This is a genomic window from Epilithonimonas sp. (assembly GCF_056329745.1).
Genome location: NZ_JBWEYV010000006.1, coordinates 1 through 115,343, shown reverse-complemented (window position 1 = coordinate 115,343; position 115,343 = coordinate 1). Strand labels below are relative to the sequence as shown.

General features: G+C 37.8%; 105 protein-coding genes and 4 tRNA genes (1 of these 109 running past the window's edge). 39 read left to right on the top strand and 70 right to left on the bottom strand.

Annotated features, from left to right (window positions below):
* Positions 1–1,563 carry the 5' portion of an LTA synthase family protein gene (locus AC00Y6_RS06365; protein ID WP_474489779.1) on the bottom strand. Its footprint begins 357 nt before the window's first position, so 1,563 of the gene's 1,920 nt are visible here — the first part of the coding sequence; its start codon is at positions 1,561–1,563; the stop codon falls past the left edge of the window.
* A 118-nt stretch (positions 1,564–1,681) separates the two neighbouring features.
* Between AC00Y6_RS06365 and AC00Y6_RS06360 the strand changes: the two genes are divergently transcribed.
* The 4 genes from AC00Y6_RS06360 (at position 1,682) to AC00Y6_RS06345 (ending at position 4,469) form a co-directional block, all read left to right on the top strand.
* On the top strand, positions 1,682–2,422 hold the full coding sequence (locus AC00Y6_RS06360) for a CDP-alcohol phosphatidyltransferase family protein (RefSeq protein WP_474489778.1): 741 nt from the start codon (positions 1,682–1,684) through the stop codon (positions 2,420–2,422).
* 107 nt (positions 2,423–2,529) lie between these two features.
* Positions 2,530–3,294 carry an exonuclease domain-containing protein gene (locus AC00Y6_RS06355; RefSeq protein WP_474489777.1) on the top strand — a complete coding sequence of 255 codons (765 nt, stop codon included), beginning with the start codon at positions 2,530–2,532 and terminating at the stop codon, positions 3,292–3,294.
* 28 nt (positions 3,295–3,322) lie between these two features.
* On the top strand, positions 3,323–3,931 hold the full coding sequence (locus tag AC00Y6_RS06350) for a fumarylacetoacetate hydrolase family protein (RefSeq protein ID WP_474489776.1): 609 nt from the start codon (positions 3,323–3,325) through the stop codon (positions 3,929–3,931).
* Between the two features lie 103 nt (positions 3,932–4,034).
* Positions 4,035–4,469 carry a universal stress protein gene (locus AC00Y6_RS06345; protein ID WP_474489775.1) on the top strand — a complete coding sequence of 145 codons (435 nt, stop codon included), beginning with the start codon at positions 4,035–4,037 and terminating at the stop codon, positions 4,467–4,469.
* A gap of 68 nt (positions 4,470–4,537) precedes the next feature.
* On the opposite strand, the gene AC00Y6_RS06340 is transcribed toward AC00Y6_RS06345, so the two are convergent.
* The gene (locus AC00Y6_RS06340) at positions 4,538–4,771 is read right to left on the bottom strand and encodes a hypothetical protein (protein WP_474489774.1); all 234 of its coding nucleotides are present in this window, start codon (positions 4,769–4,771) and stop codon (positions 4,538–4,540) included.
* Positions 4,772–4,814: 43 nt separating this feature from the next.
* Here AC00Y6_RS06340 and AC00Y6_RS06335 point away from each other — a divergent pair, with 43 nt between their 5' ends.
* Together AC00Y6_RS06335 and AC00Y6_RS06330 are read left to right on the top strand one after the other, a co-directional pair.
* The gene (locus tag AC00Y6_RS06335) at positions 4,815–5,720 is read left to right on the top strand and encodes a DUF6427 family protein (RefSeq protein ID WP_474489773.1); all 906 of its coding nucleotides are present in this window, start codon (positions 4,815–4,817) and stop codon (positions 5,718–5,720) included.
* A gap of 12 nt (positions 5,721–5,732) precedes the next feature.
* The gene (locus tag AC00Y6_RS06330; RefSeq protein ID WP_474489772.1) at positions 5,733–6,317 is read left to right on the top strand and encodes a DUF3109 family protein; all 585 of its coding nucleotides are present in this window, start codon (positions 5,733–5,735) and stop codon (positions 6,315–6,317) included.
* A 56-nt stretch (positions 6,318–6,373) separates the two neighbouring features.
* Here AC00Y6_RS06330 and AC00Y6_RS06325 read toward each other — a convergent pair whose 3' ends face one another.
* Together AC00Y6_RS06325 and AC00Y6_RS06320 are read right to left on the bottom strand one after the other, a co-directional pair.
* Positions 6,374–7,012 (bottom strand): LolA family protein, encoded by a 639-nt coding sequence (locus AC00Y6_RS06325; protein ID WP_474489771.1) that lies wholly within the window; start codon positions 7,010–7,012, stop codon positions 6,374–6,376.
* An 87-nt stretch (positions 7,013–7,099) separates the two neighbouring features.
* The gene (locus AC00Y6_RS06320; RefSeq protein ID WP_474489770.1) at positions 7,100–7,444 is read right to left on the bottom strand and encodes a hypothetical protein; all 345 of its coding nucleotides are present in this window, start codon (positions 7,442–7,444) and stop codon (positions 7,100–7,102) included.
* 215 nt (positions 7,445–7,659) lie between these two features.
* On the opposite strand from AC00Y6_RS06320, the gene AC00Y6_RS06315 reads away from it, so the two are divergent.
* The gene (locus AC00Y6_RS06315) at positions 7,660–8,520 is read left to right on the top strand and encodes a GH25 family lysozyme (protein WP_474489769.1); all 861 of its coding nucleotides are present in this window, start codon (positions 7,660–7,662) and stop codon (positions 8,518–8,520) included.
* Between the two features lie 9 nt (positions 8,521–8,529).
* On the opposite strand, the gene AC00Y6_RS06310 is transcribed toward AC00Y6_RS06315, so the two are convergent.
* Complete coding sequence (locus AC00Y6_RS06310; protein ID WP_474489768.1) at positions 8,530–9,354, bottom strand: carboxypeptidase-like regulatory domain-containing protein; 825 nt, start codon at positions 9,352–9,354, stop codon at positions 8,530–8,532.
* Between the two features lie 136 nt (positions 9,355–9,490).
* On the opposite strand from AC00Y6_RS06310, the gene AC00Y6_RS06305 reads away from it, so the two are divergent.
* The 3 genes from AC00Y6_RS06305 (at position 9,491) to AC00Y6_RS06295 (ending at position 14,478) form a co-directional block, all read left to right on the top strand.
* A complete protein-coding gene (locus tag AC00Y6_RS06305) occupies positions 9,491–11,383 on the top strand; it encodes an ABC-F family ATP-binding cassette domain-containing protein (protein ID WP_474489767.1) in 1,893 nt (630 codons plus the stop codon).
* Positions 11,384–11,522: 139 nt separating this feature from the next.
* Positions 11,523–13,865, top strand: coding sequence for a TonB-dependent siderophore receptor (locus AC00Y6_RS06300; RefSeq protein WP_474489766.1), 2,343 nt, complete (start codon positions 11,523–11,525; stop codon positions 13,863–13,865).
* A gap of 97 nt (positions 13,866–13,962) precedes the next feature.
* Positions 13,963–14,478 carry a hypothetical protein gene (locus tag AC00Y6_RS06295; RefSeq protein WP_474489765.1) on the top strand — a complete coding sequence of 172 codons (516 nt, stop codon included), beginning with the start codon at positions 13,963–13,965 and terminating at the stop codon, positions 14,476–14,478.
* On the opposite strand, the gene AC00Y6_RS06290 is transcribed toward AC00Y6_RS06295, so the two are convergent.
* The 8 genes from AC00Y6_RS06290 to AC00Y6_RS06255 all read right to left on the bottom strand — a co-directional run bounded on the left by AC00Y6_RS06290 (position 14,471) and on the right by AC00Y6_RS06255 (position 24,953).
* The gene (locus tag AC00Y6_RS06290; protein ID WP_474489764.1) at positions 14,471–15,514 is read right to left on the bottom strand and encodes an NAD(P)/FAD-dependent oxidoreductase; all 1,044 of its coding nucleotides are present in this window, start codon (positions 15,512–15,514) and stop codon (positions 14,471–14,473) included. The two genes, AC00Y6_RS06295 and AC00Y6_RS06290, sit on opposite strands and share 8 nt — an antisense overlap.
* 57 nt (positions 15,515–15,571) lie before the next feature.
* The gene (porN, locus tag AC00Y6_RS06285; protein WP_474489763.1) at positions 15,572–16,789 is read right to left on the bottom strand and encodes a type IX secretion system ring subunit PorN/GldN; all 1,218 of its coding nucleotides are present in this window, start codon (positions 16,787–16,789) and stop codon (positions 15,572–15,574) included.
* 42 nt (positions 16,790–16,831) lie between these two features.
* On the bottom strand, positions 16,832–18,400 hold the full coding sequence (gene porM / locus AC00Y6_RS06280; protein WP_474489762.1) for a type IX secretion system motor protein PorM/GldM: 1,569 nt from the start codon (positions 18,398–18,400) through the stop codon (positions 16,832–16,834).
* A 47-nt stretch (positions 18,401–18,447) separates the two neighbouring features.
* Positions 18,448–19,128, bottom strand: a complete 681-nt coding sequence (porL, locus tag AC00Y6_RS06275) for a type IX secretion system motor protein PorL/GldL (protein ID WP_474489761.1) — start codon at positions 19,126–19,128, stop codon at positions 18,448–18,450.
* Between the two features lie 38 nt (positions 19,129–19,166).
* Positions 19,167–20,585: a T9SS ring complex lipoprotein PorK/GldK gene (porK, locus tag AC00Y6_RS06270; protein WP_474489760.1), complete on the bottom strand. Its 1,419-nt coding sequence runs from the start codon at positions 20,583–20,585 to the stop codon at positions 19,167–19,169.
* Between the two features lie 105 nt (positions 20,586–20,690).
* Positions 20,691–22,544 carry a glutamine--fructose-6-phosphate transaminase (isomerizing) gene (gene glmS, locus AC00Y6_RS06265; RefSeq protein WP_474489759.1) on the bottom strand — a complete coding sequence of 618 codons (1,854 nt, stop codon included), beginning with the start codon at positions 22,542–22,544 and terminating at the stop codon, positions 20,691–20,693.
* 7 nt (positions 22,545–22,551) lie between these two features.
* Positions 22,552–24,105, bottom strand: a complete 1,554-nt coding sequence (locus AC00Y6_RS06260) for a DUF4270 family protein (protein ID WP_474489758.1) — start codon at positions 24,103–24,105, stop codon at positions 22,552–22,554.
* Between the two features lie 77 nt (positions 24,106–24,182).
* Positions 24,183–24,953 carry a glycogen/starch synthase gene (locus AC00Y6_RS06255; RefSeq protein WP_474489757.1) on the bottom strand — a complete coding sequence of 257 codons (771 nt, stop codon included), beginning with the start codon at positions 24,951–24,953 and terminating at the stop codon, positions 24,183–24,185.
* Positions 24,954–25,194: 241 nt separating this feature from the next.
* Here AC00Y6_RS06255 and panC point away from each other — a divergent pair, with 241 nt between their 5' ends.
* Complete coding sequence (gene panC, locus AC00Y6_RS06250) at positions 25,195–26,040, top strand: pantoate--beta-alanine ligase (protein WP_474489833.1); 846 nt, start codon at positions 25,195–25,197, stop codon at positions 26,038–26,040.
* A gap of 79 nt (positions 26,041–26,119) precedes the next feature.
* Here the strand turns inward: panC and AC00Y6_RS06245 are convergent.
* The 3 genes from AC00Y6_RS06245 to AC00Y6_RS06235 all read right to left on the bottom strand — a co-directional run bounded on the left by AC00Y6_RS06245 (position 26,120) and on the right by AC00Y6_RS06235 (position 26,493).
* A tRNA-Lys gene (locus tag AC00Y6_RS06245) sits at positions 26,120–26,192 on the bottom strand.
* A gap of 110 nt (positions 26,193–26,302) precedes the next feature.
* A tRNA-Leu gene (locus AC00Y6_RS06240) sits at positions 26,303–26,385 on the bottom strand.
* 35 nt (positions 26,386–26,420) lie between these two features.
* Positions 26,421–26,493: transfer RNA gene (locus AC00Y6_RS06235), tRNA-Lys, on the bottom strand.
* A 109-nt stretch (positions 26,494–26,602) separates the two neighbouring features.
* Between AC00Y6_RS06235 and AC00Y6_RS06230 the strand changes: the two genes are divergently transcribed.
* Positions 26,603–27,118 (top strand): shikimate kinase, encoded by a 516-nt coding sequence (locus AC00Y6_RS06230; RefSeq protein ID WP_474489756.1) that lies wholly within the window; start codon positions 26,603–26,605, stop codon positions 27,116–27,118.
* Here the strand turns inward: AC00Y6_RS06230 and AC00Y6_RS06225 are convergent.
* Positions 27,115–27,552, bottom strand: coding sequence for an RNA-binding S4 domain-containing protein (locus tag AC00Y6_RS06225; protein WP_474489755.1), 438 nt, complete (start codon positions 27,550–27,552; stop codon positions 27,115–27,117). The two genes, AC00Y6_RS06230 and AC00Y6_RS06225, sit on opposite strands and share 4 nt — an antisense overlap.
* Before the next feature lie 56 nt (positions 27,553–27,608).
* Here AC00Y6_RS06225 and AC00Y6_RS06220 point away from each other — a divergent pair, with 56 nt between their 5' ends.
* Positions 27,609–28,367, top strand: coding sequence for a hypothetical protein (locus tag AC00Y6_RS06220; RefSeq protein WP_474489754.1), 759 nt, complete (start codon positions 27,609–27,611; stop codon positions 28,365–28,367).
* A gap of 90 nt (positions 28,368–28,457) precedes the next feature.
* Here AC00Y6_RS06220 and AC00Y6_RS06215 read toward each other — a convergent pair whose 3' ends face one another.
* From AC00Y6_RS06215 to AC00Y6_RS06205, 3 genes are read right to left on the bottom strand one after another with little or no spacing between them, the layout of a single operon-like run.
* The gene (locus AC00Y6_RS06215) at positions 28,458–28,862 is read right to left on the bottom strand and encodes a hypothetical protein (protein WP_474489753.1); all 405 of its coding nucleotides are present in this window, start codon (positions 28,860–28,862) and stop codon (positions 28,458–28,460) included.
* A gap of 13 nt (positions 28,863–28,875) precedes the next feature.
* Complete coding sequence (locus AC00Y6_RS06210; protein ID WP_474489752.1) at positions 28,876–31,422, bottom strand: beta strand repeat-containing protein; 2,547 nt, start codon at positions 31,420–31,422, stop codon at positions 28,876–28,878.
* Between the two features lie 4 nt (positions 31,423–31,426).
* On the bottom strand, positions 31,427–31,906 hold the full coding sequence (locus AC00Y6_RS06205; protein WP_474489751.1) for a T9SS type A sorting domain-containing protein: 480 nt from the start codon (positions 31,904–31,906) through the stop codon (positions 31,427–31,429).
* 139 nt (positions 31,907–32,045) lie between these two features.
* Between AC00Y6_RS06205 and AC00Y6_RS06200 the strand changes: the two genes are divergently transcribed.
* Positions 32,046–34,133 carry a tetratricopeptide repeat-containing sensor histidine kinase gene (locus AC00Y6_RS06200; protein WP_474489750.1) on the top strand — a complete coding sequence of 696 codons (2,088 nt, stop codon included), beginning with the start codon at positions 32,046–32,048 and terminating at the stop codon, positions 34,131–34,133.
* On the opposite strand, the gene AC00Y6_RS06195 is transcribed toward AC00Y6_RS06200, so the two are convergent.
* A complete protein-coding gene (locus tag AC00Y6_RS06195; protein ID WP_474489749.1) occupies positions 34,113–34,817 on the bottom strand; it encodes a LytR/AlgR family response regulator transcription factor in 705 nt (234 codons plus the stop codon). The genes AC00Y6_RS06200 and AC00Y6_RS06195 overlap by 21 nt on opposite strands.
* A gap of 105 nt (positions 34,818–34,922) precedes the next feature.
* Positions 34,923–36,437, bottom strand: coding sequence for a Do family serine endopeptidase (locus AC00Y6_RS06190; RefSeq protein WP_474489748.1), 1,515 nt, complete (start codon positions 36,435–36,437; stop codon positions 34,923–34,925).
* Positions 36,438–36,676: 239 nt separating this feature from the next.
* Here AC00Y6_RS06190 and AC00Y6_RS06185 point away from each other — a divergent pair, with 239 nt between their 5' ends.
* The 3 genes from AC00Y6_RS06185 (at position 36,677) to mtaB (ending at position 38,801) form a co-directional block, all read left to right on the top strand.
* Positions 36,677–37,156 (top strand): hypothetical protein, encoded by a 480-nt coding sequence (locus tag AC00Y6_RS06185; RefSeq protein WP_474489747.1) that lies wholly within the window; start codon positions 36,677–36,679, stop codon positions 37,154–37,156.
* 8 nt (positions 37,157–37,164) lie between these two features.
* Positions 37,165–37,356: a DUF6496 domain-containing protein gene (locus tag AC00Y6_RS06180; protein ID WP_474489746.1), complete on the top strand. Its 192-nt coding sequence runs from the start codon at positions 37,165–37,167 to the stop codon at positions 37,354–37,356.
* Between the two features lie 86 nt (positions 37,357–37,442).
* Positions 37,443–38,801: a tRNA (N(6)-L-threonylcarbamoyladenosine(37)-C(2))-methylthiotransferase MtaB gene (gene mtaB, locus AC00Y6_RS06175; protein ID WP_474489745.1), complete on the top strand. Its 1,359-nt coding sequence runs from the start codon at positions 37,443–37,445 to the stop codon at positions 38,799–38,801.
* An 80-nt stretch (positions 38,802–38,881) separates the two neighbouring features.
* Here the strand turns inward: mtaB and lipA are convergent, their stop codons facing one another.
* Both lipA and AC00Y6_RS06165 read right to left on the bottom strand, forming a co-directional pair.
* Positions 38,882–39,736 carry a lipoyl synthase gene (lipA, locus tag AC00Y6_RS06170; protein ID WP_474489744.1) on the bottom strand — a complete coding sequence of 285 codons (855 nt, stop codon included), beginning with the start codon at positions 39,734–39,736 and terminating at the stop codon, positions 38,882–38,884.
* A gap of 56 nt (positions 39,737–39,792) precedes the next feature.
* On the bottom strand, positions 39,793–40,350 hold the full coding sequence (locus AC00Y6_RS06165) for an RNA polymerase sigma factor (RefSeq protein WP_474489743.1): 558 nt from the start codon (positions 40,348–40,350) through the stop codon (positions 39,793–39,795).
* Positions 40,351–40,558: 208 nt separating this feature from the next.
* Between AC00Y6_RS06165 and dapF the strand changes: the two genes are divergently transcribed.
* From dapF to AC00Y6_RS06150, 3 genes are all read left to right on the top strand, one after another.
* The gene (gene dapF / locus AC00Y6_RS06160; RefSeq protein WP_474489742.1) at positions 40,559–41,323 is read left to right on the top strand and encodes a diaminopimelate epimerase; all 765 of its coding nucleotides are present in this window, start codon (positions 40,559–40,561) and stop codon (positions 41,321–41,323) included.
* 45 nt (positions 41,324–41,368) lie between these two features.
* Positions 41,369–42,394, top strand: a complete 1,026-nt coding sequence (gene mltG / locus AC00Y6_RS06155; protein ID WP_474489741.1) for an endolytic transglycosylase MltG — start codon at positions 41,369–41,371, stop codon at positions 42,392–42,394.
* Positions 42,395–42,508: 114 nt separating this feature from the next.
* Positions 42,509–45,073, top strand: coding sequence for a TonB-dependent receptor domain-containing protein (locus AC00Y6_RS06150; RefSeq protein WP_474489740.1), 2,565 nt, complete (start codon positions 42,509–42,511; stop codon positions 45,071–45,073).
* Between the two features lie 134 nt (positions 45,074–45,207).
* Here AC00Y6_RS06150 and AC00Y6_RS06145 read toward each other — a convergent pair whose 3' ends face one another.
* From AC00Y6_RS06145 to AC00Y6_RS06130, 4 genes are all read right to left on the bottom strand, one after another.
* Positions 45,208–46,401 carry an efflux RND transporter periplasmic adaptor subunit gene (locus AC00Y6_RS06145; RefSeq protein ID WP_474489739.1) on the bottom strand — a complete coding sequence of 398 codons (1,194 nt, stop codon included), beginning with the start codon at positions 46,399–46,401 and terminating at the stop codon, positions 45,208–45,210.
* 65 nt (positions 46,402–46,466) lie between these two features.
* Positions 46,467–47,735, bottom strand: coding sequence for an ABC transporter permease (locus AC00Y6_RS06140; protein WP_474489738.1), 1,269 nt, complete (start codon positions 47,733–47,735; stop codon positions 46,467–46,469).
* A gap of 93 nt (positions 47,736–47,828) precedes the next feature.
* Positions 47,829–49,058, bottom strand: a complete 1,230-nt coding sequence (locus AC00Y6_RS06135) for an ABC transporter permease (protein WP_474489737.1) — start codon at positions 49,056–49,058, stop codon at positions 47,829–47,831.
* Between the two features lie 117 nt (positions 49,059–49,175).
* Complete coding sequence (locus AC00Y6_RS06130) at positions 49,176–49,865, bottom strand: ABC transporter ATP-binding protein (protein ID WP_474489832.1); 690 nt, start codon at positions 49,863–49,865, stop codon at positions 49,176–49,178.
* Positions 49,866–50,272: 407 nt separating this feature from the next.
* Between AC00Y6_RS06130 and AC00Y6_RS06125 the strand changes: the two genes are divergently transcribed.
* From AC00Y6_RS06125 to AC00Y6_RS06115, 3 genes are all read left to right on the top strand, one after another.
* Complete coding sequence (locus AC00Y6_RS06125) at positions 50,273–51,634, top strand: TolC family protein (protein WP_474489736.1); 1,362 nt, start codon at positions 50,273–50,275, stop codon at positions 51,632–51,634.
* 136 nt (positions 51,635–51,770) lie between these two features.
* Positions 51,771–52,400 (top strand): NUDIX hydrolase, encoded by a 630-nt coding sequence (locus tag AC00Y6_RS06120; protein ID WP_474489735.1) that lies wholly within the window; start codon positions 51,771–51,773, stop codon positions 52,398–52,400.
* A 44-nt stretch (positions 52,401–52,444) separates the two neighbouring features.
* On the top strand, positions 52,445–53,236 hold the full coding sequence (locus tag AC00Y6_RS06115; RefSeq protein ID WP_474489734.1) for a lysophospholipid acyltransferase family protein: 792 nt from the start codon (positions 52,445–52,447) through the stop codon (positions 53,234–53,236).
* 1 nt (position 53,237) lies between these two features.
* On the opposite strand, the gene AC00Y6_RS06110 is transcribed toward AC00Y6_RS06115, so the two are convergent.
* Together AC00Y6_RS06110 and pdxH are read right to left on the bottom strand one after the other, a co-directional pair.
* A complete protein-coding gene (locus AC00Y6_RS06110) occupies positions 53,238–53,819 on the bottom strand; it encodes an N-acetylmuramoyl-L-alanine amidase family protein (RefSeq protein WP_474489733.1) in 582 nt (193 codons plus the stop codon).
* Positions 53,820–53,908: 89 nt separating this feature from the next.
* Positions 53,909–54,565, bottom strand: coding sequence for a pyridoxamine 5'-phosphate oxidase (pdxH, locus tag AC00Y6_RS06105; protein ID WP_474489732.1), 657 nt, complete (start codon positions 54,563–54,565; stop codon positions 53,909–53,911).
* 105 nt (positions 54,566–54,670) lie between these two features.
* Between pdxH and AC00Y6_RS06100 the strand changes: the two genes are divergently transcribed.
* The gene (locus tag AC00Y6_RS06100) at positions 54,671–55,219 is read left to right on the top strand and encodes a YqgE/AlgH family protein (protein WP_474489731.1); all 549 of its coding nucleotides are present in this window, start codon (positions 54,671–54,673) and stop codon (positions 55,217–55,219) included.
* Between the two features lie 2 nt (positions 55,220–55,221).
* Here AC00Y6_RS06100 and AC00Y6_RS06095 read toward each other — a convergent pair whose 3' ends face one another.
* Genes AC00Y6_RS06095 through AC00Y6_RS06085 form a run of 3 tightly spaced genes read right to left on the bottom strand, consistent with a single transcriptional unit; the run spans position 55,222 to position 56,576 of the window.
* Positions 55,222–55,716: a Smr/MutS family protein gene (locus tag AC00Y6_RS06095; protein ID WP_474489730.1), complete on the bottom strand. Its 495-nt coding sequence runs from the start codon at positions 55,714–55,716 to the stop codon at positions 55,222–55,224.
* Positions 55,717–55,755: 39 nt separating this feature from the next.
* Complete coding sequence (locus AC00Y6_RS06090; protein WP_474489729.1) at positions 55,756–56,253, bottom strand: metallophosphoesterase family protein; 498 nt, start codon at positions 56,251–56,253, stop codon at positions 55,756–55,758.
* 20 nt (positions 56,254–56,273) lie between these two features.
* Complete coding sequence (locus AC00Y6_RS06085; protein WP_474489728.1) at positions 56,274–56,576, bottom strand: hypothetical protein; 303 nt, start codon at positions 56,574–56,576, stop codon at positions 56,274–56,276.
* A gap of 85 nt (positions 56,577–56,661) precedes the next feature.
* Between AC00Y6_RS06085 and truA the strand changes: the two genes are divergently transcribed.
* Positions 56,662–57,396 (top strand): tRNA pseudouridine(38-40) synthase TruA, encoded by a 735-nt coding sequence (truA, locus tag AC00Y6_RS06080; protein ID WP_474489727.1) that lies wholly within the window; start codon positions 56,662–56,664, stop codon positions 57,394–57,396.
* A 91-nt stretch (positions 57,397–57,487) separates the two neighbouring features.
* Positions 57,488–59,248, top strand: coding sequence for an ABC transporter ATP-binding protein (locus AC00Y6_RS06075; protein ID WP_474489726.1), 1,761 nt, complete (start codon positions 57,488–57,490; stop codon positions 59,246–59,248).
* Positions 59,249–59,279: 31 nt separating this feature from the next.
* On the opposite strand, the gene AC00Y6_RS06070 is transcribed toward AC00Y6_RS06075, so the two are convergent.
* The 7 genes from AC00Y6_RS06070 to AC00Y6_RS06040 form a co-directional block, all read right to left on the bottom strand.
* On the bottom strand, positions 59,280–59,525 hold the full coding sequence (locus tag AC00Y6_RS06070) for a hypothetical protein (protein ID WP_474489725.1): 246 nt from the start codon (positions 59,523–59,525) through the stop codon (positions 59,280–59,282).
* Between the two features lie 41 nt (positions 59,526–59,566).
* Positions 59,567–60,388: a flavin reductase family protein gene (locus AC00Y6_RS06065; protein ID WP_474489724.1), complete on the bottom strand. Its 822-nt coding sequence runs from the start codon at positions 60,386–60,388 to the stop codon at positions 59,567–59,569.
* An 81-nt stretch (positions 60,389–60,469) separates the two neighbouring features.
* Complete coding sequence (locus AC00Y6_RS06060) at positions 60,470–60,883, bottom strand: GxxExxY protein (RefSeq protein WP_474489723.1); 414 nt, start codon at positions 60,881–60,883, stop codon at positions 60,470–60,472.
* Between the two features lie 120 nt (positions 60,884–61,003).
* A complete protein-coding gene (gene fahA / locus AC00Y6_RS06055; protein WP_474489722.1) occupies positions 61,004–62,257 on the bottom strand; it encodes a fumarylacetoacetase in 1,254 nt (417 codons plus the stop codon).
* A 211-nt stretch (positions 62,258–62,468) separates the two neighbouring features.
* A complete protein-coding gene (gene hppD / locus AC00Y6_RS06050; protein WP_474489721.1) occupies positions 62,469–63,599 on the bottom strand; it encodes a 4-hydroxyphenylpyruvate dioxygenase in 1,131 nt (376 codons plus the stop codon).
* A gap of 141 nt (positions 63,600–63,740) precedes the next feature.
* Positions 63,741–65,222, bottom strand: a complete 1,482-nt coding sequence (locus AC00Y6_RS06045) for a succinate CoA transferase (RefSeq protein ID WP_474489720.1) — start codon at positions 65,220–65,222, stop codon at positions 63,741–63,743.
* Between the two features lie 146 nt (positions 65,223–65,368).
* Positions 65,369–66,529 carry a homogentisate 1,2-dioxygenase gene (locus tag AC00Y6_RS06040; protein ID WP_474489719.1) on the bottom strand — a complete coding sequence of 387 codons (1,161 nt, stop codon included), beginning with the start codon at positions 66,527–66,529 and terminating at the stop codon, positions 65,369–65,371.
* A gap of 177 nt (positions 66,530–66,706) precedes the next feature.
* Between AC00Y6_RS06040 and AC00Y6_RS06035 the strand changes: the two genes are divergently transcribed.
* Positions 66,707–68,314: an AMP-binding protein gene (locus AC00Y6_RS06035; RefSeq protein ID WP_474489718.1), complete on the top strand. Its 1,608-nt coding sequence runs from the start codon at positions 66,707–66,709 to the stop codon at positions 68,312–68,314.
* 44 nt (positions 68,315–68,358) lie between these two features.
* Here the strand turns inward: AC00Y6_RS06035 and rpoN are convergent, their stop codons facing one another.
* On the bottom strand, positions 68,359–69,822 hold the full coding sequence (gene rpoN / locus AC00Y6_RS06030; protein WP_474489717.1) for an RNA polymerase factor sigma-54: 1,464 nt from the start codon (positions 69,820–69,822) through the stop codon (positions 68,359–68,361).
* A gap of 160 nt (positions 69,823–69,982) precedes the next feature.
* Positions 69,983–71,104 (bottom strand): 3,4-dihydroxy-2-butanone-4-phosphate synthase, encoded by a 1,122-nt coding sequence (gene ribB, locus AC00Y6_RS06025; protein WP_474489716.1) that lies wholly within the window; start codon positions 71,102–71,104, stop codon positions 69,983–69,985.
* 252 nt (positions 71,105–71,356) lie between these two features.
* Between ribB and AC00Y6_RS06020 the strand changes: the two genes are divergently transcribed.
* Positions 71,357–71,427 (top strand) — tRNA-Cys (locus AC00Y6_RS06020).
* A gap of 667 nt (positions 71,428–72,094) precedes the next feature.
* Here AC00Y6_RS06020 and AC00Y6_RS06015 read toward each other — a convergent pair.
* The 9 genes from AC00Y6_RS06015 to AC00Y6_RS05975 form a co-directional block, all read right to left on the bottom strand.
* Positions 72,095–72,448 carry a hypothetical protein gene (locus AC00Y6_RS06015; protein WP_474489715.1) on the bottom strand — a complete coding sequence of 118 codons (354 nt, stop codon included), beginning with the start codon at positions 72,446–72,448 and terminating at the stop codon, positions 72,095–72,097.
* Positions 72,449–72,525: 77 nt separating this feature from the next.
* Positions 72,526–73,833, bottom strand: a complete 1,308-nt coding sequence (locus AC00Y6_RS06010) for a hypothetical protein (protein WP_474489714.1) — start codon at positions 73,831–73,833, stop codon at positions 72,526–72,528.
* A 98-nt stretch (positions 73,834–73,931) separates the two neighbouring features.
* Complete coding sequence (locus tag AC00Y6_RS06005; RefSeq protein ID WP_474489713.1) at positions 73,932–74,174, bottom strand: hypothetical protein; 243 nt, start codon at positions 74,172–74,174, stop codon at positions 73,932–73,934.
* Positions 74,175–74,176: 2 nt separating this feature from the next.
* Positions 74,177–74,587, bottom strand: a complete 411-nt coding sequence (locus AC00Y6_RS06000) for a hypothetical protein (RefSeq protein WP_474489712.1) — start codon at positions 74,585–74,587, stop codon at positions 74,177–74,179.
* A gap of 2 nt (positions 74,588–74,589) precedes the next feature.
* The gene (locus AC00Y6_RS05995; protein WP_474489711.1) at positions 74,590–74,874 is read right to left on the bottom strand and encodes a helix-turn-helix domain-containing protein; all 285 of its coding nucleotides are present in this window, start codon (positions 74,872–74,874) and stop codon (positions 74,590–74,592) included.
* A 96-nt stretch (positions 74,875–74,970) separates the two neighbouring features.
* Positions 74,971–75,759 (bottom strand): hypothetical protein, encoded by a 789-nt coding sequence (locus AC00Y6_RS05990; RefSeq protein ID WP_474489710.1) that lies wholly within the window; start codon positions 75,757–75,759, stop codon positions 74,971–74,973.
* Positions 75,760–75,831: 72 nt separating this feature from the next.
* A complete protein-coding gene (locus tag AC00Y6_RS05985) occupies positions 75,832–76,395 on the bottom strand; it encodes a hypothetical protein (protein WP_474489709.1) in 564 nt (187 codons plus the stop codon).
* 18 nt (positions 76,396–76,413) lie between these two features.
* Positions 76,414–77,706 carry a tyrosine-type recombinase/integrase gene (locus tag AC00Y6_RS05980; RefSeq protein ID WP_474489708.1) on the bottom strand — a complete coding sequence of 431 codons (1,293 nt, stop codon included), beginning with the start codon at positions 77,704–77,706 and terminating at the stop codon, positions 76,414–76,416.
* 258 nt (positions 77,707–77,964) lie between these two features.
* Positions 77,965–78,942, bottom strand: coding sequence for an SDR family oxidoreductase (locus AC00Y6_RS05975; RefSeq protein WP_474489707.1), 978 nt, complete (start codon positions 78,940–78,942; stop codon positions 77,965–77,967).
* Positions 78,943–79,197: 255 nt separating this feature from the next.
* On the opposite strand from AC00Y6_RS05975, the gene AC00Y6_RS05970 reads away from it, so the two are divergent.
* Positions 79,198–79,605 (top strand): hypothetical protein, encoded by a 408-nt coding sequence (locus AC00Y6_RS05970; protein ID WP_474489706.1) that lies wholly within the window; start codon positions 79,198–79,200, stop codon positions 79,603–79,605.
* Between the two features lie 120 nt (positions 79,606–79,725).
* On the top strand, positions 79,726–81,063 hold the full coding sequence (locus tag AC00Y6_RS05965) for a UDP-N-acetylmuramate--L-alanine ligase (RefSeq protein WP_474489705.1): 1,338 nt from the start codon (positions 79,726–79,728) through the stop codon (positions 81,061–81,063).
* 54 nt (positions 81,064–81,117) lie between these two features.
* On the opposite strand, the gene AC00Y6_RS05960 is transcribed toward AC00Y6_RS05965, so the two are convergent.
* The gene (locus AC00Y6_RS05960; RefSeq protein WP_474489704.1) at positions 81,118–81,801 is read right to left on the bottom strand and encodes a Bax inhibitor-1/YccA family protein; all 684 of its coding nucleotides are present in this window, start codon (positions 81,799–81,801) and stop codon (positions 81,118–81,120) included.
* Between the two features lie 201 nt (positions 81,802–82,002).
* On the opposite strand from AC00Y6_RS05960, the gene AC00Y6_RS05955 reads away from it, so the two are divergent.
* From AC00Y6_RS05955 to AC00Y6_RS05945, 3 genes are read left to right on the top strand one after another with little or no spacing between them, the layout of a single operon-like run.
* Positions 82,003–82,662, top strand: a complete 660-nt coding sequence (locus AC00Y6_RS05955) for a succinate dehydrogenase cytochrome b subunit (RefSeq protein WP_474489703.1) — start codon at positions 82,003–82,005, stop codon at positions 82,660–82,662.
* A 14-nt stretch (positions 82,663–82,676) separates the two neighbouring features.
* Complete coding sequence (locus tag AC00Y6_RS05950) at positions 82,677–84,686, top strand: fumarate reductase/succinate dehydrogenase flavoprotein subunit (protein WP_474489702.1); 2,010 nt, start codon at positions 82,677–82,679, stop codon at positions 84,684–84,686.
* Between the two features lie 23 nt (positions 84,687–84,709).
* The gene (locus AC00Y6_RS05945; protein WP_474489701.1) at positions 84,710–85,483 is read left to right on the top strand and encodes a succinate dehydrogenase/fumarate reductase iron-sulfur subunit; all 774 of its coding nucleotides are present in this window, start codon (positions 84,710–84,712) and stop codon (positions 85,481–85,483) included.
* Positions 85,484–85,574: 91 nt separating this feature from the next.
* Here the strand turns inward: AC00Y6_RS05945 and AC00Y6_RS05940 are convergent, their stop codons facing one another.
* The 4 genes from AC00Y6_RS05940 to AC00Y6_RS05925 form a co-directional block, all read right to left on the bottom strand.
* Complete coding sequence (locus AC00Y6_RS05940; protein ID WP_474489700.1) at positions 85,575–85,811, bottom strand: PspC family transcriptional regulator; 237 nt, start codon at positions 85,809–85,811, stop codon at positions 85,575–85,577.
* Between the two features lie 12 nt (positions 85,812–85,823).
* Positions 85,824–87,089 carry a DUF2851 family protein gene (locus AC00Y6_RS05935; RefSeq protein ID WP_474489699.1) on the bottom strand — a complete coding sequence of 422 codons (1,266 nt, stop codon included), beginning with the start codon at positions 87,087–87,089 and terminating at the stop codon, positions 85,824–85,826.
* 98 nt (positions 87,090–87,187) lie between these two features.
* Positions 87,188–88,348: an N-acetyl-alpha-D-glucosaminyl L-malate synthase BshA gene (gene bshA / locus AC00Y6_RS05930; RefSeq protein WP_474489698.1), complete on the bottom strand. Its 1,161-nt coding sequence runs from the start codon at positions 88,346–88,348 to the stop codon at positions 87,188–87,190.
* Between the two features lie 46 nt (positions 88,349–88,394).
* Entirely contained in the window at positions 88,395–90,146 is a 1,752-nt protein-coding gene (locus tag AC00Y6_RS05925) for a glycoside hydrolase family 3 protein (RefSeq protein WP_474489697.1), read from the bottom strand.
* A gap of 114 nt (positions 90,147–90,260) precedes the next feature.
* On the opposite strand from AC00Y6_RS05925, the gene AC00Y6_RS05920 reads away from it, so the two are divergent.
* The 3 genes from AC00Y6_RS05920 (at position 90,261) to AC00Y6_RS05910 (ending at position 92,288) form a co-directional block, all read left to right on the top strand.
* Positions 90,261–90,788: a hypothetical protein gene (locus AC00Y6_RS05920; protein WP_474489696.1), complete on the top strand. Its 528-nt coding sequence runs from the start codon at positions 90,261–90,263 to the stop codon at positions 90,786–90,788.
* 128 nt (positions 90,789–90,916) lie between these two features.
* Positions 90,917–91,552 carry a peroxiredoxin gene (locus AC00Y6_RS05915; protein WP_474489695.1) on the top strand — a complete coding sequence of 212 codons (636 nt, stop codon included), beginning with the start codon at positions 90,917–90,919 and terminating at the stop codon, positions 91,550–91,552.
* A 163-nt stretch (positions 91,553–91,715) separates the two neighbouring features.
* Positions 91,716–92,288 carry a glycine zipper domain-containing protein gene (locus AC00Y6_RS05910; protein ID WP_474489694.1) on the top strand — a complete coding sequence of 191 codons (573 nt, stop codon included), beginning with the start codon at positions 91,716–91,718 and terminating at the stop codon, positions 92,286–92,288.
* Between the two features lie 76 nt (positions 92,289–92,364).
* On the opposite strand, the gene AC00Y6_RS05905 is transcribed toward AC00Y6_RS05910, so the two are convergent.
* From AC00Y6_RS05905 to AC00Y6_RS05895, 3 genes are all read right to left on the bottom strand, one after another.
* Positions 92,365–92,859 carry a hypothetical protein gene (locus AC00Y6_RS05905; RefSeq protein ID WP_474489693.1) on the bottom strand — a complete coding sequence of 165 codons (495 nt, stop codon included), beginning with the start codon at positions 92,857–92,859 and terminating at the stop codon, positions 92,365–92,367.
* A gap of 302 nt (positions 92,860–93,161) precedes the next feature.
* Entirely contained in the window at positions 93,162–93,575 is a 414-nt protein-coding gene (locus AC00Y6_RS05900) for a PaaI family thioesterase (RefSeq protein WP_474489692.1), read from the bottom strand.
* A 66-nt stretch (positions 93,576–93,641) separates the two neighbouring features.
* Positions 93,642–94,433: an enoyl-CoA hydratase/isomerase family protein gene (locus tag AC00Y6_RS05895; protein WP_474489691.1), complete on the bottom strand. Its 792-nt coding sequence runs from the start codon at positions 94,431–94,433 to the stop codon at positions 93,642–93,644.
* Between the two features lie 449 nt (positions 94,434–94,882).
* On the opposite strand from AC00Y6_RS05895, the gene clpB reads away from it, so the two are divergent.
* Together clpB and AC00Y6_RS05885 are read left to right on the top strand one after the other, a co-directional pair.
* Complete coding sequence (clpB, locus tag AC00Y6_RS05890) at positions 94,883–97,474, top strand: ATP-dependent chaperone ClpB (RefSeq protein WP_474489690.1); 2,592 nt, start codon at positions 94,883–94,885, stop codon at positions 97,472–97,474.
* A gap of 204 nt (positions 97,475–97,678) precedes the next feature.
* Entirely contained in the window at positions 97,679–99,757 is a 2,079-nt protein-coding gene (locus AC00Y6_RS05885; RefSeq protein ID WP_474489689.1) for an outer membrane beta-barrel protein, read from the top strand.
* Positions 99,758–99,790: 33 nt separating this feature from the next.
* Here the strand turns inward: AC00Y6_RS05885 and AC00Y6_RS05880 are convergent, their stop codons facing one another.
* From AC00Y6_RS05880 to folK, 7 genes are all read right to left on the bottom strand, one after another.
* Entirely contained in the window at positions 99,791–101,656 is a 1,866-nt protein-coding gene (locus AC00Y6_RS05880; protein WP_474489688.1) for a M1 family metallopeptidase, read from the bottom strand.
* Positions 101,657–101,984: 328 nt separating this feature from the next.
* Positions 101,985–102,815: an endonuclease/exonuclease/phosphatase family protein gene (locus AC00Y6_RS05875; protein ID WP_474489687.1), complete on the bottom strand. Its 831-nt coding sequence runs from the start codon at positions 102,813–102,815 to the stop codon at positions 101,985–101,987.
* A 4-nt stretch (positions 102,816–102,819) separates the two neighbouring features.
* Positions 102,820–103,770 carry a methionyl-tRNA formyltransferase gene (gene fmt, locus AC00Y6_RS05870; RefSeq protein ID WP_474489686.1) on the bottom strand — a complete coding sequence of 317 codons (951 nt, stop codon included), beginning with the start codon at positions 103,768–103,770 and terminating at the stop codon, positions 102,820–102,822.
* 50 nt (positions 103,771–103,820) lie between these two features.
* Complete coding sequence (locus AC00Y6_RS05865; protein ID WP_474489685.1) at positions 103,821–105,722, bottom strand: RecQ family ATP-dependent DNA helicase; 1,902 nt, start codon at positions 105,720–105,722, stop codon at positions 103,821–103,823.
* A 78-nt stretch (positions 105,723–105,800) separates the two neighbouring features.
* The gene (locus AC00Y6_RS05860; protein WP_474489684.1) at positions 105,801–107,237 is read right to left on the bottom strand and encodes an OmpA family protein; all 1,437 of its coding nucleotides are present in this window, start codon (positions 107,235–107,237) and stop codon (positions 105,801–105,803) included.
* A 23-nt stretch (positions 107,238–107,260) separates the two neighbouring features.
* Positions 107,261–108,682, bottom strand: a complete 1,422-nt coding sequence (locus tag AC00Y6_RS05855; protein ID WP_474489683.1) for an OmpA family protein — start codon at positions 108,680–108,682, stop codon at positions 107,261–107,263.
* A 20-nt stretch (positions 108,683–108,702) separates the two neighbouring features.
* Positions 108,703–109,119 (bottom strand): 2-amino-4-hydroxy-6-hydroxymethyldihydropteridine diphosphokinase, encoded by a 417-nt coding sequence (gene folK, locus AC00Y6_RS05850; protein ID WP_474489682.1) that lies wholly within the window; start codon positions 109,117–109,119, stop codon positions 108,703–108,705.
* Between the two features lie 22 nt (positions 109,120–109,141).
* Between folK and sppA the strand changes: the two genes are divergently transcribed.
* Positions 109,142–110,887: a signal peptide peptidase SppA gene (sppA, locus tag AC00Y6_RS05845; protein WP_474489681.1), complete on the top strand. Its 1,746-nt coding sequence runs from the start codon at positions 109,142–109,144 to the stop codon at positions 110,885–110,887.
* A gap of 71 nt (positions 110,888–110,958) precedes the next feature.
* Here the strand turns inward: sppA and AC00Y6_RS05840 are convergent, their stop codons facing one another.
* Genes AC00Y6_RS05840 through AC00Y6_RS05825 form a run of 4 tightly spaced genes read right to left on the bottom strand, consistent with a single transcriptional unit; the run spans position 110,959 to position 115,000 of the window.
* Positions 110,959–111,627: a DUF6048 family protein gene (locus tag AC00Y6_RS05840; RefSeq protein ID WP_474489680.1), complete on the bottom strand. Its 669-nt coding sequence runs from the start codon at positions 111,625–111,627 to the stop codon at positions 110,959–110,961.
* Complete coding sequence (locus AC00Y6_RS05835; RefSeq protein WP_474489679.1) at positions 111,593–112,063, bottom strand: DUF6452 family protein; 471 nt, start codon at positions 112,061–112,063, stop codon at positions 111,593–111,595. Before AC00Y6_RS05835 ends, AC00Y6_RS05840 begins: the two co-directional genes overlap by 35 nt.
* A 25-nt stretch (positions 112,064–112,088) precedes the next feature.
* The gene (gene rlmD / locus AC00Y6_RS05830; RefSeq protein WP_474489678.1) at positions 112,089–113,495 is read right to left on the bottom strand and encodes a 23S rRNA (uracil(1939)-C(5))-methyltransferase RlmD; all 1,407 of its coding nucleotides are present in this window, start codon (positions 113,493–113,495) and stop codon (positions 112,089–112,091) included.
* Positions 113,496–113,503: 8 nt separating this feature from the next.
* Entirely contained in the window at positions 113,504–115,000 is a 1,497-nt protein-coding gene (locus tag AC00Y6_RS05825) for a TlpA family protein disulfide reductase (protein WP_474489677.1), read from the bottom strand.
* Positions 115,001–115,343 lie beyond the last annotated feature (343 nt).

The window sequence follows — 115,343 nt, the reverse complement described above, 5'->3', positions numbered from 1 at the left end:
ATATTTTGGATTAGGCGAATAAAACAAAATAGGAATGGCAAAGCGGTTCATCGCTTTTTGATACTCGGGATAATAGGTTTGATTGGTATGGTCTGCCGTGATTACAAAAATAGTGTTCTGATACCAAGGTTGTTTGCTTGCCGTTTCAAAAAACTTTTTCAACGCATAGTCTGTATATTGAATTGGCTCATGGATTGGCAATGGCCCTTTTTTGAATTTACCCTGATAATGTTGCGGGATCTTAAACGGATCATGAGACGATGCCGAAAAAAGCGTGGACATAAACAGCTGCTTCTTACCAATATTTTTGGCATAATACTGGAAAAACGGCTCATCCCAAATGGCCCATATCCCATCAAAATCTTGATCATTATTATATTCGGTTTTGCCGTAATAATGTTTGAAGCCCAAAATATTACCAAAACCCAGAAACCCCATAGAACCATTGGGCGCACCGTGGTAGAAACTGGTATCATAACCCATATCATTACAAACCGAAACAATCGATTGGATTTTTTGGTTGGAGTATGGCGAACTTGTGAAGGCATCTGTAAGGCTTGGTATCCCGGCTAAAACAGAACTCATGGCATGGATAGACTGCCGCCCGTTGGCATAGGCATTGGTAAAAATCAAACTCTTACCAGCAAGGCTGTCAAAAAAAGGCGTGTAGCTAACAAAATTCTTGATCTTTGTATCTCTATTAAATGCCCCGGAATATTCCTTGGCAAAACTCTCCATAATAAAAATAACAACGTTTGGCTTGGGTTCAACTTGGCGTTCGTAGAGTTTATAGGGCGCAATCTCTTTATCAATAAACTGATTATCTACAAAATGTACCAATTTAAAATTATTGGTATTGATAGTCCTGAAAAACGAAAAAACACTATTGAGAACAAGGTTAGCCTGCATCGGATTACTGACATGCTTATTTGCATCCACCAGATTGATTGGCCGAGTGGAATGTCTAAAATCTCCCCTGATACCACCAACTACCAATGTAGCAATAATACACAAGTTGGCAATAGAAGACATAAAATAAACTAAAAGCTGATCCGGTTTCTGCTCCCTCACATTCACTCTTTTGTAAAGAAAAATCCAAAGTGCCATACTAATGATAAAACAAATTGGGATCATGGGATTTTGCAAAACGGCATTCCAAAAAACCTTGCCGAGGTTGTCCTCATGTTTCCCAACTTCCAAAGCCGCCGAAGTTAGCCTGGCCTGGCTAAATCTGTAATAGATCATATCCCCGAAATTGAAAGCGTATGTAATACCATTGGTTATAAAATACCAGTAAAAAAGGAATTTCTGATAACCTTTCCGAGAATTTATCATAATAGGGATAATGCTCAACAGGATAAAAACAGCATTAACGTAAAGAATAGCCGTGGTATCAAAAGCCGTCCCGTAATATGAAAGTGTAAAATATTCTGATATGCTGTCGACTTTTATGAGATCTTTGTTAAAAAGCCAGAATAAAAACCTGGCAATCTGATAAAACAAAAATGCTAAAAAAAGCCTGTAAATAAGAGCTAAAAACTCTTGCCTTCTCAAATTCTTCATTTGGCAAAATTACAAAAACTTGAATGTCACAAATCAGAAGTACGAAGTTTTTCCGCTGCATCCTAAAACTTAGCCTTGCAAACTTCAGGCTTCAAACAAAAAGGCTTATTTTTGCCGGATGAATTTTATCAAAAATAATCTTGCCAATGCACTCACTTTGGGTAATCTTTTCTCAGGTTGCGTGGGTATCATTTATCTTATTTCCGGGGATTACGGAACAACTGTGGCGTGCATCCTGATCTCTTTGATTCTTGACTTTTTTGATGGTTTTGTAGCACGGGCGCTGAAGTCCAACTCCAACCTTGGCGTGCAGCTGGATTCTTTGGCAGATATGGTCAGCTTCGGGTTTTTGCCCGGCGTTGCGATGATGAAAATCCTGGAGCCTTTTGGCAATCATTTTTTCGGAATCGACCTTCCGTTCGACCTCAAATATTTTGGATTCCTTATAACACTTTTTTCTTGCCTCAGGTTAGCTATTTTCAATTTGGACGAGGAGCAAAAATATTATTTCAAAGGTTTGAATACACCGAGTAACACAATACTAATCTTTGGAATCTACTTTGTACTGAAACAAAACAATTACTTCTCCAACGCATTCTTTGAAACGTCGGAAAGCACGATTTCTATGAATCTGCTACTCTGGCTTGGCGTAACTATTTTAAGTTCTTGGCTTTTGATTGCGCCGGTGAAGATGATTGCCATGAAATTTAAATCAAAACAATTAAAAGATAATTATCCAAAACTGGCATTACTGATTGGCGGAATCCTTATCCTGCTAATTTTTGGGACAACGGGAATCCCTTTGGTCATTATTTATTACATCTTAATTTCATTAATCTTCCAAAAACAATTAAAATAACTGGAAGATGGAAGTCTGAAGATTGCAATTCGGAAACTATTTATTTAAACGTAATAATGGAAACTTCGAGCTTCCAACAAAAAAAGTAACATTTAGTAATCATCATTATGAATTTAATTCTCCATAAACCACTTTGTGTCTTTGATCTGGAAACTACGGGAACCAACATCGGGAAAGACCGAATTGTGGAAATCTGTATCCTGAAAGTTTTCCCCGATGCATCCCGCGAAAGCAAAACCTGGATTGTAAACCCCGAAATGCCCATCCCAAAATCATCCAGCCTTATCCACGGCATTTATGACAAAGACGTTGCTAATGCGCCTAAATTCAGTGAGATTGCGCCTAAAGTGATGAAAATGATAAAGGATGCGGATCTTGGCGGTTTTAACTCCAACAGGTTCGACATTCCGGTTCTGGCAGAGGAAATGCTGCGTGCCGGCATTGATTTCGATCTCAGCAAGCACCGTTTTGTAGATGCCCAAAATATTTTTTTCAAAAAAGAACCGCGAAACTTGGGTGCCGCATACCAATTCTATTGTGGCAAAACACTAGAAAATGCGCACTCTGCAAAGGCAGACGTGATGGCCACATTTGAAGTCTTGGATGCTCAGGTAGGTCGCTATGAAGATGTTCCCAACGAGGTGGCAGAACTTAGTGAATTTTCATCCCAAAATAAATTTGCTGACCTTGCCGGTATGATCCATTACAATGAAAGTGTGGAGGAAATTTTTGCTTTTGGCAAATACAAAGGGCAGAAAGTAATCGATGTTTTCCGGAAAGATCTAGGCTATTATGGTTGGTTGCAAGGCGCTGATTTCCCGCTTTACACCAAGAAAATTTTTACAAAAATCCAGTTAAAATCCAAATTTTAAAAATCCTGTTCAATTAAAATCTCCAATTATGAAAATTATCTGCATAGGAAGAAACTATAGCGAGCATGCAAAGGAACTGGGAAACGAGGTGCCTACAGATCCGGTCATTTTTATAAAACCAGATACGGCTATTCTCAAAAAAGGATCAGATTTCTATATCCCCGAATTTTCTGACGATATCCATTATGAGTTGGAGGTTGTCCTCAAAATATCAAAAGGTGGAAAGTACATCCAAAAGGAAAACGCCGGGAAACATTATGAAGAAATAGGCCTCGGTATCGATTTTACAGCGCGAGATCTACAGACGAAATTGAAGAATAAAGGTTTACCCTGGGAACTTGCCAAAGGATTTGATGGTTCGGCAGCCGTATCAGATTTTGTATCTAAGGCTGATTATAATCTAGAAAACCTTAATTTTTCTCTGACAAAAAATCACGAAGAAGTTCAAAATGGCAATACAAAAGACATGATTTTCGATTTTAACTCCATCATTGCTTTTGCTTCGCAATATTTCACCTTGAGGGTGGGCGATTTGGTTTTCACCGGAACGCCAAAAGGTGTGGGTAAAGTCTCTGAAAATGACTTATTGGAAGGCTTTTTGGAAGATAAAAAATTGTTTACGCTTAAGATTCAGTAGGAAAAATCACATATCATCAGCATACTTGACAGTTATCAGCTTTGCTGTTTTATAGTGGCACAATGGCTAAATTTTTGTTATCTTGCTATAAAATTTTATCGCTATGAAAAAAATTGTTTTACCAGTAGATTTTTCAGACAGTACATCCATTTTACTCGACCATGCTGCGGATTTTGCGAAAACTATAAACGCAGAGATTACGCTCATCCACATTGCTTCTGCAGATATTGGATTTGTGATAGGTGATATGGGTTTCCAGTATTTCCCTGAGGTTGAAGAAAATGAAATCAAATATGAATTAAAAGAGCTGAAGAGACTAGAAGATGAAGTTAGCTCAAAAGGTATTATCTGCCACCACATCTTAAAACAAGGTGTGCCAGGCGACACAATTTTGGAATATGCCAATGAGATCCATGCGGATTACATTGTTCTTGGTTCACACGGCAGAAGCGGCATGTATGACGTTTTTATAGGTAGCTTGACCAAAGAGATTACCAAAAAATCTACAATCCCGGTATTGGTAGTGCCATGCCAATAGGATTCAAATCTTAAAAAGAAAAAATCCCACAATATCTATTGTGGGATTTTTATATATCATCAATTTATTTAACCTTCGTTTTTGTAAATTTTTGGATCGTAATAAGGAAATTTACCTTCTGTAGGAGAATGGTATTCTTTGTCCTTTTGAGCCCCTAAAGTAACCACCAAGGTATAGCACCAGTAGCAGAAAAATCCAGCAGCAACAAGGAACAAAACCCAGTTGAGGACATTACCAAAAAGGTCATAAAACCCGAACGACCACTTGAAAACTTTGCTTAAGAATAACCAGAAAGATGTCATCTTTTTCTCTTTTTTAAATTAACTTTGTACAAAAGTATAAAAAATGTTTCGATTACTTTCAAAAGAAAGCAATATTTTTTCTGTCCCGGTTTACATCTGTTTTTTATTCCTTATATTTTTATCATTAAACCTTCTGGATTTTGAAAATATAGATTACATTTCTACAAGCGTCACTTTTGTTGGAGTCAGTCTGGGGTATTTTTTATTTAACAAGATTGCACTTAATCATTTTTCACACCTGCCTCTTTTTTTATACACCGTTATCGTGGCTTGTTTCTATCCCGGTGATCTGGATATTGGCCTGGCAATAACCTTTCTTACAAGTACTGTTATATTGTTAATCTTAACAAGTCAAAATGACTATCTCCGGAAAAGTGCCTTTATGCTGGTAGGATCACTACTTGCCTTTAACTTTTTGGTTTTTCCGACAAGTTGGCCCATGGCAGTATTTGTCCTTTTTCATATCATCGGTACATCAGCACGAATAGGCCTCAATATTTTTAGACTGTTTTATGGTGCCATTCTGATTGTTCTTAGCTATTTTGGCATTATGTATTTATTACAATACACCACTTGGGACAAGTCTTATCTCCCTTTCTATGGTCGTTTTACAATGCTGGATAGCTATTATCCCCTTTACATTTTAATACCTATTGTTCTCATGCTTATCTATGCGATTTCAGATCACTTTAGGCATTATAACGAGAAAAGTCCTATCAGTAGATACAAGTATACATTTGTCCTCGTATTCTCCTTGGCTCAACTGGTGACCATATTTTTTTACATGGGAACCCATTACGAATTTCTCTTGCTTCTCGCTTTGCCGGTCACCATCATCCTCAGTAGAATGCTACGTTTTCTACCGAGATATTGGATGCAGGAAGTGGGATTATGGATCATCGTTTTTACTCTTGCCATCTTTAAATTAGTTAATTTTGTAAAAATTTAAAAAGCATTAAGAATGATTCAGATCGATGATAAACTGATTTCCGAAGATATATTTGCCGAGAGTTTTGTCTGTAACCTTACAAAATGTAAAGGTGTTTGCTGTGTAGACGGCGATACCGGTGCACCATTGGATAAAGACGAATTACCAATCCTGGATGAGATATTTCCCAAAATAAAACCTTACCTAAGACCCGAGGGCGTGAAAGCTATAGAAGAGCAGGGCACTTGGATTATTGATGATTATGATGGCGGATATGTCACTACATTGGTGAACGACAGCGAGTGTGCCTATGTGATTTTTGATGAAAAGGGAACAACAAAATGCGGTATAGAAAAAGCGTACGAAGACGGTGCTGTTGACTGGAAAAAACCAATATCCTGCCATCTCTACCCAATTCGGGTGACCGATTATCGTACATTTTCTGCGCTTAACTATCACGAATGGGATATTTGCTCCGATGCCTGTACCTTAGGCGCCGAGCTAAAAGTTCGGATTTTTCAATTCCTAAAAGAACCTTTGATCAGGAAATACGGCGAAGAATTCTACAACACGCTATGTGAGGCGGCAGAAGAATGGGAAAAGGAATACAACTCCTGATAAACAAAAAAGAATCCAAAATTTTGGATTCTTTTTTTTGTTATAAATGATATCAATTATTTAAACTCATCATCAGAAATAGGCTGATTCACTTTTATGTCCGAGTTTTTAACCAGAATCTGTTGTCCTCCAGCGTCAATCGACATTTCCTCTACAAACTGAATCCCATCAACAGCTACATACTTATTAATTGTCATCGTACCCTTGTCACTTTCGGTTTTTGAAAGCAAACCAGTTTTGGTATCAAAATAATATTTGCTGTCATCAGATGATAGTATGGTATAATCTTTACCATCAACCTGCTTTTTCTCTACGCTTTTTATTTTGGCTGCATTCATCCCCAGAGCATCCATCAATTTGGCATCTTTCAGCTTTGCAACCTGATCTGCTGGGAAATCAACTTTTTGCCCCATTTGGTTGGCATAACCCTTTTCGCCGTCAAAAACCTGAATCATCTCCTGTCCCATCATTGTTTGGGTAGATTTAAATTTGTTATCTTTTTTCAGAGTTTTACCTTCCATATCCATCCCCATCACGGTGATGTTATTTTTCATAGAAAGTGTTTTAACGGATTCCAATTTTTGTTTACCTCCCAATGCCGTTACATAATTATCTATAACTTGTTGTGCTGTTTGTGCGGAAATAGTTGCTGCAGATATTACCGAAAAAGCAGCTGCTAGAATAAGTTTTTTCATTTTATCTTTAATTTTTATTTTAAATAACAATCAATCCCCACGATCAAGGATTAATTATATATACTAAGTTTTTATAAAAACGTACTACTAATTTTTCTTTTTAAGATTAGCTTTTACATCTTTATAGGTATCGCTAACAGCGTTAGCTCCTTTTTTTGCTTGTTTTCCCGTCCATTTGGCACCATCTTTTACACCCTCTTTTGTAGCTTCAGCACCTTTCTTAGCCTTATCGCCGGTCCACTCTGCGCCATCCTTTACTTTTTCGCCTGTCCATTTTGCACCTTTCTTAATACCTTTTCCGGTGGCTTTTGCTCCTTTCTCTAAAGTGTTACCTACGGCTTTTGCGTCTTTCTTAACAGCCTGTTTCACAGTTTGTGCATTTACGGCAAACGCTGAGAATAACATCACTAATGACAATAATCCTTTTTTCATGGTTATTTGATTTTAATTAAAATTGATTGATACTTATTGTATCACTAAAAAACTATTTATTAATAACAAATGTAACAAAAGAAATCTAGAGAAATTGTTTTTATAGAAAAATATCTGCTTCATTTTGTAAGTGGACATAGAAAACAGCTTAATCATTTAATTTCGAATACTAAAACTTTTAATTAGCCCAATTAAATAATAATTTTGCAAAAGTTATGTCTAAAACAAATCGGGTTCCCCGGAAAAAAATTCATCAGAAGAGAAAAAAAGTCTATTTCCGAAAAAGATGGATTTTGCTTATTATATTAGGCTTTTCTTTATTAGGAACCGGGTTTTACCTTAAGCAAAAAATCAATTATTATTTTGCCTACTATCTGGGAAAACATTTCATACATAAAAAGCTGAGCAACTCAGAAGCCGAGGCGCAAAGAATCGATCAAATCATTGGCCTATATGCTAATCAGACCTTTGGGTTTGATATTTCCCATTATCAACGGAAAGAAGACATCCAATGGGACAGCATTAGTATTGGCAACAGAACCATCCCTTTACAGTTTGTAGTCCTCCGCGCCAGCATGGGCAATCGAAAACTGGACAAAAATTTTGACCATTTTTGGGAAACCGCCAAGAAACATCGTCTTATTCGTGGTGCTTATCATTTTTATAGACCAGATGAAGATCCTGTAATGCAGGCCAATTCTTTTCTATCGGTAGCGAAACTAGAATCCGGCGACTTGCCACCCATTCTCGATATCGAAAGAATCCCTAGAAAAAAAACCAAGGAGCAGCTGATCTCCGACCTTAAAGTCTGGATAAAGATAATGGAAGATACCTACGGCAAAAAACCAATCATCTACACTTATTACCATTACTATAAAGATTTCCTGAAAGGTGAATTTGACGATTATCCACTTTGGTTAGCCAATTACAATGATGTCCCCAAACCATCGCCTGATGACGACTGGCAGTTTTGGCAATTCTCGGAAAATGGCATTGCGTATGGCATCAACTCCAAGGTAGATTTGGATGTCTACAATGGCCAACTTTGGTCCCTCAAAATGATGACATTAAATTAATAAAGTCGCTTACTTCTTGATTCTTACATCAATATTAATTGCTGGCGCTGCCATACTAATTTTTTGCCACGGTCCATAAAAAGATCGGTAGAAACCTGCTCTAAACAAAGCACCACTGAGAGCCACTTTTCCACTGGATTGGCCGATAAACTGAATACCAACAAAGAATTTGCCCTCTAACCAAATTTTATCCTCGCTTACATCCAAAGAATAAGTAAAATCTTTCAAATCGTCTTTGCTAATGGTTGCAATGATATCCTTGTTCAGAATCAGGTTGTTCGGTTTACCATCCTTCTCATCGTAGATTGTATACCTTACTTTGATAGGTGTAGTAGATTCGAAGCGGGAAAAATTCATATTGATCTTGTTGATTTTTAATCTTTTACTAGAACTAAATTCTACGGCTGTTTCTTCTACCACATTATTCCCTTTCTCCATATTAGGCGTAAACATCAGAGATTTTGACTTACTATTGATCCCCAGGTTTTTATCCTTATAATTTTTAGGCGTAAGTACCACTTCCTGAATATTGGTCACTTTCTCATAAAGATAAATGTTATGGGGATTCTGCTTTACAAAATCTTCTATAGAACTCCGGAACTGTTTATATCCCGGCACAGCCACAATTAGTTCCTTATCTTTTGCAATTTTGTCAAGCTGCAGCTCAAATTGCCCTTTATCATCTGCCTGAACACCAAAAGACGAGTTGACAAGTCCTATTTTAGCATAAGGAATGGCCTTGCCGTCATCTTTTGAAAGCACGGTACCAGTAACCACTTGCGCCTGGGCAAACATACATAGTGAACACACAAAAAATAAAAAATACTTCTTCATAGTTTATAAAATTGTTTTTCTGTTTAGTCGTGTAAAAAAAGAAATTGTGACAAGAGTAGACAAAATTTTGAGGTCGCAAATCAGTTTTTCGTACTTTCGCACATCATTTATCCATTATCAATCATCATTTACCATAATGAATTACGTTTCTGCAGAAAACCTTACCAAATCTTACGGCATCAAAGTTTTGTTTGAAAACATCAGCTTCCATATTAATGAGGGCGATAAAATTGCCATCGTCGCCAAAAACGGAAGTGGCAAATCAACCTTACTGAAAATCCTAATGGGAAAAGAGATTGCCGACAGCGGAAATGTCATAATTAACAAAGATATTCAAGTGGTTTTGTTTGATCAGGAGATTGATTTCGATCCCCAACTTTCCATTGAAGAATTTATGATGACATTGAGTTCGCCACCAATTATGGCACTCAAACAATACCATCAGTCTTTACTTTCCAATAATCCCGACGATATGGAAAAAGCCATTACGGAGATGGAAAGCCAGAAAGCCTGGGACTTGGAAAATGAAATGAAGCAAATTCTTTCGCAACTGAAAATCAATGATCTTACGCTGAAAATGGGAACACTTTCCGGCGGGCAGATCAAGCGTGTGGCGCTAGCCAAATTGTTGACAGAAACTAGGGCGGAACACAAGCATACGCTACTGATAATGGATGAACCTACCAACCACCTTGATGTGGAAATGGTAGAATGGCTGGAAAATTATCTGAGTAAAGCCAAAATCACATTGCTTCTTGTAACGCACGACCGCTACTTTCTAGATTCGGTGTGTGACATCATCTGGGAAATGGAGGACAAAAACCTCTACTTTCATAACGGTGCTTATGCTACTTACCTGGAAAATAAAATGATTCGCGAGGATAATCTTAACTCCACAATTGATAAAGCCCAAAACCTTTACAGAAAAGAGCTGGAGTGGATGCGAAGACAACCAAAAGCAAGAACCACCAAATCGAAATCTAGGATCGATGCCTTTTATGATACCGAAAAAGTAGCAAAAACAGATACTCGAAAAGATGCTCTAGAACTGGATTTTGAGATGAAACGCCTGGGAAACAAAATCCTTGAACTGAAAGATATCAATAAAAGTTATGGAGACAATGTGTTGCTCAAAGACTTCTCTTACTCTTTCCAGCGCGGGGAAAAAGTAGGAATTGTGGGGAAAAACGGTGCCGGAAAATCGACTTTGCTTAATATTATACAAGGTTTTGAACCCAAAGATCACGGGGAAATAGAAACTGGGGAGACTATCAAGTTTGGTTATTTTTCCCAAAAAGGCTTGGCTTACAAAGAAGATGAGCGCGTTATTGATTTTATTAAAGAAATTTCGGAAAACTTTCCTTTGGCCAATGGCAAAACCATCTCTGCATCGCAGTTTCTAAGGCTATTTCTTTTTGATGACCAGGCACAATACTCCCCGATTTCCAAACTTTCCGGTGGCGAAAAACGACGATTGCACCTGATGTATGTGTTGTACCAAAATCCTAACTTTTTGATTTTTGACGAACCTACCAATGATTTGGATTTACCAACGTTAACGGTGTTGGAGAACTTCCTGCAAAATTTCCAGGGCAGTTTAATTATCGTTTCGCACGACCGATATTTTATGGACCGGATTGTAGATCACGTTTTGGCTTTTGAAGGGGAAGGGAAAATCAAGGATTTTGTAGGCAACTTTTCGGAATACAGAGAAAGTAAAAAAAATGAGATTGGAAACCCAAAGTTGGAAGAAAAACAAAAGGGCAAAGAAAAAAGCCCGGAGCCAGCAACTGTTACTCAGCAAACATCTACGAAGAAAAAACTCTCTTTCAAGGAACAGCGGGAGCTGGAAACAATAGAAAAAGAAATGCCGGAGCTGGAAGAAAAAAGAAGCAAAATAATGGATCAGCTGAATAACGAGCCTGATTATGAGAAAATTTCTAAACTCTCTGCAGAACTGGAACTCATATCCGGAAAACTGGAAGAATATGAAATGCGTTGGCTGGAGCTACAAGAGTTACTTTCCTAAAAAAAAATGAATTCTCAGCTGAAAAATTTCTACCAAAACAATTATTTATTTAGAATTAATAAAAATTATTTGTTAGGAAATAAAATCTCTTTTTATATTTGCCGGTCTTTTTGATTACAAGAAAGACGGCAAATAAACTATGAGAAAACACTTTATCCTATCAGTATTTTTTGTGGTACTGTCAGTTTTTCTGTCTGCACAGGAAAAAAAGATCAATCTTTCGGGAATTATTACCCAATCCAATGGTGATGCACTACCGGAAATATCGGTGAAAATCGTTGAACTAGACAAAACTACTTTAACAGACACCAAGGGCAATTATGCGTTTGAAGAAGTTCCAGCCGGGGATTACCATTTAAAAATTCAGGTTATTGGCGCAAAAGAGGAATTAATACCTTTTACTATTATTGCAGACCAAGCATCAAAGGTTAACTTCCAGTTTGAAAGGGAAAATATTTACGCCATTCAGGAAGTGAGAATCCCAAAGGTGATTAACAAATTTTCCTATAAAGAAAGTCCATTTGTTGCTAAATTGCCACTCAAAAACCTTGAAAACCCACAGGTTTACATCAGCGTTCCCGAAGTTCTTATTAAGGAACAGATTGCCACCGATCTTGGAAGCATTTCCAAAAATGTTCCTGGATCCGGCATTCCGATGTTGGCTAATCAAGGCAGGGTTACTTTTCTTTCCCGAGGTTTTACAACAGAACCAATGGTCAGAAACGGCATTTCAGGATTTTCTTACACAACCATTGATCCAGTAAATCTAGAAAAAATCGAAGCTATCAAAGGGCCTTCATCCACGCTTTTCGGAACCAATCTGGCCACTTATGGCGGACTTTTTAACCGGGTGACCAAAAAACCATATAACGATTTTGGCGGGAGCGTTTCCTACACTGCTGGTAGTTGGAACTTTAACCGTTTTACGTTAGATGTTAACACACCTGTGAATGCTAGCAAGACATTTCTTTTTCGCCTAAATGGCGCCAATACGTATCAAAAAAGTTTTCAGGACTTGGGATTCAAGAACAACCTGACAATGGCTCCAAGTTTTTCTTACCAGATTACAAATCGTTTATCCATTTTGTTCGATGTGGAATATGGGCACGAAAAGGGAACATCCGTTGTACGCTTCAATCCGTTTCTTGGCAGTAACAAAAGACAAACTGTAGAGGAAACCGGCTATCCTTATTACAAATTATTCGGTAGCAATGATCTGGCGTATAAGACCGAAATGACCAATATTTTCACCCAACTTAACTATAAAATCTCAGACAACTGGACTTCTCAAACGGTGCTTTCCCGTGCAAGATCTACCATCGGAGGTTACATCACTGCTCTGAACGGCGTTACAGATTCTACACTTAGATTACAGGTGATGAAGGGTAATACCAACTTTATTGCCACCAATATTCAACAGAATTTTATTGGAGATTTTCTAATTGGCAAGTATAGAAACAGGCTTGTTGTTGGACTTGATTATTACAACAATGCCAACAGTTTTGACCGTGTTACGGTCAATAGCAAAACATTTAACTTTATAACGCCGGACGCCAATTCTATTATCAACAGCGGGTACATCGACAGCCAAATTGCAACGGGTACACCGCGTGTGGAGAAAAACGGTGACAACAGCTACGCCTTATACGCATCAGATGCTTTCAATATTACAGACAGATTAATTTTGATGGCCAGTTTACGTGCTGACCGTTACCAAAATCTTGGTGTACAAAACATTGCGACAGGTGTCTTAACCGGTGACTATTGGCAAACTAACTTCTCTCCAAAATTTGGAGCAGTATATGAGGTAATTAAAAATAAAATTTCGCTTTTTGGAAATTATATGAATGGCTTTACCAATGTTGGCGGCTCTGATTTTAATGGCAACTCTTTTAAACCGGAGCAAGCCAGCCAATATGAATTTGGAGTGAAGGGTGATATTTTCAGCCATAGGATGGTAGGAACTTTAAGCTATTACAATATAGATGTTAATGATAAATTAAGAACAGATCCTGCGCATTCAAATTTTAACATTCAGGATGGCGGGCAACTTAGCAAAGGGATAGAAGCAGAGTTTAACGCAAATCCATTTGACGGCCTTAATATTATAGCTGGCTACGCTTTTAATGACAGTAAAGTAAACCGTTCTAATCCCAATGTAGAAGGAAGAAGGCCTGGCTTATCGGGACCAAAACATATGATCAATTTCTGGAGCAGCTACGAGATCCAGAACGGAAATCTGAAAGGGTTGGGCCTAGGTTTTGGTGGTAACTATGGCTCGTGGTCTTATCATACCAATACCAGCACGGCACAAGTGATCATCCCACAGTATACACTTCTAGACGCCACCGTTTTTTACAGCCACAAGAAGTTCAGAGTGGGAATCAAGGTTAATAATATTACCAACGAAAAAACATGGTCTGTGAGGTTGACGCCACAAAATCCAACACAAGTCTTGGGAAATATCGAATTTAAGTTTTAAATCATTGTTCCAAGGATCAAAAAACATTAATATTGATGCATTTTTGACCAATTATTCATTCATAATTATATTTTTGCAATTAAATCAATCTTAACCTATGGACAAAATTAAAAATATAAAAACCTTCATGAGAATTACCCACCGTTATCTAGGCTATTTTCTGGCTGGTATAATGGCGGTTTACGCCATAAGTGGAGTGCTTTTGGTTTACAGAGATACCGATTTTCTTAAAAAAGAAAAGCAATACAATAAAAAATTTGAAGCCCATTTGGACGAAAAAAAATTAGGTAAGGAAATCAAGATCAAAAATTTTGAAATTGAAAAAACTGAAGGTGACATCATGTATTTTAAACAGGGCACCTACAACTCCGCAACCGGTGAAGCCAATTACAAGAAAAAAGAATTGCCATATGTTTGGGATAAAATGACCAAGCTTCACAAATCGCAATCCAAAGAAACATTATCGCCACTCAATACCTTCTTCGGTATTTCATTATTCTTCTTCGTAATATCCAGTTTCTGGATGTTTAACCCAAAAACAAAAGCCTTTAAAAGGGGAATGATTTTTACCGCTGTAGGACTTATTTTAGCACTGGTAATGACTTTTATATAAAATCGTTAAAAAAACGTTTAACATCCACTTCCGGCAGGAGTGGATGCTTTTTTTCTATAAAGTCGAAAAGCATTTTGGAAAAATAGCTACCATTATAAACACCTCTCGCACCGAGGCCATTAAAAATATACAAGTGGTCATGCTCCTGATGCCTGCCAAGAATAGGCCTCCTATCCCCTACTGTCGCACGAAATGCCGTACTAATATCTAGAATTTCATAAGAGCCTTTATACATTTCTTCCAGTCCAATTTTGAGTTCATCGACGGCCCCTTCATTAATTTCACCGGTTTGATCAAAACGGTCATAAGTCCCGCCATAGTAATATTCTTTATCTTTGACTGAGAACAAAAAATGTTTTTTCTTAATGGTCCATTGATCGACATTATTTTGTAGTTTAACTTTTAGACAATGACCTTTATTGGGCTGAATAGGGATTTCTCTGAAGAATGGATTGTTCTTGCTTGCAACGCCTTCGCAGAAAATGATTTTTTCAAACTTCAAATTCTCATATTGCTTATTAACATTATCCATATTATGATAATCAAAAGCCTGATCTATCAAATTACCATTCTTGCGGAGATAAGCTAACATATCATCAAAAAAAGCCATTACATCTATTCTGCAAGACTTATTCACTAAGCCAGAGTCATTAGGATTTTCTACAGCTGCTAGTTTGACAAATTCTGGATTCAAGTATGGGCGAAGATCTTGGTTGTTGGACTTTTTAAGCCATTGTAGTTTTTCCGATTCGTTATGAAAAATGCGTACTACATTTTCCCTAACAAGGTAATTTTTCCCTGTATAATTTTCGATTTCGTTAAAAATGATGTTCAGGTATTCCACCTGTTCTTCAGACTTCCAAAATGTATTGAACCTTTTCAAAATAACCGGATTGCACACGCCAGCGGAAATGTGAGAAGCAGAGACATGGCCATCATAAAAAATCTTGAATGACTTATTTTCCTTGATTAACTGATGCGCAAAAAAAATACCAGCATACCCGGCTCCTACTATAATATAATCGACCTCTTCCATAAAATAAAAAACCTGAGTAAAGATACTCAGGTTTTTCTATTTGCTATATGAGAAATATTAGTAATTCCACATATCATTTTCCATCTGCAAGATTTGTGCTTTGATTCTGTCGCTCTCCTCCAACTGTCCTTCGGCATCATTTGGGATATATTCATCAATTATACCACTGCCGCCACGTCCCATACCATTATCTGTTTTATAGATAACAGAAGAAAAACGACGGGCATTAAGAACATCATCAAAAGTGATATCTGAGGTAGAATTTTTTGAATTAAAGATGTAATTACTAGACAACACTTGTCGTGCATCAGGATAATAAATCCAGAAAAGGTCAATCAAATCTGTACCTTGGTTCATGCTGGCTGCATCAACTGGCTGACCAGATTCTGCAATAGCCTGCATTTGTGAGGCTCTCAGCGCTGCCGCATTAGGATCCTCTCCCATGGCTGCAATTCCCAATAATCTGTATCTCAATTGGGCGTCGCGCTTGTCAACATACCACATGCCCATCAATTTGATAGCTTTAACCTTCTCTGAGTTGGTTACAATTTTATCAACATTAACTGCGATATCGTTTTTGTTAATTTTGTACCAAACACCATCCAATTTAACAAGAACCGTCTCCGGATCTACTGTTGGAGCCTGTGATTTTCTTTTTACTGTTTTCTTATTCTTGCCCTTACCTGTCGTAACTGTTTCTTCTCCACCACTAGGAGCTCCTGAGCCGGTGTATCCCATCACATCCTCTAGCCTAGATCCGTATTTCGCAAAAAGAGAATTAACAGGTTCATTACCTGTTCCTCTTAGACTTTTAAAATAAGGAAGTAGCTTGTTGGCCTGAGCATCCTCTAGTCTGTTCTGGTTAAGCACTTCTGAGAAATAGTCTGAAACCTGTACCGAAGATGTTGCAGACGCAATCCCTTCCGGTGTTAATCTGGTTGTAAAATCATCTCCTTGATAAACTTCAGAAATTTTACCACTATTTACAGCATCTAGCAAAACCTGATACAAGGATTTATTTTGGGCAACCAGTCCATCGTTATTATGATAAAAGGGCTGATTGATCTTATCATTCATATCAATAATTTCCCAAACAACCATACTTCTCAATATGTCCTTATCTTCGATAAAACCATATTTAAGAGGTGTAATGCTATCCTTTTTCACTTCCCGCTCTTCCCTATAAGTCTGTGGTGACTTAGAATTAAGAATGCTGTTTTGAGCAAAAGAAAGCGTTGAAGAAAGACAAATTAAGGTATATATAATCTTTTTCATATTATCTATAGAATGTAAATCAATCTAAATATTTAAACGTAATTAAAGCACATTTATTACAACGTTACCAATGTTTGGCAGTACTACACCACTTAAACCAGTGGCAGAAGCCTGAATATCAAATACGGTTACCACATCTCCACTTCTAAGTCCTTTGATCAAAGACTCAGCTGGTCTTAAAGAGTTACCATTAACAGACATTACAGCTTTACCAGGAACTTTAACCTTGAAACTTACCACATTGAAGCTTACAGGGAAATCAAAATCTTTAAGTGTTGCTGTTACCGTTTGGTTAGCAATAGAAGATAATGGCATTGGTACATAACTGGATCCTCTAATCTCACCTTTTGGTGGAGGAATATTCTTAATCCTGAAATCAAAACCTTGCGAAATAACTTTACCGCTAGGGGATTTACCGGAAATAGTCAATTTAACAGTGCTACCACCACCTGGTGTAACCATCCATTTACCTTTGCTACCACTTACAGATCCACCAGAAGCAGATAAGGTAGTCGCAGCTAAATCAGCTCCAAGAATAGAACCGGAGATTGGATTGGCCAAACCACGGTATAACACATTCATTTTATCCGCAGACAATAATGCACCACTTTGTTCTTTAAGTGCTTCTTGACCAGAAACAACTGTTAAAGTATGCGCATATGGTAATTTCACAACTTTACCATTTTTATCTGTAAAAGAAATCTCACCACCAAATTTTTGCTCACCCGGCGTGCTGGTATTAGGTGTAATGACACCTTGCCCGTTAACAACTTGAGCACCTGTAATGGATAAACCAGGAACAGAACTTGCAAAAGTACCTATAGCCACTTTAATTTGAGCAGGTTCACCCTTCATTACAGAACTAGGACCAGACACCAAAGCTTCGTAAGCATCAAATTTGATATCCGCATCCACTTTCTCCTGTAGCATAGATGTTATAACATCCGACTGTAGGTTTCTTGCTTCTGACTGAATCACTTCTAAATTAGATAACGCAGCAACCAATGGCTGATTATAAAATTTATATTGCACCCACCCCTTAGTCGCTCTTTTATCACCTTTTGGAAAATCTGCTAAAAGCGTTTTTTGCGCTCTAGTTGCCACATCTTTAAATTGTGGATTATTACCAAACGTAGAAACAATAAAAGTTCTTAAATCATTAATCTTGGTTTGCAAATCAGTAGCAGTCTTAGAAGGGCTTTTTTCATCTCCATCTTTAAAGAAGTTAGTTGTGGCAGGCTCTGTATTATTAAGAGCCGTGAAACTTTCTTCTACTGGCAAATCGGAATTATATTCCGCTTCTGTACTCATTTTGGTTTTGATACCTTCTATAAAATTAACCAAATCGTTAGTTCTACCTTCTAGATTGGAATATTGATTTAATAAAGGTCCAAAAGTTTCAGGAGAAGACGCGGCCTTAGCCTCTAACGTTTTCTTAAAAATTTTATCATTTTTATCCTGAACTGTCAATCTTGTATCAGTCAAAGACTGATTTGTATCTTTATATGATCTGATGATCTCCTGGTCAATCTGCATTGCTAGCATCGCAATGAAAACCAGGTACATCAGGTTGATCATCTTCTGACGTGGTGTCTGTTTACCTCCTGCCATTTTAATAAAATAAATTTAAATTATACAATAAATTAAAATGTTAGAGATTAAGACTTCATTGCGCTAAGCATACCACCATAAACCCTGTTAAGATTATTGAGATTTGAAGTTAGACCTTGTAATTCTTCGTTGAATTTTTCTGACTGAGCGGCAGATTTCTGAATATCATCCACATACTTTTTGGAGAATTCAGATTGCTTTTGGCCATGTTCTAATTGAAGAGCATAAAGTGCGTTCATACTTTCCAAATGAGACGCCGCAAGATTAAGCTGCTCGTTATATTTATGTGTAGAAGCGGAAACGTCTACCGTTTGGTTAATTTGATCTACAGAAGAAGAAAATTTATCGATTCCTCCTCTCAATCTTTCGAAAAGGCTAACATCCAACTTGGCATCTGCTAGCATTTTATCTAGTTTATCGGAAAGAGATAATTCCAATTCTTTGTTTTCCACTACTTTGTTTACAACCTTTCTAGGCTGTCTTTCAGCAGACTCGTCCAATAGTTCAGGATACACATTTTCCCATGCATAATGTTCTTCACTAGCTGGTGGATCGAAAGCAAAGAATAAGAAAATTAACGCTTCGGTAATCAAACCGGCAGCCAAAGCAACGTTCCCTGTAATAGGGCCAACGTGCCAGTGCGTCATTTTAAATAGAGCTCCCAAGATAACGATAGCAGCACCAAACGAATAGATAAAATTCGTGATCGATTCTTTAGTTTTAAACATTTGTTTTAATTTTAGTTAGTAATAGTTAGTTAATTTTATTATTTAGTTTTCCTAGTAAATTTTACCGCTCCGGCAGGAATATCCTGTATTGTCCTAAAACCGATGTAACTTCTGGCAGAATCTTTTCTCTCCCAATCCCTATATCCAGTCATTAAAAGATATCCTACATCCTTCCAAGATCCCCCACGTACAGTTTTCTTAACTTCTCTGTATGCCTGATTAGACAAATAAGGATTTAAAGTGGATGAGAATTCATAAGTGGAATTGTTATAAGGTGATTCTGTCCATTCAGATACATTCCCAGCCATGTCATACAATCCATAACCATTTTTCGGAAATTTTTTAACAGGAGCTGTATAGGTATAATTACCTTTTTTCTCATCTTCTATGTAGGTACCCCTTTTTGGTTTAAAGTTTGCAAGATAGCAGCCTCTGTCATCCTGAAGATAAGGACCACCCCAAGGATAGGTAGCATTTTGAATACCACCTTTTGCAGCATATTCCCACTCTGCTTCCGTTGGAAGACGGAACCTCATTGATTTTTGCTTTTTCTTTTTAAGACTGTTATTATAATCAGTTTTTAATTTAGTTTTAAAATCACAAAATGCTCTGGCCTGATCCCACGTTACCCCCACAACAGGATATTCTTTATAAGCATTGTGCCAAAAGTACTGGTCAAATAATGGCTCATTATAGGCGTAGTTAAAATCCTTTAACCAAACTGTAGTATCTGGATAAACAGCGATACTTTCTTTTTTAAGATAATTTGCACCTCTATTTTTGTCCTTTACAGCTGATACTACATCTTCCCACTGATAATTATATTTGATTTTTGACCAATCAATAATCCTTTCATTATTAATTCTCTTGTCAGCTGGTAGGTACATAGACTCCAGGACTTCCGCATACTTTTCGTCTGGATAAGCTGAAGTATTGTAATGAATAGGAACTTTCCAATCCAATTTTTTTGACTCATCGTAGCCATCACGACCTCCCTGAGATTCTAAAAATTTCTGATAAGGTGTTGCATCTTCTGCTGTCTTTTTAGAAGCATATGCATAATCCCCAATGTTGCCACCATTGCCATTGTCACCGCCACCTTCTCCTGCAGCTTCTGCTAATAAACCTCTGGCAATAGAATCTCGAACTGCATTAATAAATACACGATATTCTGCATTGGTAATTTCTGTCTCATCCATGAAAAAGGAAGAAACAGTAACCGTCTTTGGCGTAGCTTTTTCTGGTGTACTTGCAAAGTCCTGATCTGCCATTCCCATTACAAAAGAACCTCCGGGAATTGGAACCATACCATAAGGTCTTTCTGCAACAAAAGACTTGGATGATCCACGTGGTATAAGCTCCCCTTTAAGACCAGGTTTACCGGAACTACCTTTGCTACCCTTGGAACAGGAAATAACAGCAGATGCCGATAAAAGTATAAGTAATATCCTTTTCATCTATTTAAAGAAATTAAGCGGTAAATATATAATTTTTTTTATGACTAATTATCAATTTTTAATGTAAAACGTAAATTGTTAAAGAATATTTCACAGCATCAGAAATTATTCAACAGTTACGGATTTTGCAAGGTTTCTTGGCTGGTCCACATTGGTACCACGATCAACCGCAATATAATAAGCTAAAAGCTGTAATGGTATAGATGCCAGTATAGGTGAAAAGCATTCTGCTGTTTCTGGAATTTCTATAATATAGTCAGCCATTGCTGCAACTTGTGTATCACCTTTATTAACGATGGCAATCACTTTGCCTTTTCTGGCTTTGATTTCCTGCACATTACTCACTATTTTATCGTAATGTCCAATTTTTGGAGCGATAATGACAATAGGCATATTCTCATCTATCAAAGCAATTGGGCCATGCTTCATCTCGGCAGCAGGATAACCCTCTGCATGGATATAAGATATCTCCTTAAGTTTCAAAGCACCTTCTAATGCTGTAGGAAAATTATATCCTCTGCCTAAATAAAGAAAGTTGCTGGCATTAACAAAATGAAGGGCAATTTCCTTAACCGTATCATTAACTGATGCCAAGACGTCTTCAACCTTTTTAGGGATAGCATCCAGCTCTGTTACCAATCTCATAAAATCCGCCTTACCAAGATTTCCATTATGGTGACCAATTTTAATCGCGATAAGTGATAGGATGGTAAGTTGTGCTGTAAAAGCTTTTGTAGAAGCAACACCAATTTCTGGACCTGCATGGGTATAAGAACCCGCATCTGTAAATCGCGCAATTGATGAATCTACAACATTACAAATCCCATAGACAAAAGCACCTTTCTCCTTGGCCAATTTAATTGCGGCCATAGTATCCGCTGTCTCACCAGACTGTGATATGGCAATAACAACATCTTTAGGCCCTATAATAGGATTTCTGTAACGAAATTCTGATGCATATTCTACTTCTACAGGTACTCTTGCGAACTCCTCTATCAGATATTCACCAATAAGACCTGCATGCCATGATGTTCCACATGCGATGATAACAATTCGTTCTGCATTAGTTAATCGCTCCAAATGATCCCAGATTCCGGCCATTTTTATAATACCTTCATCTACAAGCAATCTTCCGCGCATTGTATCCAGAATAGATTTTGGCTGTTCAAAAATTTCTTTCAGCATAAAATGCTCAAAGCCTCCCTTCTCGATCTGCTCAAGATTAAGCCGTAGCTCTTGTACAACGGGTTCTATTTTTGTGTTTTCTTTAATTGTTCTGATATCAATCCCATCCGCCAAAGAGATGGTAGCCATATGACCTTCTTCCAGATAAACAGCTTCTTTTGTAAACTCTACAAATGGTGATGCATCAGAGGCTACAAAATATTCGTTATCACCAATACCTATGGCTAACGGTGATCCCAGTCTTGCCACCACAACCTGTCCTGGGAAATCTTCATGCAAAACAGAAATTGCATAAGCTCCATAAACTTCATTAAGTGCATAACGAACAGCATCTGGAAAAGTAAGCGCAGGCCCCTTATCCATAAAATACTGGATAAGATTAACCAACACTTCTGTATCAGTCTCGGATTTGAATTCGTAATCTTTATTAATAAGCATTGTTTTGATGGTGTCATAATTTTCTATGATACCATTATGAACAATAGCTATTTTCCCATTATTAGAAATATGTGGATGAGAATTATTATCACTAGGCACCCCATGGGTAGCCCATCTTGTATGCCCCATCCCTAAAGTTGAGGTGTGGTGAAGATTTTTTGAAATCGCAACAAGGTCATCTACCTTTCCTTTTGTTTTTTTTATCTCAAAATCCCCATCGGTTTTCTCCAGTACTATCCCAGCGCTGTCATATCCTCTGTATTCCAGACGTCTTAGACCGTTGATTACAATATCGTAAGCATCACGAAATCCTGTATATCCAACAATTCCACACATAATTTATCTAATTAGTTGTTTTTTCTGTAAATATTAATCGTAGTTGTGCACCTTTATAAGTTTTCACATCCACTTCATTACCAAAATTATTAGTATCTGCCATACCCTGCAATACAATCCTGAATGGATTATAGGCTCTTGTATTATAATTTTGCCCCAACAATGCACCATTAGAGGGGTTTGCAAGATAAGACCCCACGTTGATTACAAAATCCTGAAATTTAGAATTATGTTCAACAATATCTTTTAAGGAAGCCGTAATCCCAATATCATAATAAGCATCTTTTGTGGAAAGGTTGCCGGTTTTTACTAGACTGTAACCTGCAGAAGATAGTGCGGACATATCTTTCAAAAAGCGCATAGTATCTTTCTCTTTTACCAAGAGATTGCCAGGCTTTTTGTAGTTGTTCGCCCAAGACTGATCATCATTAAAAAGGCGAATTTTAGCAGAAACAATTGCGATTTTTTTATTAAGATACATATCTCGCAATTTTGCGACAGTATTAGCAGGGATTTTAATCCCAATTCCACTACCGCCCATTCCCTGAAGATAAAGCTTCGAGGCATAATTGGCAGAAGAAACCGGATTGGATATATTCTTAACATTTACCGCATTAGCCATCGCCGCTAAATATGGCGTTCCGGATCGTCTGTTTTTATAATCGATTTGGCTGAGATGCACGTTGGATGATCCCAGGTTAAGAACCGTTTGCGCACTAGTACGAGTTACCGTTCCGTTGTTTGTAACGTCGTTTTTATAATAAATTGTAATTCCAGCATCATTGGGAGCCATGGAGAACAAATAACCATCATTTTCTGCTACAGAAATACTGATTCCTCTAAAGTATCTGATAAAAGATGCGGCGTCTTTTAAAACAGCATTGCCTTGTTTGGCGATAATCTTGTTTTGAAAAAAGTCTTTATCAAGATTAATGCGTAATGATGTAGTAACTTCCGGAATTATATCGCTGTTATCTGCATCCTTAGTAATTTTAACTGAATTAACGGTACCATTAAAAGCTTTTGTTCCAAGAAGTACCCCTTCTGCAACTGCCTTATCTGATGATAATGAATCCGTAGCACCTCCTAAAAAGTCAGTTACCTCCTTCACATTGATTGTAAGAGCCGTACGCTGTCCACCCATTTTGGCTTTTCCGTACTTACTTACAGGATAGGTAGTTACCACTTTTTTTGCCGCAATATTTCCGTCTGGATAGACATAATTTTCATCTGTATTAATTGTTACAGAGTCTTTTGCGGATTCATACTTAGGTTTTAGGGTAAGAACAACAGAATCTATAACTGCATTTTTTCCAAAGTCGGGATCATACGCATTCAAACGTACCTGAGTTACATAAGAGGCTTTTTGACCACCAAAAACAGGTTCGTAAAAAGCACCTATCCTAACACTGTCCAACTTAGAAGCATCCGCACGGATAATATCGTTGTTATCTACATTGTAGGCTATTAGGCTATAGGCTTTATCATAGCCGTCAGCAGCATTGCCCTCTACCAGATTAGATCCCAAGTTATCCAAATCACCTTCACAAGAATTTAACATAATTATTCCCATTAATAATAATGGGAGCAATTTTATTAATTGTTTAAATTTTATCATTATTTATAGAAACAGATTTATTAATAAACGTTTGCAATAGAATCTGCATTCAGATAGTCTGATTTCTCAACCTCTGCATTGCTATAAGCTTCTTCTAGCTTATCATCCAAAAACTCATTACCTTTAACGATGGTATCCACATAGCGCATACTCTCGTTTACAAAACTCAGGAAACTAGGTTTATCTAACGATGTAAGATCAGAAATATTATCAAATTCAAGGATTTCTTTTGTATTTTCCTTCAAAGCGATATCGTCTTCGTTATAAACAGACAGAACAAGTTTTGTATCTTTAAAATAAGTATCGTCTTTGTAATAAGTCTTAAGATAAATTGGTATTAACGCGGCCATCCAACCATTAAGGTGAATAACATCCGGCACCCAGTTTAGTTTTTTAATAGTTTCAATTACGCCTCTTGCAAAGAAAACAGCTCTTTCATTATTATCTTCAAACGGAGCCCCTTCATCATCAAAGTAATATTGCTTTCTTTTGAAATACTCTTCGTTATCGATAAAATAAACCTGAAGTCTCTCACCAGGCAAAGAAGCCACTTTAATAATTAATGGTTGATCCAGATCATTGATGATGATATTCATCCCAGACAGCCTGATGACCTCATGCAACTGAAATTTTCTCTCGCTGATTTGACCAAACCTAGGCATAAACACCCGGACATCGTTACCATCTCCATGCATCTTCAGAGCCATTTTGTGAACCAGACTACCCATATTGGTGTCCTCCTGGTAGGGATACATCTCTGTAGTAACGTATAAAATCTTTTGATTAGGCATAAACTTTTCTTTAACAGAAGTATAAATACTTCATTTTGCAAAATTACAAAAAATTAAATCAAAACATTTATTTTAGTTAACATTAATACTCTTTAACAAATAATACTACTCCTAATTATTAGGATAACAAGCACCTATTTTAAAGAACACAAATCATTATTTATAATTTTCATCAAAATAAGAAAACACAGGAAATGCAAAACAACTACCTTTGAAACTTCAAAAAAAAATCATCAATCTAATGGAAGTTTTTTACGACAGAGATTCCCTTGCCAACTACATTACGAGCCTGAAAGAGAATCATAAAACAATTGGCTTTGCCCCAACAATGGGTGCATTGCATGACGGTCACTTATCTTTATATCAAGTCGCCCGCAAAGAAAATGAGGTGGTTATATCATCTATATTTGTTAATCCTACACAATTTAACAACCCCGAAGATCTGGAGAAATACCCACGGACGATTGATAATGATCTTAGGATTCTGGAAAAATCAACCTTGGTAGATGCTGTGTATGTCCCAAAAGTTGAAGACATCTATCCTAATGGCATGGAAAGAAAGCATTATGACTTTGGAGGGATTGAAAACCTGATGGAAGGCGCCGCCAGACCAGGCCACTTTGATGGCGTAGGTACCGTGGTAGAAGAACTTTTCCGACAGGTGAAACCAGATAATGCTTATTTTGGCGAAAAAGATTTCCAGCAACTTAAGATCATTGAGAAGTTGGTTCAGATTACCGGTTTGAATATCAAAATCAATGGTGTCAAAATCCACCGGCAGGATAACGGTCTTGCCATGAGTTCTAGAAATATGAGACTCTCTGCGGATGAAAAAGAAGCCTCCACCATTATCTATAAAACATTGAATAATGTTAATGAATGGTTCCGTGTATTATCCATACCCGAAATCAAGCAACGTGTAGAAGATATTTTCAGCAACAATGGGATGCAGTTGGAATATTTTTTAATTGCAGACGAAGACACATTGAAAGAAGCCGAATTTTTCTCAAAAGACAAGAATTACCGCGCCTTTATTGTCGTACACGTGGGAAATGTAAGACTAATAGATAATTTGCATTTGGAATAAAAAAGAAGCTTCTTTTACAAGAAGCTTCTACACCAAATCACAAAATATTAATATGAAAAAAATTTACTTGCGTAAATTGTGACCTGGCTGGGATTCGAACCCAGGACCCATACATTAAAAGTGTATTGCTCTACCAGCTGAGCTACCAGGTCGGTCACTTTTTAACTAAAAATTCAGAATTAATAATTAAAAAATTATCTATTTGGTTTTTGAAAATTTCAAGAAGTATTAATTCTTTAGTTTTCAATATTATTTTTTGCTGTGCCTGCGACTGGACTCGAACCAGCACATCCTTAGGAAACCACCCCCTCAAGATGGCGTGTCTACCAATTTCACCACACAGGCAAAAAAAAACCGTATCACTACGGATTTTTTATTTGTGACCTGGCTGGGATTCGAACCCAGGACCCATACATTAAAAGTGTATTGCTCTACCAGCTGAGCTACCAGGTCGGCCACTTCTAAACTTTGCAACAGATTGTTGTTCCGTTTTGAGTGGTGCAAAGATAGGGCTTTTTTTAAAATCTCAAAATTTTTTTGGAACTTTGTTTAAAATAAAATCATGATAATTTCTTTGTTAGGCTACATGGGTAGCGGTAAATCTCACGTTTCCAAAAACTTGAGCGAAAAAATAAATTTTAAATTAATTGACCTCGATAATAAGATTTCTGAGAGGGAACTGATGCCCGTATCAGAAATCTTTGAAAAAAAGGGTGAAATCTACTTCCGTAAGCTGGAAAAAAATATTTTAGAAGAAGTTTTATCCTCTACAGATGATATTATTCTTAGCCTGGGTGGCGGCACGCCGGTTTATTACAATAATATGACTCTCATCAACCACCACTCTACCAGTTTTTTCCTTCGTGCGTCTGTAAAAACGCTTACAGACCGTGTACTTTTACAAAAGCAAACACGCCCATTGATTGCCAAGTTTGAAGACCATGAAGTCCCTGAATTTATTGCCAAACATCTCTTTGAAAGAAACCCATATTACTCACAGGCACATTTTACAATAGATACAGATGCGAAACAGGCCGTGCAAATCTCGGATGAAATTGTGCGCCAGCTAAAGGTTTAATCTTCGGAATCCTCTTTATTGTCACTAAAAAAAACATCCCAATCATCATTATCCATAGCTTCTGACCCATTATCTACAGAATAATCATCCATATCGCGGCGGTCTTTTTTGGTTGGCCGCCCCAATCCCTTTTGACGGTAGTAATCTTGGGATGTACGTCTCATCTTCAGGATGTCGTACTGTTCTTTATCAGTCATATCTGTAACATAATCTGGTACCAATTTGGCGCCCAAACGGCTTTTGGGGATATCCAGAACCTTAATCTTATAATCGATTTGGTTTTTTCTAATCTTAATTAAGTCACCAATTTTAACTTCACGAGAGGATTTAACGGTACTTTCCCCTATGCCCACTCTGTTTTTTTTGATTTCGTCGGCGGCAAGAGTCCTTGTTTTATAAAATCTTACGCTCCACAAAAATTTATCTATTCTCATAATTTTTTATACTTTTGTTCCGTTAAAAATCAACGCAATTTAACGATAATAAAAAAATGAAGAAAATACTTTGGGGATTTGCACTGTCTGTATTGGTATTGCAGGGTTGTAAAAAAGATGAGGATGAGCCGGCATCCACTACAGTAAAAGCAGACAATATTGCGGAACAAAACAGCTGGGACGATACGGCCATTGCTAAATTTCTGGATGAGCATTATTTGGATGCCAAGGGCAATGTGGTTGCCTTCAAAGATAATGACGACAGCGATAATAATCAGAAAAAGCTATCTTCTTATAATGTGCAAAAGTTAAACTCTGGCGTACTTTACATCAAAAGAGCAGATTCTCTACAACCAAATCCTGGAAAAACAATTGCAAGTGATGACGCAATCACAATTATGCAAAATACAGTATCCTACATTGCACTTAAAAACAAAGACAACGGGACTATATCTCTTACATCGGATGCAACCTTCAGTAACACAATAGGTCTTAGTGGTGTTCCAGTTTTTGACCCTTCTTATTATTATGCGAAGCAGTCTTTGATTGATAATTATAATAAAACCAACAAGACAACCTATGACAGAAGCTTTTTTGAAATAGAAGGTTTTAGAGAAGGTTTAAGTAATTTTAAAGCTTTTGATCTGCCAGATTCTGCCGATTACAATCTGCAGGGAGTGATCATTGTACCTTCTAGAGCCGCTTTTGCAAGGGATGCTCATTACCCTTATGGTAATTATAATTGGGCTGATAGAACTTTTGTTTTCAATTTCCAAATCTATGGTACAAAATCAAGAGCTGATGCTGGAAATTAAAACCTGGCATTCACAATCAATTTAGCTAATAACACGAACGACAATATAAAAGGCTTATCAAAATGATAAGCCTTTTTAATATTTAATAATCTAATTCTTTGGAATTGTTTTTTTGATGTCCTCCAATGTTGCTGTATTTGGTAAACCTACAGTCTGAGTTGTTTTCATACCAATTGGCACCGTACTCTTTTTTCTATTCGGGATACTGGCTAGAAAATCCTCGGTGCTAATAGTAGCGGTCAACAGATTCCCCGACTTAGCACTGGCGGTAGAAGTAGCGCTTTGCTTTTTTTGATCCAAGCCTTGTTCAGATACCAATTTTGAAGGTTTTTCAAGGCTTTTTTGATCATCCTTTTTCTTCATCATTTTCATTTCAAATGCTTTAGCATCTTTTATAATCTGGATATCATCTTGTTTCTCAACTGTTTTATTTTCCTGAGCCTTCATCAAAAAACTACCGGAAAGCAGGGCTATTGTTATTAATAATATTTTCATTATTTCTAATTTTTTATTTGATACTTACTAAAACTTTTATTTTGCCAACGGACGGCGCATTGTAATCCTGAAGTGCTTTACCCAAAACCTGCCCAATTTTCACCTTATCCAAGTCTGCTTTCATAGCAACGCCTGCGGTAGAAGATGTAACAAGCAGATCTCCTCTTTTGATAGAACCGCCTTCTAAACAGACTTTGGTTGGAATAACACCAATGACACCCATTGGTACTTTGCCAATCAATTCGGAGTCTATATTTTCTTCGGTTAAAAGGACGCCTGGTTTTGTGGCATAAACACCAGCTACAAGGTTGGAATAAGCAACAGAAGATTTTTCTACAGTTCTGTCTGTTTCGGTTGATATCACCAAAATATCGCCCGCTTCATAATTGGAAAAATGACCTGTCACATCAAAAGCCTCGGCAATATCAGCTCCACTGTTTTGAGTCCCACCATTAAAAAATCCTCTTCCTGCCTTATTTATCCTTGCAACATTGCCACTATCATTTTGAAAGACGGCAAGATTTCCTGATGCACCCGTGTGATTAACAAAAAATGCAGATCCAGTACCTGCATTGGTAACAGCTAGAGTGCTTTGTCCACTGGCTGTATTAAAGTTTCTGAAATAACCTGCTCTACCAGTTGCAAAACTCGGAACAGAAGCCTCTATGGCAGATCCTGTTCCATTGACAGATGTGCTGATGCCATCACCATTTTGGGTAGAATTAACTGTAAGTGCATCGCCCATTCCATCATTGATGACCATTGCCGCACTTGTCCCAGACGCAGCATTACGCTGATAAAAGAGCCCGGCATAGCCGCCTGTCCCCACAGATTCACCATAGACACCAGCCGTACCAAAGTTGGCAAACTTTGAGTTAACCATACCATGTATCGCAGCTGAAGTACCATTGGTATTATCAACAAAAAACTCACCAGCTGTAGAATTGCCAAGCGATGTAGAAGTAAGGACAGGATTGGTATTATTGGTATTAAAGTTTTTGAATTCTGCAGCTTTGCCCGTACTGTAAGAAGGTACCCAGCCAAAAATTGCCCTTCCTGTGCCACTTACATTAGCCTCAATCGCATCTCCGTCTTTGCCTGCATTGGCAAGAAATGCATCGCCATTACCGTCGGAAATTGCAACTAGAGCACGGCCATTGCCTGTTGTGTTGGAAGCATGGAATAATCCGCCAAAGCCACCTGTCCCGGAAGAAACACCAAAAATACCAGCCGCTCCAAAATTACCATATATTGTTTTTACCTCTCCTCTCACGGCCGCACTTACACTACTCGTATTGCTGGCAAGAAACGAAGATACATTACCTTGTGTATTATCAGGGATATTTCCTAAACTGTTAGATTCTACTTCAAGTATGTTTTTATCGTTGGAAGAATTTGTATTCTCAAACCTACCAGCTCGTCCTTTGCTGCCATTAACACCAACCTGCCCAAAAACACCGACAGATGTACCTGTTGTATTGGTAGCTACAAAACCTCTCACGCCATAACCACCACCATCATTACGCCCAACTACAGCACCGGCAATATCACTGGTTGTTCTGCCGACAATCGCTTCACCCGCTCCGTTATTATCACCAACAATACCTGCAGAAGTTTGCTGACTTGTAGCGCCATGCACCGCAAAACCACCTAGTGTATAACTTTCTATGCCGCTACCATTACCGGTAGTACTTACATTGATAACAGATCCATTACCTACAGTAGAGGCATTCAAAACGTTGTTATTATTGGCATTATTAAAGATAGCAATGCTAGCCGGGATCCCATTATTACTAGTTGCCGTAAGCCCAGTTCCCGAATTACTGTTGGCATACACGCCGGTACCCGATGCCGAAGAATTTCCGTAAACGCCAAGACCGTTTGGTGTTACGCCATATACACCCCAACCCGAACCTGCTTGCAATCCCCAAACACCAATACCTAAACCGCCTGTACCACTATTTAAACCTTTTACAGCTGACGAAAAACCTCCCGGCGCTGTACTTGTAACCTCTCCCCTAATGGCAGATATACTGGATGTGGTGGAGGCATTTTGCCCCACAAAAGAACTTCCGTCGCCGTTATTGGTAATGGTCAAAAGATCGGATGCACTGGTTAAGGTATTGGTATAAGGTAGCGTAAATCCGCCACCACCCCCACCGACAGACTTTGCATAAAGCGCATAAGGAACGCTGAGAAGCTGGCTGGTACCGGTGATTGTATAACTGGTGCCACCTACAGGATCTATTTCTGTTTTCAGGTAAAAAGAATTCCCTCCCCAGTTGATCGTGTTAAAAGTTCCACTGAGAACTGTTCCTGATCCTATTTCAAGGCTTACAAGCCCGTTGGCATTGGTTGTTCCTGTCACTCTTTCGGAGTAAACAATTGTTCCACTCGCAGAACCCTGAAGAACGCTAACTTTTACGGCAACATTCTGGTTCGACAGCAATTGTCCCGATGTATTTCGCACAATGGCCTGATAGCTCATTTTTTCCGGAGCTTGGGCAGAAACCATATAGGTACCCAAAGCTAAAGCTGCAATTAATACAATTCTTTTCATAAACTTATTTTTTAATGATTTTAAATGATTTGATATTTTGACTGTTCTGAAAAATCTGAATGATATAAACAGATGATGGTAAAATAGAAAAGTCGAGTTCTGATTTTTGCTGATTGAGATTACCTTTTTTCACAAGTTTACCTTGTGCATCAAAAATGACATAGGAAGAATCTTGGTACTTTTTATCATTGAAGTCAACAAACAAAAAATCTTTTACCGGGTTTGGGTATAAGAGTATATTCCGTTCCTTATGGTCCAGATCTTCTACACCTAGCGTGATAATCTCATAAGCGTGTTGCACGCCTTCCATTACCTCAGCATTGGTTCCCTTTTGCTGGTAATCTATCTGCCCCACAGTATAGGAAGAAGTGCCACCACTTCCTGTGGCATTGCCTCCTGAAGCAACTACGGTCTTTTGTGCTTTTATAAGTCCCATAAACATTGGGATTAAACCTATAAAAGCCATTGGTATTTTATTTTTCATATGATAAATTTTTCTTATTCCAAATTTAGAAACCACAGAAACCGCAAAATCATAAAATAGACGAACGACATTTTTAATAGACCAATGACATTTATCAAAAATTTATTTTACCTTTAATTTTATTTATAAACCTCTATCAATGAGGAAAATATACCTTTTCATTGTACTACAGATCTCCACAACGCTGTTCTGCCAAGAGCAGCCAACCCTGTCGTATTATAAAACCAACAATGAAAAAATTAAGGCCTGGGATGCTTATTGCAAATCATTAACGGATAAGGAAAATTATCACTTACTAATAGACGAGTCTGATATTGGCATCAACTTAGCAAAAAATAACCCCACCTACTTAGCAAAATTCTATTTCTACAAAGGCTATGGTTATGAGTACACCAATAACCAATACGACAAAGCCACTATCAATTTCGAGAAATCACTTCAACTGGCGCAAAGTGCCAAATCCCTCAAGCAGGAAGCGCTGGCCCTGATGAGGCTCAACTATATGTATTATTCTACCAAGCAACATAACAAGGGTGAAGCATTAATTAATTATATTAAAAGAATAGTAGATACGGTAAGACATACTAACTCCAAAGCAATTTTACTGGGCAGCATTGGTGAGTATTATCTGGACAGATCGGAGTTTGAAAACTTTATTAATTATAAGCTGAAAGCTATTGATTACCTGCTGTTGATTAAAAACCGAACTAAGCTAGACGATAACAACATAGGCGTTTCTTATCTTCAGATTGCGGACGCTTACAATGATATGAAACAATATGATAAAGCCATAGAATATTGTGATTATGCCACACCTTATCTGGAAAAATCCGACAGTGTTGCCTTTCTGTACAATTCTTATATAGAAGCTTACACCAATCTTGGAAACATAGACCTAGCAAAAAAATATTATTTGGAATTGTATGGTATTGGGCAAAGCAATCCGGTTCTTTTCCTCAATGTCAGCTATGCCAACCGTAATATGGCAGAGTTTTATTTGGAAAAAAACAGACTAAAACTTGCAGATAATTATGCCAATAAAGCGCTGCTTTTTGCGGCAAAATCCAATGATGAAGAAATCCTAATGGAAGCCAATACTATCAAAGGCAAAGTACTAGTAGGACAAAAGAAATATAACGAGGCTATTACAACGCTGAATAAAGCATTGAATTTTGCCTATATCTATGACAAGCGCTTTTTTGCAGAAATCAATAAAAAACTATCCGAGAGTTATGCTGCCAAAAAGCAATGGGAAAAAGCTTATAAACATTACAAATCCTATAGCCGGACCAATGATTCCCTATCTACAGAATCTGGTAAAAAAAGCCTAGCCATGGCAGAAGCCCGCTTCCAAAACAACAATAAAAAACAGGAAATCAAATCATTAGTTAACGAAAATACGATCCACGAACTGAACATTGAGAACTCAAAAAAAGAACGATGGTACCTAATTTCAGGTTTGGTAGCCATCGCTATTATTGGAGGTGGCTTATATTACCAGAGTAATCATAGGAGAAATGCCAACCGTAAACTGACGAAACTAAATGCGGAACTCGACAAAGCCAATAAGACGAAAATGCAGTTTTTTGGGATCCTTAACCACGATTTGCGCAGTCCGGTCATATCGCTTATTAATTTTCTGCACCTACAAAAAGAAGCTCCCGACATGATAGACACCGATACCAAAAACCGTCTAGAACTGCAGACTACCAGAGCTACGGAACAATTGTTAGGACAGATGGAAGACCTCCTTCTATGGAGCAAAGGGCAAATGGAAAACTTTGTCCCTTCTTTTAAAAATTATAGTGTAGAATCAATATTTTCTGAATTGGAAAATGAACTGGTTTGGGTGCAGGATATTGCGATTTCTTTCCGTTACACGCCGCAACAACTCATCTATACAGATAAAGAATATCTTAAAACCATTATCCGAAATCTTATCAACAACAGTATAAAAGTTTTGACCGACAAAGAAAATGCCCTCATTGTATGCAAAGCGTGGGAAGAACACAATTATTATTACATAGAAATATCTGACAATGGTGGTGGCGCAGGGATAGAAAAATTCCGTGCGCTTTATGATGATGGCACCAGTATTGGGATCAGATCCGGATTAGGATTGCATGTGATAAGGGATCTTTGCAAGGCCATAAAACTCGATATATCGGTAGAAAGTGATATGCTCATCGGGGAAACTTATGTAAGGTTAAGTTCCAAAAAAATTTAAATTGTCTTTATAAGCACGCCCAACAGGCAGGGTAATATCATGATTAATCAATACTTCATAGCTGCTTTTTTTGGTCACCAAATGTCTGGGCACCGCATAACTTTTATGAATTCTTACAAATCCCGAAAAGTGTGTGTGTTTCAAAATTTGCCCAATGGATGACAACACACAATGCCTTTTGTTGGCAGTAATAAGCCTGGTATAATCCTTAAGAGCTTCCAGATAAACAATATCCGAAATCCTTACCTGCACCGTCTGATGCCCTTCTTTGATATTAAGGAACTGCGATCCGGTAAGGATGTCAAAATAGTCTGACTTTTCCCGCATACTGAAAAAATCCCTTAGCTTATTCACTGCATACTCAAAACGTTCCCTTTTGATAGGTTTTGAGAGAAAATCCAACGTATCCAGTTCGTAGGTGTCGATGGCATATTCTGGGTGAGAACTGATGAAAATACATGCCGGTATATGCTGGTACATTCTCCTGATTTCTATCCCAGAAATGCCGGGCAAATCTATATCCAGAAATAGCAAATCGATCTTTTCATCTATAAAATCCCTAGCACTCTCAGCAGAATCTACAGCCGCAACCAGCTCCAAAATATCTTGTTGTTTTACAAGATGTTGGAGCATTAATCGATCTACTTCCTGATCCTCTACAATAATGCATCTGATGATTTTCATGCTACTTGATCTTCATCAAAGTTAGAAAAAAACAAAATAACAGGGCAATAAAAAACCCAAGCTCTAAAACTTGGGTTTTGCTATATTATTTTTTCGGAAAAACAATTAAGGCATTTTGAAACCACGCGTTGTGATTCTACCGTAGCTGTCTACATATTTTACCTGCACATTTCCTTTATAACCATTCAGGATTTTTTCTACATCTTTTTGGGAATTGACCGGTTTACCATTAATTTCCATCACGATATAATTGTCAACCACGCCAATTTTATCCATCTCGCTACCTTCGGTAACATTTTTTGCAATCACACCACTTTCCAATCCATAGTCTGTTTTAACCCTTTCACTAAGCGGTTCAAATTCAGATCCTATTTTCTCTGTTACAGAAAGATCAGCTTTACTACGAGACGATGTACCGCCTTTCTGATCCTTTAGTGTAACCATCACAGTATTCGGTCTTCCATTTCTTGTATAAGTTACAGAAACTTTATCGCCCGGGCGTCTGCTTCCAATTGCAAAAGACAAATCAGCAAAACTTCCAATGGCCGTGTTATCTATTTTTGTAATAACATCACCCATTTTGATACCTGCATCTTCGGCGCCACTTTTTCCTGTGACTTCGGTTACGTAGATGCCATCACCTACTTTCACGTTAGATTTATTTTTTTGATTGTAAGCAGCAACCTGCATATCATTGGATAAATCCAAACTTCCAACACCTAAAAAGCCCCTTTGTACAAGACCAAATTTCTTGATATCTTCTATTATTTTTCTTGCAAGATTAGATGGTACGGCAAAGCCATAACCTTCGTAATATCCTGTTTTGGACTGGATCGCTGTATTGATACCAATAAGATCACCGTTAATATTAACCAATGCACCGCCACTGTTCCCAGGGTTGATGGCAGCATCCGTTTGGATGAAGCTTTCAATTGGCGTTCTTGATTGTTGGCTAAGAATATCGATACTTCTTCCTTTGGCAGAGATGATCCCAGCAGTTACTGTAGAGTTAAGTCCTAATGGGTTACCTACTGCTAGAACCCACTGTCCCACTTCTACCATATCAGAATTAGCGAAATTAAGATAAGGCAAGCCCTTTTCTTCTATTTTCAAAAGGGCAATATCAGTATTAGGATCGGTACCTACCAAAGTGGCGATGTAGGATTTTTTATTGCTTAATACAACTTCCAGCTTATTAGCACCTGCCACCACGTGGTTGTTGGAAATAATATAACCATCTGGGGAAATAATCACCCCAGAGCCTAATCCTGATGGCATATTTTTAGGTGCCTGCTGTTGTTGAGGTTGGCGTTGCTGATTACCTCCAAAAGGGCCAAAGAAAAAGTCGAACATATCTTGATCTGGCATTCTCTGCGCAGATCTGTCCTGATAATTTTTAATCGTTACAACGGCTGGTACCGTAGTTTTAGAAGCCTTCACAAAATCATCGCCGGATGCGGACATCCCTACAAAAGCGGAATTTTTTGAGGATTTTGTAAAATAAGAAAAATCTTCACCATTATTTTCAGATGACAAATAGTGGCTTGCGCCAAAAACAGTTGCCCCAGATATCACACCTGTTAATGCAAATGGCATTAGTTTTTTTAATGTATTCTTCATTTTAATATTCATTTCTTTTTTGAGATTATTGTTACACAAATTTAATGCTAAATTAGTATGAACTAAAAATTTAGTGTTACAGTTTTAACGAAGTTTAACCATTTTTAAAAAATTATTAATAACAATAGGCAAAAGACTGTTATTTATTGGCTTGATAATTACATAATTAGTACTAATATGTGACAAAACGATGACAGCTTGGCAGAATAATTGTTATAACTTTTCTAAAAGATTGAATTATGGAAAACGAAAATATCATTGATAAACTGACCAAATATGAATATGATGACAGCAACTTGTATACAGGATTTGATTCTGTAGGCGAAGCAAGAAAGTTTGCGGAGCAAAGAAATGGAAAGTTGGAAGAGGTAGGCTTTCTAGACGGCAATGATAATCCCGTGAAAGATGACTCGCAGCACCTTGTGGATGATAACAGGGTTTATAAAGCCTATGCTGGTCCAGATTATAAGATTTTGCAGTCATCGGACGAAGGCTTTCAGGAAATTGCTGATAAGCTAAAAGAGCGAGAATCTGAAATTACCGATAAAAGCCCAGACGAAAAGTATTTTTCTGATGCAGATTGGCAGATTAAAGAAGACGCCGTAATTGTTTTATACAAAGGAGAAGTGGAAAACGTTACTTCCCGTGAGAGATCAAAATATCTAATGCATACCAAAGTTTATGAACTGGCGGTAAGCGTTCCAAAATCAAAAGAATAAAAAATAGGATGGCAACTTCAAAAAAATATTCGGATAAAGCAGAAGAAAAAGTAGGCCAGGTGATGAAGGAATTCAAAGAAGGGAAACTGAAATCCAGCTCCGGCGACAAAGTCACCAGCAGGAAGCAGGCGATTGCCATAGGAATTTCCGAAGCCCGCGAAGAAGGCCTTAAAGTCCCGAAACAGAAAAAATCAAAATAACAACTACAGATCCGGCTCGTCCGGATTTTTTTATGCAGCAACGGCATTTGGTACAATTTGGATTTTATTAATAACTTTGCAGCCTTATGTCTCAAGATATTTCACAACACAAAACCGTTGCTTTTCATACACTTGGCTGCAAACTCAACTTTGCGGAAACCTCTACCATAGCAAGGCAACTCACAGATGCCGGCTATCAAAAAGTTAATTTTGACGAGCCTGCAAAAGTTTATATCATTAACACTTGTTCGGTAACAGAAAATGCCGATAAAGAATGTAAACTCCACGTGAAGCGTGCCGCAAAGGCTAACCCTGATGGCTTGGTAGCTATTATTGGCTGCTATGCCCAGCTGAAGCCCGAAGAGATTTCTGCCATTGAAGGTGTAGACCTGGTTTTGGGTGCTAAGGAAAAATTCAACATCCTGAGTTATCTTTATGATTTGGAAAAATCGGAAAATTATGCCGAGATCCATTCCTGTGAGATTGATGAGGCTGATTTTTTTGTCGGTTCTTATTCCATTGGTGACAGGACTAGAGCGTTTCTTAAAGTTCAGGATGGCTGCGATTATAAATGTACTTATTGTACCATCCCTCTTGCCAGAGGGATTTCCCGGTCTGATACTATCGACAATGTGGTGAAAAATGCTAAAGAAATTGCCGCAAGGGATATCAAAGAAATTGTTTTAACCGGCGTTAATATAGGAGATTATGGCAAAGGTGAATTTGGGAATAAGAAACATGAGCATACTTTTCTAGATTTGATTTCGGAACTGGATAAAGTAGATGGTATCGAGAGAATCAGAATCTCTTCCATCGAGCCCAACCTTCTGAAAGACGAAAGTATTGATTTAGTTTCAAAAAGCAGAAGTTTTGTTCCCCATTTTCATATCCCGCTTCAGTCTGGCAGTGACGAATTATTGAAAAAAATGAAGCGCCGCTACCTTACCAAACTTTATCATGACAGGGTTAACAAAATCCGGGAAGTGATGCCGTACGCAGCCATTGGCGTAGATGTGATTGTTGGTTTCCCGGGAGAGACAGAGGAACTGTTTATGCAAACCTACAACTTCCTGAATGAGCTACCTATCAGTTACTTGCACGTTTTCACCTATTCTGAAAGGGAAAATACAGAGGCGGCAGATATGCTTGGCGCTGTTCCCGTGGCGGAAAGGAAAAGAAGGAACAAAATGCTCCGAATCCTATCCGAAAAAAAGAAAATGGAATTCTACAGGACGCAGTTAGGTAAAACATTGCCGGTTCTTTGGGAGCATGAGAACAAAAACGGAATGATGTACGGCTTTACAGAAAATTATGTCCGCATTTCCAAATCTTATGACCCAAAATGGGTAAATCAGATCGAAAATATTACTTTGGATAAGATTTTGGAAGACGGATCTGTGGCTATCAAAGAAACCCAGTTTGAAGATTTCCTCGCAAAAATATAATTAAATCTAATCATTTCGGTTAAAATAAAAAAGTCGGAAGAATGCTCTCCCGACTTTGATTTTTATTGATGAAATATCAATTAATGAATATGTTTCTCTGCATGGTAAGAACTTCTTACGAGTGGCGAACTTTCTACATGACGAAATCCTAAATTTCTTGCAAAATCACCGTATTCATCAAACTCTTCCGGCGATACAAAACGTTTCACAGGCAAATGTTTTTTGGTAGGTTGCAGATATTGCCCAAGCGTAATCACATCCACATTGGCATTCCTGATATCCTCTATAGTTTGGAACACCTCATCTTTGGTCTCCCCCAATCCAAGCATCACTCCGGTTTTGGTACGGTTTTGCCCGGCTTCTTTCAGGTATCTCAAAACCTCTAGGCTGCGCTCATATTTGGCCTGGATCCGCACTTCTCTTGTCAATCGTTTGACGGTTTCCATGTTGTGGGAGATTACTTCCGGCGCCACGTCTATCAACCTATCAAGATGTTTAGTTAAACCTTGAAAATCCGGAATCAATGTTTCCATCGTAGTTCCCGGAGAAATCCTGCGAACGGCATTCACGGTTTCTGCCCATAGGATAGATCCCATATCTTTCAAATCATCGCGATCCACAGAGGTTAAAACCGCATGCTTGATTTTCATTAATTTAATGGATCTTGCCACTTTTTCGGGTTCATCCCAGTTGACATCCATTGGTTTGCCGGTCTTTACACCGCAGAAGCCACAGCTACGGGTACAAATATTGCCCAGAATCATAAATGTTGCCGTTCCCTCGCCCCAACATTCGCCCATATTAGGACAGCTTCCGCTTTGGCAAATTGTGTTGAGCTTATATTTGTCTACCAAATTTCTGAGTTCCCTGTAATTTTTACCGGTTGGCAATTTTACGCGGATCCATTTGGGTTTTTGTGTTAATGTCTCTTCCATTATCTAATTCAGGGTTTTAAGTTCAAAGCTTCCTCAAAAGGCTTAGTCTTGACTTTTTAAAAATCTGTTTCGTCTTCTTTTAATAATTCGGCCAAGATTTTCTTGGCTCTCATAATCCTCACTTTTGTGTTGGCAACGGAAAGATTAAGCTCTTCCGCTATCTCTTTAATACTTTTTTCCTCAAAAAACCTCAGGCGGATGATGTCCTGATTTTTAGCATCCATCGTCTCTATAATTTTAACGATTTTTTGCTGGTCCTCTTCGGAGATCATCAGTTCTTCCGGCGATTTGGCAAACTCGTTTTTATGATTGTGCAGGTTGTCCGAAGTGTCTTCGTTTTGCCTGTTTTGCTTTCTCCAGAAATCTATAATCGTGTTCTGGGCAATCGTAAAAACCCATGTTTTAAATTGAAAATCAGGATCAAACAAATCAAGCTTGTTCAGCACTTTTGAGAATACCGATACCGTAATCTCATCGGCATCATTCTCATCCTTCACACGGTTCATCACAAAAGAAAAAACATCCACCCAAAACATATTAATAAGCTGGGTCTGCGCTTTCTGATCCTTTGCACGGGCTTTTATAATGAGATTAAGGAGCTGATCTTCTTTCATTTCAATGAACAAAGATAATTATAATAATTAAAAAAAATCGATTCGGCGGCATTGAGAAATTCTATAATCCGTAAAACAGCCTATAACATTTAGACTGATTTTAAATAACAAAGATCAAGATTGCAATCCTTTTAAAATCCGTAATTTTACAGGCTTGATTTTTGTACTTCGACAATCAACAATCAACTAACAATCAGATAAATAAGTAATGGAATTTTATAAATACCAAGGCACGGGGAATGATTTTGTCATGATAGACAACCGTTTAGGAACCTGGGATGATCTTTCTATAGAACAAATCCAACAATTGTGCGACCGCCGGTTTGGCATTGGCGCAGATGGGCTAATTAAAATCAATACTGCGGAAGGTGTTGATTTTGAGGTGGATTATTATAATTCTGACGGATCCAAAAGTTTTTGTGGCAATGGTGCCAGATGCTCCGTTTCATTCGCACATTTCCTGAATATTTTTAAAAATAAAACAACGTTCCTTGGCATCGATGGGCTGCACGAGGCCGAAATTAATAACGGCATTGTCAAACTGAAAATGGGTGATGTTTCTGCCATTTCAAAAGATGGTGATCATTACGTTCTTAACACTGGATCGCCCCATTTTATACAATATGTGGATGATGTGGCAGGCTATGATGTTTACACCAACGGTAACAAAATCAGAAATTCTGATACCTATAAGAAAGAAGGCATCAATGTCAATTTTGTTTCCCAATTGGCTGATGACGAGCTTTTTGTAAGAACTTACGAGCGCGGTGTGGAAGACGAGACTTACAGTTGTGGCACCGGAGTTACCGCAGCAGCTTTAACTTTTATGCAAAATAACAATCAAACGTTTGTTAAAATTAAGGTGAAAGGCGGCTCCTTGAATGTCTATGCAAAAAGCAATGGTTCCGGTTTCTCCGATATTTGGTTGGAAGGTCCTGCAGTTCAGGTTTTTTCGGGAACAATCGAAATTTAAACTACTCTGAAATTAGCCTCATCTTTTATTTAATTTAAAATATTAATGAAAAAAATAATTATAATCCTTGCCGTTGTAGCCATCGCTATTATGGGTTTTTTCGGCATCCGGTTTTATATCAAATATTTCGGGAATAATGTGGAAAAAGAAGGTTTTGTCCTCATCCCTCACCGCGCCGGATACAAACAAATTCTGGATTCAATTGCGCCTTACCTTAAAAATAAAGATAACTTTCTAAGCATAGTAGGCAAAAAAGACCTGAAAGACCATTACAAACCTGGACGTTATGAGATGAAACCCGGGATGAGCAACCGCCAAATCACCAATATGATTATTGCGGGAAACCAAACACCCAACAGCTTCCGTATTAAGGATTTTGATGACGTTTACCAGATGATTGGCAGGGTCAGCAAAAAAACAGAAACCGACTCCGCAACGTTTATAAAGCAGCTGGATGCCGTGGCCAAGCAGAAAGGCTATAGCAATGCAGAAGATCTTAAAAAGTATTTTTTCAACAATACGTATGACTTTTTCTGGACGGTGACACCCAGAGAGTTTTTTGACAAATTTGATTCCGATTATAAAAATTTCTGGACAGCAGAAAGAATTGAGAAAGAAAAGAAATCCGGTTTAACAAGGGATCAAATCTACGCTTTGGCTTCAATTGTCTATAAAGAATCCGGCGGCAAACCCGATGAACAAAAAACAATTGCAGGTTTGTACATCAACCGGTATAAAAAAGGGATGAAGCTGCAGAGTGACCCAACAGTGATCTACGCTGTAAGCAAAGCCAGCAATTTTAAAACACAAATCAAAAGGGTTTATTATAAAGACCTTAAAGAGCCATCACCTTATAACACTTATGCCAACAAAGGGATTCCGCCAGGACCGATATGTATAGTGGACAAAAATTCATTAAACGCGGTGCTGGACGCCCAAAACAACAACTACATCTATATGTGTGCAGACCCGGCAAGATTGGGTTATCACAAATTCACAGATAATGATGCAGAACATGCCATCAATGCAAAAGCATATCAAGACTGGCTCAACAGCAAGCAGATTAAGTAAGTTGGAGCGTTGGAGCGCTGGAGCGTTGAAGCATTTTAGATAATAAATTAAGACAAATAAATAATAATGACTTTGGACTCCGGATTTCCGGTTACGAGTCAAAAATAGATCATAATGATACGAACGGAGATTGTAAATGTATTTCAGAGAAAAGTAGTGATAGCCTTATCAATAGGTGCTGCAAGCTTTGTAATGGCTCAGCAGAAAGTCAATATTTCTGGAAATGTAAAGGATGCTAACGGCGGTGTTGGCTACGCATCTGTCACTTTTAAAAATCAACAGAACAGCCAGCTGAGCGATGCTGTATTGGCTAATGCAGACGGTAGTTATAAGCTGGAGCTTGTACCAGGCAACTACGAGGTTAGTATAGAGGCCGTGGATTACAAAAAATTCACGCAAACCATTAATGTAGAAAAATCCGGAGCCCTTGCGCCTTTCGTCATTATCTCCGAAGGAAAAGCCAATCTTACTAATACTACAGACATCCAAGGCGTAACGATTACAGCTGCATCTACAAAACCTTATAAAGTTGAGCTGGATAAGAAAACCTACGATCCTTCTCAGGATTTGGTAAGCAAAGGTGGCAGTTTGCAGGATGTTCTGACTAATGTGCCTTCTGTTTCCGTAGATACTGATGGAACGGTTTCTATGCGCGGCAGCTCCAACGTTCGTTTTTTAATTAATGGAAAACCATCTGCCCTATTAGGTATAGATGATGGCGCTAATGCGCTGCAAAGTATTCCTGCAGATCAAATTGAGAAAATTGAGGTGATTACCAACCCAAGTTCCAAATTTGAAGCCAGTGGTACAGCAGGTATCCTGAACATTATTCTTAAAAAATCAAAAAAAGCAGGATTTAACGGCAGTGTTATTGGAACACTGGGTTATCTGCCTCAGACCAATCTTAATACAAGTCTTAATTGGCGAAAAGGTAATGTATCTTGGTTCCTGAACGGCGGCGGAGGTTATAGAGAATCGAAATATACAACCAGAAATGACAATTACTATAAAAACGTCAGCATAGATGGTAAAGAAACTGAAAGTCACCAGAATAGTGAAATAAAAAGTAAAAACAATAATTACAACGCCACGGCAGGTGTGGTTTACGATATTACAGATAAAACCTCTGTAAATGCTTCGGGAACTGTAAGAACCTTTGACAGTGAAAATAATGGCAATATTGACTATAACTATTATTTTCTGAATGCGGCTAACAGTTTTCTGCAAAGGAGAACAGCTGGCAGCAATAGCAACCTTGCTTTTCAGGGAGATTTTGGTCTCGATCATAAATTTGATGACAAAGGGCAAAACCTTTCCTTATCACTCAGTTTGCAAAGAAACAAGTCCAATAACGATTCTAACATTGCAGAATACAGTAACTACAGTGATATCTCCTCTTTACAAAATATTATCGGTCAAAAGACAGTTAATAAAAGTGTGATTGGTAAGGCAGATTATGAGTTACCACTGGGGGAAGTGTCTAAGCTTGAAGCCGGATACCGCCTGGATGCCAACACCAATGATTATGATAATAATGTACAGCAAAGTACCATTAAAGATCCAGCGCTTAATTACCTGGGGCTTTATACATACGATGCAACTTACAAAGAACTCTTTAATGCATTTTATCTTCAGTTCAAAAGTAAAGTAGGTAAACTGGGATATCAACTAGGACTTAGAGATGAGATCTCCAATGTGACGATAGATTATCAAAACATGCAGGGAACGGATACCATGTCTAATAAAAAGAAAAATTACAATAATCTCTTTCCAAGCGTATTTTTAAGCTATGAAGTCGCCAAAGACAACCAAATCCTGGTTAACTATTCCAGAAGAATAGACCGCCCAAGAGGCTTTTTCTTAATCCCAAACCCAAGTTACAGCGATAATCAAAACATCTTTGATGGTAATATAGATCTCAACCCTTCTTACGTAGATTCTTATGAAGTGGGTTACAGCATCTCCAAGAGAAAATTCACCATTAATCCTACATTGTACTACAGACATCAGACCGACGACATGAAAATGCTGGTTTATAACAAAAGCGAAGAGTACAAAGACGAAACAGGTGCAGTGATGAACAGAATTGTATTTCACACCAAGCCTATCAACCTGGGGACAGATGACCGCTATGGATTGGATCTTAATTTTAACTGGGATGCAACCAGCTGGCTAAAATTCATGGGAAATTTGGATGTATTTGGTTACAATACCAAAGGCAGCACGCAGTATGATACGGTTGATGAAAACCTAAACCCTATTGTTGCCACCGCTAATTTTACCGGTAAAGGTATTTCTACAAGAACCCGTTTGACCTCTACCTTTAAAATTGACAAAACATTTAATTTCCAATTGCAAGGTTTCTACAGAGGTGGTCAGAAAACAGATTATCAAAACAGAAAAGATATGTATGCTGTTAATTTCGGCGCTTCCAAAACCATCTGGAACGGTAATAGTACGATCGCGTTCAACATTCAGGATATTTTCAATACCAGATCTATGCGGGCTACTACTTATACGGCCAACAGTACAAGAGACTCATACATGCAATGGCAACCAAGACAGGCCTCTATTTCTTTAACTTACAGATTTAAACAAGGTGAAAAAATAGAACAACCTAAACGTAAAAAAGACATTAATGCCAATGATAATGGCGGCGATGAGCAAGGGCCAATGTAATATAAAAAGCCTCAAATAATATAAAACCACTGCTTTTTCCGCGGTGGTTTTTTGTAATGTTATATCTCTATAAAAATAGAATCCGCAGCTAATAACCTAGCTGCGGATTCCTTTAACAATTATAATCTAAAGGTCTATTTTTTCTGCTGGTCTTTCAGCTCTTCTTTGTCTTTATCAGATGGATTCCAAACTTTGACCTCCGCATTTTTATCAATACCGGATAATATCTGTACATTGATACCATCACTGGCGCCGAGTTTGACATATGTTTTTTTATAACTTCCATTAGCCTGTTTTACCTCAACAAAGGCTTTGTTACTACCCTTCTCATATTGTATAAGAGACTCATCAAGCAATAATGCATTTTTCTCTGAACTCAGTAAAATCTCGCCATTGGCACTAAAACCTGCTCTAATATACTCGCCTGTTTTGTTATAAACATCACCCTCCACTGCAAATTTGATGGTTCCGTTTTCATCAGTCCCTTTAGGGGCAATAAGCGTTAGTTTGCCCGGGAAAGTTTTATTTTGCAGCGCACCTATTACCACATTCATCTCCATACCCTGCTTAAGTTTACCGGCTTGCGCTTCATCTATATTACCTTTGAAAATCAAAGAATTAAGATCTGCGATAGAACATATTGTAGTACCAGGGTTGAAGGCATTGGCTTCAATAACCTGGCTACCAACTTTTACAGGGATTTTCAAAACAGTACCGGCTGCTTTTGCCCGGATTTGCGTGGTTGCCATATTTTGCAACTCTGGCGTAGCACCGGTTCTCACTATCTGCAATTGTTTCTGTGCGGCATTCAGTTGCTGTGCGGCCAGCTTCTTCTGTTGCAAAGTCGTCTGCAACTGTTGTTGAGATGTAATATATTCCTGCTTGGATATTACTCCCTGTTTGTAAAGCTTCTCCTGCATTGCAAACTGTTTATCCTGATTATCAACATTAATTTTGGCATTATTGAGCTGGATTTGTGAATTGGTAACATTCATTGTGGCATTATTCACATCAGTCACATTGGGTACAATTCTTATAACGGCCAATAGTTGACCTGCTTGCACCTTATCGCCTTCTTTAACGCTAATGCTCTGGATAATCCCAGATATATTGGGTTTGATTTCGATCTCTTCCTGTGGTTCTATCTTCCCAGTGGCCATTACTTTGTCATCCAAATTCTTAATGACAGGCTTCCTGCTGAGAAAAACTTCATTTTCTGTAGAATTAGACTTGATGAGATAACCGATCCAGCCAATCACAGCAATGATAAACAGTAATCCCAAAAGTATGGAAATGGCTTTTTTGAATGTAAATTTCTTTTTTTCCATTATGTAGATATCGTTTTTTTTGTTTGTATTAAATCAATATTTTCTTAACCTTATTAAAGGACATTTTATTCTGTTCGGAGTGCCTCAATAGGTCGTATTTTAACAGCTCTTTGCGCAGGGATAAGTCCTATAAGCAATCCCAGTACAATCATAATTCCCATCGCCGTAAAAACATTACTATAATCTACCGTTGGGTTATAGAACGGAAAAGCATCATTATTCCGGGTTACAAGGTTGAGAATCATCAGCAGAAATATCCCGCCTAGAAATCCCAACAGACCCGACGACAACGTGATAACGACACTCTCCAGCAAAATCTGGTTCCGAACTTCGGAAGGTTTGGCTCCCAGCGCTCGCCTAATGCCTATTTCCTTTGTTCTCTCTTTTACCGTGATGAGCAATATGTTTGAAATAGCAATAACACCCGCAAGTATCGTAAGCGTACCGACAATAACAGTCAACAGCTGCATACCAGAAAGGAATCCCGTCAATTTCTTAAATTCTTTACCTACATTGAAACTTCCAAACGCATTGGTATCTTCCGGAGAAACATGGTTTAATATTTTCAGCTCATCTTTAACTTTGTTTTCCACCATGCCAATATCGGCGTTGGGCTTACCTACGATGGCCAGAAAGCCCACTTTGTCACCTTCATTGTACAAGCCGGTATAAGTGGAAAAAGGAATATATGCCGATCTGTCGTTCTCCATACCGCCACCTTTCTTCACTCTGAAAACGCCAATGACAGTGAAAAAGATACCTTTCAAGTTAACGGATTTACCAATAGGATTCTCCTTTTTACCGGCATCAAAAAGGTTTTTATAGACTTCCTCACCAATAACGATGACATTTTTTTTCATATTGATATCCTGGTCATTAAGATAACGCCCATAGATCAGTTTCTTCTGTGAAATCTGATTACCGACGGGAAAGTCACCAGTAATCATATAAGTATTCTTTTTACCGTTTCTGGAGATTTGGTCTCCCGGCGTACCAAAATTTCCGCGCACACTTTGTGGCGAGATATAGTCGATCTCGGGGATCTTTTGCTGTAGATAATCAATATCTTTCAGGTGCAAAGTCATAGTTCGGCCTTTTGGAAAACCATCAAATGGAATATTGGTTTTTTGAGGCCACAGAAAGATAGAATTGGTCGCAAACCCCGAGAAAAGCTTGTTGAAACCATTCTCCATACCCTTTGCCGCACCCAGAAGGCTTACATAGAGAAACATGCCCCAGCCCACACCAATCATGGTGAGGAATGTGCGGAGCTTGTTATTCCGTAAAGAATAATAGATCTCCTGCCAGGTATCTCTTTTAAAAAGTATGTTCACGCCTTTATTTCTAAATGATTAATGATTTTTATGATGACTCTCCAATATTGCTATTATTATTTTCTTAGACCAAATTTTAAAAAAACATCAAGATCAATCTGCTCTCAGAGCTTCGATAGGTTTTATTTTGGAGGCTCTGTATGCAGGCACAAACCCGGCAATAACTCCGGAAAGAATGAGGCAACAAAAGGCACTCACTACAAGTCCCCACCCAACAGATGGATCTGTAATAAAGAAGTCTTCTAGATGATTGCCTATCAGTTTAAGGGCAAGCACACCAAGGCCAACACCGATAAGACCAGAGATTACGGTTATTACAATGCTCTCCTGTAAAATAAGCGCGACAATCCCAGCAGGTTTTGCACCAATGGCTTTTCTAACGCCGATCTCCTTGGTACGTTCCTTCACGATGTACACCATTATGTTGCTGATGCCAATTATCCCTGCCAGAAGCGTTCCCATTCCTATAAATCCAACAACTGCTGTGATAACAAAGAGGAAGGCAAAAGAATCCTTTGTATTTTCGGCATTATTATTTACAAAAACACCCTGTTTATCTTCCGGCGAAATTTTATGTCTTTTCCTAATGGTCTTCTCAACCTCTTTGCCATAGTTTACTGCCTGATCTGGCGTAAGTTTCTGATTATAGGACAACATAATCGTACTTACTGTATCCGAACTTTTTTTCATCTGCTGCAATGTAGAAAGTGGGATTGAAATATGTCTTTCGTCCCAATCGCCACCCGGGTCCGAGAAAACACCTACTATACGGAACATAGTGCCATTAACTTGTAAATCCTTACCAATTGGATTGCCATCTTTTATCAGGTCCCGCCATACCATCCTACCGATGGCTGCCACATTTTGCTTACGCTGGTTATCGAGTTGATTGATATATCGCCCATCTATCATGGTACGGTTTTCCAGGAATTTTTCATCACCCAGCACACCATTAATCTGATAACTGCCACTCTCTTTACCATATTTCACCACCATATTACTGGTATATCTTGGTGAGGCATATTCTATCTTGTTGCCACCTTCTTTTTGCAATGCATCAAAATCGGAATTATTAAATGTAATCTGCCGATCCGACTGTAATCCTGCATATGGTAAAGTCGTTTTTCCCCCAAAAATCATGATAAGATTGGTAGCATCCTGCATAAAGGCTTTAGAAAAAGAATTATTAAGCCCATTACCTATCCCGAAAAGCACAATAAAAATAAAAAGTCCCAGCGCAACCGTAAAACCCGATAACACCGTTCGCAATACATTACTGCGAATAGAACTGAAAATCTCCTGCCAGCGGTCTAGGTCAAACATAATTTTTAGGTTGGAAGCTCAAAGTTGGATGTTTCCAGCTTTTCGCATAATTTATTTTTAAATTTTTATTTATTTTCAATTCATTAAGCACCTTCATCAGACTTCGTCCTTCTAGCTTTACAATACAATCTGGTTGATAAATTCGTCACTTTCTATGCGGCCATCTTTTAGGACAACGTTTCTTTTGGTTTGTGCGGCCACATCGGGCTCGTGGGTTACAACTACGATGGTTTTGCCTTCATTATTAATCTCCTGAAGCAGTTTCATGATATCGTGTGTGGTTTTGGAATCCAAAGCGCCGGTTGGCTCATCTGCCAAGATTAGTTTGGGATCTGTAATCAAGGCTCTTGCGATGGCAATACGCTGTTTCTGCCCGCCGGAGAGTTCACTTGGGAGGTGTTCTGCCCATTCTCGGAGGCCTACTTTTTCCAGGTATTCCTCTGCTTTTTTTGTGCGTTCTTTGCGGGAGACGTTTTGATAATACAGTGGTAGCGCAACATTGTCCAGCGCTGTTTTGTAATTAATCAAATTGAAGGACTGGAAAATAAACCCTAAGAAACGGCTTCTGTATTCTGCAGCTTTAACTTCGGTGAGGTGTTTGATGGGAAAACCGTCGAGTTCATAAACACCAGAATCGGCCTCGTCCAGAATACCTATGATATTGAGCAATGTGGATTTCCCAGATCCCGAACTTCCCATGATGGATACAAACTCGCCCTGATTGATGCTTAGGTTGATGCCCTTCAGTACATGAAGTTTGCTTTTCCCCGTATCGTAGGACTTGTTGAGATCTTCTATTTTGAGAATAGGATGGGACATTTGCCGGATTTTAGATGATAAGTAAACGCTTGTAAAGAAATGTTACAAGTACCAATTAAAATTTTCTGAATATCTGATAATTATACTATGTTTTAGCCCATGCAAGGATTGCGAACAGTAAAAATGTTATTAAAAACTATTAAGAAGCTTCAACTTTATTGATAAATTTTCTACTTGCTCCAGCGCGTGAGGGCGGAGGGCATTGTTGGAGCTCCTGCGCCGAAGAAGCAGAGCGACTGCCCGTAGACCGACCGCTTGTTTTTTCCAAGCCAAAAGCTAAAAGCCAGACTGGAAAAGCTATAAGAGAAAACAAGGGGGCACGCCCACAAAAAAAATTAAGACAATCCGTAACAATTTCGGGAAAGTGTTGTCTTATTAGGTATAATTTTTCTTTTATGCTAAAAAAGATATTTTGCATCGGGCTGCTTTCTCTGGGGATTCTAGGGTTTTCACAGAAAAAATGGACCATTCAGGAATGTGTGGATTATGCGGTAAAAAATAACCTGCAGGTTCAGGCGCAAACGTACAACAAGGATGTCCAGGCAAAAAATCTGGATATGGCCAAGAGGCAATACCTGCCATCTGTCTCGGGGACGATTTCCAATAATGCCAATTTTGGGCAAACATTGGTGGGCACCAACAGTATACGAAATGACAGTTACTATAACGGGGCTAATATTGGAGCCAACGTATTGGTCTATAACAATGGAAGGCTGGAAAAGACAGTCCGCAAGACCAATTATGACCTAGAGGCCAACCTCCTGGACATAGAAACCGTTAAAAATAATATTGCCCTGCAGATTGCACAGCAATATCTGAACGTGATGTTGAACAGGGAGATCAAGAAAATATCTGAAAGCGCCAGGGATAACGCCCAAAAACTCTATGACCGTGCCAAAATCACCACCGAGGTTGGTACCACGGCACAGACCGTTCTTGCAGAAGCAACAGCGTCATTAGCACGGGAAAAACAAAATGTCAAAACAGCGGAGATTAACGTGGAAAAGGCTTTGTTCGCTATGGCACAACTTCTTCAGCTGCCGGACTATCGGGCTTTTGACGTGGTTGACATCCCGGTACCCGATAACCTTGCACCACAAACCGAATCTGTAGAAGATGTTATTACGACCGCTTATGCCAATCAACCCGTGGTAAAGGCTGCAGAACAACGTATAAAGTCTGCTGAGGCTGAGAGTGAAGTGGTAAAAACCAACTTCTGGCCTACAATAACAGCTACTGCAGGCATCGGAAGTTTTTACAATAACTTGCTTAATAAAAATACCATTGGCTATGGTGTAGATGCACAGGGCAATCCCGTCCCCATCAAAGAACGAAATTTCACTCAACAATACAGTGATAACTTCGGGCAACAGTTGAGCCTCTCTGCCAACATCCCAATTTTTAACAAAGGTATTACCAAACTACAGGTTGAGCAGAGCAAGATCAATCAGAGTCTCGCCAAAAATAATCTGGATCAGCAGAAACTACAACTGAAACAGGATATACAGCAGGCTCAGTTTAACGCAGATTCTAATTACGAAGTTTACACCGCTGCCACAGAAGCAGAACGCAGCACAAAACTGGCATTGGACTTTGCCGAAAAAAGTTATGAAGCCGGCCGTTCTACCATTTATGATGTGAATATCGCACGGAATAATTATGCAAATGCCCAAGGATCCGTAGCCCAAGCCAAATATAATTACTTATTCAGCATCAAGGTTTTGGATTTCTATGCAGGGCGTGGGATTACTTTATAAGATTTTTTTTAACAAAATTTCCTTAAAACCCAATACAAGTCGCCCAACCTATTTTGGCGGCTTTTTTATTGAAGGATTCATTGATTATTTGCATTTTTGCGGTAGAAGGTGCTGTAATTTTTCTTATCTTTGAGATATGCCAATCTTTGGAAAAGACTTATTAACAGATATCAAAAAAGCGGAATTACTGGGGGAAAATGCCCACAAAGTGTATTCTCCGCCCTATCGCCCATTGTACAGTTACGAAGATATTCTTACAAAGAATCCCAAACTGGCTGCTGTAAATATACTACTCTATCTGAAAGATAATGAATGGCATTTCCCCCTTATTGTGAGAAGTATTAATGAGAATGACCGCCACAGCGGGCAAATATCATTACCTGGCGGCAAAAAAGAGCCGGAAGACCCCGACTTTTCTTACACGGCAAAGCGCGAAACCTCTGAGGAAATGGGAATTGACATGCATTATGTCCGCATCATCCGCGAGATGTCGCCTATCTACATTCCGCCAAGCAATTTCTATGTTCATTCATTTATTTCCTACACCAAGAAGAATCCTCAATTTTTTCTTCAGGAGACCGAGGCTGTGGAATTGATAGAATTCCCAATCGCATCATTACTGAGCCTTCCGGATCAGCCAAAAATGCTGGCATTACCTTCTACCAAAGGTTATGAAGTGCCGGTGATTGATTTTAATGGCTATATTATCTGGGGTGCCACAGCAATGATCCTAAGTGAATTCAGTAACTTGTTAAAAAATGTTTAATTTTGCATTTGATTTCCTGCACTGGAAATTAATAATTGATATCAATGGCAAAAAAAAATATATTCACTGATTCCTTTGGCAACATCTACGTCCTGAAAAGGCTGATTATCTTCATCTTGGGATTGGTCTCTTACAGAAGATTCAATGGTTTCAATAAACTGAAGATCACCGGTACCGAAAACCTGACTGATTTACCAGCCAGCAACGTGCTGTTTGTGTCTAACCACCAGACTTATTTTGCTGATGTGGCCGCTATGTATCACGCTTTTTGCGCTGTGAACAATGGTTATCACAACACCATCAAAAACCCGGTTTACCTGCTAAACCCAAAAGTTGATTTCTACTACGTGGCAGCGGAAGAGACGATGAACAAAGGTATCTTGGCAAGGATTTTTAAAATTGCCGGCGCAGTAACAGTTAAAAGAACATGGCGTGCCGAAGGTAAAAACGTCAACCGAATGGTGGACCTCAGCGAAGTGGAAAATATTATGAAAGCTCTGGACAACGGCTGGGTAATTACCTTTCCGCAAGGTACAACTTCTGCGTATGCGCAGGGAAGAAAGGGCACAGCAAAGCTTATCAAAAACCAAAGACCCATTGTTATCCCCATCAAAATTAATGGTTTCCGTAGGGCATTTGACAAGAAAGGCCTCAAAATAAAAGTAACCGGCGTAAAACCAACTATGGAGTTTAAACCGGCACTGGATATCGATTATGACAATGAGTCCGCAACGGAGATTCTCGATAAGATCATGCACGCCATAGAGCAGACGCCTGAGCATAACCTGCTGCATGATTACGACGAAAAACTCAAAGAACCCAAGCCTTTATCGTAAATTAATTCTCGTTTAGAAAACTCAATATTTTCTCAGCCGTTTCTTTTTGGCCTTTGTCGCTAGCGAGGTATTCTCTTTCATCTTTTTGATTGGCAAATCCCAATTCCAGCAAAAGTGAAGGATTATTAGACATTCTCAGCATGTGCAGCTTTTCGGTTTTCACAGGGCAGTTATTAAATTTGGTGGCCAGTTTATCGGCTAACACTTTAGAAGCCTCATTGTCTTTATAAAAAATTTCGGCACCTTTCTTTTCAGAATTGGCTTTTGGCGAACTGTTGATATGCAACGAGATGGTAAGATCCGGATTAATTTTATTAACAAGATCAGTCCTCTCTGACAGGGCCGGATAAGAATCATCATCGCGGGTTAGGATAATTTCTAGATCTTGGTTTCTGTTAAGTTCTTTAATCTTTTTAGCCACCTGTAGCACAACATCTTTTTCCACAAAACCATCCCGGTTAATCCCTAAATCTTGCCCACCATGGCCGGCATCTATAACCACCACTTTTTTCTCCTTCAAAAGACTGAAAGACAACAAAACACCTAGTGAAAGAACACCAATCATTCTCATTACATTTTTCATAATTAATTGTTTACATTGTTATTACAAACAAATAACGAAAAATTATAACTAAAAATGAGTTAAGACAATTATAAAAAATGTTAAAAAAATTACGGTGCCAGCCTTACAATCTGCCAGTCATAATCCTCGGTAAGAGAATATAGGATACGGTCATGCAGACGGTTTGGCCTGCCCTGCCAAAACTCGATTTCGTAGGGCTTTGCGATATAGCCGCCCCAGTTTTCGGGTCTTGGGACTTCTTTGTCTTCGTATGCGGTTTCCAAATCTTTTAACTGGTTTTCCAGAAAACTCCTGTCCGGGATCACCTGACTCTGAGGCGAAACTACCGCACCCAACTGGCTACCCTTTGGGCGGGAATGGAAATAGCCGTCACTTAGGTTTTCGGCAATTCGCTCCACATTGGCTTTGATAATAATTTGCCGTTCCAGGCTTGGCCAAAAAAAACTGAGACAGGCTTTTTTGGTTCTCTCCAGCGATTGTCCTTTTCTGCTATCGTAATTGGTATAAAATATAAAACCATATTCGTTATAAGATTTTAGCAAAACCATTCTGGTTCTGGGGCAGCCGTCTTCTTCCACAGTGGAAATGGCCATGGCATTGGTTTCAGCAATCTCTGGATGTTCTTCAGCTTCCAAAAACCAGTCCCGGAATTGCTCCATGGGATTTTCCCGGACTTCGGATTCTATTAATTGGGATTTATTATATACCCTTCTTTTATCATGCAGGTTTTCGGAATGACTCATCATTAATTATCAGGTTTAAATTAAAAAAATGAAGAAAAATTGAGATTTAACCCCAAATCTTTACAGTTTATTTTTTCAAAAAAAATATTTTTTTTATAGCTTTGATGTATGAATTACTCTTACAAAGGTAAAATATTAATATCAACCCCGGATTCTTCAGGAGACATATTTTCGCGCTCTGTTGTACTGATTACAGACCATAACGAGAATGGCGCATTTGGACTCATCCTCAACAAAAAAAATCAGAATATGAGTTCGCGGCTGTTGGATATATTTGGTTTCCCGGTAGAATTGTATGAAGGCGGTCCGGTAGAGAATGACAAAGTGTTCTTTATCCTGAAAGGCCAAAAAATAACGACACATTACTCAGACATCAATGATGACTTTTACCTTACCGAAGACATGGATTCTGTTGTTGCTTCTATTGTAGAAGGCAGAACAAATATTGCGGATATTAAGGTTTTCTCAGGCTATTCCGGCTGGGCTGCAATGCAATTGGAAAGCGAGCTGCAAAATAAAATGTGGACCGTAGTGGATGTCTATAATTTGGATTATACCGTTCCTAATGACCAGAATCTCTGGAAAAAAATTATGCAAAATTTGGGAGGCGAGTTCCTTCTTTGGGCCAACGCCCCAGAAAATGTTAATTTGAATTAAATCTATAAAAACCGGACTTCAACTTTCCCAGACTGATGGTAGAAAAAACCATCACTATCATACTCGATATTGGTGAGGCCTTCCAGGATGTCATAAACCATTTTTTGCAAAACGCCATCGCCAATACCGTGGATCACCTGCAGGTTTTTGATCTTATTTTTCCTGCAAAAATCAATCGTTTCCAATAACTTTTCTTTCTGAATCATCAGCCTCTCAAAAGCATCATATCCTGAAGGGTGTTTAACCAAATGATCAAAGTGCAGATCAACTTTAAGTGGTGATTTGTTGTGCTTTTTTGATATTAATTTTGATGTTTCCGTTTTTCTGACAACAGGCGAATTTTTGTATAAATCATCATCAATAATCGTTAACTGAGATTGCTTAAAATGATAGGTGAAACCGTGCTCATCCTCTATCTTAACCTGATCTGCAATAATCCTAACTACCTTTCCCCGAAGATTGTCATCAATAACCGAAACCAGATCGCCAACTTGCATAGATTTTTGTAACTAATTAATTTTCAAACACTCCCATTATTAAGCTCTGTTACCTAGTTCTATAATTTCCAGATCCTTGACCTCGCTTTTTTCTATAGTGAAGCGCATCATCGTCCGCACCTTGTGCCAGCCATATTTCCCACAGGCACCGGGATTCAGGTGAAGCAAATTATTCTTTTTATCAAACATTGCTTTCAGAATATGGGAATGCCCCGAAATAAATAATTGAGGTTTATTCTCTTCAATTTCTTTCTTGGCTAACGGAGAATATCTACCCGGATAGCCACCAATGTGGATCATCAAAACATCCACTTCTTCGCATCGGAAACTTAAAACTTCTGGAAAAATCGTACGGATTTTAGCATCATCAATGTTACCGTAAACGCCTCGGATTGGTTTTATTTTTTCCAATGCTTCAATAACTGCCAAATTCCCAAAATCTCCGCAATGCCATACTTCATCGGCATCTTTTGCATAGTCCAAAATCCTATCGTCTATGTAAGAATGGGTGTCTGATAAAAGAAGAATACGTTTCATTATCTATTCTGTCAATTAATTTACTGAATTAAAATCTGCCCAGCTGTCAGCATCTTGTAAAGGATAAATCCGCCCGTACCTGCGGACACAACAATCAAGATCAAAAGCCAAAAAGCCGCGGTCTTGATTCCCTTTTTATACATCACAACAAAAACCAATTGCAGGATAAAAAACAGAATTGATAACACTGAAACATTTACAATTATCTGCTCTTTTGAAAGGGTTTTACTAAAAAGAAAAACGGAGACAAAGACTAAAATTATCACCATCATTTTGATAAATTCTGATGGCTGCGAAAGTTTGTTTTTGGATGATGGCTTCATTATTTTGATAAACTAAGAACTTTACAAAATTACAAATTAAGAAGTTCTTAATAATTAAAAAAATTTCAGGAAATTTACCGCCGAAATGAGATATTTTATAGAGTTTTCTTACAACGGTTCCGCTTACTTTGGTTACCAGATACAGCCAAGACAAGTTTCTGTACAGGAAGAACTGGAAAAAGCGCTGTCCATCATTCTTCGTGAACCGATAAAAACGACAGGAGCCGGCAGAACAGACACTGGCGTGCACGCCAAAAAGATGTTTGCCCATTTTGAAACCGAAAAAATCCCGGACGACAATCTGGTTTACAAACTCAACTCTTTCCTATCGGAAAATATTGCTATTAAAAGAATTTTCCTTGTCCCTGATGACCTGCACGCCCGTTTTTCGGCAACGTTCAGGACTTATGAATATTACATTTCGCTGGAAAAAGATCCTTTTTCCAAAGATTCTTCGTGGCAGTATTGGCGGCAAAAACCACTTGATGTTGAACTAATGAACGAGGCCTGCAAAATCCTCTTCGAGTATGATGATTTTACCAGTTTTGCCAAGCTTCACACAGACAACAAGACCAACATTTGCAAAATCTACAAAGCCGAATGGGAACAACTTGGAACGCAACTTAAATTTACCATTTCCGCTGACCGTTTCCTGAGAAATATGGTGAGAGCGATTGTTGGCACCATGATAGAAATTGGTAGTGGAAAAATTGCCCCCAACGATTTACGGACTATTATCGAAGACCAATACCGGAATTCTGCCGGTGTTTCCGCACCTGCCCAAGGTCTTTTTTTGGTAGATGTTGGCTATGACTGGTAACTTAAAATTAAATTGGTTGGCAGAGCTGTAAACTTTTAAAATCTTATTTTTGCAAAGATTTTTCAATTTTGGAAATTCCCAAGACAAAAAAATGAAAGAACAAAATACTTGGAGCATTGTAAAACGGCTTTTCCTGATTGGAATGAAATTCCGTTCGTGGTTTATCCTCACGCTGATTATCTCGATTGTTTTAGCCATCGTTTCCACTTACCGCCCGATTCTTACCAAAAATGTTGTTGATATAGACATCGTCCAGCTTAAGGACAAAGCGCAGCTGATGAAGCACATTTACCTGCTGATTGGCCTTGTGGTTGCAGAGACGGTTCTCAACTTTTTTCTGGTTTATTTTTCCAATTTTATTTCGCAAAACGTCATCCGTGACATTAGGGAGCGGCTTTATCACAAGTTGATCTATTTCCGGACTTCATTTTTTGACAAAACAGCAATAGGAAATCTAGTCACCAGAGCCGTAGGCGATGTAGAAACTATTGCCACCGTTTATACGGATGGTTTCCTAATGGTTTTTGGCGACATCCTGAGAATTGTAATGGTGCTATTCGCTATGTTTCAGGTAGATACGCACCTCAGCATTATTTCACTGGCTATTTTGCCGATAATGGTAGTCATTACGAGGGTTTTTCAGAAAAAACTGAAAGTGGCTTTTGGACTGGAAAGAAGCTGGACGGCAACCCAAAACAGTTTTGTGCAGGAACGTTTAGGCGGGATGCCACTCATTCAGGTTTTTAACCGTCAGGAAGCAGAATTTACCAAATTCGACAAGATCAATATTGAACTTAAAAAAGCCTTGCTGAGAACTGTTTTCATCTTTTCACTATTCTTCCCCGTTGTCGAATTGATTTCCTCACTTTTCATTGGATTTATCTTATTTTATGGTGGATTTATCAAGTCTACACCCGGTGTTATTATTGCGTTTATCCAATTTATCAATATGCTCATCCGTCCGTTGAGACAGATTGCCGATCGTTTCAATAATATCCAACGAGGGATTGTAGGCGCAGAAAGGGTTCTAGGCGTGATGGACGAAGATCAGGCCATGCCTAACAACGGAACGATTTGCAAAGATCACTTTGACGGTAAAATAGAATTTGAGGATGTTCATTTTGCTTACGATGACAAGCAGGAAGTTTTGAAAGGTATTGATTTTAAAGTCAACCCTGGAGAAACAGTTGCCATTGTGGGTGCAACAGGAGCAGGAAAATCTACCATTATCAGCTTGATTACCAGACTATACGACATTAATTCCGGAAAAATATTGCTGGACAATGTGGACATTCGAGATTACGAATTATACAACCTGAGAAGTCATATTGGTGTGGTGCTTCAGGATGTTTTCCTTTTCCACGGTAGCATTTTTGAAAACCTGACTTTGGGTGATGAGGACATTACACTGGACAAAATCAAAAAAGCCGCACACGAAATTGAAGTGGACGAGTTTATAGAAAAACTGCCCGGCTCCTACGATTATGTAGTGAGTGAGCGCGGTTCATCTATTTCGCTTGGGCAGAGACAATTGCTGTCATTTTTGAGAGCTTATCTTTCTGACCCAAAAATCCTGATTCTTGACGAAGCTACCTCATCCATCGATCACGAAAGTGAAAAACTGATCCAAAGAGCAACGGAAAAAATCACGAAAAACAGAACTTCCATCATTATTGCGCACCGACTTTCTACCATAGAAAAAGCGGACAAAATCATTGTGATGGACCACGGATTAATTGTGGAAGAAGGCACACATCAGGAATTGTTGGCTAAGAATGGTTATTATTCTGTACTGTACAAAGCGCAGGTTGTGGCTGAGGATGACAAGAACAAGATTTCAAGAGAGATTTAAAGAATATTTTAATTCTTGGTGAACCATTTAATTAGTTTTTCACAATTCTGTGTCGGAAACTTATTAATCCCGAAGCTAATATCAGGCAAACAATAATGATAATTTTGAATGTTTTTATACAAAGACAAAGATCCCGTCCGGTAATAAGAGAAATGCAGTCTTTGGGATTGGCTGTTTCGTTTTTCAGGCTAAGTTCTGTATTGATAACACCGAAAACGGATACCATGATAACCAAAATCAGGAAGCTGATGATGGCTGCATATACCGTTTTTTTCATAGTTTAGTTTTTGGTTTTTTAGTTTAATTGTCAGGTCATTATCATATTTTTAAAATTTCCCAGGCTTTTGCTATTTCATTATTTTTTAAAAATTGTTGTGCTAATAAATGTACATCTTTTTCCGAAGAAAAACCGCTCAACGGCAGAATTTCGATATTTGCCAACATTCCAAGGTCGTTACCTGTAAAAATACCGCTGGATTTGATTTCGAACGGTAAATTATCGTAGCCAATCCCTTTCGTAACCAATGGTTTTGGAACTTCGAAGATATTATTTTCATTGTTTCTGGAATAGAAATTACCTCCTAACCGCGCAACCAAATCCAATTGTTTCTGGTCAAGATTCCCTGCTTCATCCAGATATTTTTCTTGGATATGAATTTTGACAATCTCCGCAATCACAAGATTCCCGGCTCCGCCAAGATTGCCAAGCGATTTAATTTCCAAAACTTTGCATTCAAAATTAACCGGCGATTCTGCAATCAAAGGTGGTTTTACAATGTCTGCGGGTTTCATCGTCAATCCTGATTTAATGAATTCATTCAAGCCATACTCATATTCGGTACTCGCCAAAGAAACCTGTTGAACCATATCGAAATTGACATTTCCAATAACCAATTCCGGGACTTCTTTCAGATTTTCCAGGGTATGTTTTGTCGTATTATCACGCACTCTTCTGGAAGGTGAAATAATCACAATCGGCGGAACGGTGCTAAACATATTGAAAAAACTAAACGGCGAAAGATTAATCTCACCTTTGTTGTTAATCGTACTGGCCAAAGCTATTGGCCTTGGCGCAATCGCGGTTTGCATCACTTGTTGTAGCTGAACGGGCGAAATATCAGAAGGGATGATGGTTTTCATTTTTTAACACTTAAGTCACTATAGAGATTTATTTTTTTTTGATTAAGTACAATTAAGTTTTGAAAATCAAAGATTTTTGTTTTATTCTTTTGAGAGGTATTGAAACGATTTCGCTGCAAAAGTTTCATAGCCTTCGTGGTAAATATTATTTACATTGAAATTAATCAAAATGGAACGATGAGCTTTCAATAGATTCATATAATTCATTGTTTGAGCTTTATGAATATTGTGTAAATCAGTCACAGATTTTAACTCTAATACAATCAAATCTTCAATAAAAAAATCACATTTTAATTTGCAATTTATATTTTCACCTTTATACAAAAATGGAATTTGAAGCTCACTTTTAAAACTCAATCCCAATATTTTAAATTCCTTTTCCAAGCATTGATGATAAACTTCTTCATATAACCCTGGTCCTACTAACTTGTGAACCTCAATACACGCTCCAACAATTTTATAAGCTAAATCATTTAATTTCTTTTGTGTAATCATTTGTGTTATTTTTTTTAACACTTAAGTTTTGAAAATCTTTGATTTTCGGCTAAAGTGAACTTTTTTTTACAGAATTAATTTACTATAAAGTAACTTAAGTGTTTAAATCCAATCAGAATCTTAATATGGAATTGCAGGCAAAATCTTTCCTGAAACTTCACCAAAACCAACTCGGATTCCGCCTTTTTCTGACCAGGCTTTCATTGTCACAGTATCGCCATCTTCGATGAATTTTCTCTCAATTCCATTTTTGAGTTGCAACGGTTTTGTTCCTCTCCAGGTCAGTTCCAACATAGAACCGTAGGATTTTTCATCTTCACCGGAAATCGTTCCGCTGGCGTAAATATCGCCAACTTCAACATTACAGCCATTCACGGTGTGATGCGCCAATTGTTGGCACATATTCCAATACATAAATTTATAATTACTTTCAGAAATCAGATTGTCTTCCGAATTTTCCGGTTTCAGATAAACCTGAAGATTAATGTCATAATTTTGATCACAATCAAATTTCAGATAATCCAAAACTTCCGGTTCTTGCTTCGGTGATTGAGTTTTGAATGGTTGTAGCGCTTCCAAAGTCACTATCCAAGGCGAAATAGATGAACCGAAATTCTTTCCTAAAAATGGCCCGAGCGGAACATATTCCCAGCTCTGGATATCCCTTGCAGACCAGTCGTTGAAAATCATCATTCCGAAAATAGCATCTTCCGCTTCTGCAACAGAAATCCTCTCTCCCAAATCGGTATTTTTATTGACTACAAAAGCCATTTCCAATTCGAAATCGAGTTGTTTTGATGCGCTAAAAATCGGTTGATCCGCATCAGCAGGTTTGATTTGCCCGCAAGGCCTTGTGATATCAATCCCTGATAAAACAATGGACGAAGCGCGCCCGTGATAACCAACCGGCAAATGTTTCCAATTTGGCAATAACGCATTCGCTGGGTCTCGAAACATCATCCCAACATTGGTGGCGTGTTGGATACTGCTATAAAAATCTGTGTAGTTGGGGATGTGCAAAGGCATCATCATTTGGATTTCATCCAAATTATAGAAACATTCCTCCAAAGCCCTTTCGTCTTTCGACAGTAAAGAATCTTCCAGCAACAATTGCTGAATCCTTTCACGGACTTTATTGGTGACCGGTTTCCCGAGTTCTATAAAATCGTTGATGGTATAACCTTCAAAAATATTATCGTCCAAACCTTGTATTTCTTCAAAATAGCCAAGGTCAAATAATGTTGCCAAATCAATGACGATATCGCCAATCCTTGTGGCGCAGGCAATATATTCTCTATTAAAAACACAAACGCCAAACGGAATATTATGGATTGAAAAATCTGAATCTGAAGGATAATTGATGAAGGATTTCATTTAATTAAGTTTAAGGTTTTGTGTTTAAAGTTATAAATTACACATTCTTTTTGGAACGTCGAATTACAGCAGCCCGACTTGAGCGGAAATCCTTTTTACGCAGTGAAGCGAAGTGAAAAGATTGGGAGCGGAAGGCGGATTAAGCTGCCCTAAAAAATTAAAGCATTAAAAATAATGCTTTAATTGTAAAAATATAAGAAAATAATTTGGTTTAAAGATTTCCGCGTCTCTCCTGCTCTCTTTCCAAAGCTTCGAAAAGTGCCTTGAAATTGCCCGCACCGAAACTCTGAGCACCGTGTCTCTCGATGATTTCGTAAAACAAAGTTGGTCTATCCTCAACAGGTTTTGTGAAAATTTGAAGCAAATATCCTTCCTCATCACAGTCCACAAGAATCCCAAGATTCTGAAGTTTTTTGACATCTTCATCAATATCGCCTACTCTTTCAGGAATCATCTCATAATAGGCTTCAGGTGGTGGAGAAAGGAATTCTACACCTCTACTTTTAAGTTCCGTAACTGTTTTTACAATATCTTTGGTTGCCACGGCAATATGCTGAACTCCTTCGCCTTCGTAGAAATCCAGGTATTCTTCTACCTGAGATTTTTTCTGACCTTCGGCTGGCTCGTTAATTGGGAATTTGGCAAAACCATTTCCATTGGACATTACTTTTGACATCAATGCAGAATATTCTGTATTGATTTGCTTATCATCAAAGGAAAGAATATTCACAAATCCCATCACTTTTTCATACCAGTCCACTGTTGGAATCATTCTGTCCCAGCCTACATTTCCAACACAATGGTCCACATACAACAATCCAACATCGGTAGGGTGATAATCAGTTTCCCATTTCTCATAGCCTGGCATAAAAGCGCCTGTGTAATTTTTACGTTCCACGAACATATGAACAGTTTCGCCGTAAGTATAAATACCAGACATCTTCACTTCACCAAACTCATCCGTCAAAGTTTGAGGTTCCAGATATGGTTTGCCACCACGTTTGGTGGTTTCTTCAAAAGCCTTTTCGGCATCATCTACACAAAGTGCCAAGATCTTGACACCATCGCCATGTTTTCTCTGATGTTCACAGATTGGAGAATCTGACTTAAGACCGGATGTTAAAACTAATCTGATTTTTCCTTGTTGCAAAACATATGATGCTCTATCTCTAACGCCGGTTTCTGGCCCAGCGTACGCAACAGACTGAAAACCGAAAGCCGTTTTGTAAAAATGGGCGGCTTGCTTGGCATTTCCGACATAAAACTCAATAAAATCTGTTCCGTTGATTGGGAGAAAATTCTCGGCTTGTGCGATTTTCTCGGCAAAAGTGAGTGTTGACATTGGATTTTTTTATTTTGTGATGAATGAGGCCAAGATAAACAATTTTACCAAACAGACTAACGATTGTTAGTTTTTTGTAAAAACCCCACCAAAATTGGCACAAAAAAAAGCTGATTACAAATCAGCTTTAAGTATGATAAATTATTTTTTCATCGTTCCGGTTTCTGAAAACCGAATATGCCAACTGAAGGCTTCTTCCAGCAAATGCGGCGTGTGGCCACCTCTCCTACAAGCCCTGTCAAAATAGGATTGCAACTCTTCTTTGTAATCCGGATGCACACAATTATCTATAATGGATTGCGCCCTTTCCCTTGGAGCAAGCCCTCTAAGGTCTGCTAAACCAATATCGGTAACCAAAATATCGACATCGTGCTCGGTATGGTCTGTATGCGAGACCATCGGCAAAACATGGGACACTTTATTTTCTTTAGAAGCCGCCTGTGTTACAAAAATACTCAGGTAAGCATTTCTTGCAAAATCACCAGATCCGCCAATACCATTCATAATTTTGGTCCCTACAAGATGAGTGGAGTTGACGTTTCCGTAAATATCAAATTCAATAGCAGTATTAATGGCAATAATTCCCAACCTGCGAATTAACCCAGGTGTATTGGAGATATTCTGAGGCCGCAAAACAAATTTGTCCCTGTACTTGCTGAGGTTGCCAAAAACCCTGTCGTAGCAAGGCTTAGAAACTGTCACCGATGAAGCCGAGGCAAAACTTAAAACACCCGCATCAATCAGGTCAAACGTACTGTCCTGCAAAACTTCGGAGAACATGGTGAGATCGTAAAAATTACTATGCTTAAAGCCTGTTAAAACTGCATTGGCTACTTTACCAATCCCAGCCTGCAAAGGAAGCAAACGGTCTGTAAGACGGCCTTCCCTGACTTCATTTTCAAAAAATTCAAGGATATGTTGGGCGATAGCTGTAGTTTTGTGATCCGGTTCGGCAATGTCAGCCGGGCTGTCTTTAACATTCGTAAAAACGATCGCTTCAATTTTATCGGGATCTACTGGAATTGTTTTTCTGCCAATCTTGTTCCATGGTGCTACGATTGGGATAACATTCCTATGGGGGTAATTCTCGGCCTGATAAATATCGTGGATGCCATAGACTTCCTCGGGAACCTGCGTATTGATCTCAATAATGACTTTTTTCGCCATTGCGGCAAAACTTACCGAGTTGCCTACAGACGTAGTGGGAACAATGCTGCCATCACGGTCTATATAAGCAGCTTCTATCACGGCCACATCCAGTTTGCTTTTGCCGTGCAGGATCTCCGCACTTTCGCTAAGGTGCTGATCTATGAAGAGGATTTCACCTTCATTGATTTTTTTCCTCAGTAGAGGATCTACCTGAAAAGGCATTCTTTTGGATAAAACACCGGCTTCCGCCAATTTTCCGTCTGTACCGTGTCCCAAAGAAGCACCGGTCATCAGTGTTATTTTAAGATTTTCAGTTTTACCACGTTCTGCCAGAGCGGGCAACACAGCTTTGCTGTCTCCGGCTTTTGTAAAACCACTGGTTCCTACTACCATCCCGTTTTTGATTATCTGCGCAGCATTTTCAGCCGTTGTTACTTTATCCCGCAGACTTTCCAGTCTAATTCTTTCGATCATCTGATATTGACTTTTCTTTTTGCAAAACCAATAATTTTTAATTAAAAATCGAGGCCTGCAAAAGGGTTAACCTTGTCTCACAAATCTACAAAAAAAACAACTCTTGATCTATGATAAAACTTAGCTTTAGATTGATTTTAAATAGACTATGACTCATCTGCCAGCCAGCTTGTCATATAAGCAGGATCTTCTACTTTTATAGCCTCTTCGGTGAGTTTCAACGGGCGGAAAGGATCTACCATCACCGCATACTCATCTGTGAACGTTTTACCGATGCTGCGCTCCATCGCACCGGGATGCGGGCCATGCACAATCCCACCTGGATGCAGTGAAAAATCCATCAAATCGACATGGTTCCTGCTCATAAAATCGCCCTCGGTGTAAAACAAAACCTCATCGGAATCTATATTGGAATGATTGTAAGGCGCAGGGACCGCTTTTGGATGATAATCATACATCCTTGCCACAAAGGAGCAAACCACAAAATTGTGCGCTTCGAAATTCTGATGAACTGGAGGCGGCTGATGAATCCTTCCCGTGATAGGTTCAAAGTTTTTGATATTAAATTTATAAGGATAAAAATAACCGTCCCAGCCGACAACATCAAAAGGATGTGTGGCGTAAACAAAATCGGTAATCTGATTTTCCTTTTTGACTTTGATCAGAAAGTCGCCCTTTTTATTTTTGGGCTCCACAAACGTTGGCGGGATAATGTCGCGCTCACAAAACGGCGAATGTTCCAGTAATTGCCCGAACTCGTTTCGGTAACGTTTCGGGGTATAAATGGGTGAATTGGCTTCTATAAAGAAGAAAACATTGTTTTCTGATTCTAATTCTAATTGATAAATCGTTCCCCTCGGGATAATCACATAATCGCCATGAGAAAAACTGATATTGCCAAGCATAGTTTTCAAAACCCCTATACCTTCATGCACAAATAGCAGCTCATCACATTCTGCATTTTTATAAAAATAATCCATCGATTGCCTTGGTTTTGCCAAACCCATTTTCAAATCACTGTTAAGCATCAGAACTTTTCTGCTCACCAAAAAATCATCTTCGGGCGTTATTTTGGCACCTTTTATCATTCTTGGGATAACATTTTTTTCCACCGCAATTTTTGGGGAGACATCTTTTACCTCGCCAACAGATTTGATCTGCGTAGGACGGTGGATGTGATAAAGTAAGGATGCAATCCCATGAAATCCCTCGGTCCCAAAGAGTTGTTCGTAATAAAATTGATCATCTTCAGATTTGAAAACGGTATGCCGCTTTGGAGGAATCTGACCTAACTGAATGTACCTCATTGTATTAGATTTGGCTTTTCTCAAATGTAATATTTTTTAATAATATCAACTTAACATGGAAAAATCTTAATTCAAAGTGTTTATTACATCTGATGGAATGACTTGCGAACTATTTTCCTAATGAAGTTTTCTGTTTGCCCGAATTATTTTAATTTTAAATCCTGAAAATTTTTATACATGAAATTATCATACACTTGTGGCAACTCAAATATTCCGCTACTGGGAGAGACGATAGGTGAAAATCTTAAAAAAACAGTTAATAAATTCCCGAACCGCGAGGCGCTAATCTCTTCTCATCAGCGGTACCGGGCAACATATCAAGAATTTTACAATCAAACAACAGACGTTGCAAAAGCTTTACTAGCACTTGGGCTTTTGGCCGGCGACCGCGTGGGCGTCTGGTCTGCCAACCGTTATGAATGGACACTTCTGCAGTATGCAACCGCCAGGATCGGGATCATATTGGTGAATATCAACCCGGCTTACAGAACCAGCGAGTTGATTTTCGTAATTAATCAAGCCGAGATTTCGCACATTTTTTCTTCTCTGACATTCAAATCCAGTGATTATAAAAAAATGATAACCGATGCCCGGGAATTCTGTTCCACGCTGAAATCTGAAATTTTCTTTGATGATAACTGGCAAGGTTTCTTAGAATCAGGAAAAGCTATTTCTGATGAAAAATTGCAATATACTGAAGAATCTGTACAGTTTGATGACCCCGTCAATATCCAATACACATCTGGAACCACGGGATTTCCAAAAGGCGTTACACTTTCTCATCATAACATCCTCAATAATGGGTATTTCATTGGTATCCGATTAAAATACACCGAGAAAGATAAAGTATGCATCCCGGTTCCGTTTTACCATTGTTTTGGAATGGTGATTGGTAACCTTTGCTGCACGGCACACGGCGCTTGTATGGTGATCCCTAATGACAGTTTCGATGCTGAACTGACATTGGACGTGGTTTCCAAAGAAAAATGCACTTCATTATATGGTGTACCTACCATGTTTATTGCAGAACTGGCCGTTAAAAATTTTTCACAATATGATTTTTCGAGTCTGAGAACGGGCGTTATGGCAGGATCGGTTTGCCCACCGGAGATTATGAAAAAAGTGGAAAGCCAGATGAATATGAAAGAAGTTTCGATTTGCTACGGGATGACCGAAACTTCGCCGGTTTCTACGCAAACTTTGATTGGCACGCCGCTGGACAAGCAGGTTTCTACTGTAGGAACCGTTCAGGATCATTTGGAAATCAAAATTATCGATAAAAATGGTAAAATTGTGGAGCGTGGTACACATGGTGAGCTTTGTACCAGAGGCTACTCGGTTATGCTGAAATATTGGAACGATCCCGAAAACACCAAAAAAGTGATTGATGACGGCCGCTGGATGCATACCGGAGATCTGGCCGTGATGGATGAAGAGGGTTATATTACAATTTCTGGCAGAATAAAGGATCTTATCATCCGTGGCGGAGAAAACATTTCCCCAAAAGAGATCGAGGATTTCCTCTACACCTACCCTAATATTTTGGACGTTCAAATCATTGGTGTGCCCAGCGTTCGCTATGGCGAGGAAGTTATGGCCTGGGTGAAAACACGCGAAGGATTTGAGTTATCCGAAACCGAAATCCTGGACTATTGCAAAGGCAAAATTGCCCATTACAAAATCCCGAAATACTGGAAATTTGTAGATGACTTCCCAATGACAGTCTCCGGTAAAGTGAGGAAAGTGGAAATGCGCGAAATATCTGTGAAAGAGTTGGGTTTGTAGATGAATTTAAATGAAAAATGCTCCTAAAAACAAGGAGCATTTTTTTATAATTCTTTTCGAAGCCTTGCTACTGGAATGTTGAGCTGTTCCCTGTATTTTGCAATGGTTCGCCTCGCGATGTTATAACCTTTTTCTTTCAATATGCCTACCAACGCATCATCTGTATAAGGTTTTCTTTTGTTCTCTTTGCCAATCGCTTCCTGCAGGTGCATTTTGATTTCTTTTGTAGAAACCTCTTCACCTTCGTCATTGGTAAGAGAATCCGAAAAAAGGTTTTTGAGATAAACAATGCCATTAGGTGTATCGGCATACTTACTTTTTACCACACGGGAAATGGTAGAAATATCAAAACCGGTAATATCAGCCACATCTTTCAGGATCATTGGTTTGATATTTTTTTCATCCCCGCTGAGGAAATAATCTTTCTGAAGTTTTACAATAGCTGTGATAGTCTGCAAAAGCGTGTTCTGACGCTGGTTAATAGCATCAATGTACCATTTGGCAGCATCCAGTTTTTGTTTGATGAAAAGTGCAGCCTGCTTATGTTCTGCAGAATTCTTGTCATGAGAATAGGTGGTCAAAATCTCTTTGTACTCGTCCGAAACTCTTAGAGATGGTGCATTTTTGTTGTTAAGCGTCGGGATAACTTGCCCATCTTTTACCTGAATGGCAAAATCCGGAATAATCTCCTGATTGATGGTGATGGTTTGCGTGTCAAAATTACCACCCACTTTTGGGGAGAGTCTGGAAATTTCGTCCAAAGCATCTTTCAGGTCCTCTTCTTCGATATCATATTTCTGAAGAATCTTGTTATAATGCTTGTTGGCCAAAGCGTCAAACTGATTTCTAAGGATATTTCCTGCGAGGATCACACTTGGGTTAGAACTTACTTTCTTCTCAATCTGCAGAAGCAGACATTCTCTCAGGTCACGCGCGCCAACGCCTGGCGGATCAAGCTTCTGAACATAATTTTCCAGAATATCGATCACTTTTTCCTGTGTCGTATAAACACCTTGGGAAAATGCGAGATCATCTACAATAGATTTGGTTTCCCTTCTCAAATAGCCATCCGTATCCAGATTACCGATGATGTATTCTGCAATTTTGAGGTCTTCATCATCAATATTTATCAGCCTGATCTGCTCTATCAGATAATCATAAAGCGTTTGTCCTTCGGTTAAAAGGGACTGGTTATCAAACTCTTCATCATCTGGGGAATAGTTGCTGCTGGCTGTTTTATAACTTGGCTCATCATCATACAGATATTCGTTAACATCAAAATCTGTTTCTATACTCTCGCTGCCTTCATTCTCAAACTCTTCATCAGATTTGGAATAATCTTCCTCAGCATTATCCTCTGTCACCTTTTCCAGAGCAGGATTTTCCTCTAGTTCGCGCTCCAGTTCCTCTTCAAACTCAAGAGTATGAAGCTGAATCAACTTCATCAGTTGTATCTGTTGCGGGGCTAATTTTTGCCCGAGTTTAAGTTGTAGATTTTGCTTCAGCATAATAAATTGTGTTATCAGATTTGATTAACGTTGACGAAGTTAAATATTTTTTTTTGAACAGCAATAACTTTAGCACGATTTTTGCTATTAGAAATAAGAAATTAAAAAACCCTGTCTGAAGCACATTCTGACAGGGTTTTTGTATTTTGATCTTAAGATTTTACAACGCCACCATATCGGTCACTTCGACATCATATCCAGATATCACGGGTTTTATGTTGGGGTTTTGCGTAATCACTTTAAATTTATGAATACCAAGATCTTTCAAGATCTGTGTTCCAATACCATAATCCCGGAAGTTCGGAGCAATAGTTGCCTGCTCGCTTGTACCATCCTGAAAGTTAAGAAAATGCTGAATCTTGCTCAATATACTTTCTTTGCTGGATACATTGTTAATAAAAACCACAGCACCCTTCCCTTCTTTATTGATAAGATCAGTCACCTGTTGCATCAGCGGGTTTTCACCATTGGACAACTTACTGAAGACATCAAAGTATGAGTTGGAAGACTGTACCCTTACCAAAATAGACTCATCTGCAGACCATGTTCCTTTAGTCAAAGCATAATGAATTTGCTCTGTTGGCTTTTCCTCGAAAACATAAAAATTAAAATCACCAAAATGGGTTTTGATTTTACGTTCCTCAATCCTTTCCACCAATCCGCCTTGTCTAAGTCTGTAATGGATTAAATCCTCTATAGTGATGACCTTAATATCATGTTTTTTTCCGAATTCCAACAACTGAGGCAATCTGGCCATGTTACCGTCTTCCTTTAGAATCTCACAGATGACACCACCTTCCTTCAATCCGGCAAGCCTTGTCAAATCAATCGCAGCTTCGGTATGTCCGGCTCTTTTCAAAACACCACCTTCTTTGGCACGGAGTGGGAAAATGTGGCCGGGACGCATCAAGTCACCAGGTTTTGTTTCGGAATCCATGATTGCCTGAATCGTTTTTGCACGGTCACCTGCACTGATGCCCGTTGTCGCACCTTTACCCAAAAGGTCTACGGACACGGTAAAAGCTGTTTCCTTAGGATCGGTAGAGTTTGAAACCATAGATTGCAGTTCCAGTTCATCACAACGCTTCTCGGTAAGTGGCATGCAGATAAGGCCTCTTGCATAGGTTGCCATAAAATTAACCGTCTCCGGCGTGGTAAGTTCGGCAGCAGCCAAAAGGTCGCCTTCATTTTCACGGTCTTCGTCATCTACTACGATAACCATTTTACCTTTTTTAAGGTCTTCCAGCGCCTCTTCGATTGTATTAAGTTGGAGTTTATCCATTACTGTAAAATTTTTCTGCAAATATACTTAATTACTAAGCAACTGGATATTGTAAAAATCGATTAAAAGTATGTAGAAAATTGATTTTTCAAAAATTATGAACTTGATACAAATAGTCTTCTTCAAAATCATTATCTTCATTCCAAATCTAAAACCCTCGTCACAATGATGAATTCTTACAATTTTATAGAAAAATGAAATTTAAATTTGAAATTTAAAAAAAAATACTAAATTTGCAGACCAAAGAAAAACGGTACTTTGGCCGAGTGGCTAGGCAGTGGTCTGCAACACCATCTACAGCGGTTCGAATCCGCTAGGTACCTCAGGATAAAACCCTAATTCATTCGCTAGTAATGTTTTAGGGTTTTTTATTTTTAAAGTGTGTCAACATTTGTGTCAACATCGGGAAAAAGTGTCAATATTGGTTCTTTTTATGGACTCGCAAAATTATTTCCTCACGTGTACTGACTCTAAAAACTCGGTTCTCTCGCACACGTGTAGTGATGTGAAAAAAATCTTTAGGGTTTTGTATTCCTTGTATTTTATGCTCGTTACATTTTGTTTGGGTGTGAAGTTTTCACCCACGCACGTTATGACTTCCAAAAAATCCGCCTCGCACACGTGTTGTGACCTCGAAAAAATCTTTAATAGTGGTAAAATCGCACTTTTAAATGTGGTTTCAACTCGCATTATAATATCGGAAATACCGACATTTAAATTAACTTATCGTTGCCCTTTTTATGGAGTCCGAAAATTATTCCCTCGCACGTGCGTATGGAGTCCGATAATTCGGTATAAAAAACCTCAACCGATATAAACTAAATTAACTTTGACCCATATAACATATATTACATATCATAGGGCGAACCTATATTAAATAATATAAACTAATTCCCTTTTTATGGACTCGGATAATTATTTCCCGTGCGCGCGTATGGACTCCGAAAATTCATAGAAAACAAAAAACCACCTTATCGGGTGGCTCTGTTGTTAATCTGTAATTTGAAAGGCTGGCGGTAATCGGTTAAGTTCATCCATCTGCATCAGTAAATAAAACTTTTTCAGATACTTTATTATAAATTCCTCTATATCTGCCATTTCGTTGGTTATATCCAAACCACTTTCAGTAAATACAAGTTTCCAAGTGAAGTAATTTTGCAGTAAAGTATCAAATAAATCATATTCCCCAAACTCCTCTAAGGTTTGAGGGTTACGCCTTTCCAATTCTACAACGCTATCCCAACAACTTTGTTTTAGGTCTGCATCGTGGATTGTTAGCGGTTCTTTGCCTGTCATTTTGATTTTAAAATCAAATTCTGTGTTTTCTGTTTGTTCTTTTTTCATTGTGGGTTATATAAAAAGTTATAAAAAGTCTTTGCCTTTTTTCATCCGTTACATACGGTTAGGCATATTAAATAATATTAAAAGTTAATCTGTAATTGGTTCGGGTTGTAGTTCCTTTTCTCAAATCTTTGTCGGCTGTATTTCGGGTTATGTTGTAGGTTGGTTTTGGCATTCCTAATATTGTGCGCTATAAAATAATTTTGGCGGTCAAAACTTTTTCCCTTTTGTTTTTCGGTCAAATATTTTTCAGTTAGTTTTTGGTAGGTTTCGGGTTGGTTTTCTTTGTAATATTTCAAACCTTTAACGCATAAAAACTTACTCCCTTTTTTCTGCATTGATATATTCAAATTGGTTACTAAACAAACTTTATCATTTTGCAAATCTGTTACGTTTTCCAAGTTTATCAGTTGAGAGGTGGTTTTGTCATTTTTTAAAATCCCTCTGTTTATCGTGGTTTTCTGTGTGGAATTCGTAACATTTTGTAAGTCGAAAAGTTTATCAATAATTTGCAATTTGATGAGGTGGTGCAGATTGTTTTTTTTGCCTAAAATCAAATGATATTTATCCTTACATCTTGCAAATTTCACACGGTACAAACCACTCCAAAAATCAATACTTTTTACATTTTTGACAAACAATACCTCATCCCTTTTTAAGGCGTTCAGTTCGTTAGATTTTAAACCTAAATTGATTAATAAAACTTGTTCCCATTCATCCAATAAAATTTGCCCTAATCGGTTGTAGCTATCCAAATTCAGTAAATCGGTGGCGGTGTTAATTCCATACTTGCAGATATTCTTTGCCTGTTTGCTCTTAACTTCAAAACGAAATGTATTTGGATTGATTCCGTATTGTGGAACATCCAAAAACTGCAAACCTTTGGCGTATGCCTTTATTTGTTTGTAGGTGGTTGCATCAGTTTTTTTGAAATAAGGTTTTTTGGTATCGGGAATAGTAAAAGGTGTTTTTTTATAAAAATAAAGTCCATTGATGAGGTCTTTTGTATCTACATCAGGAATAATGTTTAAACCAAATTCGATATTACAAACATTTAATTCGTTGTACTCTCGTTGTTTTACATCTAAGTAGGTCAAAATATCGGAAATTGTACTAATTGCCTGTAATGGCGTAAAATCATTACCATTGTGGCGGTATTGGTTAAAGTGATAATGTGGACTTACATTTATTTCCAAATGACAAAAACCAACTACCTTTCCGTTTTCTACTGCCTTGCGAAAATCCAAACTTAATTTTATACCAAAATCTTTATGCCTTAATGAATAATAATTGTTTGTTTTTGGTCGACATACCACAAAATCAGAATGCTGATACAATCTGTTTATAATTGTTTGGCTATGCGTTAAAAACTTTGTATTATCTATCATTAATTTTCTATCTTTGGCGTATTGTAATGGTTGCCACTATTGCAAATTTTGAACATAAAGGGAATGCGGTTTGCACTCCCTTTTTTTGTTGTTCAATTTTAAAAAGGTGTTTTTGTTTTAGTGATATTTTCTTTTGGCGCTTCGCTATTGTACCAATCCAACCAATCCCGATACTCCATAAATTGCATAACTCCCAAATCTTCCCCTGTAAGGATATAATGCAAGTCTGCAAACTCTCTAAATGATTGGTTTAATATTTCTTGTTCAAATCCTGCGGTAACGCCATTTTTTAACTCATCTTTGGCGTTATCCATTGCGGTTGCTAATTTTCTAAGTTCCATTGTTAAAAGTTTTGAATTAAATGTTTTACTAATCGGGTGCGGTCAGTCGCATTGTGCGGATAAAATTGTTTACAGGCTCGTATTTCAATCGTACCAACATCGGAAAGGTATTTGATAACGCACAAAGATTTTACGCCCTGTATTGGCAAATCTGAATAGTAGAAATTATCTGTTTCCGTTGGTCGCAATCCTGTTAAGGTGCATTTACTCCAATTCGTAGCGTTGCGTATTCTCAAAAGTAAGTTTGCGCCCGAAATGGAATTATAACCGTTGTTTTTTTCTAGCCTTATCAGTTCAGATAATAGCGGTTTTTCTGCGGACTGCTGTTTGAATTGCGCAAAGGTCTTTTTAACCTCATCGAGTATGTAGGTTAATTTGTAGCTGTCGGGGATGTAAGTGGTTGCCGTTTTCATTATTAACTCAATTTGTTTTGGTTAATAATTGCATCTACTTCCGAACGTTTGAAGTACACACGGTTACCCATCCCATAACTAGGGATTGTATTATCCTTTCTCCAACGGTGCAAAGTGGAAAGGTCAATTTTTAGAAGTTTGCAGACTTCGGAACGTGTGAGGTATTCCGTTGGCTCTTTAGGTTGGAATTTTGCGGAAAGGTTTTCCGAAATTTCGGGGATAAGTGATTTTTTTAACTCTGCGAAAAAGTCGGGTAAATCATAACCAATAATTTGTAATGTACTCATAACTTTGTTTTAAGATTATGGTACAAATGTGAGGTGTTGGTATTCGGCTAATATTCGGCTGGTGTTCGTTTTTTATTCGGTTGCAATGAAATAATATTATTTTTTGGAATCCTTATAATAGACCGCTAGGTTTTTAAGTGTATTCAAGTGGTTTTTAATCTCTCTAGTTATATCACTATTGCCATAATCAAATCCAAATAATTCTCTGATGAGGTTTTTATATGCTATATGTGGAATATTAGCATCTCTATCCTCATTAAAATACCTATAAATCTGATTGTACTTTGTAAGTGGTGTTTTACCACCTTTGAAATTGTCAGAAAAATAATTGAGTAAATCAATATCAATGCCTGTTTCAGCATCTAAATTTTTACTTACTAGTTCCTTTGTCGTTGAATTAGTTTTATTTTTTATTTCTTTATCTAGTATTAATTGACAATAAACATAATTGCATTGATACAAATGTATTTTATCGTAATAGATGCAGATTTTTTCTAAAAGGTCAATGTAAACATCTAATAACTGTTTTAGTTGCTCATTATCATCTGAATACCTTAATAATTGGTTAATTCTATACTCTAAATCTATTTTTATATCAAACAATAATGTTCTATGAGATCCTGAATTATCCATAAAATTTGGAATGTCTGTATTTTTCCTTGTAAAAAAGGGTAATTCAATATCTCGGTAATATTTTTTAATCAGTTCCTCAATTATCGGAAATACATCTTTGGCGGTTTTTTCTAAGAGTTCAAACCATCCATTTTTTTCATTCTCAATATATTTAATATACGGTATAGCATTATCAAATTCGATTATCAAACGTGTTTCAAACTCCTTTAGATTGTCTACTATAATATTTTGAACGTTGTAATTAACTGCCATATTTTGAACGTTTGTAATTGGTTGCCTATTTAAAAGGTCGCTAAATTGCGACCTCATCAAATGTAGTAATTATTAAAATCTCTTTTGTAAGTACAAACCCACGTAAAGGGAATATTTATTAAAAAAATCCTCTTTTGCTACCTTGTACAGATTATTATCCTCGCTAGTAATAACAAAATATTGGTCAATCTCTTCTACTGAACATAAGAAATAAAAATCATCTCCATCCTTGTCATACAGTGCGTACACTTTACTAGCATCTATTTTATATTCTAAATCCAATACCATTGTATAGCCTTTTTCAAACGTTCGTCCGTTTACTTGTATAGTTTCTAATAATTCTAATCTTTTGGCATTCGGACTAAAGTTCCCCCTATTTGAACCCAACCACACTTCCAAACTATTTTCATCATAAATGTCATTTGGCAAAAACCCCTTTGGAATAAATTTTTTTATTGCATCATCAAAAGGTATTGGCAAACTTCTTTTTTTACTTACAACTTCTTTTATAAATCCATCAAGTATAATATATTCTTTACCGTTTTGAATTTCAAAAGGTCGTTTGTATGTAACTAAATAGGCGTTATTTTTATCATACATTTTAACGCTTCCCGATTGATTTAATAGTGTTTCCATAATTATAATATTTGTTGATTAAGATATTTTTTGATTAGATAATTGTTTAAAAGTCTTTGCGGTCTGCATTGCCCAATCGTCTGCCGTTTTGCCAATGTAATTGAGAAACATAGATTCTGTTTTGTGTCCTGTAATGCTCATCAGTTGAGGTGTGGTAAACAATTTATTTCCATAAAAATTAGTTGCAAAACTTCGTCTGCAAACGTGCGAACTTACAAGGTTGCATTTTTCTGTTTCTACAATTTCGTTTTTCTTTTTGTCCTCGTTGTAAACTTTGCCTTTTATCATTTCGTGGATTCCTGCCAACTCACAAACTTTTTTGATGTGTCTGTTAAAAAGAACTGCATTAGAATCAAAGTTATTGGCAAAGGTTGGCGGAAAATCGCCATTGTATTTATTGAGAATAGTCTCTACCTCATCGTGTAGTGGGATAACAACTTTTTCGCCTGTCTTTTGTTGTTTAATCTCCAAGAATCGGAAAGAGTTGCCCTCGCTGTCTGTTTTTGTGTAAATCATTCGTTTGGTCATTCGGAGCAAATCACTTGCTCGTTGTCCAAGATAGCAACCAAGAACCAACCAATCTTTTGCAATGTTCCAATCTGTGTTAATACTTTGGACTTCTTTAATTCTTTCAATTTCATCAAACGATAAAAATACTTTGTATTCTGTGTTGGTTGTTCCTGTACTGAATCCCCGAATCTGATAATGGATTGTTTTTCCGTTTTGCTCCGCATCAAATAAAACCGTTTTCAGATTTTTAATAAAACGTACTGCGGTGGTCTCCATCAGGTCGCAATCTGAAATCAAATAGTTTTTGAAATCTATCAAAGTTTTTGCGCCAACATCTTGCAAAAGAAAAGTTTTCTTTTTCTTCTTTTGGTATTGCGTAAAACGGTCTTTTAGGTTGTTGTATTTCCGAAGTGTACAATCGGTGTAGGATGCGGTACTTCGTCTGAAATCGGTAAAGTTTTGCAGGTAATTCAGAAAAATAGAATCGTCTGTTTTGACTTCGATACGATTGAAGAATTTGCCAATCTTTTCTTTTAACCAAAAGTTATCAAAGATAATCCCATTAGTGAAATCAATATTATACTCGTTTAGAATATAGTTTGATAACTCCCGAAGTTGTCGAGAAAGGTTTTTGTTTTCGGGATTGTTTTGTTTTGGAAATTTGGTATCTGTACTCCAATCATTCGAGTTAATTATTAATTCCGTTGAGGTGCGAAGTTTTACATCTCTTGAAATTGATAATTGAACTTGAATTTTAGCATTTGCGGTTTTGTTTCGCAAAAAATAACTCACGGTTGCCATAACTTGAATTTTGAACAATTCAAAGATAGTAATTATTTTAAAGGTGTGTCAACATTTGTGTCAACATTATTGAAATCTTATGCAACGAAATAAAATGTAATAAAATTAAAAACCCTTTATTAATGGTAGTTTCGGAGGTTTTTTCTTAGTGTTTTGAAAAGTAAGTAAAACCGTTATTTGGGTACGCTAGGTACCTCACTTTTAAACCCTAATTCATATAATGAATTAGGGTTTTTTGTTACTCAAAACCACCACACCTTAGCGACGACTGCGTTTGGATAGTAAAAATGCAAAGGCTACACCAGCCAGTCCTGCCAATAATAATTGTTTGGTTGATTTTGAAGGAACAGGAATCATGGTTTCCCCGTAAATCCTTAATGGTTCTTTGGATGGCGTCAATACATTACCATCTGTATCCTTACTGCGATCTTTGGACATTAAAAGTTTAAAACCTGATGACAAAGTATTCATCATTACATTAGGAAAAAGCGAATACACATTTTTCATTATTACAGCCGAAACATCTGTATAGACCGCCTTCTTAGGATTTTTAGCCAATTTCACCATAGCGGTCGCTAATTTGTGAGGATCGGCCGCGGTTGGCGGAATTTTAAAATCGAGGCCAGAATATTTAGCAGAATGCGTGTTACCAGTTGATCTCTGAACACTTGGATATAAACCACATACATAAATATGAGGATAGGACGACACTTCACCTTGTAGACATTCGGTCATACCACGGATACCAAACTTTGACGCTGAGTACGCAGCACTGAAAGGTGCCGGCATCCACCCGCCAATGGATATATTATTAATTAAGATCCCAAAAGACTGTTTTTTGAAAATTGGGAGAATAGCTCTGGCACCATGCATATAACCCAAAAGATTGGTTTTGATAATCTGATCAAGAACTTCAGCAGGCATGTCCTCAAATTTTCCCGTTGCCATTACACCTGCATTATTAACCCAAACATCTATTTTACCGGTAATCTTAAGTGCTTCTTCTGCCAGGTTTTCCACCTGATTATATTCGGAAACATCTGTAGAAATACCAATCGCGAAAGCACCTTTGGCCTGACAGCGAGCGACAGCTTCATCAAGACCTTCCCGACCTCGTGCTGCTAAAACTAGATTATAACCTTCATCCGCAAACAATTCCGCAGCAGCCAAACCTACTCCACTTGTAGACCCTGTTATGACAACAGTTTTAATCGACTGATTATTATTATTTTCCATAAGAATTTTCTTAATAAACAGTCAAAGAATGTACCAGAAACAATTGATGCAGGGAGTGTCCTCCAAAATTATCTTTTCCTACAATATTTAATTTTGCATAAAAACTTCCACCTTAGATGTTAAAAAAATTAATGGTCGAATAGAATTTCAATCCCATTATTATAAATTATCAACCAAATTAACATTTGCGTCATATTTGGCCGGCCTTTTGTTTAAAGCAACAAACAATTTTCAATACAATTAATACTTATTTAGATGGAAGCGACAGAACTCAGACTCAATAATTTGCTGATGTACGACGATATTATTGTACCAATTATCGGCATGGAGAATAGCAGCGAAAGCGTTTTGGTAAAAATCAACCCAGAAACTGCTGTAGATTATAAAAAACTTAAACCTATTGCACTTACCGCAGAATGGTTTTCGAAACTGGGTTTTAAAGAAGCTTACCGCTCACCTACAAGAATCCGCTTTGACCTCCCTAATTACTGCAGGTATGATTTTGACTTGGATTCTAATAAAATATTGGAAGGATTCCTGTTCTTTGGCAATTATATCAAATGCCGCTACCTTCATCAGTTACAGAATATCTATTACACACTCACTGGTGAAGAATTGAAAATTGATTACGCTATACCAAAGACCCAAACCACTTTATCATAAATAAAAAACTGCTTTCTTTTGGAAGCAGTTTTTTTAACCCAAAAAAATCTGAATATAAAAATCAATAACAGACCGTTAGTTTCTGACATCTTCTTTACTTTTGTATAAAATTATTTAGAATTGAAAACCCACTTTATAGCAATTGGCGGTTCTGCGATGCACAATTTAGCCATTGCCCTCAAGGATAAAGGCTATCAGGTAACTGGTTCCGACGATGCTATTTTTGAACCTTCTAGATCACGCTTGGAAAAAAAAGGGATCCTTCCGAAAGAATTAGGCTGGTTCCCAGAAAAACTGACCAAAGATGTAGACGCTGTTATTCTCGGCATGCATGCCCATGCAGACAATCCTGAATTGGCAAAAGCTAAAGAGCTTGGTTTAAAAATCTATTCCTACCCAGAGTTTCTTTACGAACAGTCCAAGGAGAAAACCAGGGTCGTTATTGGTGGATCGCACGGCAAAACCACGATTACATCAATGATTCTTCATGTTCTGAATTTTCATCACAAAGATATCGACTACATGGTTGGAGCTCAACTGGAAGGTTTTGACTGTATGGTGAAAATAACAGACAAAAACGATTTCATGATCCTAGAAGGCGACGAATATCTTTCTTCTCCTATTGATCTACGGTCAAAATTTTTGCTCTATCAGCCGAATATTGCTTTAATATCTGGGATTGCCTGGGATCATATTAATGTTTTTAAAACATTTGATGATTATGTGGAGCAGTTTAGGAAATTTGTTGCAAGCATCACTCCCGGCGGCGTTCTAGTCTATAATGAGGAAGATCCCGAAGTAGTGAAAGTTGTAGACAATGCAGAAAATTACTTCCGTAAAATACCTTACAAAACACCTGACTACGAAATTGTTGATGGTATTGTAAACCTGAAAACCGACATGGGTGATATTCCATTATCTGTTTTTGGCAAGCACAACCTGCTGAATATGGAAGGCGCAAGGTTCATCTGCTCACAATTGGGCATTATGGAAGAGGATTTTTACGAAGCCATAATGAGTTTTAAAGGCGCCTCTAAGCGATTAGAAAAAGTAGAAAGAACAGACGGCGGCCTGCTCTACAAAGATTTTGCCCACGCACCAAGCAAGGTGAAGGCAACAGTAGCAGCCTTTGTGGAACAGTTTTCCAAAACAGAAACATTTGGATTTCTGGAATTGCATACCTACTCCAGTCTTAACCCTGTTTTTCTTGAACAGTATGACCATGCTCTAGACGGTCTAGATCACGCCGTGGTGTTCTACTCGGAAGAAGCCTTGAAAATCAAAAGAATGGAACCCATTTCACCAGAATTTATCAAAGAAAAATTCAAAAATCCGGGACTGAAAGTGTTTACCAATGCTACAGACCTTCATCGCTATTGGGAAACGCTTGACAAAACCAAAGGCGCTTACCTGATGATGAGCTCGGGTAATTTTGGTGGACTCGATTTATCTCAATAAAACAAAAAGGCCGTTTCAAACAATTGAACGGCCCTTTTTTTTCAAAAACAATTATTAATTTCTTCTATTTAAAAATATTCGCAATATATACCAAAACAATAACATGATAGAAGAAAACATTTGCAACGCCGCGCCTACATATTGTTCCTTGCCATAAACATTTTTGATATTATAAGTCTCGTATAAGATACTGGCACTCGCTAAACCAACCATTGCAAGCGAGAACCAAAGTCCCAAATTCCATCCAAAGACTGAACCTGCAACAATAACACCCAATGCTACAAACCCACCTATTACGATGATATTCCTAAGGAATGAAAAATCTTTGGTGGTGAAAAATACAGTTGCTGTAAGGCCTGCAAACATAAAAAGTGTCAGCAATGCAGCTTGAGTAATCACCTCTGGCGCATACAGACTTGCAATCCCCAACATGGGGAGAAAAATAACAGCCTCTATTAAAACATACAATGCCAGTCCCAGATATTGCGTATTTCTGGAAAGTGAAAACGATAATTTGGTTGCCAGCATAGATGCCAGCCAAAAAACACCAATCACCATCAACCAGATATATTTTCCAGAAACCATAGTCAAAACAGTCTCAAGCGGTATAGTTTTAAGCAATAGATACTCCACTATACCAAAAGCCAAAATAGCCACTGCAACGTGCATATAAGTTTTTCTGTAGAACTCAGCTCTTTCCACTTCAGATAGCTGAGATACCATTAATGAATTATTCATTTTTTTAAAATTTGTTATCTTCAAAGATAGCATTTTCATCGTACACAAAACAATCAACAAATCAAAACAAAATCTACATTGATAATAATGACTTTAACTCATTATTTAGAAAGATTACAAACTGCTATTAAGTGACATTTCTCAACATTAAGTAAATCAACTATTTTTTAAATTTGTAAAAATTCAAACAATAACAGAATTATGGCAGGTATTACGTCTTCTATAGGCAGAAAATATGCTATGGCACTTTCAGCAATGTTCTTGCTGATATTCTTGGTAATGCACTTAAGCGTTAACTTGATTTCCATTTTTAGTGAGAACAACTTTAATGTGGCATCACATTTTATGGGTTACAATCCGGCAGTCCAGTTTCTGATGCAACCGATTCTTATGTTCGCGGTACTTTTCCATTTCATCATGGGATTTGTTCTAGAGATTAGGAATAACAAGGCAAGACCTGTAAAATATGCAATGAACAATGGCTCAGCAAATTCTACATGGATGTCCAGAAACATGATTATCTCAGGAGCGGTTATTTTAGCATTCTTGGCATTGCACTTTTATGATTTTTGGATTCCGGAAGTGACTTACAAGTACATCCAAGGAAACAATCCTGATGAGCTGAGATACTGGGAAGAACTACACCACAAGTTTCACGATGTATGGAGAGTGGTTCTTTATGTTATTGCCTTCGTACTGTTAGGACTACACTTGGCACACGGTTTCCAGTCATCATTTCAATCGATTGGCGCAAGACATCCAAAATACACGCCTTTTATCAAGGCTTTCGGAAGCTGGTACTCTGTTATCATTCCGCTTGGATTCATCATTATCGCAATTTATCACTTCGTTACTCAATAATATAAAATAAAATTATGGGTTTAGATTCAAGAATTCCTGCTGGTCCTTTAATGGATAAATGGAAACATCATAAAGATCACATGAACCTGGTTGCACCAAACAACCGGGACAAAATAGACATTATCATTGTTGGGACAGGATTGGCTGGCGGTTCAGCTGCAGCCACGCTTGCCGAACAAGGATACAACGTTAAAGCTTTTTGCTATCAAGATTCTCCAAGGAGAGCACACTCTATCGCCGCACAAGGTGGTATTAATGCTGCTAAGAATTACCAGGGAGACGGTGACTCTACATACAGATTGTTTTATGACACGATCAAAGGTGGGGATTACCGCGCTAGAGAAGCCAACGTCTACAGATTAGCAGAAGTTTCGGCTAATATTATTGACCAATGCGTTTCTCAGGGTGTTCCTTTTGGTAGAGATTACGGCGGCCAGTTGGATAACCGTTCTTTCGGCGGTGTTCAGGTGAAAAGAACATTTTATGCCAAAGGACAAACAGGACAGCAGCTTTTATTAGGTGCATATTCTGCAATGAGCCGACAGATAGGTAAAGGAAGAATCAAGATGATGAACCGTCATGAAATGATGGAATTAGTGATTGTCGACGGAAAAGCAAGAGGTATTATCGCAAGAAACCTAGTTACCGGCGAGATCGAAAGACACTCTGCACATGCTGTTGTCATTGCATCGGGAGGTTATGGTAACGTTTACTTCTTATCTACCAACGCAATGGGATCCAATGTATCTGCAGCTTGGAAGATTCATAAAAAAGGAGCTTATTTTGCAAATCCTTGTTATGTACAGATTCACCCAACCTGTATCCCTGTTCACGGGACGCAGCAATCTAAACTGACATTGATGTCAGAATCGCTTAGAAACTCTGGAAGAATTTGGGTTCCTAAAAAGATTGAAGATGCAGTAGCGATCCGCGAAGGAAAACTGAGAGCTGAAAATATCAAAGAAGAAGACAGAGATTACTATTTGGAAAGACGTTATCCTGCTTTTGGAAACTTGGTTCCACGGGATGTTGCTTCCAGAGCTGGAAAAGAACGTTGCGATGCCGGTTTTGGTATCGAAAATAATGAAACTAAGGAAGGTGTTTTCCTAGATTTTTCAACAGAAATTATCAAAAAAGGGAAAGAAGCCGCGCTTGAAAAACATATCCACAACCCTACAGATCAGCAAATCTATGATCTTGGTAAAAAGTGGATTGAGGAAAAGTATGGTAACCTTTTCGTAATGTACGAGAAAATTACAGCAGACGATCCTTACAAAACACCAATGAAGATTTATCCAGCGGTTCACTACACCATGGGCGGTGTTTGGGTAGATTACAATTTGATGTCGACCATCCCAGGATGTTTTGTAATTGGTGAGGCCAATTTCTCAGATCATGGTGCCAACAGGCTGGGAGCTTCTGCCCTGATGCAAGGTTTGGCAGACGGTTATTTTGTATTGCCTTACACTATTGCTGATTACCTTTCATCGGACATCAGAACTGGAAAAATACCTACAAATACTCCAGAGTTCGATGAAGCGGAAAACAGCATCAAAGAAAAAATTAATTTCTTTATGACTAACAAAGGCACCCATTCAGTTGACTATTTCCATAAGGCTTTGGGACACATTATGTGGAACAAGGTGGGTATGGCAAGAACGCCTGAAGGCCTGAGAGAAGCTATCAAAGAGATAGAAGAAGTGAGAAATGACTTTTGGAAAAATGTAAAAGTTCCTGGTGAAGCAGATAACTTAAATCCTGAACTTGAAAAAGCGTTTCGGGTGGCTGATTTCTTGGAACTTGGACAACTAATGGCAATTGATGCCCTTGATAGAAATGAATCTTGCGGAGGCCACTTCCGTGAAGACCACTCTACTCCAGATGGGGAAGCAGAGCGTGATGACGAGCATTACAAATATGTTGCAGCATGGCAATATAATGGTGCAGACATCAATGCAGAAACCGTGCATAAAGAAGAGCTTGTATATGAAAATATAGAAGTGAAAACAAGAAGTTATAAATAATCTCCATTTAAAAATATATAAAAATGAGTGCAAAAAAAGGCTTAAATCTTACGCTGAAAATTTGGAGACAAAAAAATAATAAATCGAAAGGACAATTCGAAACTTATAAAATATCGGATGTTTCCACAGACTCTTCATTCTTGGAGATGCTGGATATCCTAAACGAGCAGCTGATCAGCGAAGGAAAGGATCCTGTAGCGTTTGATCACGATTGCCGAGAGGGTATTTGCGGAATGTGTTCTTTATATATCAATGGTAGGGCACATGGTCCTGATACAGGAATCACTACCTGCCAATTGCATATGCGACATTTCAAGGATGGTGAAACAATCCATATAGAACCTTGGAGAAGTGCTGCTTTTCCTGTAATTAAAGACCTTGTGGTTGACAGAAGTGCGTTTGACAGGGTAATGGCCGCTGGCGGTTTTATTTCTGTTAATACTTCGGGTAACACCACAGATGCCAACAATATGCTTGTGCCTAAAGAAGATTCTGATAAGGCGATGGATGCGGCAGCTTGTATTGGCTGTGGTGCTTGCGTAGCAACTTGTAAAAATGGTTCTGCAATGCTTTTCGTGGGGGCAAAAGTTTCCCAATTTGCATTGTTGCCTCAGGGGCGTGTAGAAGCTAAAAGAAGGGTTCTAAACATGGTTCAGGCCATGGATGATGAAGGCTTTGGAAACTGTTCCAACACAGGTGCATGTGAAGTAGAATGTCCAAAAGGTATATCGCTTGAAAACATTGCGAGAATGAACCGCGAATTTGCTGTGGCTAATCTTACAACAGCGGATTCTTAATAACAATAATAATTTAACATAAAAAACCGATTGTGTCACAATCGGTTTTTTTATGATTAAAAAATAGTTTCGTGTAAATAAGATTGTGAGATTACAAATCAAACACACTTGGCCTTTTTGTAATAATGCAGTCTTTTATCCAAAGGGAAAAAGCTAATCCAAGATAAAACAGAAAGAAAATACCTGCGGTTGCAAACGTAGAATAAATAAAAAAGATCCTCAGTTTAGATACAGGTATTCCGAGTTTTGTACCGTATCTCGTAAGTACACCAAACCACTCTTTCTCCATCTTGTGCCTTAGGCTATTGATAATCTTGGGTTCTTTCATAATAAGATAATATTAGTCCTCCTTCAACAATTGAAAACCGATACTGCAATTTAAGCATTTTTTATGACTACAAAATGTTTTATACTGGTAAAGAAATGCCTGACTTTGCATCGCATTCTTAAAATCTACTCCTAGATGAGCCCATTGATCTAGAACGGAATTCTTTTCCGCCTTTAGTTGTCTGTAAAATTCTAGGATATTATCAGCAACTTCTGGGTCAGAATTTTTATGGTAAAAATATTTAACAGGCAACACAGCGTTAATAATGATTAAATCGATAAAAGCACGACTCAAAACTTTTTTGTTGACAACCTTTGAAACTGTCCCAAAATTAAAATGATTGTTCCAGTAGTCCGATGCAACAACACGATTAAAAATCTTGTAAAAATCATCCAAAGAGTCGGCCTCTATAAACTTCGAAAAAAGATTAGGGACAGAGCTATAAAGTGAAGCCAACTGAGCAAGCCGTATTGTGGGGAAGTTAGGCGGCCGCAGTTTTGAAAACTTGGGATGAAACCTTACATTGCCTAAACCGAATTTATGATTCAAAAAATCAAATTCCCGTTTCCATTGATTCATCATATCATCTTTTGGAATTTCCAGAAAACCACACATCCCAAAAAATAAGGCTTCTAGCTGAAGCGGATTCTGCCTTACTTTTTGGATGATTGAAAAATCCAGGCTTTCTGCCAGCTGCAGAAAAATTTCAGCGTTAATCTTCAAGCCAAAACTATAGGCCAAATGTTGGAAAAGAATGGCCTCATAATTATTTTGATTGTTAATCATTGACACGGCCAACCGATCTGCCTTTTCATCCAGCTTTTTAAGCAAAATTTGCTCTTCAAAAATCAATGGAATTTTGTTTTTATTAAACAGCCGCTCACATGGGATAAACTGATGCGTGAAGCTTAAAGTCTGATGCATTTTGATGAGGTTTTCATCTATATAACCTTTGAGTTCAAGCGTTGGCACATGCTGCTTCTCCAGTTCTGGGATTTCACAATCATTAATGTAAACTGCATGGAGAATGAGATTTTCAAACTCGGGATTGCCGGAATGATTATGAAAAAACCAATCCGAAGATTTGGTATGGATCTCAATATTACCCACCAAAAGAAGTCCTTCTATCCTAATCCTAGCCAATAGAAAATCAGGTCCCGAATTTCTGTTCCAAGTACCAAAATCCAATATTTCAATTGGTTGGCCAGAGATAGATACAAAATCAAAGCACTTAAATTTTTTAAAATTCCAGAGGTATTGTAATAGTTCTTCATTCATTGACAATCAATTTTAAGTGAATAAAAAAACCTCTCGGAGCACATCCGAAAGGTTTAAATTACAAAATATTTTAATGTAACTAACTTTTTATCAGTAATTTATTTGATTTCTGCTTCTGCCAGTTTTGCATTTTCAAATTGGGCAATGGTGTTTTTATACATCTCGATATAAATGGGAAGGATATTTTTGAGATCAAATTTCATAGCCTGTTTTTTGGCATTATCTTTCATTTGATTAAGAAGATTATCATCACTCAAAAGCTTAATGCAATAGTTAGACATCGCCTCGACATTTCCAATTTCCGCTAAAAATCCTGTTTCTCCTTGGATATTAACTTCCGGGATTCCGCCGGCGTTGCTACTAATCACAGGGGTTCTGGCGGCCATAGCTTCCAATGCTGCCAATCCAAAGCTTTCTTGCTCCGACGGCAAAAGAAATACATCCGAAAGCTGCAGGATATGATACAGATTATTGACTTTCCCCAGCAACTTGATATGGCCAATCAGTTCAGGGTTGTGCTCTAGGAATTCGGAAATTTTTTCCATTTCCGGGCCTTCACCTATAATGATTAATTTAGATTTAACTTTTCGGTTAACATTTTTAAAAATCTCCAAGACATCCTGAATCCTTTTTACAGGCCTAAGATTAGACACATGAATCAGGATCTTCTCATCCGGGCTGGCAAACTGTTCACGCTGGCAACTGGTGCAATGCTCAAATTCTGTATTATCGATAAAGTTGGTTATCACCTGAATCTCTTTCTTGATATGAAAAAACTGCAACGTATCTTTCTTCAAACTTTCGGAAACCGAAGTAATGTTATCACTCTGGTTAATAGAAAATTCCACAGCATGTTTATAACTCGGATGCTGACCAACCAGCGTAATATCTGTCCCGTGGAGTGTTGTTACCAGAGGCACATCTTTGTCCTCGGCTTTCAGCATTTGTTTTGCCGTAAAAGCAGCGTAAGCGTAAGGGATTGCATAATGAGCATGCAAAATATCCAGTTTGTAAAGGTTAACAACGCGGTAGATCATAGACGACAGAGCGATGTCATAAGGCTGATATTGGAACAAAGGGTAAGTCTGGACATTAACTTTATGAAAAAAAATGTTAGGGTTGGTAACATCCAAGCGAGCCGGCAACGCCGAACTGATAAAATGGACTTCATAACCCTTATCCGCAAGGCTCATGCCCAATTCTGTGGCTACAATGCCGCTACCGCCATATGTGGGATAGCAAAGTATTCCTATTTTCATTGATTTTCAATTAGGTAAAAGTTTGATGACTTTTGCGGTGATAAATTTAGTCAATTACCACCTTAGATTTTGTGGCTGCCGAACTATTTTTTCTATCACCTTGATTGCCTGAACCCAAAGCTTCAACATCTATTCCTGTTCCAAATTTTAACTGGTCATTTACCAAAACCGGCAATCGTCCCAAAATTTTGGTTTCACCAAAAAGTGCTTTGGCAGTAGCAATCATGGCGTCATCGTTATTTTCGTAAGAAACTAAAACTGTTGATAATTTAGATAAATCAAGGTCTTTCAAAGCATAAGGACTTCCAAAAACATCCAGGATAATATTCTGATTTTTACTCAGTTCATTGATAATCCTTTTGCCTGTATCGGAAATCTTATACGGTTTATACGCGGTGGAATTATCTTTGTGAAGCCCCACAATCACTGTAGAATTCGCCGGAATACTTGCTATTGCATTAGGCTTTTTTAAAATCACATGCTTATTATTTACCAACTGGTTATAAAATGTTTGATAAGGCGCTTCTTCCAAAGGCACATAATAATAAATGGCCTGTTGATTCAGCGGTAACAATTTTTTTTCATCCTTAATTAATGTCAGTGCATTGGCATACATCTTTTGTACAAGCACAGTATGCGACGCATTGTTAAGGTCAACATCAATATTGGTAGGATTGACATTATTATAATGATCAAGACCAAGGTAATATTTGGTCAAGAGAATTTTTTTAACACTCTCCTCTACTCTAGCCTGTGGAATCTCTCCATTGTCAATGGCTTTCTGAATCAGTTTTTTTCCGGTCGCAACATCTTGAGAAAAAAGCATGAGGTCATTTCCCGCCTTGAAAGCCATAGCATCTAGCTCGCCGGCTTTATATTTGTTGGCCACAGCTCCCATATTAAGAGCATCGGTAATAATCAAACCTTTGTAACCTAATTTCTCTTTCAATAGTCCGGTAACAATTTTCTCAGAGACCGATGCGGGAACTCCTTTCTTATCTTCCAAACTCGGAACATAAAGATGCGCTACCATCACACCGCCAATACCTTTGTTCACCAAAGCTTTAAAAGGTGCCAGCTCTATTTTCTCCAAACGCTCCATTTGATGGGAAACCACGGGCAAATCCAAATGCGAGTCTTTATCCGTATCGCCATGACCTGGGAAATGCTTGATTGCTGCTAGAATACTATTGTCCTGCAAGCCATCAGAATAAGCCAGCGCAGAAGCCACTACATTCTCCACATCAGAACCAAAACTTCGGTTGCCAATAATTGGATTATTAGGATTTGTATTAACATCGACAACAGGCGCAAAATCCCAGTTAATGCCCATTCTCCTACAATCTGCTGCAATCTTAGCGGCCATCTCTGTAATCAAACCTTTATCCTGAATGGCACCCAAGGTAATCGCCCAAGGATATTTATGTGCTTTGGCAATCCGCTGGAAAACGCCCCATTCTGCATCCATCCCAATCACTAATGGAACTTTTGACTGTGCCTGAAACTCATTGACGAGATTAATTTCCCGCGTAGCATTGTCCTGCATCAGGATTAATCCACCAATTTTTTCTCTGTTGACGATATTTCTAACCTGGCTAATATGTGCCTCATCCTTATTGGTGTAAAGTGCTACTATAAAAAGCTGACCCAACTTCTCGTCCTGCGACATATTATTGTAAGTTTGCACAACCCAGTTATTGGCTTTTTTAATTTCGGAATCCGAAATGTTTTTAGGCTGATATTGTGCATTATAAAATTTTGAAGATAGAATTAGAATCAGCAGACTTAACCTTTTCATTGTTTGGGAATCTATAATTTTAAAAAGTTTCCATAAAGATATTAATTCATTTGATAATAGCTATTTTTGTGGTCTGTAATTTGTAGTCAACGTATAACATAAATAATTAAACTCATGAAAAAATTTTGGCCTTTTTTGCTCCTTTTGATATCCAGCATGGTTATTTGGAGCTGTGATAGAGATAACAAAGTAGATAACGATACTATCTCCAGCGTACTAGAGTACCCCAACGTTAATTTTAGCTATAATAATGATGATGGATGGAATTTTTATAAAACATTTGGTTCACTACCTGTGAGTAACTCCGATGTAGCTTTAATCTATTTAAAAACTGACACTTCAAAAAACGGTTCACCAATATGGACACCGCTTCCTGCAAAATTCAACCCAGTTGTGAATAATGTTTCTCAAGAGGTATATTATGACTTTGATTTCACGGTTAACGATTTTAAAGTTTATGTGCGTGGTACTTACGATTTGTCAACAACGCCTAACTTTTTAAATGGTCAAACTTTCCGCGTAGTACTTGTGCCAGGTGGATTTGCTAATAAAGGGGTAAAAGAAGATTTATCTAAATTGTCCTATGACGAAGTGATTCAAAGATATAACATTAATGATTCTAACGTAAAAATCATTAAGTAAAATCTTAAGATAAATAACCGTTCAAGTTTGGACGGTTTTTTTTATGACAATAATATATACTAATTTGGTATGAATTGATATTTTTATTTCTATATTTGTTCTTCATTAATTCAAAAAATAACAAAAATATGTCAATTAAACTTGGTGATACCGCACCTAATTTTACATCGGAAAGCAGCTTGGGAACAATAAATTTTTACGACTACCTGGGTGACTCATGGGGCATTTTATTCTCTCATCCTGCAGATTACACCCCTGTTTGTACTACAGAACTGGGGCGGACATCTCAATTAAAACCAGAGTTTGAAAAAAGGAATACCAAAGTATTAGCATTGAGCGTAGACGGCGTAGATAACCACAAAGGTTGGATATCTGATATTAATGAAACGCAGGATACATTGTTAGAATTTCCTATTATAGCAGATGAGAACAAAAATGTATCAGAACTATACGATTTTATCCATCCCAATGCCAATGCATCACTTACTGTAAGATCCCTTTTAATTATCGATCCCAATAAAAAAGTTAGGCTTATTATCACTTATCCGGCTTCTACGGGGAGAAACTTTACAGAAATCTTACGTGTTCTGGATTCTTTGCAACTGGTGGATAATTTTGGGATCGCAACACCGGTGGATTGGAAAGATGGTGAAGATGTCATTATACCACCAGCTGTATCACAAGAAGACGCAGAAAAAAAATTCTCAAAAGGTGTGAAAGTGGTAAAACCCTACCTTAGATATACGCCACAACCCAACAAATAACAATAATATTATAGGTCAACAATGGTCGGGAAGTAATTTCCGAACCTTTTTTGGTGAATACAATGGTACCAGTTAACAAATTTTAACAAGTATTTTTTTTAATTTGGAATTAAAATTGGAATGGCTAAAGTTAAATCACAGTTTGTGAACAAAACTAAAAGTTATGAACAGAATATTTTTAATAGGCGTTTTGTCTGTGGCAACCTTATCATCTTGTAAAAAGGATGACGAAAAAATACCAATGGCATCCCTAGAACAACAAAAACTGGATTACCAGAGTAGGCAAATTGATTTGGAAAAGCAGAAGCTGGCTATAGAAAAAGAGAAAATCAATTTTGAGCGTCAAAAAGACAGCTTCAACAAAGTTGAATCCGATAAACAAATTGCCAGAAAAGAAGAAGCGAACAGGGCCGAAGCTAATAGATCGGTTGCTAGGAAAAAATCGTCGTCAAGAAGATCTTCTGGTGCGGTTGCATCTAATAATGGCGGCGGGTCATCCTCATCGGCAGGTTCTTCTTCAAATAATGGTACTACAACAGCTAACAAGAAAAAAGGCTGGAGTAGCGCAGCTAAAGGTACCGTAATAGGTACTGCAGGCGGTGCAGCAGCAGGAGCTATTATTGCGAGAAAAAATCCAGGTCTTGGCGCCGTGATTGGTGGTATAGCTGGTGGCGCAACAGGTTATACAATTGGCCGCGCTGAGGATAGAAAATCAGGACGTGTCCAAAAGAAATAATAAAAATTCCCAATTGTTAATTAGTCTATCAATCTAAATTACTAATTAACAGTTGGGAATATCTTTGATTACTACATTATTCAACCTTCAAAAAGAACTTTCCGATAGGATCTCCAGATGCCATATTGCTTTTGGCAATGATCAGCCAGTATTCTCCTTTTTGTTTGGTATCATATTGTAGAGTTTGTCCAAACGGTCCATCAAATGTGTTATCCGGCATCCTAATTTGATTAAATCTTACATTCATTGGTTTATCAGTTTTGAGATACGCCGATATTTTAGATTGGTCTAAATTCTTCATTTTCAGAATTATTTGATCATCCGGCTTAGTGATTTCAAGATTGAGCCTGATTGGCATCTTGGATGCATCCACAGAAACAATATTCTGGTTAGACTCTTTCTCCGTTTTGAGAATGGCAGAAATTGTATCAATAGGCTTCTCTACAACCGTTACAGTGTCTACCTTTTTATCTTTAATCTCAGGATCTTTTTTACAAGCCACCATTAAGAAAGGGATTACTGCAGCGTAACCTACGCAAGCAGAATAATGCTTTACTTTAGACAGATTCATTATTTTTTGGATTTAAGTTATTTGATTCAATTAACAGGTCATTAATAGTTCTACTTCTAGCCAAAATCACGCCAGTCGATAGAATATAAAGCTTTTTAAAAGGAGATTGTCACTAGAAGAAAAGCATAATTTCAGACATCCTAAGTCGAACAACTTATTATTCAAATTTTAAGTCCCACAAGTGTGCTTCAAACTCTTTATGGAATTGATTGAGGTTGAGCTTACAGAAATTAAGCTTGATTAAAACTTTAAATATCCAAAGTTAATCTTGAATTTCCTTTGACTGAAATTATCAAAGTCCTTTATAAATCGATGACTTTCTTTCCAATCTTATAAACCGTCCCTCGGAAGCCGGCAATTATCTCATCATTTTGATTCTTAATAGTGATATCGTACACAGCTGTTTTTCTCGTTTCACTAAGAAGAAAACTTTCTGCAAACAAAACATCACCGCTTTTTGCAGCTTTTGTAAAATTGATATAACAATTGAGAGCAACAGCCGCTTCACCAGTGTTGTTGGAAGAAAATGCCAAAGCAGAATCTGCAAACGCAAACGTAATACCACCATGAACAGTACCTAATCCGTTGATCATCTCAGGCTTTACAGGCATTTTTATAAGACAGTAGTTGGATTCAATCTTTACCAGTTCTATACCTAACCATTGGGAAAACAGATCTTTCCCAAACATAAATTCCGCAGTTTCTTTTGCATTCATCCGTTATAAATGATCATTGACTAATAATCTTTAAAAAATCAAACTCTTGGTTATAAAACTTCAAACTTATTTCCCCTTATAATTGGGCTGGCGTTTTTCTAAAAAAGCCGCAATCCCTTCTTTGAAATCAGCTGTTTCAGAAGCATCCTGCTGGATGATTGATTCATAATCTAATTGCTCTTTTAGTGTGGCATCATAGGATTTATTAAAGGCTTTTTTGGTCAATGAGAGTGCTTTGGTTGCAGAATGCGCCAGCTGCGTCAGTACTTCCATCGATTTTTCTACAAATTCGGAGTCTGCAAAAACATCCGCTACAAGACCTATTTTTTTAGCTTCGGATGCAGGGACTTTTTTCCCTGTAAAAGTCAGGTAGCTAGCTAGCTGACGTCCCACCAATTTGGGCAAGTAATATGTTCCCGCCGTATCTGGAATCAAACCGATATTAGCGAAAGCAAAGGAAAAATATGAACTCTCAGCCGCCAGTGTAAAATCACAAATAGAGGCCAACATCGCACCAGCTCCTACTGCTGCACCGTTAACCAAAGCAATAACAGGTTTTCTGCATGTGATAATTTCCTGCACAAGAGGGTTATAATATTCTATCACAAACCTCTGGATCGACCGGTCTTCTGCCTCAAAAGCCAAAGCATCTTTCAGGTTCTGGCCTGCACAGAAAGCTTTTCCTTTGGCTGCAATAGCCACACAGCGTACATTGGGGTCTTCGCTACATTTGTGGACAGCATTGCGCAACTCGCCCAACATTGTTTGTGTAAGGCTGTTGTAACTTTCGGGCTGATTGAGGTGGATAACCTGAAGCCTTCCGTCAAAATGGGTATCTATATCAATTTGTGAATACATAATTCTTCAATTTTCATCAGCAATTTAACACTATTTATTCAAATGTCTTCAGAAAGTTTTATTCATCAAATAACAAAAGCCGGACTGTAAAAATACGGCTTTTGATAGCTATTCCTATTAATTATTTAATAATAAGTTTTTGTGTGTAATTTTCTTTTGGAGACGTTAATACAATATCATTAATATTGCCTTATAGCATGCAAATCAGGTAAAATTGACATTACATAAATATAAAAAATAAATAATTTCCGCCATTTTGACTTATTTTTACTCAATTAACAATTTAGAATACTTTTTGAGAATTGCTATCCGAAGTAAATAATTGATCTGAGCAGTAAGAACCCGGATGTTAGCCGACTTCTTACTGCTTTTGATAAAAAACAGCTTTTTATAACCTTAGTTAGTATAAAATTTGCTGTCTATTTTTAAAATCTAAATCAAAAAATAATATGAATTTAAACCAATACACTGTAAAATCACAGGAAGCCATCCAAGCTGCACAACAAGTGGCAATGGAGTTTGGCAACCAACAAATCGAACCTCAGCACCTCGTAGAAGGTATCTTCCAAACCGACGAAAATATATCGCCATTTTTATTGAAAAAATCCGAAGCAGATGCGGATTTGGTACGTGAAAGAAACCGAGAAAATATCGAAAAACTTCCGAAAGTGGAAGGCGGAAATATTTATTTATCACAATCCGCAAACAAAGTTTTGCTGGATGCCCCCAATATTGCTAAAAAAATGGGCGATGAGTTTGTCACTATCGAGCATCTTTGGTTAGCATTAATAGAAGTTTCTTCACCGGTTTCGCAAATGCTGAAAGACATGGGCGTTACCAAATCACTTTTGGAAGGCGGAATTAAAGAACTTCGTAAAGGTTCCAAAGCAAACTCTGCAAGCTCTGAGGAAACATACCAAAGTTTAAATAAATACGCAAAAAACTTCAACGAACTGGCTGCGGAAGGGAAACTAGACCCTGTAATTGGCCGTGACGAAGAAATCCGTAGAGTGTTGCAAATTCTTTCCAGAAGAACCAAAAACAATCCGATCCTTATCGGGGAACCTGGCGTTGGTAAAACAGCCATTGCGGAAGGTATCGCTCACCGAATTATTTCTGGCGACGTTCCTGAAAACTTGATGGACAAAACGCTTTATTCATTGGATATGGGAGCTTTGATCGCTGGTGCAAAATATAAAGGTGAATTCGAAGAACGTTTGAAATCCGTAGTGAATGAAGTCACCAAATCTGATGGACAAATTATACTTTTCATCGACGAAATCCACACTTTGGTGGGAGCCGGTGGTGGCGAAGGCGCAATGGATGCTGCAAATATTTTGAAACCTGCTTTAGCTAGAGGAGAACTAAGAGCAATTGGCGCAACCACTTTGAATGAATATCAAAAATATTTTGAAAAAGACAAAGCCCTAGAAAGACGTTTCCAAAAGGTGATGGTGGAAGAACCAGATACCGAATCGGCAATCTCTATTCTTCGAGGAATTAAAGATAAATACGAAGCGCACCACAAGGTAAGAATCAAAGATGAAGCGATTATTGCGGCTGTAGAAATGTCTCAACGTTATATTTCCGACCGATTTTTACCAGATAAAGCAATTGATTTGATTGATGAAGCTTCGGCTAAATTAAGAATGGAAATCAATTCAAAACCGGAAGAATTGGATGTTTTGGATAGAAAAATCATGCAAATGGAAATCGAATTGGCTGCCATTTCCAGAGAAGGCAATCAAACTAAAATCGATCATGTCAAAGAAGATTTATCCAAAATCACCGAGCAGCGTAACGAGATTAATGCAAAATGGTTGAAGGAAAAACAAAAATCCGAAGATTTAACCAACATTAAAAAAGAAATTGAAGCCCTAAAATTAGAAGCAGAACGTGCTTCCAGGGCTGGCGATTATGCTAAAGTGGCTGAAATACAATACGGAAAACTTCGTGAAAAAGAAGATCAGTTGGCTAAAGTGGAATTGGAAATGCAAAACCATCAAAATGAACTGATTAAAGAAGAAGTAACTTCTGAAAACATCGCAGAAGTGATTGGAAAATGGACAGGAATTCCGGTAACCAAATTGATTCAATCGGAAAGAGAAAAATTGTTGCATTTGGAAGACGAATTGCACAAACGTGTCGTAGGTCAGGAAGAAGCGATAGAAGCCGTTGCAGACGCTATCCGAAGAAACAGAGCCGGTTTGAGCGATGATAAAAAACCAATTGGATCATTCTTGTTTTTAGGAACCACCGGAGTTGGTAAAACCGAACTAGCAAAAGCGTTGGCAGAATTGCTTTTCGATGATGAAAACAACATGACGAGAATTGATATGAGCGAATATCAGGAGCGTCACAGCGTTTCTCGTTTAGTTGGTGCGCCTCCGGGATACGTGGGTTATGATGAAGGCGGACAATTGACCGAAGCGGTACGAAGAAGACCGTATTCTGTGGTACTTTTAGACGAAATCGAGAAAGCGCATCCGGATGTTTTCAACACATTGTTGCAGGTTTTGGATGATGGCCGATTGACCGACAATAAAGGTAGAGTAGTAAATTTCAAAAATTCGATCATCATTATGACTTCCAATTTGGGATCTCATTTGATTCAGGAGAATTTTGAAAAACTGAATGATGATAACCAAGCTGAAATTGTTGAAAAAACCAGAGAAGAAGTTTTTGATTTGTTAAAACAAAGCCTTCGACCAGAATTCTTGAACAGAATTGATGAAATCGTTTTGTTCCAACCTTTAACCAAAAAGAATATTGGCAAAATTGTACAATATCAATTACGAGGTTTGAATACGCTTTTGGCACAAAGAAATATTATGATGACCGCAACTCAAGACGCTTTAGATTATCTGATGAATAAAGGGTACGATCCAGTTTTCGGAGCAAGACCGTTGAAAAGGGTGATTCAGCAGGATGTTTTAAATAAACTATCTAAAGAAATACTTGCCGGAAACGTGAATGACGGAGACCGCATTACCATGGATTACTTTCCAGAAAGCGGACTGGTTTTCCGACCAGTGGAATAAATAGTACATTTTTTCTTCATATCAAATCAAAGAAAAACCTCAGCTAGATTTAGTTGAGGTTTTTTGTTTTTAACGATACTTAACAATGTGTATGCAGCATAGCTGATCAGATGTAACGGAAAATGCTTTTAAAATGTCTTACTGTATAAAAGGACTAAATCTGCAACATTTTCTGAATCATCTTGTCTTTTATAAAAACAAACTATGAATAAAACTATTATCAGCCTTTTGCTTCTTTGTACTGCACATGCATTTGCGCAGGAAACAAAATCAGATACCATAAAAAATACGAAAGAAATTGAAGAGGTTATACTGAAATCCCAACATAAAAAACAATTTGCCGACAAATCGGTCTATACTTTTGATAAAGATGCCATCGAGAAAGCCAGATATGCAAAAGATCTAATCAAAACCCTTCCCGAATTACAACTGGATCCCATCTCCAACACGCTGAAAAGTACCAAAGGTGGAACCACACTTTTTCTCATCAATGGTATAGAAGCCAGCGATATGCAGATCCGTAGTGTGCAGCCAGCAGAAGTGATAAAAGTAGAATATTACGACATGCCACCAGCAAGATGGGCTACCAGAGCAGACCAAGTTGTCAACCTCATCACAAGAAATCCGGAAACGGGATATGTCTTTGGAGCGGATACCACAGCGGCTTTAACCACAGGTTTTGTCAACGCCTCAGCTTACGGCAATTACACAAGAGGCAAAAACGACTTTGGGCTAGAATACTCTATGAACCTTCGGGATTACGACAACAGGACGGTAAAAAGTATCTACGACTACAATCTGAATGGCTCGCATTACCGATCGGAAGAAAATAAAAGAGATCATTTTGGATATACTTATCAAAATATCGTTTTGCGATACACCAGAAATGCAACGGACAACTATGTATTTCAGGCAAAAATGAACCTGGATCTTTTCACCAGCTTTGTAAAAGGCAATGGTGGAAGTCTTTTTTATAAAGATCAGATCTCAGAAGAACATGGGATGTTTAAAAACGGTAATTCTGATTATACCAAACCAACTTTGGATTTGTATTATTCCAAAAATCTGAGTAAAAAAGATGAGTTGAGTGTTAATCTTGTGGGTTCTCATTTTACCACCAACACATCCGAGCTGGCCAAAGAATGGATTTTGAGTTCCGGCAGTTCTGTTTTTGATAATGACATGAACCTCTCTGCGATACAAACCGGAATTGTAGGAGAAGTGGCTCATGTGCATACCTTCGATAAAGCCAAATTATCTTCGGGATATCGTTTTACGAACAATTCAATTTCCAATGACTTATCCAATCTGGCTGGAAATTCCAATTACAGCGTCAACTATTTTGAGCAATATCTTTACACCGAATATTCGGGAAAAATCAACAAATTCGCTTATCGATTAGGAGCAGGCTTAACGAACAACCGAAATAAAAGCGCCGAAAACCTAGACGATGTCTGGACTTTTACACCTAAAATTATTTTGAGCTATGCGATTAAAAACAATCAAAATCTAAGATTTACCAGCAGCTACAAGCCACAAAGCCCTTGGAGTGCGGCGCTCAGCAGCAATGTGGTGCAGATAGCGCCCAACATTGTTCAAAGAGGAAATCCTTACTTGAAAGTAAAAGAAACTTTTGGCAATAGTCTGCAATACACTTTCAACAACAAGTATTTTGATTTTAACGCCAATGTTTTTTATAATTATATGAAGGGCGACATCAATCAATTTTACACAGAAGATACAGCAACTGGAGGTTTTGCATTGATGTACGAAAACTCAAGATATACACAACAAATGGGTGCGCAGATTACAGGTTCTGTGAAACCTTTCGGCAGTACTATTCTGGTTCTTAAAACTTTTCTTACGCCAACCGCGGTAAAGCTGGTAACACAAAAAAATCAGGAAATTAAAAACAATTATATATCGAATTACTTTGTGATTTCATCGGAATACAAATCATTTAATATTCAGTACGAGTTCAACTTACCGGTTTATATATTAAACGGTGCTTTCCTAAACACCAATGAAAACTCCAGCCATCTTTTTGCCAATTATAAACTCAAAGAATGGACATTGACCACAGGAATGTACTGGATAGGAATGCCTGCTACATACAAAACAAAAAGCCTCCCCGAAAGTATGGTAAACTACACCAAACTAAACAAAATATGGAATGATAAAAATATGTTTGTTCTGGGAGTAAGCTATGATTTCTCAAAGGGAAAGAAAACGCAAATAGATAAAAAACTCAACAATAGTACTGCCGGCGCCGCTACATTTTAACAAAAAAGCCTTCCTGATTTGGAAGGCTTTTATCTAAAATGTTTTGACATTATCAGCCGGAGTATAATCCATAAAAATCCCACCATCCAGGCTAATCGATTTTATTTTCTTCTTTGCCGGGATATTGAGATTGGTAGAATTTTGATTCTTTTCCCAAACTGCTGGTGTAAAATGTCCTCTCTCTGTAGTACCATCCTCATAGGATAGGACGACATCAAAAGGGATTGCAAATCCACCTACGTTATCTACAGCTAAAATAATCTTACTTGTGTCCTGTGAAACCGCATTAATCTTCAAATCAATATAATTATTTGTAAAAAACCAATTATTGAAAAACCAGTTGAGATTTTTACCGGAACCGGTATTCATCGAATTAAAGTAATCCCACGGAACGGGATGTTTACCATTCCAGTTATCCATGTAATTATGTAATGCTTTTTTGAACAAATCGTCACCCAAATAATCTTTGAGTGCAAGGTAAGAAAGTGCCGGTTTAACATAAGCATTGTTCCCATAACCCGCTCCTGCAAGCTGCGAACTCATCGTGATGATAGGCTGATCCTCCTCTGTAGAGGTATCGTTAATCCATCTTTTAACTCGAAAATTCTTCATAAACTCATCCGCCGCGTCCTTACCATTTTCATCAATACCAATCAAATATTCCAAGGTAGTTGCCCAACCTTCATCCATGTAGGCATATCTTGTTTCATTAATCCCCATGTAAAAAGGAAAATAAGTATGTGCAATCTCATGATCAGCAGTAAGTCTAGCGTCTCGAAGATCATCTGGAATACTGCTGTCGTTAATCATCATGGGATACTCCATATCAGCATAGCCCTGCACTGCAGTCATCACCGGGAAAGGATATTCTACACCCGGCCAGTTGTTGGTAAACCATTTAAGGTTATAGCGCATCCATTCGGTATATTTTTCAAAATCTTTTGCACCTGCATTATAAGCAGCCTGTACACTGGCTCTTTTGGTTTTTAGCTGAACGCTGGACGCATCCCATACATAGTGGTTACTCAGCGCAAAACAAAAATCAACAATATGGTTGGCCTTGAATTTCCAAACATTCCACTCATTTTGCTTTGTCACCTTAGCAGATTTCATCTCTTCCGCGTTAGCGATATGAATGATTTTATCTGACTGTAAGGACTCTTTAAAACGCTTAAGAAAAATTGGCTGCAAAACCTCTTCGGGATTCTGAAAATCGCCTGTTGACCAAACTACAAAATTTTTGGGAGCAGAAATCTCAAAACTATAATCGTTAAAATCATTATAAAATTCCTGTCTTCCGTTGTGGGACAACATATCCCAACCGTTGTAATCATCGTATACAGAAACCCTTGGGAAAGAATAGGCTACATAAAAAGTTTCGGGATCTATCTGCCCCTCTCTCCCACTTTCTTTGGCCAATGGATACTCCCAATCTATTTTGATTTCTACCGAAGACTTGGCTGCAATAGCTTTTTGTAGCTTAACAGACTCTACCGTACCCCAATTATCACTATTGATGTTATATTTTTTACCATTAATGATCAGCCATTTTATTTTAAGACCCTCTGTCAAAGATTCTTTTGACGCAAAACCGGCGCGGGGAGCTTGAGGCTTGTTAACATTGTTCACAAAACGAATAGCCAGTGTTTTGAGCTCATCAGGACTGTTATTGGAATATTGAATCAATTCAGATCCCGACACTATTTTACTGGCAGCATCCACTTTGACCTTCACATCATAAACACCCTTGTTCTGCCAATACAATTTTCCTGGCTTTCCAGACATGTCGCGGGTGCCTCTATTGTAAGCTGCTTTAATATTTCTTGGCATATATAATTCTTGCGCAGTAAGGAAATGGCAAGACAAAAAGAGTAACGAGGAAACAAATAACTTATCCATTCTATCAATTAAAATTAATCAAATTTATAAAAAAATAAAGATCAACTGAAATTTACCGTCTAACGATAAAGCAATCATAGGATAAGCATCACTGCATTCTCAGCGATCACAACTCATTTTTAGATGACCTCTACACCAATAGAAATAAGTGTGGATCCCAAAGATATTCATATATTTCGTTGGGCGATCTGATAAATCCCGAAGATGTAGAGAAAAACAAATCGTTATTTAAAATAGATGCGACCCTAAATTGAGATTAAGTATCGGCATTCCAGAGAAGTATGTAAATGAAAAAAATCCTCTTTTAGCCAAGAGGATTTTTTTTGTTTTACTTTTCAAAGTCGAGTTCTGCCAAAACCGGAAAATGGTCGGACGGGTAAAGCAGGTTTTCCCGTCTGTCATTAATGGTTCTGTTAGAGAGGATTTTAAAGCCCTTCGTAAAAATATAATCAATCCTTTCCTTCGGAACAGTGTTTGTGTCAAAACCGGTAAAAGTTCCCTTAGGACCGTAATGCGGCTTTTTGGAATGATAAAAGGAATCTGCCAACGCCCTAGAAATAATTTTGATTGGCTCAGAATCATCCGTAAGATTAAAATCGCCAGTCAAAGTCAAGGGCAAATTTTGAGGATTGAGCTCCTTTATTTTTTTAAGAATCAATTGGGCAGAATTGACTCTTGCCTTATCACCCACATGATCAAAATGAAGATTCATCGCAAGAAATCTTTTACCCGTTTTCTTAACCTTAAATATAGCATAAGTGCAGATCCTGTTAAGCGCTGCATCCCAGCCACGGGATGGTATTTGGGGCGTTTCACTCAGCCAGAATGTTCCGGACTTTGTCACCACAAGCTTATCTTTATCATAAAAAATTGCTGAATATTCACCCTTGTTTTTTCCATCGTCCCGGCCAACACCTACATAATCATAATTTTTGAGACCAGATTTGATATCGCCCATTTGCTCCGGCAGTGCTTCTTGCACACCAAAATAATCAGGCGCATAATATGATATCAGGGCAAGCGCATCATCTTTTCTTTTTGACCACGAGTTATCTTTATCGCTATCCACTGCTAAGCGGATATTGTAGGTCATCACTTTCAAATCTTGGGAAAAGATCAAGCCGGATACCAACACGAAACTAAATAATAATTTTTTCATTATTTTAATTTTTATAATCTTCAAAATTCTGTATTCCGTTTAAAAAATCTTTAACTGCCATCCTCTTTTTACCCTGAATTTGAACATCTTCTGGATAATAAATACCATCTGCAGTATAAAATTTGAACTCAGTTTTAGAAACATCAAAATCACCTGGTTGCCTGTCATGATGTAGATTTTCAAAACGTCCTTTGAAAATTTTAAGTGATTTTTCTTCGTTACCAACTTTGAGAATGGTGAAAGCCGTTGGATATGGCGACATGCCTCTTATAAAATTATGTACCGTTTCTGCACCTTGATTCCAATCTATCTTTAGATCATCCTTAAAAATTTTATAGGCAGTTTTTGGATGATTTTTATGAGGCTGCGGCTGCTCCTGAATAGAACCTTCTGACAATGCATCCAATGTTTTGATCACCAAATCTGCGCCAATAACCATCAATTTGTCATGTAGTGTGCCTGCATTATCATCCGATGAAATTGGCGTTTCTGCCTGAAGCAGAATGTGACCTTCATCAATCTTTTCGTTGATAAAAAAAGTGGTAACACCGGACTTGGTTTCACCATTTATAACCGCATAATTTATAGGTGCCGCACCACGATAATCCGGCAAAAGTGAACCATGCAAATTAAAAGTACCAAGCCTTGGAATTGAAAATAGAACCTGAGGCATCATCCTAAATGCCACTACAACAAAAACATCAGCATCCAGTTCTCGAATGGCATCTAAAAAATTAGGGTTTCGCAATTTTTCCGGCTGAAAAAGAGTTAATCCATTTGCTTCCGCAAAAACTTTTACTGGTGAAGGCGTAAGTTTCATGCCCCTTCCACTGGCTTTGTCCGGTGCTGTTACAACAGCTGCAATTTTATGACGCGATTGGAATATAGCTTCCAATGAAGCTTTGGCAAAATCAGGAGTTCCGAAAAAAACAACTTTAAGTGAATGAGTCTGCATTGATTGTATTCTTGATGATTATCCGTTGATTGTAAATATATTGATAATAATTACTGATTGAGCATGTAAGTTTTGTAATTCAGCATCTTGACCTTGCCTATATCCAAAAGGAAGATCAAAGTTTCCTGAATGCTTTCTTTGGAATAAAAATGCAGGCTTGCAGACATCTCATCCAGTGACATTGGCCTGCCGGAAAGTTGCAGCGCAATATCGGACGACAATGTCCTTTTGGAATTTTTCCTTTTCCTGCAAACCGAACATTTACCGCAATTTTCAGCATCCTGCTCTCCAAAATAATTGAGGATTAATTTCATTTTACAAAAATCTGTATCTCTGATGTAAAATTTATTTTCTTCCCATTTCCTCAATTTATTTTTCTGGATATGATAGAACAGAGACCAGTACTCCCCAAAGAGATGACGGTCATTTCTTGGTTTAAGAAATTTCACCGAATGCTGGCTGCCGTCAAGGTATTCCAGATAACCGGCTTTTTGCATCTGTAGCAGTCTTTCTTTAAATTTTGACAAATCCAGACCGTTTTTTTTACAAAAAGCAGATTCTCCAAAATGTACTTTTTGGATTGACAAACCCGGCAAATTCCGGAACAGCATTTCCATAAAATAGGCATCCGTAGGTGCCAGCTGATCCAGCTCATCAGGTTTTATAAAACTTATAAGCGTAGAGGATGAAACATTATTTTTATAAAAAATCAATTCCTGATTGTTCATAAAATTAAGGATATTCCTGATTTTGGCTACTGATAATTTTGTAAGATTCCTCAACCTTACAATATCTAGCTGAAACGTTCTATCTGTAAAATCTTGCTCGCCCAACTGAAATAGGGAATAGAGGTAGGTAACGATACGTTGATACTCTACTTTGTTAGGAATTTGATTGGCAAATGTTTGATTTATATTGCCAATTTCCTGCTCATTCCACAGCAATAGAGCCAAAGCTTCTTCGCCATTTCTACCTGCCCGTCCAATCTCCTGGTAATAATTCTCAATTGTTGAGGAAGGTGACAAGTGAATGACAAACTTAACATCATCTTTGTCGATTCCCATACCAAAAGCATTGGTGGAAACCAAAACGTGGTATTGGCTACCAAGCCACCGCTTCTGGAGTTTTTCTTTCTCAGATGACGGCAATCCTGCATGATAAAAGTCGATATTGATAAAATTATTATGCTTTATAAAAACTGTCAGTTCTTCGGCTTCCTTTCTGGTTCTTGTATAGATGATTCCCGAACCTGTGTTTTGTTTAAGAAATTCTAATATCCTTTGATATTTGTTGGAAGAATTTTCGGTAATAATATTAAGATTACTTCTCTTAAAACTTTTTTTAAAAACTTGAGATTGATGAAAACCCAGTTTTTCCGTAATTTCATGAATTACTTTATCTGTGGCAGTAGCTGTTAACGCAAGACAAGCTACATTCTTAAATTCGAGCCTAAAATTCTTGATATTTTTATAACTAGGACGAAAATCTTGTCCCCACTCCGAGATACAATGCGCCTCGTCCACTGCTATAAAAGACACATGAATATCCTGAATATTAGTAATAAATAAAGAATTTTTAAGGCGCTCTGGCGAAACATATAAGATTTTAACAAGACCCTCCTTACATCTGCTGTAAACAGCTTCTTCATCAAATTCGTCCAGATCCGAGCTTAATAATTCGGCTTCTATCCCCATGCCAAGCAATGCATCTACCTGATCCCTCATTAATGCAAGCAATGGTGATACAACCAGGCACATACCTTCTGAAACGATTGCCGGCAACTGATAACAGAGAGACTTTCCTCCACCCGTGGGCAAAAGTGCCAACGTGTCTTTGCCTTCTAATACAGATAGAATTATATCCTTTTGTCCCGAACGAAATTCATCATAACCCCAAAATTGCTTAAGGGTCTTCTCTAGCAGAAGTTCTTTATAATGTTGTGATGAAAGCATCTGTAAATTTAACTAAATCTTTAAAATAAAAAAACCGCAAAATTTGCGGTTTTAATATTATATATAAAATTGAAATTATTAATAATTTTCAAAGTATACTCTTCTGTTAGCTCTGTTTTTCCATTCAGGGCATTTTGTAGCAGGATCACATTCTGGATAAAGAAGATCTTTCTCACCTCGTCCTACAATTTCCAACTTATCCTTGTCTGCACCGTGCTGAATAAGATAATTCTTAACATTATTGGCTCTTCTTTCAGAAAGGTTCTGGTTGTATCTATCAGTTCCTCTTGTATCTGTAGCTCCAACAATTCTGAACTTGCTGCTAGATGAGTTAATGTAACTGATTGCATTATTAAGAATCTGAGTATTGGAAGGAAGAATTCTATCTGAATTAAGATCAAACTCAATTCCTTTAAGAATACTTGCAGCATCTGTAACTACACCAGTCTCGGTATTATTAACAGTCAGAGGACATCCTTGATTTTCCACCGGACCAGGAACTGTAACACATTTGTCATTAAGATCAATAACACCATCTAAATCTACATCCAGCGCAACACCAGCTCCATCAACTCTAGCTCCAGCCGGCGTATCTAGCTGTCTATCCCAATCATCACAAACACCATCGTTATCTGCATCACCTTTTTTACATACTTCGATATCCTGAGTTTTATCTGCTAAAACATCCAGCTTGTAATAGATTTCTTGCAATGGATCCTTCCACATTAGGTGAGACTCGTGTTTGCCTAATTTGAAACTTACACCCAAAGTAGCGTTAAAGAAGTTATCTGAAATTTGGTCTTCAGTCAGGTTATACCCTGTTTGACCAACACCAGCTCCATCAAAATTGTCATCTCCTGTTACAACATACATTAATCTAGTTTCCAGATCAATTCTGTTGTTAACTTTGAATTTAACACCAGCTCCAGCCTGCGCAAAAAGTGAACCTAGTTTAAAAGGCTTCATCTCATAGTTAAGAGTCTGATTGTAAGGGCCAGGATCTTGTCTATAAGATCTATAAGCAATTGTTCCAATACCAGCATATCCATGTAATGCCCATCTAAAGTTAGATTTGTTATCAATCCTTCTTAATATATTAGAAAAATTGACATCACCTAAGATTGAAATTGCGTCATATTGCGTTCTACCTGCAATTTGATTCCCTGGAAGATTTACATGATCTTTGGTATAGGCATAACCTTGTCTGGTTTCACCACGATCATACTGCAAATTAATTCCAAAAGCATGGGTAATAGCCTTATCCACACTTACATAAGCAGAATAGCCAAAAAGATTTTTACCATTACCATTTTTGATGGATGTCATATCTGCAGACTGCAATAGGGGAACACCGGCTCCGGCAGATATTGACCAGTCATTATATTTTTTAGCTGACTGCGTAAACGGAGTAAATGATTGTGAACTGAATGTTGAATCAGTTGCGACCGTTTGCCCAACCATACTCATTGGCAACAATAAAAATGCTGGTGCTAATGATAATAAATTTTGCTTCATATTTGATGTTTTTAGTTTATTAATTATTTGGCTAAAAAGTAAACCCTTCTGTTAGCCTCATTTTTCCACTCAGGACATTTCGTAGCAGGATCACATTCTGGATATTTTAAATCATCCTTTCCACGTCCGTCTGCAGTAAGCACATTTGAAGAAACACCTTTTGATGTTAAATATTTCACCACAGCGTCAGCCCTTAACTGAGATAATTTTTTATTATACACAGCTGAACCTCTGCTATCCGTAGCCCCAACCACAGTATAGTGACTTCCTTCACCTAATGTTTTAATAATCTCTGCTGCCTTATCAAGATCAGTGAAAGATTTTTCGCGAATGATATCTTTGTTCAGTTCAAATTCTATTCCATTGAAGTGAGTGTTGATTTCATTAACTGCAGATTCTTTCGCAGGCGCTGCAGCTACAGGATTTTTACCTACTGGACAACCATTGTTTTCTATAGGTCCAGGGATTGTTACACATTTGTCATAAAGATCTATAACACCATCCATATCAACATCCAAAGCTACCCCAGCACCATCTACTCTGGCTCCTGCTGGTGTATCCAACTGTCTATCCCAATCGTCACATATTCCATCATTATCGTTATCTCCTTTTTCACAAACTGAGAAGTCCTTAAATTTATCTTCTAAAACTGCCGCTTTTGAGTATGCATCCTGCAATGGATCTACCCAACGTAAGTGATCCGGGTGTTTCCCAAGTTTAAATGAAACTCCAAGGTTAACCAACCATGCATTATCCGTATATGAAGGATTGATAAGGTTATAACCAGGAACGGCGTTTCTTGTCCAACCACCACCATCAAATTCTTCATCACCACTAATTAGGTATAGAGTTCTTAATTCTACATCTAACAATCTTGAAACGTTATACTTTAACCCAATACCTCCTATATAAGAAATACTTGATATTCCAAAATCTTGTTCAATATATAGTGGCCATTTGCTGAGAACAGCATTATCTTGTAAAAACGTTTTGTAGCCCATAAAGCCGATCCCTGCATAACCATGCAACGCCCACCTAAATTTGGATTTATTATCAGTTCTTCTCATAAGATTAGAAAAGTTAACATCTCCTAACAAGGCTAGTTGATCGAATTTAGTATATCCATGACCAACTCCTGCCGCATCATTTAAGTGCGCTTTCTGATTGGTTTGACCTCTTGTATAAAGAAGTGAAATACCAAAAACATGAGTGATCTGCTTGTCTAAACTTACATAGCCATTCCAGCCCCAATTGATTTTACCTCCGTAAAATGAAGTAAGATCTGCATGTGCCATAAAAGCACCACCACCACCAACTGATATAGACCAATCTTTGAAGAGTCTACTCTTATTGTTAAATGGCTCAGTTTTCGGCTCTGTACTCGTTTGACTCTGTGCAAGTCCTAATGTAGGAAGGAGTAAAAGTAGAAATAGTTTTTTTTTCATATTCATTTGTGTTACAAAAATCATTTCACATCGTTAATAAGTGTCTTTGCAAAATCTCTTTCAAAAAGATTTTTGTAATGAGGGACTGTTAAACGACCAGATATAAACTTTAAATTGTTAAATATTATTATATCAATATCAATTATCCTGTCCTTATAAGTGCCATAATATGAAGAATCCTTCACACGTCCCATATCCATCTCGATAGATTTGATCACTTTCAGCAGCTTAATAGGTGAAAACTGTGTCTTTATTTTAACTGCAATATTACAAAAAAAATTATTACTGTCAAATTCCAAGGGTTTTGTTAATATTAACTTTGATTTTGTTAATATTAACCCGACTTTTGCATCCAGTTCTGAAAGAGCCGTTTCAATATTTTTTTCAGGATTATTTATATTGCTTCCAAGTAACAAAACTACTGTATTGTACGACATATAGACAAATAATTAATATTAAATGAAAAGTTTTTTCAAAATAGTTTTAGCAAATTTAACTGCAATTTTTATTTTAATAGCAGGATTATTCGTTTTTTTTATAGGGTTTATCATCATTTCATCCATCTCCGGATCACCAGATGCTAAAGCCAACTCTATATTAACGCTTGATCTTAAAACAAAGATTATAGATAGCCCGGGTGAAGATCAGGAAGATTTCTTTAATTTTAACAATGATCAAAAATCTGTTCTTTTATACGACGTTCTACAGGCCATCAGCAAAGCAAAGACCGATGATAAGATCAAAGGTATCAGCCTAGAAATGGATCAAATCAATGCAGGGATGACCCAATTAGATGACATCAGAAACGCGCTGCAGGACTTTAAAAAGAGTGGTAAATTTATTTATGCTTACGGAAACACAGTTTCGCAAGGGGCTTATTATCTAGGGTCTGTTGCAGACAAGTACTACTTAAACCCTGCTGGGCTGATAGAATTAAAAGGACTCTCTACAGAAGTAACTTTTTTTAAAAATTTTGCTGAAAAATACGGAATCGGAATTCAGGTAATCCGCCACGGCAAATTCAAAGCAGCGGTAGAACCTTTCCTTAGGGATGATATTTCACCAGAAAATAAAGAGCAACTTTCCACTTTGCTTAATGATATCTGGAGTAATACCTCGGATAAAATATCTTCATCCAGAAAAATCCCTGTTGCAGAACTCAAAACCATTACCGACAGTCTTTACGGATACCTACCAAACCTTAGTTTACAATATAAACTGACCGATCAACTGATTCAAAAATCAGAATATGATAATATCATCAGAAAAAAAATAAATGTAGATAAAGACAAAAAACTAAACAAAATATCATTTGCCAAGTATGCAGAATCATTATCTGGTGACAATGATGGGGGAAAAGTCGCCATCTTGTATGCTTCTGGAACCATATCCAACGGCAAAGGCTACGATGGAATCTACGCAGATACTTTTATCAAAGAAATAAAAAAACTGCAAAAAGACGATAAGGTAAAAGCTGTGGTTTTCAGGATAAATTCTCCGGGAGGAAGTGCCAACGCATCAGACGAAATCCTTTTTGAACTCCAACAGTTAAAACGTAAAAAGCCACTTATTGTTTCTTTTGGTGACTACGCGGCGTCCGGCGGCTATTACATTGCGATGGGTGCGGACAAGATTTTCTCTGAACCCAACACTTTAACGGGCTCGATTGGCGTTTTTGGCGTTGTCCCATATTTCAAAGATTTGGCTGAGAAAAATGGCATTAGAAGTGACGTCGTCTCTACCAATGCCAATTCTAACATGGTATCTGCTATTAATGGATTAAGCCCCGGCACACTTAACATCATGACGAGAAGTGTAGAATCCACTTACCAACGTTTTGTGCATTTTGTAACCCTAAACAGAAAAAAATCATTTGCAGAGATTGATGCCATCGGTGGTGGAAGGGTTTGGTCTGGAGTAAGGGCTAAACAAATTGGTCTTGTAGATGATCTTGGATCTTTACAGGACGCCATCAATTTTGCTGCTAAATCTGCTCACCTAAAATCTTACAGTGTGGATACTTATCCATCGAAAGTTTCCAGGTTTGAACAAATGTTCTCTTCGGAAACCGAAGAAGATTTTTCAACAAGGTTGATCAAAAGTAAAATAGGAAAAGAGAATTTCAAAATCTATCAGCACATTACAGATCCTGATACCAAGTCTGCTGTTGTAATGGAAAGCCCATTTAACATCAAGGTTAATTAATCGTGATATGATCATAAACAAAAATTCCGCTGAATTACAATTCAGCGGAATTTTTTTATTTATAATTGATCCTAAAACCGATAGGCAATATTCCAACAGAATCCCATACTGAAGTTCCCCGAACTTCTTCCAAACCCAGGAACTATCATGGGCGTAATATCATCTTGTTTGGTTGTGTAGGCTAGGTAGCGAGGCTGCAAATTAACATCAATAAAAAATCGGCTTTCAAATAGTTGAATTCGCGCACCCAATAATGCTTCTACCCAATAACTACTTTGTGTAGACGGGTCAAAAGACACCGCAATCCCTTGGCTATTATTCCCTTTTACAGGAATTGCCATATACTCCTGAGAATAAAAACTTCCTGCTAATTTGGCACCTCCATAGAAACCATTCAGGTCATTTTCTGGGTCGGATGCTAACATATAAAAACCACCCACTTTTGCAAAAAAACCATCAGCTTTGGCATCGTAACCATTTTTCTGATAAATATTCTTGTCATATCCGGCATCAATCACGGCATGAATGCGATTTGTTATCCTGCTGGAAACAAATCCTTGATATAATTTTCTATCACCAAAAAAACTAGTGCCCAGATTCAGAACATCCACCCCTACTATAAAATTGGGTTTGTAGTGGTAAGAATGAATTGGTTTCTTATTGTCCTCCTGCTTATTCTGAGCAAAACTGGTTGCTGACAGAATACTAAAACCGAAGATAAAAATTGATGTTGCTTTCATCTGTTAACGAAGTTTGGTTTTGTTGAATATTCTGTACAGGATTGCTTAGAAGAAGCTGCCCTTTTAAGTTATCATAATTAATCTTGAAACCACAGGCCGGCGACACATAAATAGCCTTTTTATCATAGCTAACTCTCATCTTTGACCTGTCTCCAGCTTTTCTTAGCCTTACAAAAACATCAGTGTATGGGCTGTTATCAATTCGTAGAGGCACAAAAACTGAATCTACATTGGCTTGAGTAATAATATTCTTGGGACTGGCTCCACCATAATCTACGTCCATATACAATGAGTCCAATCTAACCAATTGCCCATTAGAATTAATAAATTTCAGTTTCAATCGAGGTGTGGAATCTGAACTCAGGCAGATATCATCATCGCCGCCACAACTGGTAAGCAATAGTAGAAATCCGAAAAAGAAAAGTATTTTTTGCATCGATTAAAGATAAAACAAATTGGTTCTATTTTTTTAAAAGTAAGGCAATATTTTCAACATGATGAGTCTGCGGAAACATATCTACCGGTAAAATCTTCACCAGATTGTAGTCTTCTTTTAGGAGCGCAATGTCCCTAGCCTGTGTGGCAGAGTTGCAGCTAACGTATACTATCCGTTCCGGTGATAATTTCAAAATCTGCTCCACCACTTTCTGATGCATCCCATCTCGCGGAGGATCGGTAATTAAAACATCCGCCTTGGGATGATTCTCCAAAAACTCATCATTGAAGACATTTTTCATATCTCCTGCATAGAACGTGGTATTATGAAGACCATTAAGTTCCGCATGCTCTATGGCAGCGTCTATAGCCTCTTGCACAGCCTCTATTCCTATCACCTGTTTTGCATTACGTGCTACATACTGGGCAATGGTTCCCGTTCCCGTGTAAAGATCGTAAACTACTTGATCACCCGTCAGTTCAGCAAACTCTAGTGTTTTTCTGTAGAGTTCCAATGCCTGTCTGTAATTGGTTTGAAAGAAGGACTTTGGACCAATCTTAAATCGTAATCCATCCATTTCTTCATAAATAAAACCTTCTCCAAAATAAGTTTGAATATCTAGGTCGTAAATGCTGTCATTCCCTTTCGGATTGATAGCAAAAACCAATGTCTTGATTTGAGGGAAATTTTCCAGCAAAAAATCAAATAACTGGGTTCGCTCGTTTTTCATTTCCTTATACAGTTGGAAAAGAACCATCCATTCGCCAGCAGAATTTTGACGAAGCATTAAGGTTCTTAGAAAACCCTCCTGTGCTTTTACATCATAAAACTCAAGGCCATTTTCAACGGCATACTTTTTTACTGCCAGCCGAATTTGATTTGAAGGATCTTCCTGTAAAAAACATTCCTTAAGGTCAAGAATTTTGCTCCACATTCCCGGGATATGAAAACCCAATGCATCCTTGTTACCGAAGTTCTCTTCGGAACTAATCTCGTATTTCGTCAGCCACCGTGCATTGGAGAAAGAAAACTCCATCTTGTTACGGTAAAAATATTGCTCTTCTGATCCTAAAATTGGCATTGTCTCAAAACCGGAAACACCACCAATCCTTGTAATATTATTAAGAACTTCATTATGCTTGAATTCCAATTGCTTTTCATAGGCAATATTTTGCCATTTACAACCACCACAAGTCCCAAAATGAACACACCTTGGCTCTACCCTATCTTTAGAATACTCCAGAATTTCTACAGCTTCACCTTCAAAGTAATTACTCTTGGCCTTTTTAACTCTCACATTCACTACATCTCCGGGAACTGCGCCAGAGATCAAAACAGTTTTTCCTTCCTCTGTCTTACCAACAGAAACTCCTTTCGCACCTGCAGAAAGGAGTTTGATATTTTCAAGAATCTGATTCTTTTTTCTCTTCATTAATATTGTTACTTAGTTTTTGCAGAATCAGCATTTTGGTTCTGTTGTAATAACTGGTTCTGAAGTTGAGCCTGTGGATTAACAGTAGGCGCCTTCAAACCAGAAATCTTATTCATTTCTTCCACAAACTTGGCATCACCCAGGTTATAGAAAGTTTGACTTGCTACCTTACCAGCTTTATCGACCAAGAAAAAACCTGGAATTTTAAATCCATAGATGAAAAATTTCTTAGCATAATTAGATGCCAAACCACCTTCTGCATAATAATTAGTTCCTGAGATACCTTTTAACATGGCGCCGGCTGTTTTAGTAAACTGCTCTTTCGTATCATCTACGTTCACAAATGCAAAATTAACTTTCGCCTTGTAAAAATTAACCACTTCTTTAAGAACCGGGATTGTAGACTGCGCTATATATGGATTCCAAGATGCATAAGTCATCACTAGAGTAGGTTTGCCATTGGCCTCAATACTGCCCGACTTACCATCCAATTTTTGCAGACTAACATTAGGAATTTCAGTGCCAATTTTAAGTCCAAAAACCGCATCAATCGCTGAATTAATATCTTTTTTAACACCAGAATCCTTGATATATTCTTCACTTACTTTCTTAACTTTCTCTACATCCGAAGTGTATGGGTTAAGATCAAACTTAGCGATAACAAAAGCTAAAAGATAATCTTTACTTTTCTGAGACAAGTCCTTTTCTGTAGCTAAAAACCTGGCGAAAATGCTGGACATACTTGCAGAATCCCTATCCTTTTGTTTCATTGCAAAATTTTGGAAATTTTGACCCAATTTATTCAAAAGATAGTTTCTATATACAGGAAGTTCTTCAACCATTCTGTCATTATTTTTGGTCAAAGAATTCTCATAATCTGTAAAGGTTTTAGAAACTTTGAAAGAAGGATCACCAACTGCCTGACCATGTGTTGACTCATACTGAGCCAAGAATGTAAGGATATTTGTCGTTAGTTCATCTTTTTTAAGCTTTACAACATCACTGTCTGGTCCTACCTTATCTGCGGTAGCATCAAGGTTTTTTTCTAGATCAGCATATATTTTTTTAATCTCTACCAAGAAATCAGACTCCTTTTTTTGCAATAATTGCATATTAAGCTGTGAGCTGTAAGACTGTAGATACTTTTGAGTTTCTGTAATAAAATCATTGTTCTTCTTCGCATCACCTTCAATTTTATAAATCTCTGGAAAAGTAGCGGCATCACCGGCAATCTTAAGCGTCTGACCTTTTTTTAGGTAAATAAAATTCATTTTACCGGCATAGGTCATCGCATACATCCCGTTCTTAGGAGCATTAAACTCCCCTTTGAAATTACCTTTATCATCAACACCAATGTTAATCAACGGCAATGTTGCAACGCCAGATGCTTCGATAAACTCTAATCTTTCCAAAGGAGACCCACCCTTTATATTCCCTTCAACTTTTACTTTTGAGCAAGAAACTACTAACAAAGAAATTAAAAGTAGAAATAAGTATTTTTTCATTTTAAAAATTAATTTTTGCAAAAATAACCTAATTAGAATTTTAAAAAAAATAAAACAACTATTTTTATTAAAACATTAACAGAATATCAATGAATTGCAATGAATATAATTGACAGAGTATTACAAAGTATAATTCACCGACAACACTCAATCAATAAAATGCGTATGTTTAATCAATGAATTGATGATAGTCTAGATTATTTAGTTAGGCAGGTTAAGTAAGTTTAGTTAGGCAGGTTAAGTAAGTTTAGTTAGGTTAAGGTATAAAGCAAAAAAAACCTCAATCAAGTAAATGATTGAGGTTTTGAAAAAACTGGCGGCGACCTACTCTCCCGCTTTCGCA

Bases quoted from the DNA above. Each gene is read 5' to 3' on its own strand.
- AC00Y6_RS06360 (WP_474489778.1), top strand. From the start codon at position 1,682: ATGAATTTTATCAAAAATAATCTTGCCAATGCACTCACTTTGGGTAAT.
- AC00Y6_RS06355 (WP_474489777.1), top strand. From the start codon at position 2,530: ATGAATTTAATTCTCCATAAACCACTTTGTGTCTTTGATCTGGAAACT.
- AC00Y6_RS06350 (WP_474489776.1), top strand. From the start codon at position 3,323: ATGAAAATTATCTGCATAGGAAGAAACTATAGCGAGCATGCAAAGGAA.
- AC00Y6_RS06345 (WP_474489775.1), top strand. From the start codon at position 4,035: ATGAAAAAAATTGTTTTACCAGTAGATTTTTCAGACAGTACATCCATT.
- AC00Y6_RS06340 (WP_474489774.1), bottom strand. From the start codon at position 4,771: ATGACATCTTTCTGGTTATTCTTAAGCAAAGTTTTCAAGTGGTCGTTC.
- AC00Y6_RS06335 (WP_474489773.1), top strand. From the start codon at position 4,815: ATGTTTCGATTACTTTCAAAAGAAAGCAATATTTTTTCTGTCCCGGTT.
- AC00Y6_RS06330 (WP_474489772.1), top strand. From the start codon at position 5,733: ATGATTCAGATCGATGATAAACTGATTTCCGAAGATATATTTGCCGAG.
- AC00Y6_RS06325 (WP_474489771.1), bottom strand. From the start codon at position 7,012: ATGAAAAAACTTATTCTAGCAGCTGCTTTTTCGGTAATATCTGCAGCA.
- AC00Y6_RS06320 (WP_474489770.1), bottom strand. From the start codon at position 7,444: ATGAAAAAAGGATTATTGTCATTAGTGATGTTATTCTCAGCGTTTGCC.
- AC00Y6_RS06315 (WP_474489769.1), top strand. From the start codon at position 7,660: ATGTCTAAAACAAATCGGGTTCCCCGGAAAAAAATTCATCAGAAGAGA.
- AC00Y6_RS06310 (WP_474489768.1), bottom strand. From the start codon at position 9,354: ATGAAGAAGTATTTTTTATTTTTTGTGTGTTCACTATGTATGTTTGCC.
- AC00Y6_RS06305 (WP_474489767.1), top strand. From the start codon at position 9,491: ATGAATTACGTTTCTGCAGAAAACCTTACCAAATCTTACGGCATCAAA.
- AC00Y6_RS06300 (WP_474489766.1), top strand. From the start codon at position 11,523: ATGAGAAAACACTTTATCCTATCAGTATTTTTTGTGGTACTGTCAGTT.
- AC00Y6_RS06295 (WP_474489765.1), top strand. From the start codon at position 13,963: ATGGACAAAATTAAAAATATAAAAACCTTCATGAGAATTACCCACCGT.
- AC00Y6_RS06290 (WP_474489764.1), bottom strand. From the start codon at position 15,514: ATGGAAGAGGTCGATTATATTATAGTAGGAGCCGGGTATGCTGGTATT.
- porN (WP_474489763.1), bottom strand. From the start codon at position 16,789: ATGAAAAAGATTATATATACCTTAATTTGTCTTTCTTCAACGCTTTCT.
- porM (WP_474489762.1), bottom strand. From the start codon at position 18,400: ATGGCAGGAGGTAAACAGACACCACGTCAGAAGATGATCAACCTGATG.
- porL (WP_474489761.1), bottom strand. From the start codon at position 19,128: ATGTTTAAAACTAAAGAATCGATCACGAATTTTATCTATTCGTTTGGT.
- porK (WP_474489760.1), bottom strand. From the start codon at position 20,585: ATGAAAAGGATATTACTTATACTTTTATCGGCATCTGCTGTTATTTCC.
- glmS (WP_474489759.1), bottom strand. From the start codon at position 22,544: ATGTGTGGAATTGTTGGATATACAGGATTTCGTGATGCTTACGATATT.
- AC00Y6_RS06260 (WP_474489758.1), bottom strand. From the start codon at position 24,105: ATGTTAAATTCTTGTGAAGGTGATTTGGATAACTTGGGATCTAATCTG.
- AC00Y6_RS06255 (WP_474489757.1), bottom strand. From the start codon at position 24,953: ATGCCTAATCAAAAGATTTTATACGTTACTACAGAGATGTATCCCTAC.
- panC (WP_474489833.1), top strand. From the start codon at position 25,195: ATGGAAGTTTTTTACGACAGAGATTCCCTTGCCAACTACATTACGAGC.
- AC00Y6_RS06230 (WP_474489756.1), top strand. From the start codon at position 26,603: ATGATAATTTCTTTGTTAGGCTACATGGGTAGCGGTAAATCTCACGTT.
- AC00Y6_RS06225 (WP_474489755.1), bottom strand. From the start codon at position 27,552: ATGAGAATAGATAAATTTTTGTGGAGCGTAAGATTTTATAAAACAAGG.
- AC00Y6_RS06220 (WP_474489754.1), top strand. From the start codon at position 27,609: ATGAAGAAAATACTTTGGGGATTTGCACTGTCTGTATTGGTATTGCAG.
- AC00Y6_RS06215 (WP_474489753.1), bottom strand. From the start codon at position 28,862: ATGAAAATATTATTAATAACAATAGCCCTGCTTTCCGGTAGTTTTTTG.
- AC00Y6_RS06210 (WP_474489752.1), bottom strand. From the start codon at position 31,422: ATGAAAAGAATTGTATTAATTGCAGCTTTAGCTTTGGGTACCTATATG.
- AC00Y6_RS06205 (WP_474489751.1), bottom strand. From the start codon at position 31,906: ATGAAAAATAAAATACCAATGGCTTTTATAGGTTTAATCCCAATGTTT.
- AC00Y6_RS06200 (WP_474489750.1), top strand. From the start codon at position 32,046: ATGAGGAAAATATACCTTTTCATTGTACTACAGATCTCCACAACGCTG.
- AC00Y6_RS06195 (WP_474489749.1), bottom strand. From the start codon at position 34,817: ATGAAAATCATCAGATGCATTATTGTAGAGGATCAGGAAGTAGATCGA.
- AC00Y6_RS06190 (WP_474489748.1), bottom strand. From the start codon at position 36,437: ATGAAGAATACATTAAAAAAACTAATGCCATTTGCATTAACAGGTGTG.
- AC00Y6_RS06185 (WP_474489747.1), top strand. From the start codon at position 36,677: ATGGAAAACGAAAATATCATTGATAAACTGACCAAATATGAATATGAT.
- AC00Y6_RS06180 (WP_474489746.1), top strand. From the start codon at position 37,165: ATGGCAACTTCAAAAAAATATTCGGATAAAGCAGAAGAAAAAGTAGGC.
- mtaB (WP_474489745.1), top strand. From the start codon at position 37,443: ATGTCTCAAGATATTTCACAACACAAAACCGTTGCTTTTCATACACTT.
- lipA (WP_474489744.1), bottom strand. From the start codon at position 39,736: ATGGAAGAGACATTAACACAAAAACCCAAATGGATCCGCGTAAAATTG.
- AC00Y6_RS06165 (WP_474489743.1), bottom strand. From the start codon at position 40,350: ATGAAAGAAGATCAGCTCCTTAATCTCATTATAAAAGCCCGTGCAAAG.
- dapF (WP_474489742.1), top strand. From the start codon at position 40,559: ATGGAATTTTATAAATACCAAGGCACGGGGAATGATTTTGTCATGATA.
- mltG (WP_474489741.1), top strand. From the start codon at position 41,369: ATGAAAAAAATAATTATAATCCTTGCCGTTGTAGCCATCGCTATTATG.
- AC00Y6_RS06150 (WP_474489740.1), top strand. From the start codon at position 42,509: ATGATACGAACGGAGATTGTAAATGTATTTCAGAGAAAAGTAGTGATA.
- AC00Y6_RS06145 (WP_474489739.1), bottom strand. From the start codon at position 46,401: ATGGAAAAAAAGAAATTTACATTCAAAAAAGCCATTTCCATACTTTTG.
- AC00Y6_RS06135 (WP_474489737.1), bottom strand. From the start codon at position 49,058: ATGTTTGACCTAGACCGCTGGCAGGAGATTTTCAGTTCTATTCGCAGT.
- AC00Y6_RS06125 (WP_474489736.1), top strand. From the start codon at position 50,273: ATGCTAAAAAAGATATTTTGCATCGGGCTGCTTTCTCTGGGGATTCTA.
- AC00Y6_RS06120 (WP_474489735.1), top strand. From the start codon at position 51,771: ATGCCAATCTTTGGAAAAGACTTATTAACAGATATCAAAAAAGCGGAA.
- AC00Y6_RS06115 (WP_474489734.1), top strand. From the start codon at position 52,445: ATGGCAAAAAAAAATATATTCACTGATTCCTTTGGCAACATCTACGTC.
- AC00Y6_RS06110 (WP_474489733.1), bottom strand. From the start codon at position 53,819: ATGAAAAATGTAATGAGAATGATTGGTGTTCTTTCACTAGGTGTTTTG.
- pdxH (WP_474489732.1), bottom strand. From the start codon at position 54,565: ATGATGAGTCATTCCGAAAACCTGCATGATAAAAGAAGGGTATATAAT.
- AC00Y6_RS06100 (WP_474489731.1), top strand. From the start codon at position 54,671: ATGAATTACTCTTACAAAGGTAAAATATTAATATCAACCCCGGATTCT.
- AC00Y6_RS06095 (WP_474489730.1), bottom strand. From the start codon at position 55,716: ATGCAAGTTGGCGATCTGGTTTCGGTTATTGATGACAATCTTCGGGGA.
- AC00Y6_RS06090 (WP_474489729.1), bottom strand. From the start codon at position 56,253: ATGAAACGTATTCTTCTTTTATCAGACACCCATTCTTACATAGACGAT.
- AC00Y6_RS06085 (WP_474489728.1), bottom strand. From the start codon at position 56,576: ATGAAGCCATCATCCAAAAACAAACTTTCGCAGCCATCAGAATTTATC.
- truA (WP_474489727.1), top strand. From the start codon at position 56,662: ATGAGATATTTTATAGAGTTTTCTTACAACGGTTCCGCTTACTTTGGT.
- AC00Y6_RS06075 (WP_474489726.1), top strand. From the start codon at position 57,488: ATGAAAGAACAAAATACTTGGAGCATTGTAAAACGGCTTTTCCTGATT.
- AC00Y6_RS06070 (WP_474489725.1), bottom strand. From the start codon at position 59,525: ATGAAAAAAACGGTATATGCAGCCATCATCAGCTTCCTGATTTTGGTT.
- AC00Y6_RS06065 (WP_474489724.1), bottom strand. From the start codon at position 60,388: ATGAAAACCATCATCCCTTCTGATATTTCGCCCGTTCAGCTACAACAA.
- AC00Y6_RS06060 (WP_474489723.1), bottom strand. From the start codon at position 60,883: ATGATTACACAAAAGAAATTAAATGATTTAGCTTATAAAATTGTTGGA.
- fahA (WP_474489722.1), bottom strand. From the start codon at position 62,257: ATGAAATCCTTCATCAATTATCCTTCAGATTCAGATTTTTCAATCCAT.
- hppD (WP_474489721.1), bottom strand. From the start codon at position 63,599: ATGTCAACACTCACTTTTGCCGAGAAAATCGCACAAGCCGAGAATTTT.
- AC00Y6_RS06045 (WP_474489720.1), bottom strand. From the start codon at position 65,222: ATGATCGAAAGAATTAGACTGGAAAGTCTGCGGGATAAAGTAACAACG.
- AC00Y6_RS06040 (WP_474489719.1), bottom strand. From the start codon at position 66,529: ATGAGGTACATTCAGTTAGGTCAGATTCCTCCAAAGCGGCATACCGTT.
- AC00Y6_RS06035 (WP_474489718.1), top strand. From the start codon at position 66,707: ATGAAATTATCATACACTTGTGGCAACTCAAATATTCCGCTACTGGGA.
- rpoN (WP_474489717.1), bottom strand. From the start codon at position 69,822: ATGCTGAAGCAAAATCTACAACTTAAACTCGGGCAAAAATTAGCCCCG.
- ribB (WP_474489716.1), bottom strand. From the start codon at position 71,104: ATGGATAAACTCCAACTTAATACAATCGAAGAGGCGCTGGAAGACCTT.
- AC00Y6_RS06015 (WP_474489715.1), bottom strand. From the start codon at position 72,448: ATGAAAAAAGAACAAACAGAAAACACAGAATTTGATTTTAAAATCAAA.
- AC00Y6_RS06010 (WP_474489714.1), bottom strand. From the start codon at position 73,833: ATGATAGATAATACAAAGTTTTTAACGCATAGCCAAACAATTATAAAC.
- AC00Y6_RS06005 (WP_474489713.1), bottom strand. From the start codon at position 74,174: ATGGAACTTAGAAAATTAGCAACCGCAATGGATAACGCCAAAGATGAG.
- AC00Y6_RS06000 (WP_474489712.1), bottom strand. From the start codon at position 74,587: ATGAAAACGGCAACCACTTACATCCCCGACAGCTACAAATTAACCTAC.
- AC00Y6_RS05995 (WP_474489711.1), bottom strand. From the start codon at position 74,874: ATGAGTACATTACAAATTATTGGTTATGATTTACCCGACTTTTTCGCA.
- AC00Y6_RS05990 (WP_474489710.1), bottom strand. From the start codon at position 75,759: ATGGCAGTTAATTACAACGTTCAAAATATTATAGTAGACAATCTAAAG.
- AC00Y6_RS05985 (WP_474489709.1), bottom strand. From the start codon at position 76,395: ATGGAAACACTATTAAATCAATCGGGAAGCGTTAAAATGTATGATAAA.
- AC00Y6_RS05980 (WP_474489708.1), bottom strand. From the start codon at position 77,706: ATGGCAACCGTGAGTTATTTTTTGCGAAACAAAACCGCAAATGCTAAA.
- AC00Y6_RS05975 (WP_474489707.1), bottom strand. From the start codon at position 78,942: ATGGAAAATAATAATAATCAGTCGATTAAAACTGTTGTCATAACAGGG.
- AC00Y6_RS05970 (WP_474489706.1), top strand. From the start codon at position 79,198: ATGGAAGCGACAGAACTCAGACTCAATAATTTGCTGATGTACGACGAT.
- AC00Y6_RS05960 (WP_474489704.1), bottom strand. From the start codon at position 81,801: ATGAATAATTCATTAATGGTATCTCAGCTATCTGAAGTGGAAAGAGCT.
- AC00Y6_RS05955 (WP_474489703.1), top strand. From the start codon at position 82,003: ATGGCAGGTATTACGTCTTCTATAGGCAGAAAATATGCTATGGCACTT.
- AC00Y6_RS05950 (WP_474489702.1), top strand. From the start codon at position 82,677: ATGGGTTTAGATTCAAGAATTCCTGCTGGTCCTTTAATGGATAAATGG.
- AC00Y6_RS05945 (WP_474489701.1), top strand. From the start codon at position 84,710: ATGAGTGCAAAAAAAGGCTTAAATCTTACGCTGAAAATTTGGAGACAA.
- AC00Y6_RS05940 (WP_474489700.1), bottom strand. From the start codon at position 85,811: ATGAAAGAACCCAAGATTATCAATAGCCTAAGGCACAAGATGGAGAAA.
- AC00Y6_RS05935 (WP_474489699.1), bottom strand. From the start codon at position 87,089: ATGAATGAAGAACTATTACAATACCTCTGGAATTTTAAAAAATTTAAG.
- bshA (WP_474489698.1), bottom strand. From the start codon at position 88,348: ATGAAAATAGGAATACTTTGCTATCCCACATATGGCGGTAGCGGCATT.
- AC00Y6_RS05925 (WP_474489697.1), bottom strand. From the start codon at position 90,146: ATGAAAAGGTTAAGTCTGCTGATTCTAATTCTATCTTCAAAATTTTAT.
- AC00Y6_RS05920 (WP_474489696.1), top strand. From the start codon at position 90,261: ATGAAAAAATTTTGGCCTTTTTTGCTCCTTTTGATATCCAGCATGGTT.
- AC00Y6_RS05915 (WP_474489695.1), top strand. From the start codon at position 90,917: ATGTCAATTAAACTTGGTGATACCGCACCTAATTTTACATCGGAAAGC.
- AC00Y6_RS05910 (WP_474489694.1), top strand. From the start codon at position 91,716: ATGAACAGAATATTTTTAATAGGCGTTTTGTCTGTGGCAACCTTATCA.
- AC00Y6_RS05905 (WP_474489693.1), bottom strand. From the start codon at position 92,859: ATGAATCTGTCTAAAGTAAAGCATTATTCTGCTTGCGTAGGTTACGCT.
- AC00Y6_RS05900 (WP_474489692.1), bottom strand. From the start codon at position 93,575: ATGAATGCAAAAGAAACTGCGGAATTTATGTTTGGGAAAGATCTGTTT.
- AC00Y6_RS05895 (WP_474489691.1), bottom strand. From the start codon at position 94,433: ATGTATTCACAAATTGATATAGATACCCATTTTGACGGAAGGCTTCAG.
- clpB (WP_474489690.1), top strand. From the start codon at position 94,883: ATGAATTTAAACCAATACACTGTAAAATCACAGGAAGCCATCCAAGCT.
- AC00Y6_RS05885 (WP_474489689.1), top strand. From the start codon at position 97,679: ATGAATAAAACTATTATCAGCCTTTTGCTTCTTTGTACTGCACATGCA.
- AC00Y6_RS05880 (WP_474489688.1), bottom strand. From the start codon at position 101,656: ATGGATAAGTTATTTGTTTCCTCGTTACTCTTTTTGTCTTGCCATTTC.
- AC00Y6_RS05875 (WP_474489687.1), bottom strand. From the start codon at position 102,815: ATGAAAAAATTATTATTTAGTTTCGTGTTGGTATCCGGCTTGATCTTT.
- fmt (WP_474489686.1), bottom strand. From the start codon at position 103,770: ATGCAGACTCATTCACTTAAAGTTGTTTTTTTCGGAACTCCTGATTTT.
- AC00Y6_RS05865 (WP_474489685.1), bottom strand. From the start codon at position 105,722: ATGCTTTCATCACAACATTATAAAGAACTTCTGCTAGAGAAGACCCTT.
- AC00Y6_RS05860 (WP_474489684.1), bottom strand. From the start codon at position 107,237: ATGAAGCAAAATTTATTATCATTAGCACCAGCATTTTTATTGTTGCCA.
- AC00Y6_RS05855 (WP_474489683.1), bottom strand. From the start codon at position 108,682: ATGAAAAAAAAACTATTTCTACTTTTACTCCTTCCTACATTAGGACTT.
- folK (WP_474489682.1), bottom strand. From the start codon at position 109,119: ATGTCGTACAATACAGTAGTTTTGTTACTTGGAAGCAATATAAATAAT.
- sppA (WP_474489681.1), top strand. From the start codon at position 109,142: ATGAAAAGTTTTTTCAAAATAGTTTTAGCAAATTTAACTGCAATTTTT.
- AC00Y6_RS05840 (WP_474489680.1), bottom strand. From the start codon at position 111,627: ATGAAAGCAACATCAATTTTTATCTTCGGTTTTAGTATTCTGTCAGCA.
- AC00Y6_RS05835 (WP_474489679.1), bottom strand. From the start codon at position 112,063: ATGCAAAAAATACTTTTCTTTTTCGGATTTCTACTATTGCTTACCAGT.
- rlmD (WP_474489678.1), bottom strand. From the start codon at position 113,495: ATGAAGAGAAAAAAGAATCAGATTCTTGAAAATATCAAACTCCTTTCT.
- AC00Y6_RS05825 (WP_474489677.1), bottom strand. From the start codon at position 115,000: ATGAAAAAATACTTATTTCTACTTTTAATTTCTTTGTTAGTAGTTTCT.